The organism is Marivivens donghaensis (genome assembly GCF_011806565.1).
Taxonomy (GTDB): domain Bacteria; phylum Pseudomonadota; class Alphaproteobacteria; order Rhodobacterales; family Rhodobacteraceae; genus Marivivens; species Marivivens donghaensis_A.
In genome coordinates this window covers 166012-279179 of sequence record NZ_JAATOP010000003.1, presented here as the reverse complement: position 1 = coordinate 279179, position 113168 = coordinate 166012, and the positions used below count along the sequence as shown (strand labels likewise).

109 protein-coding genes, 3 tRNA genes and 2 pseudogenes (2 of these 114 only partly in view) are annotated in these 113168 nt (G+C 60.2%); 55 read left to right on the top strand and 59 right to left on the bottom strand.

Annotated elements, in window-relative coordinates; translation table 11 throughout:
• Nucleotides 1-1008, bottom strand: the 5' portion of a protein-coding gene (ccrA, locus tag HCZ30_RS06700; RefSeq protein WP_246212640.1) for a crotonyl-CoA carboxylase/reductase. 267 nt of this gene lie to the left of the window's left edge; 1008 of the gene's 1275 nt are visible here — the first part of the coding sequence; its start codon is at nucleotides 1006-1008; its stop codon lies off the left edge, out of view.
• A gap of 245 nt (nucleotides 1009-1253) precedes the next feature.
• Nucleotides 1254-2606, bottom strand: coding sequence for a 1-acyl-sn-glycerol-3-phosphate acyltransferase (locus HCZ30_RS06695; protein ID WP_348640355.1), 1353 nt, complete (start codon nucleotides 2604-2606; stop codon nucleotides 1254-1256).
• Between the two features lie 144 nt (nucleotides 2607-2750).
• On the opposite strand from HCZ30_RS06695, the gene HCZ30_RS06690 reads away from it, so the two are divergent.
• The 3 genes from HCZ30_RS06690 to deoD all read left to right on the top strand — a co-directional run bounded on the left by HCZ30_RS06690 (nucleotide 2751) and on the right by deoD (nucleotide 5908).
• On the top strand, nucleotides 2751-4718 hold the full coding sequence (locus HCZ30_RS06690) for a protein meaA (RefSeq protein WP_167637504.1): 1968 nt from the start codon (nucleotides 2751-2753) through the stop codon (nucleotides 4716-4718).
• A gap of 92 nt (nucleotides 4719-4810) precedes the next feature.
• On the top strand, nucleotides 4811-5122 hold the full coding sequence (locus HCZ30_RS06685) for an H-NS family nucleoid-associated regulatory protein (protein ID WP_167637503.1): 312 nt from the start codon (nucleotides 4811-4813) through the stop codon (nucleotides 5120-5122).
• An 81-nt stretch (nucleotides 5123-5203) separates the two neighbouring features.
• Nucleotides 5204-5908, top strand: a complete 705-nt coding sequence (deoD, locus tag HCZ30_RS06680; RefSeq protein ID WP_167637502.1) for a purine-nucleoside phosphorylase — start codon at nucleotides 5204-5206, stop codon at nucleotides 5906-5908.
• Between the two features lie 53 nt (nucleotides 5909-5961).
• Here the strand turns inward: deoD and HCZ30_RS06675 are convergent, their stop codons facing one another.
• The 11 genes from HCZ30_RS06675 to HCZ30_RS06625 form a co-directional block, all read right to left on the bottom strand.
• Complete coding sequence (locus tag HCZ30_RS06675) at nucleotides 5962-6114, bottom strand: hypothetical protein (RefSeq protein WP_167637501.1); 153 nt, start codon at nucleotides 6112-6114, stop codon at nucleotides 5962-5964.
• Between the two features lie 151 nt (nucleotides 6115-6265).
• Nucleotides 6266-7045, bottom strand: coding sequence for a succinate dehydrogenase iron-sulfur subunit (locus tag HCZ30_RS06670; RefSeq protein WP_167637500.1), 780 nt, complete (start codon nucleotides 7043-7045; stop codon nucleotides 6266-6268).
• A gap of 22 nt (nucleotides 7046-7067) precedes the next feature.
• Complete coding sequence (locus HCZ30_RS06665; RefSeq protein ID WP_167637499.1) at nucleotides 7068-7409, bottom strand: hypothetical protein; 342 nt, start codon at nucleotides 7407-7409, stop codon at nucleotides 7068-7070.
• A 12-nt stretch (nucleotides 7410-7421) separates the two neighbouring features.
• A complete protein-coding gene (locus tag HCZ30_RS06660) occupies nucleotides 7422-7703 on the bottom strand; it encodes a hypothetical protein (protein WP_167637498.1) in 282 nt (93 codons plus the stop codon).
• Nucleotides 7703-9511 carry a succinate dehydrogenase flavoprotein subunit gene (gene sdhA, locus HCZ30_RS06655; protein ID WP_167637497.1) on the bottom strand — a complete coding sequence of 603 codons (1809 nt, stop codon included), beginning with the start codon at nucleotides 9509-9511 and terminating at the stop codon, nucleotides 7703-7705. Before sdhA ends, HCZ30_RS06660 begins: the two co-directional genes overlap by 1 nt.
• 12 nt (nucleotides 9512-9523) lie before the next feature.
• Nucleotides 9524-9895 carry a succinate dehydrogenase, hydrophobic membrane anchor protein gene (gene sdhD, locus HCZ30_RS06650; RefSeq protein WP_167637496.1) on the bottom strand — a complete coding sequence of 124 codons (372 nt, stop codon included), beginning with the start codon at nucleotides 9893-9895 and terminating at the stop codon, nucleotides 9524-9526.
• 10 nt (nucleotides 9896-9905) lie between these two features.
• A complete protein-coding gene (gene sdhC, locus HCZ30_RS06645) occupies nucleotides 9906-10292 on the bottom strand; it encodes a succinate dehydrogenase, cytochrome b556 subunit (protein WP_167637495.1) in 387 nt (128 codons plus the stop codon).
• A gap of 256 nt (nucleotides 10293-10548) precedes the next feature.
• A complete protein-coding gene (locus HCZ30_RS06640; RefSeq protein WP_167637494.1) occupies nucleotides 10549-11577 on the bottom strand; it encodes a MaoC family dehydratase in 1029 nt (342 codons plus the stop codon).
• Nucleotides 11574-11777: a DUF1737 domain-containing protein gene (locus HCZ30_RS06635; RefSeq protein WP_167637493.1), complete on the bottom strand. Its 204-nt coding sequence runs from the start codon at nucleotides 11775-11777 to the stop codon at nucleotides 11574-11576. The genes HCZ30_RS06640 and HCZ30_RS06635 overlap by 4 nt, the downstream gene beginning before the upstream one ends.
• Nucleotides 11778-11820: 43 nt before the next feature.
• On the bottom strand, nucleotides 11821-12366 hold the full coding sequence (locus HCZ30_RS06630) for an NnrU family protein (protein WP_167637492.1): 546 nt from the start codon (nucleotides 12364-12366) through the stop codon (nucleotides 11821-11823).
• Nucleotides 12367-12399: 33 nt separating this feature from the next.
• A complete protein-coding gene (locus HCZ30_RS06625; protein ID WP_167637491.1) occupies nucleotides 12400-13248 on the bottom strand; it encodes an HpcH/HpaI aldolase/citrate lyase family protein in 849 nt (282 codons plus the stop codon).
• A gap of 247 nt (nucleotides 13249-13495) precedes the next feature.
• Between HCZ30_RS06625 and HCZ30_RS06620 the strand changes: the two genes are divergently transcribed.
• Nucleotides 13496-14221 (top strand): PRC-barrel domain-containing protein, encoded by a 726-nt coding sequence (locus HCZ30_RS06620; protein WP_167637490.1) that lies wholly within the window; start codon nucleotides 13496-13498, stop codon nucleotides 14219-14221.
• Nucleotides 14222-14274: 53 nt separating this feature from the next.
• On the opposite strand, the gene HCZ30_RS06615 is transcribed toward HCZ30_RS06620, so the two are convergent.
• Nucleotides 14275-15024, bottom strand: coding sequence for a sulfite exporter TauE/SafE family protein (locus tag HCZ30_RS06615; RefSeq protein ID WP_167637489.1), 750 nt, complete (start codon nucleotides 15022-15024; stop codon nucleotides 14275-14277).
• Between the two features lie 200 nt (nucleotides 15025-15224).
• On the opposite strand from HCZ30_RS06615, the gene mdh reads away from it, so the two are divergent.
• The 10 genes from mdh to lpdA all read left to right on the top strand — a co-directional run bounded on the left by mdh (nucleotide 15225) and on the right by lpdA (nucleotide 27486).
• Complete coding sequence (gene mdh / locus HCZ30_RS06610) at nucleotides 15225-16187, top strand: malate dehydrogenase (protein ID WP_167637488.1); 963 nt, start codon at nucleotides 15225-15227, stop codon at nucleotides 16185-16187.
• 130 nt (nucleotides 16188-16317) lie between these two features.
• A complete protein-coding gene (gene pepT, locus HCZ30_RS06605; protein ID WP_167637487.1) occupies nucleotides 16318-17553 on the top strand; it encodes a peptidase T in 1236 nt (411 codons plus the stop codon).
• A 5-nt stretch (nucleotides 17554-17558) separates the two neighbouring features.
• Nucleotides 17559-18224, top strand: a complete 666-nt coding sequence (locus tag HCZ30_RS06600) for a class I SAM-dependent methyltransferase (protein ID WP_167637486.1) — start codon at nucleotides 17559-17561, stop codon at nucleotides 18222-18224.
• Between the two features lie 170 nt (nucleotides 18225-18394).
• Nucleotides 18395-19588, top strand: coding sequence for an ADP-forming succinate--CoA ligase subunit beta (sucC, locus tag HCZ30_RS06595; RefSeq protein ID WP_167637485.1), 1194 nt, complete (start codon nucleotides 18395-18397; stop codon nucleotides 19586-19588).
• Nucleotides 19589-19593: 5 nt separating this feature from the next.
• On the top strand, nucleotides 19594-20481 hold the full coding sequence (gene sucD / locus HCZ30_RS06590; RefSeq protein WP_167637484.1) for a succinate--CoA ligase subunit alpha: 888 nt from the start codon (nucleotides 19594-19596) through the stop codon (nucleotides 20479-20481).
• Between the two features lie 125 nt (nucleotides 20482-20606).
• Nucleotides 20607-21317, top strand: a complete 711-nt coding sequence (locus HCZ30_RS06585; RefSeq protein WP_167637483.1) for a hypothetical protein — start codon at nucleotides 20607-20609, stop codon at nucleotides 21315-21317.
• Between the two features lie 33 nt (nucleotides 21318-21350).
• On the top strand, nucleotides 21351-24308 hold the full coding sequence (locus HCZ30_RS06580; RefSeq protein WP_167637482.1) for a 2-oxoglutarate dehydrogenase E1 component: 2958 nt from the start codon (nucleotides 21351-21353) through the stop codon (nucleotides 24306-24308).
• A gap of 3 nt (nucleotides 24309-24311) precedes the next feature.
• On the top strand, nucleotides 24312-25520 hold the full coding sequence (gene odhB / locus HCZ30_RS06575; RefSeq protein WP_167637481.1) for a 2-oxoglutarate dehydrogenase complex dihydrolipoyllysine-residue succinyltransferase: 1209 nt from the start codon (nucleotides 24312-24314) through the stop codon (nucleotides 25518-25520).
• Between the two features lie 113 nt (nucleotides 25521-25633).
• On the top strand, nucleotides 25634-26047 hold the full coding sequence (locus HCZ30_RS06570) for an MAPEG family protein (RefSeq protein ID WP_167637547.1): 414 nt from the start codon (nucleotides 25634-25636) through the stop codon (nucleotides 26045-26047).
• Between the two features lie 50 nt (nucleotides 26048-26097).
• Nucleotides 26098-27486 (top strand): dihydrolipoyl dehydrogenase, encoded by a 1389-nt coding sequence (gene lpdA, locus HCZ30_RS06565; RefSeq protein ID WP_167637480.1) that lies wholly within the window; start codon nucleotides 26098-26100, stop codon nucleotides 27484-27486.
• A gap of 160 nt (nucleotides 27487-27646) precedes the next feature.
• Here the strand turns inward: lpdA and HCZ30_RS06560 are convergent, their stop codons facing one another.
• The gene (locus HCZ30_RS06560; protein ID WP_246212638.1) at nucleotides 27647-28087 is read right to left on the bottom strand and encodes a hypothetical protein; all 441 of its coding nucleotides are present in this window, start codon (nucleotides 28085-28087) and stop codon (nucleotides 27647-27649) included.
• A gap of 316 nt (nucleotides 28088-28403) precedes the next feature.
• Here HCZ30_RS06560 and HCZ30_RS06555 point away from each other — a divergent pair, with 316 nt between their 5' ends.
• A complete protein-coding gene (locus HCZ30_RS06555) occupies nucleotides 28404-28976 on the top strand; it encodes a TerB family tellurite resistance protein (RefSeq protein ID WP_167637479.1) in 573 nt (190 codons plus the stop codon).
• Between the two features lie 3 nt (nucleotides 28977-28979).
• Here the strand turns inward: HCZ30_RS06555 and HCZ30_RS06550 are convergent, their stop codons facing one another.
• The gene (locus HCZ30_RS06550; protein WP_167637478.1) at nucleotides 28980-29630 is read right to left on the bottom strand and encodes a GntR family transcriptional regulator; all 651 of its coding nucleotides are present in this window, start codon (nucleotides 29628-29630) and stop codon (nucleotides 28980-28982) included.
• A gap of 31 nt (nucleotides 29631-29661) precedes the next feature.
• A complete protein-coding gene (locus HCZ30_RS06545; protein WP_167637477.1) occupies nucleotides 29662-30354 on the bottom strand; it encodes a M48 family metallopeptidase in 693 nt (230 codons plus the stop codon).
• A gap of 105 nt (nucleotides 30355-30459) precedes the next feature.
• Here HCZ30_RS06545 and HCZ30_RS06540 point away from each other — a divergent pair, with 105 nt between their 5' ends.
• On the top strand, nucleotides 30460-30783 hold the full coding sequence (locus tag HCZ30_RS06540; protein ID WP_167637476.1) for a TIGR02300 family protein: 324 nt from the start codon (nucleotides 30460-30462) through the stop codon (nucleotides 30781-30783).
• Between the two features lie 101 nt (nucleotides 30784-30884).
• Nucleotides 30885-30960 (top strand) — tRNA-Ala (locus HCZ30_RS06535).
• 208 nt (nucleotides 30961-31168) lie between these two features.
• Here HCZ30_RS06535 and HCZ30_RS06530 read toward each other — a convergent pair.
• Together HCZ30_RS06530 and HCZ30_RS06525 are read right to left on the bottom strand one after the other, a co-directional pair.
• Nucleotides 31169-34231, bottom strand: a complete 3063-nt coding sequence (locus HCZ30_RS06530; protein ID WP_167637475.1) for an efflux RND transporter permease subunit — start codon at nucleotides 34229-34231, stop codon at nucleotides 31169-31171.
• A complete protein-coding gene (locus tag HCZ30_RS06525) occupies nucleotides 34228-35433 on the bottom strand; it encodes an efflux RND transporter periplasmic adaptor subunit (protein ID WP_167637474.1) in 1206 nt (401 codons plus the stop codon). Before HCZ30_RS06525 ends, HCZ30_RS06530 begins: the two co-directional genes overlap by 4 nt.
• Nucleotides 35434-35622: 189 nt before the next feature.
• Between HCZ30_RS06525 and HCZ30_RS06520 the strand changes: the two genes are divergently transcribed.
• The gene (locus tag HCZ30_RS06520; protein WP_167637473.1) at nucleotides 35623-36063 is read left to right on the top strand and encodes a GbsR/MarR family transcriptional regulator; all 441 of its coding nucleotides are present in this window, start codon (nucleotides 35623-35625) and stop codon (nucleotides 36061-36063) included.
• Here the strand turns inward: HCZ30_RS06520 and HCZ30_RS06515 are convergent.
• Genes HCZ30_RS06515 through HCZ30_RS06505 form a run of 3 tightly spaced genes read right to left on the bottom strand, consistent with a single transcriptional unit; the run spans nucleotide 36060 to nucleotide 38537 of the window.
• A complete protein-coding gene (locus tag HCZ30_RS06515; RefSeq protein ID WP_167637472.1) occupies nucleotides 36060-37763 on the bottom strand; it encodes a sensor histidine kinase in 1704 nt (567 codons plus the stop codon). The genes HCZ30_RS06520 and HCZ30_RS06515 overlap by 4 nt on opposite strands.
• Before the next feature lie 41 nt (nucleotides 37764-37804).
• The gene (locus HCZ30_RS06510) at nucleotides 37805-38392 is read right to left on the bottom strand and encodes an RNA polymerase sigma factor (protein ID WP_167637471.1); all 588 of its coding nucleotides are present in this window, start codon (nucleotides 38390-38392) and stop codon (nucleotides 37805-37807) included.
• On the bottom strand, nucleotides 38379-38537 hold the full coding sequence (locus HCZ30_RS06505; RefSeq protein WP_167637470.1) for a NepR family anti-sigma factor: 159 nt from the start codon (nucleotides 38535-38537) through the stop codon (nucleotides 38379-38381). Before HCZ30_RS06505 ends, HCZ30_RS06510 begins: the two co-directional genes overlap by 14 nt.
• Before the next feature lie 107 nt (nucleotides 38538-38644).
• On the opposite strand from HCZ30_RS06505, the gene HCZ30_RS06500 reads away from it, so the two are divergent.
• Nucleotides 38645-39457: a response regulator gene (locus tag HCZ30_RS06500; protein WP_167637469.1), complete on the top strand. Its 813-nt coding sequence runs from the start codon at nucleotides 38645-38647 to the stop codon at nucleotides 39455-39457.
• Nucleotides 39458-39814: 357 nt separating this feature from the next.
• Here the strand turns inward: HCZ30_RS06500 and HCZ30_RS06495 are convergent, their stop codons facing one another.
• Nucleotides 39815-39988, bottom strand: coding sequence for a DUF1328 domain-containing protein (locus HCZ30_RS06495; RefSeq protein ID WP_167637468.1), 174 nt, complete (start codon nucleotides 39986-39988; stop codon nucleotides 39815-39817).
• A gap of 189 nt (nucleotides 39989-40177) precedes the next feature.
• On the opposite strand from HCZ30_RS06495, the gene HCZ30_RS06490 reads away from it, so the two are divergent.
• Nucleotides 40178-40537 (top strand): DUF883 family protein, encoded by a 360-nt coding sequence (locus HCZ30_RS06490; protein ID WP_167637467.1) that lies wholly within the window; start codon nucleotides 40178-40180, stop codon nucleotides 40535-40537.
• 7 nt (nucleotides 40538-40544) lie between these two features.
• Nucleotides 40545-40838, top strand: a complete 294-nt coding sequence (locus tag HCZ30_RS06485) for a hypothetical protein (protein WP_167637466.1) — start codon at nucleotides 40545-40547, stop codon at nucleotides 40836-40838.
• 15 nt (nucleotides 40839-40853) lie between these two features.
• Here HCZ30_RS06485 and HCZ30_RS06480 read toward each other — a convergent pair whose 3' ends face one another.
• The gene (locus HCZ30_RS06480) at nucleotides 40854-41954 is read right to left on the bottom strand and encodes a THUMP domain-containing class I SAM-dependent RNA methyltransferase (protein WP_167637465.1); all 1101 of its coding nucleotides are present in this window, start codon (nucleotides 41952-41954) and stop codon (nucleotides 40854-40856) included.
• Nucleotides 41955-42305: 351 nt separating this feature from the next.
• On the opposite strand from HCZ30_RS06480, the gene HCZ30_RS06475 reads away from it, so the two are divergent.
• Nucleotides 42306-42821, top strand: a complete 516-nt coding sequence (locus HCZ30_RS06475; protein WP_167637464.1) for a hypothetical protein — start codon at nucleotides 42306-42308, stop codon at nucleotides 42819-42821.
• Between the two features lie 52 nt (nucleotides 42822-42873).
• Here the strand turns inward: HCZ30_RS06475 and HCZ30_RS06470 are convergent, their stop codons facing one another.
• Nucleotides 42874-43308: a hypothetical protein gene (locus HCZ30_RS06470; RefSeq protein WP_167637463.1), complete on the bottom strand. Its 435-nt coding sequence runs from the start codon at nucleotides 43306-43308 to the stop codon at nucleotides 42874-42876.
• A 214-nt stretch (nucleotides 43309-43522) separates the two neighbouring features.
• Nucleotides 43523-43942 carry a hypothetical protein gene (locus HCZ30_RS06465; protein ID WP_167637462.1) on the bottom strand — a complete coding sequence of 140 codons (420 nt, stop codon included), beginning with the start codon at nucleotides 43940-43942 and terminating at the stop codon, nucleotides 43523-43525.
• 229 nt (nucleotides 43943-44171) lie between these two features.
• Here HCZ30_RS06465 and HCZ30_RS06460 point away from each other — a divergent pair, with 229 nt between their 5' ends.
• From HCZ30_RS06460 to HCZ30_RS06445, 4 genes are all read left to right on the top strand, one after another.
• Complete coding sequence (locus HCZ30_RS06460) at nucleotides 44172-44837, top strand: hypothetical protein (protein WP_167637461.1); 666 nt, start codon at nucleotides 44172-44174, stop codon at nucleotides 44835-44837.
• A 3-nt stretch (nucleotides 44838-44840) separates the two neighbouring features.
• On the top strand, nucleotides 44841-46319 hold the full coding sequence (locus tag HCZ30_RS16815; protein WP_167637460.1) for an O-antigen ligase family protein: 1479 nt from the start codon (nucleotides 44841-44843) through the stop codon (nucleotides 46317-46319).
• The gene (locus HCZ30_RS06450; RefSeq protein WP_167637459.1) at nucleotides 46319-47092 is read left to right on the top strand and encodes a metallophosphoesterase; all 774 of its coding nucleotides are present in this window, start codon (nucleotides 46319-46321) and stop codon (nucleotides 47090-47092) included. Before HCZ30_RS16815 ends, HCZ30_RS06450 begins: the two co-directional genes overlap by 1 nt.
• A gap of 91 nt (nucleotides 47093-47183) precedes the next feature.
• Complete coding sequence (locus HCZ30_RS06445) at nucleotides 47184-49298, top strand: GumC family protein (RefSeq protein ID WP_167637458.1); 2115 nt, start codon at nucleotides 47184-47186, stop codon at nucleotides 49296-49298.
• Nucleotides 49299-49316: 18 nt separating this feature from the next.
• Here the strand turns inward: HCZ30_RS06445 and HCZ30_RS06440 are convergent, their stop codons facing one another.
• A complete protein-coding gene (locus HCZ30_RS06440) occupies nucleotides 49317-50702 on the bottom strand; it encodes a phosphomannomutase (protein ID WP_167637457.1) in 1386 nt (461 codons plus the stop codon).
• A gap of 168 nt (nucleotides 50703-50870) precedes the next feature.
• Here HCZ30_RS06440 and HCZ30_RS06435 point away from each other — a divergent pair, with 168 nt between their 5' ends.
• Together HCZ30_RS06435 and HCZ30_RS16875 are read left to right on the top strand one after the other, a co-directional pair.
• Nucleotides 50871-51137, top strand: coding sequence for a spike base protein, RCAP_Rcc01079 family (locus HCZ30_RS06435; protein WP_167637456.1), 267 nt, complete (start codon nucleotides 50871-50873; stop codon nucleotides 51135-51137).
• Nucleotides 51137-52039 carry a phage head spike fiber domain-containing protein gene (locus HCZ30_RS16875; protein ID WP_432442756.1) on the top strand — a complete coding sequence of 301 codons (903 nt, stop codon included), beginning with the start codon at nucleotides 51137-51139 and terminating at the stop codon, nucleotides 52037-52039. Before HCZ30_RS06435 ends, HCZ30_RS16875 begins: the two co-directional genes overlap by 1 nt.
• Before the next feature lie 14 nt (nucleotides 52040-52053).
• On the opposite strand, the pseudogene HCZ30_RS06430 reads toward HCZ30_RS16875, so the two are convergent.
• The 4 genes and pseudogenes from HCZ30_RS06430 to HCZ30_RS06415 all read right to left on the bottom strand — a co-directional run.
• Nucleotides 52054-53751, bottom strand: a pseudogene (locus HCZ30_RS06430) (glycosyltransferase); the annotation flags it as partial.
• Between the two features lie 158 nt (nucleotides 53752-53909).
• Nucleotides 53910-55076 (bottom strand): lipopolysaccharide biosynthesis protein, encoded by a 1167-nt coding sequence (locus HCZ30_RS06425; RefSeq protein WP_167637454.1) that lies wholly within the window; start codon nucleotides 55074-55076, stop codon nucleotides 53910-53912.
• Nucleotides 55073-56362 carry a hypothetical protein gene (locus HCZ30_RS06420; protein ID WP_167637453.1) on the bottom strand — a complete coding sequence of 430 codons (1290 nt, stop codon included), beginning with the start codon at nucleotides 56360-56362 and terminating at the stop codon, nucleotides 55073-55075. Before HCZ30_RS06420 ends, HCZ30_RS06425 begins: the two co-directional genes overlap by 4 nt.
• The gene (locus tag HCZ30_RS06415) at nucleotides 56362-57240 is read right to left on the bottom strand and encodes a glycosyltransferase (protein ID WP_167637452.1); all 879 of its coding nucleotides are present in this window, start codon (nucleotides 57238-57240) and stop codon (nucleotides 56362-56364) included. The genes HCZ30_RS06420 and HCZ30_RS06415 overlap by 1 nt, the downstream gene beginning before the upstream one ends.
• A 313-nt stretch (nucleotides 57241-57553) precedes the next feature.
• Here HCZ30_RS06415 and HCZ30_RS06410 point away from each other — a divergent pair, with 313 nt between their 5' ends.
• From HCZ30_RS06410 to HCZ30_RS06365, 10 genes are all read left to right on the top strand, one after another.
• Complete coding sequence (locus HCZ30_RS06410; protein WP_167637451.1) at nucleotides 57554-57856, top strand: STAS domain-containing protein; 303 nt, start codon at nucleotides 57554-57556, stop codon at nucleotides 57854-57856.
• A 7-nt stretch (nucleotides 57857-57863) separates the two neighbouring features.
• Complete coding sequence (locus tag HCZ30_RS06405; RefSeq protein ID WP_167637450.1) at nucleotides 57864-58229, top strand: response regulator; 366 nt, start codon at nucleotides 57864-57866, stop codon at nucleotides 58227-58229.
• Nucleotides 58229-60337, top strand: a complete 2109-nt coding sequence (locus HCZ30_RS06400) for a chemotaxis protein CheA (protein WP_246212636.1) — start codon at nucleotides 58229-58231, stop codon at nucleotides 60335-60337. The genes HCZ30_RS06405 and HCZ30_RS06400 overlap by 1 nt, the downstream gene beginning before the upstream one ends.
• Nucleotides 60334-60825 (top strand): chemotaxis protein CheW, encoded by a 492-nt coding sequence (locus HCZ30_RS06395; protein WP_167637449.1) that lies wholly within the window; start codon nucleotides 60334-60336, stop codon nucleotides 60823-60825. Before HCZ30_RS06400 ends, HCZ30_RS06395 begins: the two co-directional genes overlap by 4 nt.
• 12 nt (nucleotides 60826-60837) lie before the next feature.
• Nucleotides 60838-62496 carry a methyl-accepting chemotaxis protein gene (locus HCZ30_RS06390; RefSeq protein WP_167637448.1) on the top strand — a complete coding sequence of 553 codons (1659 nt, stop codon included), beginning with the start codon at nucleotides 60838-60840 and terminating at the stop codon, nucleotides 62494-62496.
• Between the two features lie 21 nt (nucleotides 62497-62517).
• A complete protein-coding gene (locus HCZ30_RS06385; RefSeq protein WP_167637447.1) occupies nucleotides 62518-63021 on the top strand; it encodes a chemotaxis protein CheW in 504 nt (167 codons plus the stop codon).
• A 7-nt stretch (nucleotides 63022-63028) separates the two neighbouring features.
• Entirely contained in the window at nucleotides 63029-63865 is an 837-nt protein-coding gene (locus HCZ30_RS06380) for a CheR family methyltransferase (RefSeq protein ID WP_167637446.1), read from the top strand.
• Nucleotides 63865-64977, top strand: a complete 1113-nt coding sequence (locus tag HCZ30_RS06375; RefSeq protein ID WP_167637445.1) for a protein-glutamate methylesterase/protein-glutamine glutaminase — start codon at nucleotides 63865-63867, stop codon at nucleotides 64975-64977. Before HCZ30_RS06380 ends, HCZ30_RS06375 begins: the two co-directional genes overlap by 1 nt.
• 5 nt (nucleotides 64978-64982) lie before the next feature.
• The gene (locus HCZ30_RS06370) at nucleotides 64983-66710 is read left to right on the top strand and encodes a hypothetical protein (protein ID WP_167637444.1); all 1728 of its coding nucleotides are present in this window, start codon (nucleotides 64983-64985) and stop codon (nucleotides 66708-66710) included.
• Nucleotides 66711-66924: 214 nt separating this feature from the next.
• On the top strand, nucleotides 66925-69465 hold the full coding sequence (locus HCZ30_RS06365; protein WP_167637443.1) for an ATP-binding response regulator: 2541 nt from the start codon (nucleotides 66925-66927) through the stop codon (nucleotides 69463-69465).
• On the opposite strand, the gene HCZ30_RS06360 is transcribed toward HCZ30_RS06365, so the two are convergent.
• A complete protein-coding gene (locus tag HCZ30_RS06360) occupies nucleotides 69462-69788 on the bottom strand; it encodes a hypothetical protein (protein ID WP_167637442.1) in 327 nt (108 codons plus the stop codon). The two genes, HCZ30_RS06365 and HCZ30_RS06360, sit on opposite strands and share 4 nt — an antisense overlap.
• Nucleotides 69785-70339 carry a sigma-70 family RNA polymerase sigma factor gene (locus tag HCZ30_RS06355; protein WP_167637441.1) on the bottom strand — a complete coding sequence of 185 codons (555 nt, stop codon included), beginning with the start codon at nucleotides 70337-70339 and terminating at the stop codon, nucleotides 69785-69787. Before HCZ30_RS06355 ends, HCZ30_RS06360 begins: the two co-directional genes overlap by 4 nt.
• 203 nt (nucleotides 70340-70542) lie before the next feature.
• Here HCZ30_RS06355 and HCZ30_RS06350 point away from each other — a divergent pair, with 203 nt between their 5' ends.
• Nucleotides 70543-70872 (top strand): hypothetical protein, encoded by a 330-nt coding sequence (locus HCZ30_RS06350; RefSeq protein WP_167637440.1) that lies wholly within the window; start codon nucleotides 70543-70545, stop codon nucleotides 70870-70872.
• On the opposite strand, the gene HCZ30_RS06345 is transcribed toward HCZ30_RS06350, so the two are convergent.
• From HCZ30_RS06345 to HCZ30_RS06325, 5 genes are all read right to left on the bottom strand, one after another.
• Nucleotides 70865-71083, bottom strand: coding sequence for a hypothetical protein (locus tag HCZ30_RS06345; RefSeq protein WP_167637439.1), 219 nt, complete (start codon nucleotides 71081-71083; stop codon nucleotides 70865-70867). The two genes, HCZ30_RS06350 and HCZ30_RS06345, sit on opposite strands and share 8 nt — an antisense overlap.
• A gap of 114 nt (nucleotides 71084-71197) precedes the next feature.
• Nucleotides 71198-72634: a M10 family metallopeptidase C-terminal domain-containing protein gene (locus HCZ30_RS06340; protein WP_167637438.1), complete on the bottom strand. Its 1437-nt coding sequence runs from the start codon at nucleotides 72632-72634 to the stop codon at nucleotides 71198-71200.
• 387 nt (nucleotides 72635-73021) lie between these two features.
• On the bottom strand, nucleotides 73022-73867 hold the full coding sequence (locus tag HCZ30_RS06335) for an asparaginase domain-containing protein (RefSeq protein ID WP_167637437.1): 846 nt from the start codon (nucleotides 73865-73867) through the stop codon (nucleotides 73022-73024).
• A gap of 63 nt (nucleotides 73868-73930) precedes the next feature.
• On the bottom strand, nucleotides 73931-76228 hold the full coding sequence (locus tag HCZ30_RS06330; protein ID WP_167637436.1) for a methyl-accepting chemotaxis protein: 2298 nt from the start codon (nucleotides 76226-76228) through the stop codon (nucleotides 73931-73933).
• Between the two features lie 147 nt (nucleotides 76229-76375).
• Complete coding sequence (locus HCZ30_RS06325) at nucleotides 76376-78769, bottom strand: glycogen/starch/alpha-glucan phosphorylase (RefSeq protein ID WP_167637435.1); 2394 nt, start codon at nucleotides 78767-78769, stop codon at nucleotides 76376-76378.
• A 295-nt stretch (nucleotides 78770-79064) separates the two neighbouring features.
• On the opposite strand from HCZ30_RS06325, the gene HCZ30_RS06320 reads away from it, so the two are divergent.
• Nucleotides 79065-80492, top strand: coding sequence for a mannose-1-phosphate guanylyltransferase/mannose-6-phosphate isomerase (locus HCZ30_RS06320; RefSeq protein WP_167637434.1), 1428 nt, complete (start codon nucleotides 79065-79067; stop codon nucleotides 80490-80492).
• 35 nt (nucleotides 80493-80527) lie between these two features.
• Here the strand turns inward: HCZ30_RS06320 and HCZ30_RS06315 are convergent.
• Nucleotides 80528-81926 (bottom strand): annotated as a pseudogene (locus tag HCZ30_RS06315) (alpha-amylase family glycosyl hydrolase).
• Nucleotides 81927-82038: 112 nt separating this feature from the next.
• Between HCZ30_RS06315 and HCZ30_RS06310 the strand changes: the two are divergent.
• The 9 genes from HCZ30_RS06310 (at nucleotide 82039) to HCZ30_RS06275 (ending at nucleotide 88610) form a co-directional block, all read left to right on the top strand.
• Nucleotides 82039-83061: a LacI family DNA-binding transcriptional regulator gene (locus HCZ30_RS06310; protein ID WP_167637433.1), complete on the top strand. Its 1023-nt coding sequence runs from the start codon at nucleotides 82039-82041 to the stop codon at nucleotides 83059-83061.
• A 163-nt stretch (nucleotides 83062-83224) separates the two neighbouring features.
• The gene (locus tag HCZ30_RS16730) at nucleotides 83225-83611 is read left to right on the top strand and encodes an extracellular solute-binding protein (RefSeq protein WP_281352619.1); all 387 of its coding nucleotides are present in this window, start codon (nucleotides 83225-83227) and stop codon (nucleotides 83609-83611) included.
• A complete protein-coding gene (locus tag HCZ30_RS06305; protein WP_281352618.1) occupies nucleotides 83581-84372 on the top strand; it encodes an extracellular solute-binding protein in 792 nt (263 codons plus the stop codon). The genes HCZ30_RS16730 and HCZ30_RS06305 overlap by 31 nt, the downstream gene beginning before the upstream one ends.
• Before the next feature lie 96 nt (nucleotides 84373-84468).
• Nucleotides 84469-85452 (top strand): carbohydrate ABC transporter permease, encoded by a 984-nt coding sequence (locus HCZ30_RS06300; RefSeq protein WP_167637432.1) that lies wholly within the window; start codon nucleotides 84469-84471, stop codon nucleotides 85450-85452.
• Nucleotides 85449-86279 (top strand): carbohydrate ABC transporter permease, encoded by an 831-nt coding sequence (locus tag HCZ30_RS06295; RefSeq protein WP_167637431.1) that lies wholly within the window; start codon nucleotides 85449-85451, stop codon nucleotides 86277-86279. Before HCZ30_RS06300 ends, HCZ30_RS06295 begins: the two co-directional genes overlap by 4 nt.
• Nucleotides 86280-86286: 7 nt before the next feature.
• The gene (locus HCZ30_RS06290; protein WP_167637430.1) at nucleotides 86287-87297 is read left to right on the top strand and encodes an ABC transporter ATP-binding protein; all 1011 of its coding nucleotides are present in this window, start codon (nucleotides 86287-86289) and stop codon (nucleotides 87295-87297) included.
• A 113-nt stretch (nucleotides 87298-87410) separates the two neighbouring features.
• Nucleotides 87411-87704: a hypothetical protein gene (locus HCZ30_RS06285; RefSeq protein WP_167637429.1), complete on the top strand. Its 294-nt coding sequence runs from the start codon at nucleotides 87411-87413 to the stop codon at nucleotides 87702-87704.
• A 2-nt stretch (nucleotides 87705-87706) separates the two neighbouring features.
• Nucleotides 87707-88117: a hypothetical protein gene (locus HCZ30_RS06280; protein ID WP_217703033.1), complete on the top strand. Its 411-nt coding sequence runs from the start codon at nucleotides 87707-87709 to the stop codon at nucleotides 88115-88117.
• 253 nt (nucleotides 88118-88370) lie between these two features.
• Nucleotides 88371-88610 carry a hypothetical protein gene (locus HCZ30_RS06275; protein ID WP_167637427.1) on the top strand — a complete coding sequence of 80 codons (240 nt, stop codon included), beginning with the start codon at nucleotides 88371-88373 and terminating at the stop codon, nucleotides 88608-88610.
• A 103-nt stretch (nucleotides 88611-88713) separates the two neighbouring features.
• Here the strand turns inward: HCZ30_RS06275 and HCZ30_RS06270 are convergent, their stop codons facing one another.
• From HCZ30_RS06270 to HCZ30_RS06180, 19 genes are all read right to left on the bottom strand, one after another.
• A complete protein-coding gene (locus HCZ30_RS06270; protein WP_167637426.1) occupies nucleotides 88714-89067 on the bottom strand; it encodes an RHS repeat domain-containing protein in 354 nt (117 codons plus the stop codon).
• Nucleotides 89068-89342: 275 nt separating this feature from the next.
• Nucleotides 89343-89789: a hypothetical protein gene (locus HCZ30_RS06265; protein WP_167637425.1), complete on the bottom strand. Its 447-nt coding sequence runs from the start codon at nucleotides 89787-89789 to the stop codon at nucleotides 89343-89345.
• A 248-nt stretch (nucleotides 89790-90037) separates the two neighbouring features.
• The gene (locus tag HCZ30_RS06260) at nucleotides 90038-90586 is read right to left on the bottom strand and encodes a hypothetical protein (protein ID WP_167637424.1); all 549 of its coding nucleotides are present in this window, start codon (nucleotides 90584-90586) and stop codon (nucleotides 90038-90040) included.
• A gap of 13 nt (nucleotides 90587-90599) precedes the next feature.
• Nucleotides 90600-92027, bottom strand: coding sequence for an RHS repeat domain-containing protein (locus tag HCZ30_RS06255; RefSeq protein ID WP_175580981.1), 1428 nt, complete (start codon nucleotides 92025-92027; stop codon nucleotides 90600-90602).
• Between the two features lie 538 nt (nucleotides 92028-92565).
• Nucleotides 92566-92640 (bottom strand) — tRNA-Phe (locus HCZ30_RS06250).
• Nucleotides 92641-92752: 112 nt separating this feature from the next.
• Nucleotides 92753-95584 carry a calcium-binding protein gene (locus tag HCZ30_RS06245; protein WP_217703032.1) on the bottom strand — a complete coding sequence of 944 codons (2832 nt, stop codon included), beginning with the start codon at nucleotides 95582-95584 and terminating at the stop codon, nucleotides 92753-92755.
• Nucleotides 95585-96114: 530 nt separating this feature from the next.
• Nucleotides 96115-96294: a DNA gyrase inhibitor YacG gene (locus HCZ30_RS06240; RefSeq protein WP_167637423.1), complete on the bottom strand. Its 180-nt coding sequence runs from the start codon at nucleotides 96292-96294 to the stop codon at nucleotides 96115-96117.
• A complete protein-coding gene (locus HCZ30_RS06235) occupies nucleotides 96294-97328 on the bottom strand; it encodes a ribonuclease E/G (protein ID WP_167637422.1) in 1035 nt (344 codons plus the stop codon). Before HCZ30_RS06235 ends, HCZ30_RS06240 begins: the two co-directional genes overlap by 1 nt.
• A gap of 3 nt (nucleotides 97329-97331) precedes the next feature.
• On the bottom strand, nucleotides 97332-97931 hold the full coding sequence (locus HCZ30_RS06230; RefSeq protein ID WP_167637421.1) for a Maf family nucleotide pyrophosphatase: 600 nt from the start codon (nucleotides 97929-97931) through the stop codon (nucleotides 97332-97334).
• Nucleotides 97928-98146: a translation initiation factor IF-1 gene (infA, locus tag HCZ30_RS06225; protein WP_067550718.1), complete on the bottom strand. Its 219-nt coding sequence runs from the start codon at nucleotides 98144-98146 to the stop codon at nucleotides 97928-97930. The genes HCZ30_RS06230 and infA overlap by 4 nt, the downstream gene beginning before the upstream one ends.
• 81 nt (nucleotides 98147-98227) lie before the next feature.
• Entirely contained in the window at nucleotides 98228-99106 is an 879-nt protein-coding gene (locus HCZ30_RS06220) for a carbon-nitrogen hydrolase family protein (protein ID WP_167637420.1), read from the bottom strand.
• The gene (locus HCZ30_RS06215; protein ID WP_167637419.1) at nucleotides 99103-99690 is read right to left on the bottom strand and encodes a GNAT family N-acetyltransferase; all 588 of its coding nucleotides are present in this window, start codon (nucleotides 99688-99690) and stop codon (nucleotides 99103-99105) included. The genes HCZ30_RS06220 and HCZ30_RS06215 overlap by 4 nt, the downstream gene beginning before the upstream one ends.
• Nucleotides 99687-100088 (bottom strand): ketosteroid isomerase-related protein, encoded by a 402-nt coding sequence (locus HCZ30_RS06210; RefSeq protein WP_167637418.1) that lies wholly within the window; start codon nucleotides 100086-100088, stop codon nucleotides 99687-99689. Before HCZ30_RS06210 ends, HCZ30_RS06215 begins: the two co-directional genes overlap by 4 nt.
• 6 nt (nucleotides 100089-100094) lie before the next feature.
• Entirely contained in the window at nucleotides 100095-100487 is a 393-nt protein-coding gene (locus HCZ30_RS06205) for a low molecular weight phosphatase family protein (RefSeq protein WP_246212650.1), read from the bottom strand.
• A gap of 83 nt (nucleotides 100488-100570) precedes the next feature.
• Complete coding sequence (locus HCZ30_RS06200) at nucleotides 100571-101044, bottom strand: UPF0262 family protein (protein WP_167637416.1); 474 nt, start codon at nucleotides 101042-101044, stop codon at nucleotides 100571-100573.
• Nucleotides 101045-101146: 102 nt separating this feature from the next.
• Nucleotides 101147-102448: a histidinol dehydrogenase gene (gene hisD, locus HCZ30_RS06195; RefSeq protein WP_167637415.1), complete on the bottom strand. Its 1302-nt coding sequence runs from the start codon at nucleotides 102446-102448 to the stop codon at nucleotides 101147-101149.
• Nucleotides 102449-102540: 92 nt separating this feature from the next.
• Nucleotides 102541-103020 carry a DUF2948 family protein gene (locus tag HCZ30_RS06190; protein WP_167637414.1) on the bottom strand — a complete coding sequence of 160 codons (480 nt, stop codon included), beginning with the start codon at nucleotides 103018-103020 and terminating at the stop codon, nucleotides 102541-102543.
• Nucleotides 103017-104285, bottom strand: coding sequence for a UDP-N-acetylglucosamine 1-carboxyvinyltransferase (murA, locus tag HCZ30_RS06185; protein WP_167637413.1), 1269 nt, complete (start codon nucleotides 104283-104285; stop codon nucleotides 103017-103019). Before murA ends, HCZ30_RS06190 begins: the two co-directional genes overlap by 4 nt.
• Before the next feature lie 6 nt (nucleotides 104286-104291).
• The gene (locus HCZ30_RS06180) at nucleotides 104292-104444 is read right to left on the bottom strand and encodes a hypothetical protein (protein ID WP_167637412.1); all 153 of its coding nucleotides are present in this window, start codon (nucleotides 104442-104444) and stop codon (nucleotides 104292-104294) included.
• A 116-nt stretch (nucleotides 104445-104560) separates the two neighbouring features.
• Here HCZ30_RS06180 and HCZ30_RS06175 point away from each other — a divergent pair.
• Nucleotides 104561-104635, top strand: a tRNA-Thr gene (locus HCZ30_RS06175).
• 209 nt (nucleotides 104636-104844) lie between these two features.
• Nucleotides 104845-107118 carry a methyl-accepting chemotaxis protein gene (locus HCZ30_RS06170; RefSeq protein WP_167637411.1) on the top strand — a complete coding sequence of 758 codons (2274 nt, stop codon included), beginning with the start codon at nucleotides 104845-104847 and terminating at the stop codon, nucleotides 107116-107118.
• On the opposite strand, the gene HCZ30_RS06165 is transcribed toward HCZ30_RS06170, so the two are convergent.
• Complete coding sequence (locus HCZ30_RS06165; protein ID WP_167637410.1) at nucleotides 107119-108237, bottom strand: acetoin utilization protein AcuC; 1119 nt, start codon at nucleotides 108235-108237, stop codon at nucleotides 107119-107121. It lies immediately after the preceding gene.
• Between the two features lie 88 nt (nucleotides 108238-108325).
• Between HCZ30_RS06165 and HCZ30_RS06160 the strand changes: the two genes are divergently transcribed.
• The 4 genes from HCZ30_RS06160 to HCZ30_RS06145 all read left to right on the top strand — a co-directional run.
• Nucleotides 108326-108748 carry a DUF1178 family protein gene (locus HCZ30_RS06160; RefSeq protein WP_167637409.1) on the top strand — a complete coding sequence of 141 codons (423 nt, stop codon included), beginning with the start codon at nucleotides 108326-108328 and terminating at the stop codon, nucleotides 108746-108748.
• Between the two features lie 99 nt (nucleotides 108749-108847).
• On the top strand, nucleotides 108848-110104 hold the full coding sequence (locus HCZ30_RS06155; protein WP_167637408.1) for an aspartate kinase: 1257 nt from the start codon (nucleotides 108848-108850) through the stop codon (nucleotides 110102-110104).
• Between the two features lie 251 nt (nucleotides 110105-110355).
• On the top strand, nucleotides 110356-112599 hold the full coding sequence (gene ptsP / locus HCZ30_RS06150) for a phosphoenolpyruvate--protein phosphotransferase (protein WP_167637543.1): 2244 nt from the start codon (nucleotides 110356-110358) through the stop codon (nucleotides 112597-112599).
• A 172-nt stretch (nucleotides 112600-112771) separates the two neighbouring features.
• On the top strand, nucleotides 112772-113168 hold the 5' portion of the coding sequence (locus HCZ30_RS06145) for a helix-turn-helix transcriptional regulator (RefSeq protein WP_167637407.1). The gene runs 329 nt beyond the window's last position; only the first 397 of its 726 coding nucleotides appear in the window; its start codon is at nucleotides 112772-112774; the stop codon falls past the right edge of the window.

Below are 113168 nucleotides of genomic sequence, written 5' to 3'. Positions count from 1 at the left end.
AACGTCGAACGTACAATTGAAACCCGAGGTGCCGGCGCAGATAACGACCATGCCGCCCTTTTTACAGACGAGGTTCGACACGGGGAACGTGGACTCGCCGGGGTGTTCGAAGACGATGTCGACGTTATTGCCCTTGCCGGTGAATTCCCAGATCGCCTTACCGAAACGGCGGGCCTCCTTGAACCACGCGTCGTATTCCGGCGTGTTGACCTTGGGCAGCTGGCCCCAGCAATCGAAGTCGCGGCGGTTGATGACGCCCTTCGCGCCCATCGACATGACGAAATCACGCTTGGACTCGTCCGAAATCACGCCGATCGCATGAGCACCGGCAGCTTTGGCCAGCTGTACTGCGAAGGAACCGAGGCCACCCGAAGCGCCCCAGACCAGAACGTGCTGACCCGGCTTGATGTCGTGCGGCGCGTGGCCGAACAGCATACGGTAAGCGGTCGCAAGCGTCAGCGTGTAGCAGGCCGACTGCTCCCAAGTCAGGTGCTTCGGACGCGGCAGAAGCTGCTGGGCCTGAACGCGGGTGAACTGGGCGAACGAGCCATCGGGAGTTTCATAGCCCCAGATGCGCTGCGACGGGGAAAACATCGGATCGCCACCGTTGCATTCTTCGTCGTCGCCGTCGTCCTGATTGCAATGGATGACGACTTCATCGCCAACCTTCCAGTTCTTCACCTTGTCGCCAACGGCCCAAACGATGCCCGACGCGTCCGAACCCGCAATATGATAGTCGGCACCATGGCCGTCGAAAGGCGAAATCGGAACGCCCAGACCGGCCCAGACGCCGTTGTAGTTCACGCCAGCCGCCATAACGAGGACGAGCACTTCGTGATTGTCCAGTTTCGGGGTTTCGACAACTTCGACCTGGAACGATTTATCCGGCTCGCCATGACGCTCGCGGCGGATCGCCCATGCGTACATTTGCTCGGGCACATGGCCGAGCGGCGGGATTTCACCAACTTCATACAGGTCTTTTTTCGGTGCCTCGTAGTCGAGTGCCATCGGTCTCTCCATCGGCTCGCGTTACTCGTTTTCGCCGCGTTGCAGAATCAACGCTCTATCAAATTGATATATTCTTGCGCGCAAGATTTCAACAATAGCAACGCAGCATTTGTAACTTTATTGCTTTAGTGGCCATTAATGGCTTAAAGGCTTACAACCAAAGGGAAAAACAGCACTCAACCACGCGCAAAGCGTGCTGCGGGCGCAAAATATTGCCCCGACGTCTACTAAAGTTGGAAAGATAATTACGCGGCGGATTCGAAGTGGTGCGCGACCGTAGCGGCGTAATATTCGATGACCGGACGGGTAGTGTCGGACGGAACGGGAGCAGTCGTGCTCTCGATCAGTTTGCGTGCGGCCAGCAACTTCAGACCGTCCTCGACCACCTGCTCTGCCGAACGGCGCGGCGTGGTGACATTGCGACTTTTGGCCTCCACGAGGTCATTTTTGACGAACGCCAGTATGTCGGCCCTTGTCTCCGCCCCCGACAAGATCGCGCGGGACACCAGCGGCACCGGCACCAGCGGGATGACCTCTGCGATGCGGCCCATGAGCTCGTTGCCGATGCCGTCAATCGTCTCGTCGCCGCCCTCGTCCAGATAGCGAGACAGCACGAGCGGATCGCCAAAGCCGACAGCCACTGTGCCGAACGGCGTAAACTTCAGACGGATCGCGCGCCAGATCACCACGGGCGTCGCGGTGATGACCGACCAGACCGACGGGCGGAACTTGCGCTCACCAGTGGTCGCAGCTCGCACCAGCACCGTGTCCTCAGGCACACGGTCATAGTTCAAGCCGACCGGCACGAAGACGACGTCCCGCTTCCCCGGCTCCCAGCCCTGCACGATGTAGCTGATGATACCGAGCTTCGGCTTTTGCGGCTTGCCCGTCAGGCTCAGCCCACCTTCGGGGAAAAACGCCTGCGTGACGCCCGCCTGCGAGGCCATCTGCACATAGCGCGACAGTACAGCGCGGTAGAGCTGCCCTTTCGATCCGCGACGAATAAAGTACGCGCCCATCGCACGGATCAGCCACGATAGCGGCCAGACCCGCGCCCATTCGCCCACGGCATAGGCCACGGTGCTGGCGCGGCTGACGAGGTGGGTAATCAGCACGTAGTCCATGTTGGAGCGGTGGTTAATGACGAACACAACGGTCGCTTCGCCGTCGATCACCTTGAGCGCCGAGTCGTCCACTTCGCCTAGCCGGATGTCATAGAGCGCATTCGACAGCCACCTCGCAACCCGCGTTCCGAAGCCGAAATAGACCGAGGCCGAAAAGGACGGCACGATCTCGCGGGCGTATTTGCGGGCACGTTCGAATGCCACAGCCTCCGGCACTTTTTCCACGTTCGCCGTGCGGACAACGGCCTCGCTCACCTTGGGATCGTAGATCAGCCGCTGGATCGTGTCGTGCCGCCGCGCAAGCTTGAACGGCTCGATCGGTTTGCGCAGGCGGGTGTTCAGCTTGGAAACCGCACGCTCCATCCGTTTGCGGAAGAACCACCGCACCGACGGAAACAGGAAGTGCGACGCGAAAGTGACCGCCGCGAAAAGCAGAATAAGAACCAATAACCAGAGCGGCAGTGTGACGGGCATTTGCATGCGCGGGACATTGGACTGAACCGCGAAGCAGGACAAGATGGTCACGCCGCGCCGCAGCGAATTGACAGGGCATCTTTATTTCCGCTATCAGATCACTAGCGCAATAAAATTACCGAGTAGATTCTCCGGAGGCCGATAATGTCGCAATCGCAGAAAGACCGTCCGTGGCTGTTCCGCACCTATGCGGGCCACTCCACCGCCAAGGCATCGAACGCACTCTACCGTGCGAACCTCGCCAAGGGTCAGACCGGCCTTTCCGTGGCTTTCGACCTGCCCACCCAGACGGGTTACGACTCCGATCATCGCCTCGCGCGCGGTGAAGTCGGCAAGGTCGGCGTTCCTGTTTGCCACCTCGGCGACATGCGTGCGCTCTTTGACGAGATTCCGCTCGAGCAGATGAACACCTCGATGACGATCAACGCGACCGCGCCTTGGCTGCTCTCGCTCTACATCGCCGTGGCCGAGGAACAGGGAGCCGACGTGTCCCAACTGCAAGGCACCGTGCAGAACGACATCATCAAGGAATACCTGTCGCGCGGCACCTATATCTGCCCGCCCAAGCCTTCGCTGCGCATGATCACCGACGTCGCCGCCTACACGCGCGAGCACCTTCCCAAGTGGAACCCGATGAACGTGTGCTCCTACCACCTGCAAGAGGCCGGCGCGACGCCCGAGGAAGAATTGGCCTTTGCGCTGGCTACCGCGACCGCCGTTCTGGACGACCTCAAGGGCAAAGTCCCCGCAGAGCAATTCCCCGCCATGGTCGGCCGAATTTCGTTCTTCGTGAACGCGGGTATCCGCTTCGTGACCGAGATGTGCAAGATGCGCGCGTTTGTGGAGCTATGGGACGAGATTTGTCAGGAACGCTACGGAGTCGAAGACCCCAAGATGCGCCGCTTCCGCTATGGCGTACAGGTCAACAGCCTTGGCCTGACCGAACAGCAACCCGAAAACAACGTCTACCGCATCCTGATCGAGATGCTGGCCGTCACCCTGTCGAAAAACGCCCGCGCCCGCGCTGTTCAGCTCCCCGCGTGGAACGAAGCGCTCGGCCTGCCCCGTCCGTGGGACCAGCAGTGGTCGCTCCGGATGCAGCAGATCATGGCCTATGAGACCGACTTGCTGGAATACGACGACCTCTTCGACAATAACCCCGCCGTCGATCGCAAGGTTGCCGAGCTGAAAGCTGGTGCCCGCGAAGAGCTCGCGACCATCGACGGGATGGGCGGCGCGGTGCAGGCTATCGAGTACATGAAAGGCCGCCTCGTCGAATCCAACGCCCGCCGCATCAGCAATATCGAGGGCGGCGAGACCACCGTCGTGGGCGTGAACAAATGGCAGCAGGGCGAGCCCTCCCCGCTCACCTCGGGCGAGGACAGCATTATGGTCGTCGACCCCGCCGTCGAGCAGGAACAGATCGCGCGACTGAACGAATGGAGGACGGGCCGCGATGCCGAGGCAGTTGCCAAAGCCCTCGCCGATCTGTCCGCCGCCGCGCGTGATGGCTCGAACATCATGGTCCCGTCTATTGCCGCTGCGAAGGCAGGCGTGACGACTGGCGAGTGGGCCGAGGCGATCCGCCAGACCTTTGGTCAATATCGCGCCCCGACCGGCGTTTCGAAAAACCCGTCCAACCAGACCGAGGGCCTCGAAGAAATTCGTGATCTCGTCGCCAATGTTTCCGCAAAACTCGGCCGACCGCTGAAATTCATTGTCGGCAAGCCCGGACTTGATGGGCATTCGAACGGCGCCGAACAAATTGCGGCCCGCGCGCGCGACTGCGGAATGGATATCACTTACGAAGGCATTCGCCTCACACCTGATGAAATTGTTGAGGCCGCACAGCGCGACAATGCGCACGTTATAGGACTTTCAATTCTGTCCGGATCCCACCTGCCGTTGATCGCGGAAGTTCTTCAGAAACTCAAAGATGTAAATCTGGCTCATATCCCGGTAATTGCGGGCGGAATTATTCCCGAAGACGATGCCCAGAAATTGCGCGAAATGGGTGTGGCGCAGGTTTACACGCCGAAGGATTTCGAACTGAACCGGATCATGAAAGACATTGCTCTATTGGTTGAGCCTAAGGAAATAGCCGCAGAATAAGACAAAAGTTCTAATTCGGCATTGCCAATCAAATTCAATCTGTGCATTTTCAAATCCAATTGGCAATTTTGGCCAATCCAAAGGAGATGGAAATGGATATCGATCTTGACTCCATGTCGCGTGCCGAGCTGACCAAGCTGAAGGCCGACGTGGAAAAAGCACTTGATCGTGTTGGCGCCCGCGAATTTCAGGTAGCAAGGGAAGCTGCTGAAAAGGCCGCGCGTGAATACGGTTTCTCGCTGACTGAACTGGCAAATGCTTCGCCGAAGACAAAAGCGAAAGCAGCTGCGAAATACCGCAACCCCGATGACGCTAACCAGACCTGGTCGGGCCGGGGTCGCAAACCCCAGTGGGTCAAAGATGCCGAAGATAACGGCGTCGACATCGCAACTTTCGCGATCTGATTGAAAAGGGTGGCACTGCCGCCCTTTTTTTATTTCAAACCCACGCAGGGAATTTCTCTGCAAAATCGCACAGGACAACAAATGACTGTACATATTGGTGCAGAAATCGGCGACATCGCTGAAACCGTTTTGCTGCCGGGCGACCCGCTCCGCGCGAAATGGGCTGCCGAGAAGTTTCTTACAAATGTTAAAGAAGTAAACCGCACCCGCGGAATGCTCGGGTTTACCGGTGACTGGAACGGCAATCGCGTCACGTTTCAGGGCTCGGGAATGGGGATGCCCTCGCTGTCCATTTATGTGAACGAATTGATCCGCGATTTCGGTGCGAAGACCCTCATTCGCATCGGATCTTGCGGCGGGATGCAAGACCACGTTGGCATTCGCGATGTGATTATCGCGATGACGGCGAGCACGATTGCGACGCCCTCCTCCACCATTTTTCGCGAACTGAATTTCGCACCGACCGCCGATTGGTCGCTGCTTTCCGCTGCCGCCAAGGCCGCCGAAAAGCTGGACGCGAAAACGCATATTGGCGGCATCTATTCGTCGGACACGTTCTATGACGAGCGCCCCGATCTGAACGAACAGATGGAGCGTCACGGCATCCTCGCTGTCGAAATGGAAACGGCGGAGCTCTATATCCTCGCCGCCCGCTATGGCGTCCGCGCACTTTCGGTGCTGACCGTCAGCGATCACCTGAAAACGGGCGAGGCCCTTCCGAGCGAACAGCGCGAGCAGAGCTTTGGCGATATGGTCGAAGTCGCTCTGAGCGCCGCATTCGCCTGAAACGACAAAGCCCCGCTCAAACAGCGGGGCTTGCATCAGACAGAAACCTGAAATCAGTCGTAATACGCGTACATCTGCTCCAGAGCAGAAAGCGGACGATCATTGGTATTTGCTTGGACCGGAGTTTCCGGCTCGTAATAAGCAAACAGATCGGCAGCGTTTGCGACGTCTTTGGTTTCTTCTTTCTTAGCGACAGCAGCGGTCATTTCGGGGTCTCCTATTTTCCCCTCCCATGGCCGTTCAGATAGTCCCCTCCCCCGCCGCGTGAAACGGCCATTCGGGCATAGTCGCCATGCACCCCCGTCAAAGCAAAAAGCCCCGCAATTGCGGGGCTTTTGGTTGAATTCCGATGCTGGATCAGACCTGACGCTCGACCATCATCTTCTTGATGTTGGCGATTGCCTCTGCGGGGTTCAGACCCTTCGGGCAGGTCTTGGCGCAGTTCATGATGGTGTGGCAGCGGTACAGCTTGAACGGATCTTCCAGATCGTCCAGACGCTCGCCGGTGGCTTCGTCGCGGCTGTCGATGATCCAGCGGTAGGCGTGCAACAGCGCGGCCGGGCCGAGGTACTTGTCGCTGTTCCACCAGTAGCTCGGGCACGAGGTCGAGCACGAGGCGCACATCACGCACTCATACAGACCGTCGAGCTTTTTGCGGTCCTCAATCGACTGACGCCATTCCTTTTCGGGACGGTTCGTCTTGGTTTCCAGCCACGGCATGATCGACGCGTGCTGCGCGTAGAAGTGGGTGAGGTCGGGGATGAGGTCTTTGACCACCGGCATGTGCGGCAGCGGGTAGATCTTCACGTCGCCCTTGATCTCGTCGAGACCATAGATACAGGCCAGCGTGTTGCGACCGTCGATGTTCATCGCGCACGAACCGCAGATGCCTTCACGGCACGAACGGCGGAACGTCAGGGTCGGGTCGACCTTGTTTTTGATGTAAATGAGAGCGTCGAGAACCATCGGACCGCAATCGTCCATGTCGACGAAGTAGGTGTCGATCGCGGGGTTCTTCCCGTCATCGGGGTTCCAGCGGTAGATCTGGAACTTGCGGACGTTGGTCGCGCCTTCAGGCTTGGGCCAGGTCTTGCCCACCGTCATGCGGCTGTTCTTGGGAAGGGAGAATTGGACCATGGTTCAGGCTCCTGCCACTTGTTCAGTTGCCGGAAAGCGCGGCAGCCGCGCATCCGGTCGTCTCTGGACGGTTAAGGATATTGGACACGATGTAACGCGTGTCGGCCGTCGGCCCCGTGATGGCAGCGCCTGCAAGCGCGGCCAGTTCGGTGTCGCTGGCGGAGGTAACAATGCAACCGGCAACAGCGGTCGCAATAGTGGACGGGATCGTCTGACCCGTCGGAAGTGTGGTCTGCATGACGATCGGCACAACGACAGCTTCGGCAGACTGCACGGTCGCATTGCCGGCGGCCTCTTCGATCTGGCGCATATCACATCCGGCGGCGGCCAGAAGGGCAATGCTGAGTGCTGCGAGTTTCTTCATCATAACGTTCCTTTAGCTCCGCAATGCTGGCATCCGAATTGGACCCTGACCGGTCATGTCGACGACACAGCGTTCGTACACGACCATCGGGTCCTTGCCGGAAAAGGAGTCGAGCGAAATGCCGACCTCTCCACTGACATAGCTGCCGGAGCGCGAGTTGCTACCGATCGTGACCGAGCCGGTGGGTCCTTGCGCAAGGCGGGCCTTTTCTTCGCAAACCTGCGCAGCCCGCTCCGGAGAGACAGGCCCGCAGGCGGCAAGCGCCAGCAGAAGTGCAAGCGCCGCATACTTCATCAGAAGGTACGTGCCTTCGGAGCGATGGTCTCGAGGCTGATACCGCCCTCACCTTCGGTGGTGAGCGGATCAACGATGACCGGCCGGTAAGTCAGATCGACGTTGTTGCCATCGACACGCATGACCGAGTGGACGCGCCAGTTTTCGTCGTCACGGGTCGGGTGATCCTCGTGAGCGTGGGCACCGCGCGACTCGTGACGGGCTTCGGCACCAACGATGGTGGCCAGAGCGTTCGGCATGAGGTTCGTCAGCTCCAGCGTCTCCATCAGGTCGGAGTTCCATACCAGCGAGGTATCGGTGACGTGCAGATCGTTCAGCTTGCCCGCGATAGCAGTCATCGCCTCGACGCCGTCCTTCATGGTCTCGGCAGTACGGAAGACGGCAGCGTCACGCTGCATGGTCTTCTGCATCTCGAGACGCAGTTCTGCGGTAGGCGTGCCGCCCTGTGCGTAGCGCAGGCCGTCGAAACGGTCGAACGCCTTCTGGACAGCGGCCTTGTTGAGCGTTGGGTTGGCCTTGGTCGGGTCGACAACCTGACCGGCGCGGATCGCAGCAGCGCGGCCAAAGACCACGAGGTCGATCAGCGAGTTCGAACCCAGACGGTTCGCACCGTGGACCGAAGCACAGCCAGCTTCGCCGACAGCCATCAGGCCCGGAACCGTAGCGGTCGGGTTGTCGGCGGTAGGGTTCAGCACTTCGCCCCAGTAGTTGGTCGGAATGCCGCCCATGTTGTAGTGAACGGTCGGCAGAACCGGGATCGGCTCTTTGGTGACGTCGACGCCCGCAAAGATCTTTGCCGACTCCGAAATACCCGGCAGGCGTTCTGCCAGAGCTTCCGCCGGAAGGTGGTTGAGGTGCAGGTGGATGTGATCGCCATCCTTGCCCACGCCGCGGCCTTCGCGGATTTCCATCGTCATACAGCGGGACACGTAGTCACGCGGCGCGAGGTCTTTATAGTGCGGCGCATAACGCTCCATGAAGCGCTCGCCTTCGGAGTTGGTCAGATAACCACCCTCGCCGCGTGCGCCCTCGGTGATCAGACAGCCCGAACCGTAGATGCCGGTCGGGTGGAACTGAACGAATTCCATGTCCTGAAGTGCGAGGCCGGCACGGGCAACCATACCGCCACCGTCACCGGTGCAGGTGTGGGCCGAAGTCGCCGAGAAATACGCACGGCCATAACCGCCGGTGGCCAGAACGACCATCTTGGCGTTGAAGACGTGCATGGTGCCATCGTCGAGCTTCCAGCAGACAACACCGGTGCAAACGCCGTCGTCGCTCATGATGAGGTCGATGGCGAAGTATTCGATGTAGAATTCTGCCTGCTGCTTCAGCGACTGGCCATAAAGAGTGTGCAGGATCGCGTGGCCGGTACGGTCGGCGGCTGCGCAGGTACGCTGTACGGGCGGGCCTTCGCCGAACTCGGTGGTGTGGCCACCGAACGGACGCTGGTAGATCTTGCCTTCCTCGGTACGCGAGAACGGAACGCCGTAGTGCTCCAGTTCGTAAACGGCCTTGGGGGCCTCGCGGGCGAGGTATTCCATTGCATCGGTATCACCGAGCCAGTCCGACCCTTTTACGGTGTCGTACATGTGCCATTGCCAGCTATCGGGGCCCATGTTGCCCAGCGATGCCGCAATGCCGCCCTGCGCCGCGACGGTGTGCGAGCGGGTCGGGAAAACCTTGGAGATACACGCGGTGCGCAGGCCCTGCTCGGCCATGCCGAGGGTCGCGCGGAGGCCAGCGCCACCGGCGCCGACAACGACCACGTCGTATTCGTGAACTTCGTATTCGTAAGCTGCTGCCATCGGTCCTATTCCTTACAGAGCCAGTTTCGCGAGCGAGAACAGGCCCGTTGCCATCAGGCCGTAGGTAAATACGGTCATCAGGATGATGGAGATTTTCAGAGTGTGGCCGCGGGCGTAGTCCTGCATCAGGGTCTCGAAACCGCGGTTGAAGTGGTGCAGACCGAAGATGATCATCAGGCCGGTCACAATAGCGGGGATTGGATGCGAGAACGTCTCGAGGACGGTCGCGTAGTCGCTGCCCAGCGCCTTGCCGAAGATATAGATGAAGGTCGGCACGATGAATGCGAGGCCGGCGGCGCTGACCTGCATGTACCAGTGGTGTCCGGTACCCGAACCTGCGGCGCCTTTGCCGACGGCGCGCTTGCGATCAGTGATATAACGCATGTTCAGCCCCTCAGACGATAATGACGGTAAGAATGGTCAGCACGACCGAGCCGATCAGACAGGCCCAACCCAGCTTCTCAGCGGTCGGAATGTCGAGACCTTTGCCCGCGTCATAATAGAGGTGACGCAGACCGGCGAGGAAGTGATACCAGACGCCCAGTACCGACAGCGTCATAACGATGTCACCGATGAACGAAGTCATGATGCCGTTGACGGTATTGAAATACTCTTCGCCAGTCGCAGCGGCGCCGAGCCACCAGATGACCAGAACGGACGTAACGATCAGGGCGTTACCCGTGACGCGCGTCAGGATCGACGTCAGCATCGGGACTTGCCAGCGATAGATTTGCAGGTGCGGCGAAAGCGGACGTTCGACGCCCTTGGTTTCTCCAGCCATGACGATCCCCTTTTTCGGTTCGGCCATTGCACCGCAGTCGGGTGCGGGCCATCGGTATTCTTCTAGCGCATTTAACGGCACTGTCACGCTATCCTAACAGGGATATGCGACAAAAATTGCACCATTTAGCGGTAACAACCGCATTTGTGATCACACGTTTTGCATGTGTGATCACAAAATATTTCCTGACTGATTTAGTCACAATAACAAAACGACTCGCGCCGTATCCGCGATGCAAGTCGTCGTTTTTCCGACCTTAAATCGGCATCAGCGCCCAGTAATCGAGGTCGAGCAGCACCGTGGGAAGGTACTTGCCATCCTTGCCCTTCAGCTCGCCAGCCGTACCGCCCTTGGTCGCGACGAGGCGCAGACGGATCGCACCCACTCCGGGGACGTCGGTCTCGGCCTTATCCAGCACTTCCGACCACGCCTTGATCGTATCGCCCGAGAAACACGGGTTCGCGTGAGCTCCGCCATTCAGGCCAACGATCATTTGCGCGTTGGCGAGGCCATTAAACGACAGCGCGCGCGCCATGGAAATCACGTGACCACCGTAAATCAAACGACCTTCGGGGCGGAAGGTCAGGTCGAAGTGCACCTTCGCGGTATTCTGCCACAGACGGGTGGCGAGCATGTGCTCCGCCTCCTCCACGGTGACGCCATCGACGTGGTCAATCACCTCTCCGACCGCGTAATCGCCCCAACGGTGCGGCTCGCCCGCCAGCTCAAAATCGTAATTTTCGAACGTCAGGCTCTCTGGAATGACCAGATCTTCCACCGAAAGAGCACTTTTCAAATCCGGCAGCACGGTTTGTGGCGCGGGCGCCTCGACGTCCCGTTTACGCACCATCACCCAGCGCACGTACTCCATAACAACTTCATCGGTCTGGTTGAAACCGCGCGTACGCACGTAGACCACGCCGGTTTTGCCGTTCGAATTCTGCTTGATGCCGATGACCTCGCTCTCCGAGCGGAGCGTATCGCCCGGATAGACCGGTTTCAGCCAGCGACCCTCGGCATAGCCAAGGTTCGCGACCGCGTTCAGCGACACATCCGGAACGGTTTTGCCAAAGACAACATGGAATGCCAGCAGATCATCGACTGGCGATCCTTCAAGCCCGCAATCCCCCGCAAATACGTCCGAGGAGTACAGCGCGTGACGCGCCGGATAGAGCGCGTGATACAGCGCCCGCTCCCCTTCTGCGATGGTGCGCGGCACTGCGTGGCGGATGACCTGCCCGACCTGATAGTCTTCGAAAAAACGTCCCGGATTGGTTTTTGTCATAGCTGTCCCAGTTTGATGTCAGGTGAATATTCGCCCTCCACCACTTTCACGACGGCTTGCCCGCAGCGCATCACGCCGCGGCTCGCATCGAAAGCGTAGGTAGGCTCGCCATAAAGCTCCCAGCCCTTCGCGAGAGCTTCGGAAACCTTGTGGCAGAATTGAGAAGTGTCGTCCTCGGAGAGGAAGCGGTAGGCTTTCATCGCGATACATCCTTGGTAGGGCCGCGCCCCACCACGGGACGCATCAGCCGAAGGGCCAGTAGCCCAGCATACCGTGGATATAGCCGATTACGCCGAGGACAACCACGGCCCCCACGATCGCGCCGATTTCCTTGCCAGCAGAGCCACCCGTCGGCGGAACCCACTGCGGTTCGTCGCGGTTGATCAGCGCCATTTCCAGCAGTGCCCAGACCAGCATTCCGCCGAACAGCACGACCGACGCCCAGTCTCCGTTGACCAGAAGGTGCGCAACGGCCCAGACGATGACGCCCGTCAGCATCGGGTGACGGAAGCGGCGCGCGACCCATGTCTTCATACCCGAGGCGGCGAACAGATAGATCGCGATCAACATCAGCAGGTTGTTGACGTGACGCATGCCCGCAGGCGGATACCAGAGTTGACCGGAGTCCCACGCGCGGTAGCCGAAGATCATCAGCACGATCCCGACGCCCGACGCGATCGCGACCATGCGGTAGCCCCGCTTTCCCAGCTCCGCGCGATAGGTCGGCGCGATGCGGCGCAGCATGTGCGATAGGCTCCACAAAAGAAGCCCGAGAATGAGTAACAGCATGCCGCCCCCTGAAATTGGGAATCACGGACCCGATCAATGGTCCAGTGCTGCGATTGCAGCAACCTTGGACAGTGTTGCCCGTGCGGTGACGATATGCAAGTTTTCAACGATCTTTCCGTCAACAACGGCAACGCCTTGGCCGTTCGTAGTCGCTTTTTCGAACGCCGCGATCTGTCGGTTGGCGAGGTCGACCTCGGCCTCGCTGGGTGCAAACGCTGCATTCGCGATATCGACCTGGGCAGGATGGATAAGGGTTTTGCCGTCGAAACCCATATCGCGCCCCTGCTCGCATTCGGCTTTTAGGCCCTCTTCGTCCTTGAATGCGTTGTAGACGCCGTCGACGATGACCTTACCATAAGCACGGGCGGCGAGCAGCGCGGCTTCCAGCGCGTAGAGCAGCGGCTCGCGGTTCTGGCCTTTGCGCGTATTCAGATCCTTGGCGAGGTCGTTGGTACCCATCACAAAGCCCTCAAGCTTCGGATGCGCGGCGATGGCGGCGGCGTTGATGATCCCCAGCGGGGTTTCAATCATAGCCCAGATCGGCAGATCGCCCGTGATCTCCGCCAGCGCGTCGAGGTCGGCGGGGCTGTTGACCTTGGGCAGCAGGACGGCGTCGCAGTCCATCTCCACCACTTCGGTCGCATCGTCCCTGCCCCATTCGGTATCGAGGCCGTTGATCCGCACGACGCAATAGCGATTGCCGTAGCCGCCCTGATAGAGCGCCTCCTTCAGTGTATGGCGCGCGGCGACTTTCTCGTCCGGCGAAACCGCATCTTCGAGGTCGAACAGGATTGCATCGACGGGAAGGTTGCGCGCTTTTTCCAGCGCACGCTCCTTCGAGCCGGGGATATAGAGGGCGGAACGGAACGGACGATCGATCATTTGATTCTACCTCGCAACTTTGTTGCTCGCAACAGAACAAATGCGCACAAATACTTCAACGCAAAAATTGCCGCAACGCAGCACCGATGTCAGGAAAGGTATATTAAGGAAGCGCGCGTGAACGCCATCTGCGGTTGAAAGTTCCGTGCATTAAATCAAATTTGATATGCAACCAAAGCATTCCGCCATCGCTTTTCTCGGTACAAAGCGGCACAGCGCCGCCCCTTGAGTTTAAAGGAATGTCACTATGAAAAAGCTTCTTATGACCACCGCCGCTGCACTTGTTCTCGCAGTACCGGCGATTGCACAAGACGACACCACCGCCGTGACCAACGACACCGCAGCATCGACCGAAATGTCGACTGACATGGACACTTCGGCCGATACTGAAAACATGGATGCTGAAGCTGGTGCTTCGACCGAGATGAGCGCTGATGCCGAGACCGACACCGAGATGTCGACCGAAGAAGGCATGGGCGATGAAATGGGCGCTGACGAAGAAATGTCGTCCGACACCGAAATGGACGCCGAAGCAGGCACCGACCTGACCGCTGACACCGAAGCAGACGCAATGCCGGACGGCATGGCTGAAGAAATGTCGGAAGAAGATGCCACCGTAGGTATGGCTGCTGACACCGAGATGACCGGCAACGCCTACATGGACGGCTGGGTCGAAATCTCTATGGCTGGCGGCGACTTCTCGGCTGAAGAGCTGATCGACGCTGATGTTGTGAACGCCGAGAACGACACCGTTTCGTCGATCGATGACCTGATCCTGAACGAAGACGGTTCGATCCAAGCTGTTATCATGGACGTAGGTGGTTTCCTCGGCATCGGCGAAAAGTCGGTTGAAGTTTCGTACGACGAACTGACCATCCTTAAGCAGGAAGACGGCGAAGACATCAAGGTGTACATGAACACCACTGAAGACGCGCTGAACTCCATGCCGGAATACGAAAAAGACGCAATGTAATCTTTGCGCTCTTCTAAAGAGTTCGGGCCGCCCTTCGGGGTGGCCCTTTTTCTTTAGATCATCGCCATGATGGCGTCATAGACGAGCTTGAGCGACACGATACCCAGCGCGATGATGACGAAGTTGTAGAAGATCTTGTCCGGCAGGATTTTCACCAAACGCACCCCGACAAAGACCGAGATCACGGCAGGAACCATCAGGATCGCACTGACGCCGAGGCTGTGCAGGTTGATCTGCCCTAGCATCGCGTAGGGGATCAGCTTGATCGCGTTGATGTAGGCGAAGGCCAGCGTGATAGTGCCCGCAAACACCATCTTCGGCAGCTTCAGCGGCAGCACGAACATCTGATACGGCGGACCGCCCGAATGGCTGACGAAGCTGGTGAAGCCCGCAATGGCGGTCCAGAAATAGCCCTTCGGTTTACTCAGCGGCTCCGCCTCGACCTCTGCCCCGCGTTTGAGGATGAAGTTCAGGGCGAACAGCACACCGATGAGGCCGACGAACAGCGTCACGACATGCTCGGACACAACCGACGCCAGCAGGCCGCCGATCACAACGCCGACTGTTCCGCCGATGATGGATATGATGAGAACCTGCTTGTCGAAATGCTTGCGGTAGGTCCACACGCCGAAGATGTCCGACACCACGAACACCGGCAGAAGCAGGCCCGCAGCGACGACCGGATCAATCGCCAGAGCCATGACAGGCACGGCAATCGTCCCCAGCGCGGCAAGTCCCCCTTTACTCAGTCCGACGCTGATCGCAGCGATGACCGAGACGATCCAAAATGCCGTACCGTCCATAATTTACCTTTAAAAAGAATCACAGAACCGCTGATACACCTCATGCGGAACGCCATTGTGTGCAATTGTATGCACAAGTTTAGCGCAAACACCCCAAGCGATATAGGAACAATGTCGCCTTACCCCTTCGTGTACTTGATTGCACGCAACGAAAGGGCTACGCCATGCCCCGACCTCAACCTTAATTAAGGACGGAATTCATGGCTCGACCCAAGATTGCCCTCATCGGCGCCGGTCAGATCGGTGGCACCCTCGCCCACCTCGCCGCAATCAAAGAACTCGGTGACGTTGTTCTCTTCGACCTCAACGACGGCATGGCTCAGGGCAAAGCCCTCGACCTTGCAGAATCGGGCCCTTCCGAAGGTTTTGATGGTTCCTTCAAAGGCACCGCCGACTACGCTGACATTGCTGGCGCTGACGTCTGCATCGTAACCGCTGGCGTTCCGCGCAAGCCGGGCATGTCGCGCGATGACCTTCTGGGCATCAACCTCAAAGTCATGAAGTCGGTCGGCGAAGGCATCAAAGCCCACGCTCCGGACGCATTCGTCATCTGCATCACCAACCCGCTCGACGCGATGGTCTGGGCTCTGCAGAAGTTCTCGGGTCTGCCGACCAACAAGGTCGTTGGCATGGCTGGCGTTCTGGACTCGGCTCGCTTCCGTCACTTCCTCTCGGTCGAATTCAACGTGTCGATGCGCGACGTCACCGCCTTCGTTCTGGGCGGCCACGGCGACACCATGGTTCCGTCGGTTCGCTACTCCACCGTTGGCGGCATCCCGCTGCCGGACCTCGTCGACATGGGCTGGACCTCGCAGGAAAAACTGGACGCCATCGTTCAGCGCACCCGTGACGGCGGCGCAGAAATCGTTGGCCTGCTGAAGACCGGCTCGGCCTTCTACGCTCCGGCGACCTCGGCAATCGAAATGGCCGAAGCTTACCTGCGCGACCAGAAGCGCGTTCTGCCGTGCGCGGCCTACTGTGACGGCGAAATCGGCGTCAAAGGCATGTACGTCGGCGTTCCGACCGTCATCGGCGCCAACGGCGTTGAGAAAGTCATCGACATCAAGCTCAACAAAGAAGAGCAGGTCATGTTCGACAAGTCGGTCGACGCCGTTAAGGGCCTCGTCGACGCTTGCAAGCAGATCGACAGCTCGCTGGCCTAATCGCCGCGCAGCACCGAATACGAAGGGCGGCCCACGGGTCGCCCTTTTGCTTTTGCAGACGGACATGTGCAGGCCCTGCGTTGACACACGCGCCTCTCGGGCGCAGATCTTCGGGCAATAGGAGATTTCCATGACGAACTTTACAGACGAACTCGAAACCCGCCTTTGCCGCTATGCTGCAATTGATAGCCAGTCCGACATCGACAGCATGTCCCAGCCGTCCACCGACATCCAGTTCGGGATGCTAAACCTGCTGCGTGACGAGCTGACCGAAATCGGCGCAGAGGACGTGACGATCACCGAATACGGCGTCGTGCTGGCGACCATCCCCGCCACAGCCGAAGGCCCGACCATTGGTTTCCTTGCGCACGTCGACACCGCGCCGCAGTTCAACGCGACCAACGTGAAGCCTCGTGTGATCAAAGGCTACAACGGCGGCACCATCACTTTCCCCGACAATCCCGACCTGTCGATGTCGCCCGACCAGTTCCCTTATCTGGCCGAAAAAGTCGGCGACGACCTGATCACCGCGTCGGGCCTCACGCTGCTCGGCGCTGACGATAAGGCCGGCGTTGCCATCATCATGGCCGCCGCCCGTCACATGCTGGAAAACAAGGACATTCCGCACGGCAAAATCCGCGTGGCCTTCACCCCCGATGAAGAAGTCGGTCGCGGCGTCGATCCGCGCCTGCCCGACGAACTTGGCGTCGATTGGGCCTATACCTTCGACGGCGGTCGCCTTGGCGAGATCGAATTCGAGACGTTCTCTGCCGACGGTGCAGAGATCAGAGTCACCGGCGTTTCGATCCACCCCGGTTTCTCCAAGGACAAGCTGGTCAACGCCACACATCTCGCGTCGAAGATCGTGCAGACCCTGCCGCAATGGGCGATGACGCCCGAGACGACCTCGGGCCGCGAAGGTTTCGTCCATGTGGTCGATATGAACGGCGGTAGCTCGGAAATGACCGTCCGCGTCATCATCCGCGACTTCGAACTCGACGGACTGGAGGCCAAGGGCCAGATGATCCGCGACGTGTGTAACGCCGTCGCCGCGACCGAACCCCGCGCCAAGATTACTTGCGAAATCAGCCCCCAGTACCGCAACATGCGCTACTGGTTGGAAAAGGACATGACGCCCGTCAACCTCGCGACCGAAGCGGCGAAGGAATTGGGCCTCAATCCCAAATCCGTTCCGATCCGCGGCGGCACCGATGGCTCGCGCCTGACCGAGATGGGCGTCCCCTGCCCCAACCTGTTCACGGGGATGCAGAACATCCACGGCCCGCTCGAATGGGTTTCGGTTCAGGACATGGCCCGCGCGACAGAGCTTTGCCTCACCATCGCGCAACGCGCTGTCAAAGGCTGACGCGAATGCCGGTTTCGCCCTACGAGACGCCTGGTTTCTATGATCGGGCCATCGCCGACGGAAAGCACCGCGACATCGTCGGCGGGCGTTGGGATGAAACCGGACGTGCCCAGATGGGCATCCTGCGTGAGGCGGGTCTGCTGCCTCACCACCATCTCCTCGATATCGGTGCGGGCTCGCTGCGGCTCGGCTGCAAGGCGGTCCCGTATCTGGAAAGCGGCCACTACTGGGCGACCGACTTTTCCCGCGACATCATGCTGGCGGGTCACGCGAAAGAACTCGAAGACCCCACCGCGCTGCGCAAGAGCCACCTGATTCAGGACGCGACCTTCGATTTTCCGCGCGTCCCCGCCGAAATCACCCACGCCATCGCCTTCGCGGTCTTCCCGCACCTGCCGATCGCGTTCCTGCGCCGCGCGCTTATGAACCTGTCCCGCTTTCCCGCGCTGGAGCAGTTCCTCTTCACCGTCTTTCTGGCCCCCGATGCCGTCGCTTCGACGCGCCCCTATCGTCAGCCTGACGGTGTGGTCACACACGACATCCGTGCGCCCTATCATGTTCTGGAAACGGATATCGACCATCTGGGGTCCGTAACCGACTGGAGCATCACCGGACAGCCCGTGATGTTGCCCCGAGGTCAGGTCCTTTTCATCGCCCGCCCCAACCGCTGATTTGATTCTTTATATCCTAAAGAACAAGGGCGAGTGAAATTTGTGATCACACCCAGAAAAACTGTGATCACAAATGTCGGGTTTTACCGCAAACAGCTAAGTTTGTCGTTCTAAGGTCCGTTTTAGTGTGCTTAGTGGGGTGCAAAGCGAAGCACAGCGAGGACTACTCGATGAACATTCACGAATATCAGGCCAAGGCGCTCCTGCGCAGCTACGGCGCTCCGGTCTCGGAAGGCCGTGCCGTACTGAAGGCCGAAAATGCCAAGGCGGCAGCAGGCGAACTTGACGGTCCGCTTTGGGTCGTCAAAGCCCAGATCCACGCAGGTGGACGCGGCAAAGGCTCCTTCAAGGAAGCCGAAGCTGGCGAAAAGGGCGGCGTGCGCCTGGCCAAGTCGGTCGAAGAGGCCGCCGAAGAAGCCAAGAAGATGCTGGGCAAGACCCTCGTCACCCACCAGACCGGTCCGGCTGGTAAGCAGGTGAACCGCATCTACATCGAAGACGGTTCGGACATCGAACGCGAACTGTACCTCGCCCTGCTGGTCGACCGCGTATCGTCGCGCGTCTCCTTCGTCTGCTCGACCGAAGGCGGCATGGACATCGAGGAAGTTGCAGCGTCGACCCCCGAGAAAATCCTCTCGTTCTCCGTCGATCCGGCCACCGGCTACCAGGCCTACCATGGCCGCCGCATCGCATTTGCCCTCGGCCTCGAAGGTTCGCAGGTCAAGGAATGCGTCAAGCTGATGGGCATTCTCTACAAAGCCTTCATGGAAAAAGACATGGAGATGCTTGAGATCAACCCGCTGATCGTCATGACCAACGGTTCGCTCAAGGTCCTCGACGCCAAGCTCGGCTTCGACGGCAACGCGATCTACCGCCAGCCGGACATCGCCGAACTGCGCGACGAAACCGAAGAAGACCCGAAGGAACTTCAGGCGTCCAAGTACGACCTGAACTACATCGCTCTCGACGGTGAAATCGGCTGTATGGTGAACGGTGCTGGTCTGGCTATGGCCACCATGGACATCATCAAGCTCTACGGCGCAGAGCCGGCAAACTTCCTCGACGTAGGTGGCGGCGCCACCAAAGAGAAAGTGACCGAAGCGTTCAAGATCATCACCTCTGACCCGAACGTCAAAGGCATCCTCGTCAACATCTTCGGCGGCATCATGCGTTGCGACGTCATCGCTGAGGGCGTTGTCGCTGCGGTCAAGGAAGTCGGTCTTCAGGTTCCGCTCGTCGTTCGCCTCGAAGGCACCAACGTCGAGAAGGGCAAAGAGATCATCAACACCTCCGGCCTTAACGTCATCGCAGCCGACAACCTGTCGGACGGCGCAGAGAAAATCGTTAAAGCGGTGAAGGGCTAAGAATTATGGCAATCCTCGTAGACGAAAATACCAAAGTCATCTGTCAGGGCTTCACCGGCTCGCAGGGTACGTTCCACTCGGAACAGGCAATCGCATACGGCACCAAGATGGTTGGCGGTGTGACCCCCGGTAAGGGCGGTCAGGATCACCTCGGCCTGCCGGTTTTCAACTCGGTTCACGAAGCCAAGGCGAAGACCGAAGCCAACGCATCGGTGATCTACGTCCCGCCGCCCTTCGCGGCTGACTCGATCCTCGAAGCTATCGACGCCGAAATGGAACTGATCATCTGCATCACCGAGGGCATTCCGGTTCTCGACATGATGAAGGTGAAGCGCGCGCTGATCGACTCCAAGTCGCGCCTGATCGGCCCGAACTGCCCGGGCGTCATCACCCCTGACGCCTGCAAGATCGGCATCATGCCGGGTCACATCCACAAGCGCGGCAAGGTCGGCGTTGTGTCCCGTTCGGGCACCCTGACCTACGAAGCTGTGAAGCAGACCACCGACATGGGCCTCGGCCAGTCGACTGCTGTCGGCATCGGCGGCGACCCGATCAAGGGCACCGAGCACATCGACGTCCTCGACATGTTCCTCGACGATCCGGAAACCGAAGCAATCATCATGATCGGTGAAATCGGTGGTTCGGCTGAAGAAGACGCAGCCGAGTTCCTCGCCGAGCAGCGCAAGAAGGGCCGTTGGAAGCCGACCGCTGGCTTCATCGCTGGCCGTACCGCACCTCCGGGACGCCGCATGGGCCACGCCGGTGCGATCGTTGCAGGCGGCAAAGGCGGCGCTGAAGACAAGATCGAAGCCATGAAGTCGGCCGGTATCGTAGTTGCAGACAGCCCCGCTACTCTGGGCGAAGCCGTGATGAAAGCGATCCAGAACGGCTAATAGGCATCACGCCATTGTCGTAAGAAATCAGGTTGCGGGCGTCGATAATGATGGCCGCAACCCTATAGTTAGATCGGATTGCCCGTTCAGGGGCCGATTGTCAGAGCTAAAAAAGGTCCGCTCGGATGAAGAGCACGCGAAAACAGGCAGGTCCGCACCTTGCGCAATACCGTCTTTCGGTAGCTGCGTTTTTTGCGTCGGCTATGGTGGTTCTCCCCCTCGCCTCTCACGCCCAGACCGTAACTCCGTTCGGCATCTGTTCGGACATCTCCCAGCCGTTCGAAGATCAGGTCGCCGCGATGGAAGCCGCAGGTTTCTCGCAGGTAGACGAACCGACGGCTGAGATGGCCAAAGTGACCGAAGCGCACCGCGTGGTGAACAACACGTGGTCCACGGACAACATCATCGAATTCATCGAAGCCGGCGATTTCGCCGAAGCCTTTGAGCCCTTCCCCGGCTTCATTCGCGAGACGATCTACTGGACGCACCCGACCGGCGCTGCCGCCACGCAGGAACGCGAGAGTGGCCCGTTCGTCGGTGACTCCATCGATATGGTGGTCCGCTCGTGCCTCATCATGTGGCCGGATGACTATTCCGGCGACACCGGCTTGATGGCCCTGACCGAAACGCCGGAAACGAAGATGAAAGACCTCGGCCAGATCCTCGCCTTCCGCGGTGAACGTGATGCGCCGCTTGCGCAGGTCAGCCCTGTTGACGGCTCGCAGATTGCCGACTTCGGCGCCACGATCATCGCTTATACGCCCGACCTCGACCTTGGCCTCCCCGCCACGAGCGTCGAACTCCGCTTCACGGAATACCGTGACCCTTTAAACTAACCGCCCATTCCGCCCTGAGGGAAAGGCCACAAAATGAACGACCAAAGCCCTAACGACCAGTTCCATGCTTCGAGCTTCCTGCAGGGGCATAACGCCGAGTATATCGAGCAGCTTTACGCGCGATATTCCGACAACCCGAACGCCGTAGACGAGACTTGGCGCGAGTTCTTCGCCGCCCTTGGCGACAGCGCATCGGATGCCAAAGCCGAAGCAGCCGGTCCGTCGTGGGCCCGCAACGACTGGCCGCCCGCTCCGGGTGGAGACCTCGTTGCCGCGCTTGACGGCCAGTGGCCCGAAGACACCAAGGCCGCAGGCGACAAGATCAAGAAGAAAGCCGCTGAAAAGGGCGTCGAGATCTCGGAAGAGCAAGTCCGCGCTGCCGTGACCGACTCGCTGCGCGCGCTGATGATCATCCGCGCCTACCGTATCCGTGGCCACCTGATCGCCGACCTCGATCCGCTGAACATGCGCGATCAGACCGTGCATCCGGAGCTTGATCCGAAGACCTACGGCTTCACCGATGCCGACATGAACCGCCCGATCTTCATCGACAACGTGCTCGGCCTCGAAGTCGCGACGATGAACGAGATCATGGCGATCGTCCGTCGCACCTACTGCGGCACCTTCGCGCTCCAGTACATGCACATCTCGAACCCCGAGGAAGCCGGCTGGCTGAAGGAACGCATCGAAGGTTTCGGCAAGGAAATCACCTTCACCCAGAACGGCCGCAAGGCGATCCTGAACAAGCTCGTAGAGGCTGAGGGCTTCGAGAAGTTCTGCCACGTCAAGTTCATGGGCACGAAACGTTTCGGTCTGGACGGTGGTGAAGCTCTCATCCCCGCGATGGAACAGATCATCAAACGCGGCGGCGCTCTGGGCGTTCAGGACATCGTTATCGGTATGCCGCACCGCGGCCGCCTGTCGGTTCTGGCCAACGTGATGAACAAACCCTACCGCGCGATCTTCAACGAATTCCAGGGCGGCTCGTTCAAGCCCGAGGACGTCGATGGTTCGGGCGACGTGAAGTACCACCTCGGTGCCTCATCCGACCGCGAATTCGACGGCAACAAGGTTCACCTGTCGCTGACCGCGAACCCCTCGCACCTCGAAGCAGTGAACCCCGTTGTGCTCGGCAAGGCCCGCGCCAAGACCGACCAGCGCAACGACATGACCCGCGAAACCGTTCTGCCGATCCTGCTGCACGGCGACGCCGCCTTTGCAGGTCAGGGCGTTGTAGCGGAATGCTTCGGTCTGTCGGGCCTCAAAGGTCACCGCACCGGCGGCACGATCCACATCGTCGTCAACAACCAGATCGGCTTCACCACCGCGCCGCACTTCTCGCGTTCGTCGCCCTACCCGACCGACATCGCGCTGATGGTCGAAGCACCGATCTTCCACGTGAACGGTGATGATCCGGAGGCTGTTGTCCACGCCGCCAAGGTCGCGACCGAATTCCGCCAGAAGTTCCACAAAGACGTTGTCATCGACATCTTCTGCTACCGCCGCTTCGGTCACAACGAAGGCGACGAGCCGATGTTCACCAACCCGGCGATGTACAACAACATCAAGCGTCACAAGACGACGCTCCAGCTTTACACCGAACGTCTGGTTGCCGACGGTCTCATCCCCGAGGGCGAGATCGAAGACATGAAGGCCCAGTTCCAAGCGAACCTGAACGACGAGTTCGAGGCGGCCAAGGAATACAAGCCGAACAAGGCTGACTGGCTCGACGGTCGCTGGTCCCACATGGACCGCGAAAAAGAGGGCAAGTACCAGCGCGGCAAAACCGCGATTGAAGAAAAGACCCTTCAGGAAATCGGTAAGGCACTGTCCTCTTACCCCGAAGACTTCAACATCCACCGCACCGTTGCCCGCCAGCTGGAAAACAAAGCGAAGATGTTCGAAACCGGTCAGGGCTACGACTGGGCAACCGCCGAGGCGATGGCCTTCGGTTCGCTCCAGCTCGAAGGCTACCCCGTCCGTCTTTCGGGTCAGGACGCCACCCGCGGTACGTTCTCGCAGCGTCACTCGGGCCTGATCGACCAGAAGACCGAAGACCGCTACTACCCGCTGAATAACATCCGCGAGGGTCAGGCTCATTACGAAGTCATCGACTCGATGCTGTCGGAATACGCGGTACTTGGCTTCGAATACGGCTACTCGCTGGCCGAACCGAATGCGCTTGTCATGTGGGAAGCCCAGTTCGGCGACTTTGCCAACGGCGCCCAGATCATGTTCGACCAGTTCATCTCGTCGGGCGAAAGCAAGTGGCTGCGTATGTCGGGCCTCGTCTGCCTTCTGCCGCACGGCTTCGAAGGTCAGGGGCCGGAGCACTCCTCCGCCCGCCTCGAGCGCTTCCTGCAGATGTGCGGTGGTGACAACTGGATCGTTGCGAACTGCTCGACTCCGGCCAACTACTTCCACATCCTGCGCCGCCAGATGCACCGCAACTACCGCAAGCCGCTGGTGCTGATGACGCCGAAGTCGCTGCTGCGCCACAAGCTCTGCATCTCGGACGCCGAGGACTTCACCACCGGTTCGTCCTTCCACCGCATCCTGTGGGATGACGCGGAACGCGGTCACTCGGACACCAAGCTGGTCGCCGACGACAAGATCAAGCGCGTCGTCATGTGCTCGGGCAAGGTCTACTACGACCTCCTCGAAGAGCGTGACGCCCGCGGCATCACCGATGTCTACCTGATGCGTCTGGAACAGTTCTACCCGTTCCCTGCCCAGTCGCTGATCGCCGAGCTCGAGCGCTTCAAAGGCGCCGAAATGGTCTGGTGTCAGGAAGAGCCGCGCAACCAGGGTGCTTGGTCGTTCATCGAACCGAACATCGAATGGGTGCTGACCCGCATCAACGCCACTCACAAGCGTCCGGTCTACGTCGGCCGCGCCGCATCGGCTTCGCCCGCAACGGGCCTGGCCTCGCAACACAAAGCTCAACAGGAAGCCCTCGTTAACGAGGCCCTGACCATCGAAGGGAAATAAACCATGAGCATCGAAGTCCGCGTGCCCACCCTGGGTGAGAGCGTCACCGAGGCCACCGTCGCAACCTGGTTCAAGAAGCCGGGCGATAAAGTCGCTGTCGACGAAATGCTGTGTGAACTCGAAACCGACAAAGTCACCGTCGAAGTCCCGTCGCCCACCGCCGGTACTCTGGGTGAAATCGTCGCCGCCGAAGGCGAAACCGTTGGTGTCGACGCCCTTCTCGCGACCCTGACCGAAGGCGAAGGCGCTGCTGCCGCTCCCGCGTCCGAAGCCGCTCCGGCTCCGGCTGCTCCGGCCGCCGCTCCGCAGTCCTCGGGCGGTAAAGACACCGAAGACGCCCCGTCCGCCAAAAAGCTGATGGCCGAAAACAATGTCTCGCCCGCCGACGTCAAAGGCTCCGGCAAAGACGGCCGCATCATGAAAGAAGACGTGCTGAACGCGATCAACGCACCCAAAGCCGCTGCACCGGCTCCGGCTGCTGCGCCGCGTGCACCGGTTGCGGCCGATCAGGCATCGCGCGAAGAACGCGTGAAGATGACCCGTCTGCGCCAGACCATCGCCAAGCGTCTGAAGGACAGCCAGAACACCGCCGCCATGCTCACCACCTACAACGAGGTGGACATGACCGAGGTGATGGCCCTGCGGAACGAATACAAAGACCTGTTCTTCAAAAAGCACGGCGTCAAGCTCGGCTTCATGTCCTTCTTCACCAAGGCATGTATTCACGCGCTGAAGGAAGTCCCGGAAGTAAACGCCGAAATCGACGGCACCGACATCGTCTACAAGAACTATGTCAACATGGGCATCGCCGCAGGCACCCCGACCGGCCTCGTTGTTCCGGTTATCATGGATGCCGACCAGATGTCCTTCGCCGAGATCGAAAAGGCGATTGCAGAAAAAGGCGCCCGCGCCCGTGACGGCAAGCTCTCGATGACCGAAATGCAGGGTGGTTCGTTCACCATCTCGAACGGCGGCGTCTACGGCTCGCTGATGTCCTCGCCAATCCTGAACCCTCCGCAGTCGGGCATCCTCGGCATGCACAAGATTCAGGACCGTCCGATGGCCATCAACGGTCAGGTCGTCATCCGCCCGATGATGTACCTCGCCCTGTCGTATGACCACCGCATCGTCGACGGCAAAGGCGCCGTGACCTTCCTCGTCCGCGTCAAGGAAGCCCTCGAGGATCCGCGCCGCCTGCTGATGGATCTGTAATCCAACGGCGTGAAGAGCCCCCGCGCCCTTCATTCTGACGAAAATACCTTCGGGGGGTGCGGGGGGCAGACAGCCCCCCGCCCTCTTTCCACACAGACGGACACTGTCAAATGATGACGCCAGAACTTACCGTCCTTGCACTCGCCGGACTTCTTCAGGGCCTCCAGTTCGTCCTGATGTCGGTCCCCGCGAATATCGAGCTCGGCCCCAAGGTCACCACCAGCCCACGCGATCCGCAGCGGCTCGGCCAGCCGCTCGAACAGATGGTCAGCGTCAAGACAGGCCGCCTCTTCCGCGCTCTGAACAACCACTTCGAAGCGCTCATCCTCTTCACGATCGCCGTGGTCGTCGTCACGCTCGGCGACAAATCCACCGGTCTCTCCGCGGCCTGCGCGTGGGTCTACCTCGCCGCCCGCGTTCTCTATATTCCGGCCTACTATTTCGGATGGCGCCCGTGGCGCTCCTACATCTGGCTGGTCGGCTTTCTTGCGACAATGGTGATGATTGCGTCGAGCTTCGTCGCCTGATCAAATTCTACGGGGGCCGCGCGCCTCCGACCTGACAAAGGAGTGTACATATGTCGTCCTATGACGTGATCGTAATCGGTGCCGGCCCCGGCGGCTATGTCTGCGCCATCCGCTGCGCCCAGCTTGGTCTCAAAACCGCAGTCGTCGAAGGCCGTGACGCGCTCGGCGGCACCTGCCTCAACGTCGGCTGTATCCCGTCCAAGGCCCTCCTGCACGCGTCCCACTCGCTGCACGAAGCCGAAGAGAACTTTGCCAAGATGGGTCTGAACGTCGCCAAGCCCGACGTCGAGTGGGCCAAGATGCTCGACTACAAGCAGGGCGTCATCGACGGCAACACCAAGGGCATCGAATTCCTGTTCAAGAAGAACAAGGTCGACTGGATCAAAGGCTGGGCCTCCATCCCCGAAGCGGGGAAGGTCAAGGTCGGCGACGACGTCCATGAAGCCAAGAACATCATCATCGCCTCGGGCTCAGAGCCTTCCGCCCTGCCCGGCATCGACATTGACGAAGAAACCATCGTCACCTCGACCGGCGCCCTCGCGCTGAACAAAGTGCCGGAATCGATGGTCGTCATCGGCGCAGGCGTCATCGGCCTTGAACTCGGTTCGGTCTACAAACGCCTCGGCACCGACGTGACCGTCGTCGAATTCCTCGACGTCATTACCCCCGGCATGGACGGCGAGGTCCAGAAGACCTTCCAGAAGATGCTGAAAAAGCAGGGCCTGAACTTCGTCATGGGCGCCGCCGTTCAGGGCGTGACCAAAGGCGACGGCAAGAACACCGTCACCTACAAGCTGCGCAAGGACGATAGCGAAGCTTCGATCGACGCCGAAGTCGTCCTGGTCGCCACCGGCCGCCGCCCCTACACCACCGGTCTCGGCCTCGACACCATCGGCGTCGAACTGACCGAGCGCGGCCAGATCAAGACCGACAGCCACTACGCAACAAACGTCAAAGGCGTCTACGCCATCGGTGACGCGATCGCTGGCCCGATGCTGGCCCACAAAGCCGAAGACGAGGGAATGGCCGTTGCAGAAATCATCGCCGGTCAAGCGGGCCACGTGAACTACGAAGTCATCCCGGGCGTCATCTACACCGCTCCCGAGGTTGCCTCGGTCGGCAAGACCGAAGAGCAGCTCAAGGAAGAAGGTCGCCCCTACAAGGTCGGCAAGTTCTCCTTCATGGGCAATGGCCGCGCCAAGGCTGTCTTCATGGGCGACGGTTTCGTCAAAATCCTCGCGGACAAAGAAACCGACCGCATCCTCGGCTGTCACATCATCGGTCCGGCAGCTGGCGACCTGATCCACGAAGTTTGCGTCGCCATGGAATTCGGCGCTGCGGCCGAAGACCTCGCACGCACCTGCCACGCGCACCCGACCTTCTCCGAGGCGGTCCGCGAAGCAGCGCTCGCCTGCGGCGACGGCGCGATCCACAGCTGATCGCTCCCACGTGAAAAACAAAGGGCGGCCCGAGTGGCCGCCCTTTCTCTTTGCCTTTGTGCCCCAAATATCCCGGGGTGAATTGGCCGGAGGCCAAGAGGGGCAGAGCCCCTCCCGCCCTTAGCTGTCCGTGCCCGGAACCAGCCCCTCGGGCGTCCAGTCACCGCCCAGCGGACCACCCTGCGCCGGCGGCTCGCCGCCACCCTGCGGGCCACCTTCGGGCGGCTGACCACCCGGCGCACCCATGCCGCCTTCGCTGCTGACAGCATCGGGGTTTACGCCAATGACCAGCGCCGCGATACCAACCGGGATAGATGGTGTCGACGCTGACAATCCCGCTCTCGTCGGCCATCAGCGTGCCGCGCAGGAAGGTCTCGCCTTCGGTGTTCACCGTGCCGTCGGAACCTTGGTTCGCATAGCCAGAATAGTTACCCTGCGCATCGCAGTGCCAGATATCGACGCGCGCGTCGGGGATCGGCGTGCAGTTCGCATCGACCACCTGAATCTGCATCTTGAGCGGCACACCGGTTTTTTCTTCGGTGATATCGGCACGTACCAGTTCGGGCTCGATGTAGTACGGCCCCTCGGTCGTTTCGGGCATCACCAGACAGACAGACAGAAGACGAAATTAGACCGGCGGAGGCGGCGGCGGCGTCCTGCGCACGGCTGGCCATCGGGAACACGGCAGCGACCGGAGCAGCAGCCAGAGCGCGCAGCAAACCGCGGCGGGAAGTGGGGAGGAAATCGGACATTTCGAATAAAACGTTGTTTAGCTTTCCCAAATTGAACGAGCTCAAGTCGTGTTTCTGTCGCATCACTGCCCAATACTTTTGGTGAAAAGATATATTCTTTGAGACAGGCCCTTAATTTATGATAGCTTTCAGTCAGTTTGTTTTTGCTCAGTGTGAGCGTGTGTCATGTTACGAGTTCTCTGGTTGCCCGTGGAATCCCACGGTCCTGCGGCTGCAATGCCGTTCAGCGATGCGCCAACGCTTGGCGTCCTTGTCGCTGCTATTCTCCTGTCCCTGCTGATGTTTCGTCTTACCCCCGCGCAGTCCCGCCCGCGCCGCGAAAACTCGGTCAACTATCAACTGTCCCGCACCACGACTGAGGCGCTGACGGCCATGTGCTACGTCGCGACCGCGCGCGGTGACGTCGATCCTGCCGACGCCGACTTTATCGGTGACGCGCTGGACGAGATGTTCGGTGAGCGCCCGCTGCACGGCCGCGTTCTCGACGGTCTGCAACGCACCGTCGGTGCGCGCGACATGATCGACGCCCTCGGCACCACCCTGTCGTTCCAGCAACGTACAGAGGTCATGGAGGCCGCCATCCGCATGGCCGCCGCCTACGGTCCGATCACGCAAGAAACCTACGATACGCTGCTTGATGTGACCGACCAGCTCGACCTGCGCCCACAGACGGTGAAGGAAATCCTGCGCCGCCTGTCCGGCACTCTCGATGGAAACGGAGAGATGGTCCTCGCCTGAGGATCAGTTCTTGAGCATCCGCAGGCCCTGCGTCACGTCCGTCCGAATGGCAAGGCGCAGGCCCGGTTCGTCGCCTGCCTTCAGCGCGGCAAGGATCAGCTTGTGGTGATACGGCGGCTCTGTGCGGTTCAGACGCCCGTAGAGAGCGCTCATGGTCGGCCCGAGCTGCAACCACACCGTCTCAAGCATCGCGAGCATCGCAGGCGCCTGAGCTCGCAAATAGAGCGTCCTGTGGAATTCGAGGTTCATGCGGATGTAGCCCGAGGCGCTATGCCGCGCGACCATCTGGCTGACGCCGGAGTTGATGGTCTCCAGACGTTCGATGAGGGCAAAGTGCGCGCGCGGCAAGGCACGGCTCGCCAGTTCCGGCTCCAGCAGCGCACGGATGCTCGCAAGCTCCTCGATCCGCTCGTTCGTCAGTTCCGGCGTGGACACACGGCCCGAGGACGACAGGAACAGCGCCCCTTCGGCCACGAGGCGGCGCACGGCTTCGCGCGCAGGGGTCATGGACACGTCGAACTGCTTGCCGATCCCCCGCAGCGTCAGCGCGGCACCTGGCGCGATCTCTCCATGCATGACCTGCGTGCGAAGCGCACGGTACACCCGTTCATGGGCAGAAGCAGCGGAGTCGACGGGACGTGAGGGCGGGATCATGCGGCTCTTGTGATCACAAACGCTGCGCAGGTCAATCGGTGAAGCGATAGCTGTGCAGGTCCTGCCCGTTCACACGCAGCCAGTGACGGACCTTGCGGTAGTCCGGATAGATGCCTTCGACCACGCTCCAGAACGCGTCGGAGTGGTTCATTTCGACCAGATGCGCGACCTCGTGGGCGGCAACGTAGTCCAGCACCTCTGTCGGCGCCATGATCAGCCGCCACGAATACATCAGGTCCTTGCGCGACGTGCACGACCCCCAGCGGGAGCGCGTGTCGCGAAGGGTGATCTTGTTGTAGCTCCTCCCGACCTTGGCAGCATAACGGTCCGACGCCTCTGCCAGTGCATCGCGAGCCATCGTCTTGAGCATCGCCTGCACGCGCACACCCGCCCGCGCCGGATCACCCGGCACCAGAAGCTGCGAATCGTTCATCGCGACGCTCCGCCCCTGCCCAGCGGTGACCTCTCTCAGAATGCCGCGCACGGGCACTTTGGAGCCGATCCCGACCAGATTGACGCCCGACATCTCGGAAAGGTGACCACGCAGCCAGTCTTCACGCTCGCGGGCAAAGGCCATGCCCTCGGCCTCGGAGACTTTTTTCGGTATGGTAAGGGTCACACGCCCGTCGACCCGCGAAATTCGCAGGCTGATCCGCCGCGCCCGCGTCGAACGACGCAAGGTGATCGCGATCGGAGGGTTGCCAGGCAAACTATGCGGTCCCATATGCACCTTCTTGACAATTAAGGTGCCAAAGGCTTTGACACCTGTTCCGGCTTATGGCAGGTGGCATCGATCCACCGCAAGAGCGTGAATATTGAAGGGATAGCCATGCCCAAGGAAGAATGGGGAACCAAGCGCGTTTGCCCGACCACCGGCAAGCGTTTTTACGACCTGAATCGTGACCCGATCGTCAGCCCCTATACTGGCGAAGTCGTAAACGTTGAATCGTCGAAGACCCGTACCATGGTCGCCGACGCCGAAGACGCGCAGACCAAGAAACTGAAGTCGAACGAGGAAGAAGAAGATCTGATCCTCGACGACGATGAAGATGTCGATATCGACGACGACCTGCTCGACGATGATGACAGCGACGACGATAACGTCTCGTTCGAAGAACTTGGCGACGTTGCTGCCAAAGACGACGACGACTAAGAAATTTCCGGCTCGGGCGTTTTTGCTCTTGCACCCGCCCGAGCCGACCTTTAGATAGCCGCCATCGACGTAACGCCGGTGACGGAAAAGCGAACGATAACGGGGCCATAGCTCAGCTGGGAGAGCGCTTGCATGGCATGCAAGAGGTCAGGGGTTCGATCCCCCTTGGCTCCACCAATCACCCTCGACGGTGACGATGACACGCCTCTGGGCGTGTTTTTTGTTTCTGATCAGCAGCATCTTGCGGACGGCCATTTCCAGCCGAGCCCTCAACTTGCGACGCCTCCCCGCCCCCTGATATCCAATGCCTGTCCGGTGCGGAGACGCATCGGATGACATGTCCCCAAATGTCGAAACGCCCGCTGAAAAGCGGGCGTTTTGTTGTTTAATGTGCTTGAGCGGTCTTGCTATCCTTGGACGGATCGCCGCCAAGGCCCCAAAGGAGCAGCCTGCGCAGGCGATCCTTCAGGCCCTCCATCACACTGAACAGCGACGGCACGAACAGCAGCGACAGCGCGGTCGACAGCAGCAGGCCGCCGATCACTGCAATCGCCATCGGCGCGCGGAATTCACCACCGGTCGAGTGCGCCATGGCCGACGGAATCATGCCCGCCGTCATCGCGATGGTGGTCATGATGATCGGGCGGGCACGCTTGTGCGCCGCATCGATGATCGCAGCCGAGCGGTCGGCGCCGTTGTGGATGGCCTCCAGCGCGAATTCGACCAGCATGATCGCGTTCTTGGTCACGATACCCATCAGCATGAGGAAGCCGATAACGACCGACAGACCGATACCTGAGCCGTAGATGTACAGACCGAAGATCGCACCGCCGATGGCCAGCGGCAGCGACATCATGATCGTCAGCGGAGTCACGAAGCTGCTGAACAGCAGAACCAGCACGATGTAGACCAGCATGATGCCCGCACCCATCGCCAGCGCGAAGCTGGAGAAGATATCGTTCATGGTCTCGGCGTCGCCCGATTCCTCGATGTTGGCGCCTTCGGGCATCTCGATGCTGTCGGCAGCGGCCTGGATGGCGGCAGTCGCATCACCTAGCGCCACGCCCTCGGCGGTGTCCGCCTCGATCGCGATGCTGTAGCGCTGGTCGTAGCGTTCGATGACACTGCTGCCCGAGGACAGACGCACGTCGGCCACAGCGCCCAGCGGCACCAGCTCGCCCGAGGAATTCGGCAGACGGAACGCCATCAGACGCGACACGTCGTTGCGGGTTTCCTCATTCAGACGCACACGGATCGGGATCGACTCTTCGCCCGCGTCGAATTGCGCGAGGTTGGCGTCGATATCACCCATGGTCGCCACGCGAATGGCCGAGGACAGGGTCGCGGCATTCACGCCCAGCTGCGCTGCCAGATCGGGATTGGGAATGATCTGGATTTCGGGACGCAGCAGCGACGCAGAGCTTGCAGGGTTGCGCAGTTCGGGCAGCGTTTTCAGTTCGGCCAGCAGCAGCACGGCAGCTTCCTGAGCGGCCTCCTGCGTATCGCCCTGCACGTTGATGACGATCTCGCGCGCGCCGTCCTCGTCCATCACATAGTAACGGATGTCCGGAATATCGGCGAGCAGCGCCTCGATGTCCGCATTGATCGCAACGAAGTCACGCTCGCGCTCTTCCTTGTCGCCATAGTCGACGCGGAGCGAGATTTTCGTGGCCGACGCGCCGTCAACGAAGATGCCCTCCATTTCGGGGATCTGCATCAGGCGCTCGGTGGCGATATCGCCAACCTCGCGGGCCTCTTCGATGGTCGAGCCGGGCGGCAGTTCGATGGACACGATCGAGCGGCCCGTATCCGACGCCGGAATGAATTCCGTGGGCAGCAGCGTGGCCGAGTAGATCGAACCCGCAAAGATCGCGAGACCGATGAACAGCGTGATGACGCGATTGCGCAGGGTCCAAGCCAGTACGCCCATGTAACGGCGCATGATGAAGCCGTCCTTGGGCTCTGCGTGCACCTTGCCGGACTTCATGAAGTACGCGGCAAAGAGCGGCGTGATCAGACGTGCGACGAGCAGCGAGAACAGCACCGCGACAGCCACGGTCAGACCGAACTGCTTGAAGAACTCGCCCGCGATACCGCCCATAAAGCTTACCGGCGCGAACACGGCGACGATGGTAAAGCTGATCGCGATAACCGTCAGACCGATCTCGTCGGCAGCTTCGACCGCAGCATCATAGGGTTTGGCCCCGAGCTGTATGTGCCGGACGATATTCTCGATCTCCACAATCGCGTCGTCCACGAGGATACCGACGACGAGCGTGATACCCAGCAGACTGATCGTGTTGAGCGAGAAGCCCAGCATGTCCATGACGATGAACGTCGGAATGGCCGAAAGAGGCAGAGCGACGAATGCGACGACGGTCGCGCGCCAGTCCCGCAGGAACAGGAATACCACGATGATCGCGAGGATCGCACCTTCGTAGAGCGTATCCATCGCCGATTCAAAGTTCGCCTCGGTGTAAACGGTCGTGTCGTTCACGAGCGCGAATTCGACGTTGGGGTACTGCTCTTTCAGCTCTTCAAGCTTGTGCTTGGCGTTCTCCCCCGCTTCGAGGTCGGACGCACCGCTCGCACGGTAAACACCGAAAGCTACAACCGGCTGGTTGTTATAAAGCGCAAAGGTCGCAACCTCGCCTGCGCCGCTTTCCACGGTGCCGAGCGCGCTCAGCGGAATGGTGCCGCCGGCAGGCGTCAGGATCGGCGTGCGAGCCAGTTGTTCGATGGACTGCGCAGACCCCAGCGTGCGGATCGCGTATTCGACACCCGACAAATCGCCCGAGCCGCCACCTTGGTCGCGGTTAGTCTGGAGAAGCTGCTGGCTGACGTTGCTGGCCGACAGATCGAACGCAAGCAGACGGTCGGGATCGAGGTTGACGTTCACCTCGCTATCCGCGCCGCCCATACGTTCGACGCTACCGACGCCGGATGCGCTGATAACCTCGCGGGCGACAACGTCATCCACGAAAGTCGAAAGCTCCTCGGTCGTTTTGGTCGGGTCGAGCACGGCGTAGGTCAGGATCGGCTCGCCGGTGAAGTCCAGACGCTGGACAATCGGTTCGCTGATCGTGTCGGGCATATCGCCACGCGCAGCGGTCACGGCGTCTTTGACGTCGTTCAGCGCGCGGTCGGTGTTGGTGCCCATGTCGAAGATGATGGTCATAGTCGCAAGGCCCTCGCGCGCCGTGGCGGCGATGTGGCTGACGCCCGCGATGTCACTCGCTTCGGTTTCGACAGGCTGGATCACCTGAGACGAGATTTCTGACGGCGCCGAACCCGGCGCGCCGATGCTGATGTTGATGACCGGAAGGTCGACGTTCGGCATCTGCGTGACGGGCAGACGGAAGAAGCTGACAAGCCCCATGATCACGAGGATCACGAACAGGGCTATCGGCGGAACCGGATGCCGGATGGAAAGGGTGGAGAAGTTCATTCCGAATGCTCCACCTCGGCCGCATCCTTGAGCGGCTGCACTTCGTCGCCTTCGCCAAAGAACGCACCGGCGCGGGCGAGGACTTCGGTGCCTGCGTCGATCCCGTCGAGGATTTCGCGCTGACCGTCAAAGATCCGACCGGGCGTGACTTCGACTTCATGCACGATGCCGTCGACAACGGTCAGCACCTTGGAGCCGTTTTCGGCAGACAGAACCGCCGTGGACGGAACGCCGAGGTTGTCGCGCTCGGTGACCATGATGGTGCCGCTGGCGAACATACCGGGGCGCAGGCCCTCTTGGCTTTCGATGGAAATACGCACCTCGCCCAGACGGGTGCGGCTATCGACGACCGGCGGCACGAGGCGGACGGTGCCGTTGCCCGCTGGCAGACCGGCAACGTTCAGTTGGACGGTCTGGCCGACCTCCAGCTTCACCAGCTCGGTTTCCACCACATCGGCAAGCAGTTCGATCTGGCCGTCGCGGATCAGGCGGAACATCGGGTTGCCCGCGACCGAAGCGATCATGCCCAGTTCCGCGTTGCGCTCGGACACGATACCGGCGACCGGCGCGGTGACGTGGGCGTTTTCATAGTCACGCTCCGCCACATCCAGCGCCGCCTGTGCTTGCGCCATCGCGGCCTCTGCCACGGCGACACCGTCGTTTGCAGCGTCATAGGACGCGCGCGCGCTCTGTTCGGCAGCAATCGCGTTATCGAGCGAGGCTTGCGTGGCCGAGCCGCTATCGCGCAGCGATTGCGTCCGCTGGAGCGCCTGTTCCGCTTGATGCAGGTTCGCCTCTGCCGACGCGACTTGGCTGGTGGCCTGACGCAGGCTTGCGTTGGCGCGGGCCAGTTCGGCGTTCGCCTGGGTCACTTTCGAGCCCAGCGTCCGGTCGTCGATCACGGCCAGCACCTGCCCCGCCTGAACGCTGTCACCTGTTTCAGCGACGAGTTCGTTGACGGTAAAGCCGGTGACCTGCGGATAGACCTGCACCTCTTCGCGGGCGACGAGCGTGCCGGTCACAGCAACTGTTTCTTTGAAATGGGATGTCTCGGCAGTGGCAATCGACACTGCGGGAATACGGTTAGGCTCGGCGGTATGCGCCTCTTCTTCTTGGGCAAACGCGGCCATGGGAAGTGCAGCAAGGGCGAGCACGAGCGTGATCCCCTTGGCGGCCTCACGGCATCCATTCGTCTGTCGCATAAATTTTCTCCGGTTCTGTCCGTCGTGACTGTTCAGTCCTCACTGAACGCAGCTAGTGACGGTTGACCTAAGTGTCAATCTCTTTGTTCAGTCTTGAATGAACAATCGCCCTAAACTAAGTTGCACTGCACACGTGGGGGTCCGATGTCTAAAGATAAAGCACATTTGCGAGCTTCTTTTATAGAGCTCATGGCTAAATCGGCCGAGCGCAAGGGGCACACCCCTATCGCAGGGCGTATCATTGGCCTACTTTTGTTCGATGGACAGCCGTATTCCTTTAGCCAGCTCGCGACCGAACTTGGCGTGAGCCGTGGCAGCATCAGCTCCAATACCCGTCATCTGATCCAGCAGGGCAATATCCAGCGGGTCGAACGCGAAGGGGATCGTCAGGACTATTTCGAGATTTCGCACTCGGCTTTGCAGTCGATGCTTGGCACCCTGAGCGAAGAAATGGACCACACTGCCAAAGAGGTCGAGCTTATCGTGGACCAGCTCGAAGAGGACGGCACCGACACCAAAGAGCGCCTGCGCGGCTGCGCCGTGTTCCATCGCAGTGTTGCCGAAGGTATTGCGCACGCCCTGACGCGGATGCGCGAATTCAACTTGCTCGGCTGCAAGAAACCCGATTAAGCGTGGTGATCCTTGATGTCGGGCACTTGCTGCTCGGCATCGAATGGCGCGGGCGAGAAATCGACCGAGAACGTGTGACCGACTTCGCTTTCCTTGATCAGGCAGCCCCCGCCGATCTGTAGCGCGAAGCCCTGCATCAGCGACTTACCCAGCCCCGATCCAGTGACCTGATCGGCAGGCATCAACTGCACACCGCAGGTATTCGACACCGTCAGACGTGCGAGCCCATCCGGCAGGTTGCGCAGATCAATCGACAAACGCGCAGTGCCGTCGGGCAGACGGCCCATATATTTGAGCGAGTTCGTCACAGCCTCCGCAGCAAGCAGCAGAAGCGGCACAGCCTGATCGGGGTAGAGGCCAACGGGCTCGTAGTGCGACTCGATGTCGATATTCCAGTCAGACGGCATCACGGCCTGAAGCGTCGCGTCGATCACGTTCTTCAGCAGCTCGTCCGCACGAACCTGACCACTCGACGGATTCGAGTAGAGCGCGCGGTGAACAGCCGCGATGGACATTACCCTGCCCTGCACATCTTTCAGCGCGTTGTGCGCCTCGACCGTGGTCGCGCGGCGCAGCTTCATGTTCACGATAGACGCGATGAGCTGCAGGTTATTCTTCACGCGGTGATGCACTTCTTTCAGAAGCACGTTCTTTTCGCGCACCATACCTTCAAGCTCGGCTTCATCCATCAGCAGGCGATGCGCCAGTTCAGTCCAAGCCTGATCGATTTCCTCGAATTCGATGGACAGACGCCCATCGGACGACAGCGGACGGATTTCGCGATGATCGGAGAAGAACTCCATATTCCGGCGCAAGTTGCGGATATGGCGGATCACCAGTTTCCAGACCGCGAAGACCGCGCCGATCCAGCCCGCGAGCAGCATCAGGAACGGGAATACGTAAGGCGATACGAGATCCCACGTAAACCGCTCGGCGGGCCATATGCCCATCGCAAAAACTTCACCCGGTACGATCGGCACAACAGCAAAGATCCGGCGGTCGCCGGTGCGGTCGTAATCGGTCAGCGCATATTGCACGCGGGACGCCATTTGAGCCGGATCGCGGTTCACGGGCAGCTCGTCCATGACGGCGTCACGGTCTGTTACCGAAGAGATCAGCTCGCCATCGTAGTTAAAGACAAGCAAGTCCAGCGGCTGGGGCGTTTCGCCAACGAACGGCAGGTTGCGCAAGTTGTTGTGCGGTATCGAAACCGCGACATGGCCTATATATTCCCCGTCGCGGACGACAGGGCCGGTGGAAATCATGATCGATTCACCGGAAATGGGACCAAGTGAGTTCGAAACAACTTGCGGAACAGGCCGCGCACTCATGGCTTCGAAGGACGGGCCGTCGGAAACGTCGGTTCCGACACCGGACGAGCCACATTGGATCGTGCCGTTCACATCAATAAAGCCCGCGAAAGAGAACATGCCCTCTTCGCGGATGATGCGTGCGAACAGTTCGGAGCAGCTGTTGGGCGGCGCTTGCGGGTCTTCGACCGCTTCTGCAACCAGAGCGGACAAGCCGGACACAAGACCACGCGCGTTTGCGATAGCTTGGGCTTCAGATGCGGCAGCTTCGGATGTAAGTGCGAGAAGGGAGCTTTCCTGACGGCGTGCGGCTTGCTCGGCAATCTGTTGTGACTGCAAAAGAGACATGATCCCTACAGGCAAAATGGCCAGCGTAAGCAAGCCGGCCATTCGTAGTGCAAGTCCGCGCGGGCGCAGAAGCTTTGATAGTTTCAAGCAGCGACCCCTCCGCTGCGTCCAGCCGCATTGACGACTGCTTCGGTCACGCGATCGGTCATATCACCGAAATCGACACCTTCAGATTGCAGCAGTTCAACGAGACGGGCGCGCCCCCGATTCACGCGGCTTTTAATTGTGCCGACGGCGACGCCGCACATGTCCGCTGCTTCTTCATAGGAAAATCCTGATGCTCCTACAAGAGAAAGCGCCTCGCGTTGCTCTACCGGAAGGTTCTGGAACGCAGCCATGAAGTCGTTCATCGCAAGGCGACCATCGTGGGCGGGTTTTTCAGCTAGTGCGCCAGCAGCGATGCCGTCGGGATCGGACACCTCGCGGGCGACCTTGCGGCGCGACGAGTAGAAGCTGTTGCGGAGAATGGTAAACAGCCATGCCTGCATGTTCGTACCGGGCGTAAAGCTGTCGAGGTTTTTCCATGCTTTGACCAGCGACTCCTGAACAAGGTCGTCGGCCTCTGCACCGTTACGGGTCAGGGAGAGGGCAAACGCACGCATCGGACCAAGGTGGGTGACGATTTCTTCCCGCGGATCCTGCGGATCCTTCGGTTCGTTATTCTTCACCATGACTGGCCTCGTCCTGCTCTTTGAGCTGCGCAAGCAAGCTCATGAACCGGTCAGGAACGTTCTCCTGAGCCTTTTCCATGAACGCCCGCTGCAAATTTTCGCGGATCTGCTCCTCAAGAGCGTCCTTTTCTTTCTTCTCGTCCATTCACTTTCCCGAATGTTAGTTGGGGCCCAACTTTTTCACTGGTACGCGGGAACCAAACGCGCTTCCCTGCGTTTGGTTCCAGAAATAATGAGAGGACTTTCAAAAAAATGTCGACAAACGCCAACGAGACGTTTCTATCCGTCACCGTGGCAGGATTGCTTCCTTTCCTTCGTCGTTATGCGCGCGCTCTTACTGGTAGCCAGACAACAGGTGACCGCTATGCGGCCGCGACGCTTGAGGCATTGCTGGTAGATCGTACCGTTTTCCAGGAAGGCCATTCGCCCAAGGTTGCCCTGTTTAAGTCCTTCCATGCGATCTGGGTCAGCACTGGCTCGCCCTCGCCTGAACTCGACGACAACATTGCGCAGCGTGCCCAGCGTCACCTGAACAGCCTCACGACCAACAGCCGCGAAGTTCTGCTGCTGAAAACGATCGAAGGCTTCAGCCACGACGAAGTCGCTGTGATCATGAGCATCGACGAAGACGAAGTAAGCGAGCTTTATGAACGCGCAATCTCCGAAATGGCAGATAGCGTGGCCGGTTCGGTTCTGGTCATCGAAGACGAGGCGATCATTGCGCTTGATCTCCAGTCCATCGTTGCCGACATGGGCCACCGCATCACTGGTGTCGCTCCGACCCACAAAGCTGCGGTTGACCTGTTCAATCAGGAACGTCCTGACCTCATCCTGTCGGACATCCAACTGGCCGACGGCTCGTCGGGCATTGATGCCGTCAACGAGATCCTCAAGGCCGCGGGCGATGTTCCGGTGATCTTCATCACCGCCTTCCCCGAACGCCTGCTGACCGGCGAACGCCCCGAACCGGCATTTGTCATCACCAAGCCCTACACCGAAGAACAGGTCCGCTCGGCTGTCAGCCAAGCGATGTTCTTTGCTTCGACGGAAACGCTCAAAGCCTAAGACGAGCGTAAAGTCCTCAACACTACAACGCGCCTTCGGGCGCGTTTTTTTGTGTCTGCACGTCACCGGGCTCAGGGCAAAATAAATGCCCCGCTCGGCGGGACGACCGAGCGGGACTAAAGAGGGTGATCCGGGAACAGGAAGAGATCACCCAAGGGACACCGCGACCAACGAGCTGAAATATCTCAAGCGGCTATGTTCAAAAGCAATTCTACAAAAACCGACCGACGAAATGCCGGCACATTATTACTTGGAAAAGATTGGAAAACCTCAGATCCGCGCAACATCGGATCAACTAGAACTTGCAAACACAAAGAAAAGAGAGGGCAGTCACAAACTGCCCTCTTTCTTTAAATCTTAAACCGGCGGCTTGCCGCGAACAGCGCGTGCCACCATGGCGACAACAAACAGAACCAGGAATACGAAGAACAGGATCTGTGCGATACCAGCCGAAGCGCCGGCGATGCCACCGAAGCCGAACAGAGCGGCGATGATGGCGATAACGAGGAAGGTAACAGCCCAACCAAGCATAGTAGTAACTCCTTCAAATTGTGTGACCGGCACCGTGACCGGCATTTGCAACTACAACCCGTGGTCGAAGCAGTTGGTTCCGCATTTTTCGAAAAAAGACGGTTTCTCATTTTTTTGAAAAAGGCAGGAACGGACTCCGTGAAAGGGCGTTGGTTTAGCAAATGCACTTCCTTCGAAGGAGAAATTATTATGGCTACCGCCGCTAACCCGACCAACGACGCTAAACTGAACGGCCGCGACAAGGCAGACCTGAACGAGCACAAAGCAGACATCTCGAAGGACCTCGAGGCTCTGCGCGCTGATCTCAAGAGCCTTGCCCAGACCGTTTCGGACATTGCCTCGAACAAGACGTCGGCAGCATCGAGCGCCGCGCAGGACCGTTTCGACGAATACCGTAAGGCCGGTGAGCGTCAGGCTGACCGCGCGAAGGAATACACTTCGATGAAGGCTATGGAAGCCGAAGAGATGATCCGCGAAAATCCGGCCGGTGCCGTAGCCGTTTCTGCTGCTATCGGCTTTGCGATCGGCCTTCTGACCCGTCGCCGCTAATATGCTGATGTTTCCCAGACTCGCAGGTATCGGCACGCGCCTGAGCTTCGGCTTCATCGCTGCCGTCCTCGGGACCGCTTCGGTCCTGATGTTGGGCTGGGCCTTCTGGGCTTGGCTCGCCATCGAGTTGGGCGAGATCGCCGCGTCGGCAATTATCGGCGCGGTTCTCGCACTCGGTTCGGCAGTCTGTATGGCGATTTCGCGAAGATACCGACCGCGCCTCCCCGCAGTCGACCCGCGCGCAGCTATGTTCACTGCGTTTCTCGATGGCATGAACAGAGGTCGCGGCGGCCGCTATTAATAGGGCCGCCCGCCGTTACAGAGCTTCGGTTCTGAACAGTTGCACCCGCAGCCCACCGTGAGACACGGAAATGGGCTCGGGAATGAACGGCAGGCCGGTCGCATGTGCGAGAGCTGCATCACTCGTGATTATGCCGACCCGCCAGCCGCTAAACTTCTCCATCAGCGTTTTTCCCAAAGCACCGTAAACCGCGTAAAGCAGTTTGCGCTGCCCGATCCGTGCGCCATAGGGCGGGTTCACGATGACTAATCCTTCCGCGCCTTCGGGACGCTGGAGGTCGCTGACCGCGTGATTTTTGAACGCAACAACATCCGACACCCCTGCCCGCTCCGCATTCTGCGTGCTCATCCGCACCGCGCCGGCGTCGCGATCCGAGCCGAAGAAGCGCAGCTTTGTCGACCCGCCCGCCTTTTTCAGCTTCTGGAACGCGTTATCGTCGTAATTGGCGAGCTTCTGAAACGCGAACTCCCGCGACCGGCCAGGTTGCAGGCCCATCGCGATCTCCGCCGCCTCGATGACAAACGTGCCAGAGCCGCACATCGGATCGACCACCGGCTCGGCACCCGTGTAACCACATTCCCGCAGGAACAGCGCGGCAAGATTTTCTCGCATCGGCGCTTTGCCGACAGCTTCCTTATGGCCGCGCTTGTGCAGGCTCTCGCCCGAGGTATCGACGCTGATCGAACAGAGGTCATCCTCGATCCGCACTTTCAAAACGACAGGCGCATCCTCAGCAATCGTCGCCCCGAAGTCTTCCGTCAGCGCGGTTTCGATCCGCTGACGTGCGGCCTTGTCGTGGTAAATCTTCGATTTGCGGCATGTCACGTCGACCTTCAGCGGCACGTCCTTTTTCAGAACATCGCCCCACGGGAACTTCCGCGCACGCTTATCGAGCTGCGCGAGGTGCATCACGCGGAACTCTCCGATTCGAGCCAAAACACGCGCCGCACCCCGCAATTCGAGGTTGGCACGGTACACATCGACCCAATTTCCTTCGAAACTCACCCCGCCTTGCACGGACTGCGGCGACGGAAATCCCGCCTCCGCCACCTCGGCACAGAGCACATCTTCAAGCCCGAGGGCCACGGAAACGAAAATTTCGAAGGTATCTTTCATTCCGCTTGCTTACAGGCTTTGGTTTGCAGGCACGAGTCACTTCCGCAATGGGCGAGCAACGGGCTATTTTAGTATCTCTAAAGTCTAATAGTTGAGTGTATTACGAGCCACTCACGTAATCATTGCGATATCGGAATATAACGAGAAGTAGGCTTTCCCTGACCTTCGCAGGCTTATCGCTAACCGGTTTTCCAGCAGCATTAGCCCTAAGGTTGATAAAAATTCGAAACAGATAACGCTGAAAAAGCAAAGGCTTAGGAATCTAAATTAGGTATTCCGAAAGCCGTCACGAGTACCGTAACACCTAAGGGCCGCGTGGGGCGGCAAGTGGGAAAGTATACGGGGTAACTCATGCGTAAAGATCACTTCGGTGGTCTCGCAGCTCGTGCAATGGCTTGCACGGGAGCGGGATCGCTTGTTTCAAAACTTGGCAATCTGCTTGCCGCAATCGCTCTTCTGGTTTCGCTGGTCACGCTGCCGACCGCCAGCTCGGCCCAAGGTGTGCTCCGCATCACCAATGACCGCGGCGGCGTCCTCAGCCAACGCATGGCCGAAATCGGACGGCTTCAGGTCACTGGCCAGCCCATCGAAATCCGCAACGGTTACTGCGCATCTGCCTGCACCATGTATCTTGGCCTGCCCAACACCTGCGTCGGCCGCAACGCGACCTTCGCGTTCCACGGCCCTGCCCGCACCGACCGCCGGATCACCCGTCAGGAGTGGGAAGCGTGGTCGCAGACGATGGCGTATTACTATCCGCCGCAGCTGCGCACGTGGTTCCTGCGCACCGGCCGCTATGCTTCGACCGATCTTATCAACCTCAGCGGACGAGATATGATCCGCATGGGCGTGCGCGAATGCGCCTAACGCAAAACGGCGGGCACTGACCCGCCGTTTGTTTTCTGTCTGTCTCGATAACTTAGGCCGGCGAGGCAGGAGCCTGACCAACGGTGCCAACGTCAGCGTTCGGGTCAATCGTCGTCGCCGCCGCAACCATCTGCGATGCCAGCCCGATATAGGCCGGATTGTTGGCGGCTTGGGTCGCAACCGCAACGATCGCACCTGCAATCGCCGAACGATAAGCAGCGCCCGCGCCGTTCGAGAAATCGACTGCGAAGTTCGACAGGGCGGTGAGCTGCTCAACCGAAGCGCCCGCTGCGACAAGCGCCGCACCATAGCTCGCGATCAGCGTCGCACAGATCGCAGGATCGGCATTGCACTGCGCGATAAGGTCTTCCAGCGATGCGACTTGGATGACGGCCTGTTGTGCCTGCGCTTGCGGCACGAAAACTGGTGCCGTGGAGATACCCGCAACTGCCAGAACCAGAGCGGCCGACTTGATAACACTCTTCATCTTTAACTACCTCGAAGGGGCAATAGCGCCCGATGGCCGAGCTAGCGCACCGTTTCATGAGTCTCACAAGCGGAATTTTTCGCGCATAAGTCGCAAGCCCGTTAACATCGCAACGGCTAGGCTAAACTCCGCTCATGGCCTGCGTATGAGGGCTTTGGAACGAAAAAAGGCGGACCCGAAGGCCCGCCTTTTCATCAATTCTGTAGTGCAGCTATTAGCCTGCCGAAGCCGGGTTCTGACCGACAACGGTGCCGGAGTCGACGCCCGGATCGATGTCCTGCGCGTCAGCAACAACCTGCGAAGCGAATGCGGTGTAGCCGGGGTTGGTTGCAGCGCCGTTAGCAACCGAAGAGGCAACCGACACAACCGACGAAGCCATAACTTCGCGGTAGACCGGGTTCTGGGCTACGAACTGCTTCGAGTAGGCTACGAGCTGCGCAATCTGGCTCACCGGAGCGCCGGCAGCGGCCAGAGCAGCGCCGTACTGGGCGATGAGAGCAGCGCAGGTTTCCGGAGCGGCTGCGCATTGTGCCTCAACGTCTGCCTGGGTGGTGATCGTCTGAGCCGAAGTGATGGTTGCAGCGCCGCCAGCGAGGGCCGCCGAGACTGCGAGAACTTTAACAACATTTTTCATCGTACTACCTCGTGTGGGGCTAATTTCATTAACTAGGGCCACAGGCACTACCCTTTTGCAAGTGCAGAATACCCGTTGGCATTGATATCCACCATTCGATACCATTTCGGTTACCCTAAAACAACGTTCTGCGAGTATATTGAACAAATTGTCGCCTATCGTGGCATCTGCTGAACGATAGTATTAAGACAAAAACTACCAAATTACTTAACACCGTGCCGGAGGATTCGTGATCAGGCTTGCCATAGGGGCCGCTTCGCTGTTGATCATAGCAGGCTCTGCAGTTCTAATACCCAATGAATTCAAGTCGCTACGGCAGCAGAATCTCGAATTCCGGACGATGTACCAGATGCAGTACGAGGGCCAGTTTGCCCTTGATGATGCAGGTGCGAACCTCTCCCGAAACGGCCAACTTCGCAGCTGCGCGAGCGGACTTTTGTCCCAGACAGCGGACTTTTACGCTGCAGATGCACGCAATGCGATCGCCGATACCTGTGCAGCACGCGCGAAAGAGGTCATCGCTGACGCACCAACCATGTCTTTGCCACATCTGGTAGTGGGCGCGGTGGCAGCTACTAAAGGCGAGTTTGATTTATACGAATCACCGTTAAGTATTTCTCACCGCACCAACCCCAACGATGCATGGTACGCGCTCCGCCGCGTCGAAGCCGCCTATATCGTCGCGGCGAAGAACGGTACCAACGGCATTCCAGATTTCATTGAGGACGACATCAAAACTGTCCTTGGAAGCTACCAGTTTTCCCAAGGTCTCATCGACCTCTACTTCCGCTTCCCCGCACTTCAGGACCAGCTCGTTGCGACGGTTCAGACCGCCGACGGGTCCATGCAGCGCCGCTTCCTCAGCGGTGTACGAGCAAGACTGCAAGGAACTTAACACGTGATCGACTTCAATAACTTCGAAGACAAGCTCAAAGAAAAGCGCGAGACGACCCAGACTACTGCGCAAGCCGACTCCGCCGAGATTGTGTTCGAAGAAGTGATGGTGGCCCGTGACGAAGGCAAGCCGAGCGCCGCCTCCACCAGTCAGGCCAACAACATCTTTTCCGTGCTGGTCGTGCTGCTCGCACTGATCGCGCCAATCCCGCTGGGCGGCGCGCGGCCCGTGCCGCAAATGATGCTGGCGATTGCCGCGGTTGTACTCTGCACCCTGCAAATGCTGGTCATCTACCAGATCGACCCGAAGAGAAAGCCTCCGATCACTCAACACCCCCTCATCGCGATTGCTGGCGCCCTGTTCGTGATCGGCCTGCTGCTGCAATTTCTGCCCATCGGACGCGAGATCGGCCTTCAGGACGGCTCAATTATCGAGACTGCAAAACTGACCCTCGCCGGCGGCCCTTCGCTGCAAGGCATCATCCGCTGGTGCAGCTACGCGCTTGTTTTCATCGTGGCGCTCGGGGTGGCGGAGAATATCAACCGTGTCGAACGCATTATGTCGTGGATTTTCTACGGAATTCTGGTTCATGCAGTCTTTGCGCTGATAACGTTCTCGTTCCTCGGTGACAGCTTCCTATGGGGTGAAAAGACCTACTACCTCGGCTATGCGACCGGCACCTTTGTGAACCGCAACACCTTTGCGACGTTCATCGGCATGGGGATCATCACCGGCATCGCGGTGACCATCAAGAAATTCAACGACCCGCAAATGCGCCGCCCTGGCGGCAGCAAAGGCATCACGCCGCGCCATATCGAGGCCACGATGCGCCTGTGTATGCTGGCGCTGATGGCCGGCACCTTGCTGGCCACTCAATCTCGCGCGGGTATGGCGGCAACCGTGGTCGGCGGCGTTGTCACGCTACTGCTGATGAACAAGAAGGCCGGCGTTAAGATGCGCAAAACGGTTCTCTGGTTGGTGGGTGTCGGCGCGGTTCTGGGTGCCGTATTCCTGTTCAGCTTCGGCCAAGGCATGATCGAGCGAGCAATCTTCACGGCTGGCGATTCCGAAAGCCGCATTGAACTCTACCGTCAGACCCTTGCGATGATCGCAGCACATCCGTTGCTCGGCTACGGCTTCGACAATTATCAGATCGCGTTCGAACTGTTCCACCAGCCGGACCTCAACACGACGCTGATCTGGGACCGCGCGCACAACACCTACCTCGCGCTCTGGAGCGAAGCTGGCGTCATCTTGGGCAGCATCCCTCCGGTGATCGTCGCAATGGCGTTTGTTTCATCATTCGCTGCTTGGAAACGCCGCGAGCACGGATTTATCGGGCCAGCGGTCGCTTGCGGTGTTATCGTGCAGGCAGCGCTGCACTCTCTCGTTGATTTCAGCTTCGAGTTTCCGGGCGTTAACTTTGTATTTGTAATCATTCTGGCACTTGGTGTTGCCAATTTCCGTAGAAAGTCCGCTTGATGTTCAAGCTTTTCCGAAAGTCCGAACCTGCCGAGCCCAAACCCGACACGAAACTCCTCCGCCTTCCGTCGATGCCCGCCGCGATCTATGCGATCGGTGACATTCATGGACGCCTCGATCTGCTACAAAAGCTCGAACAGCAGATCATTGCGGACGGCGCCAATATCGCAGGCCCGAAACTGATCGTCAGCCTCGGCGACCTGATCGACCGCTCGACCGGCAGCAGTGGCGTGATCGAGCACTTCATGTCCCCTGCCCCCAAGGGTTTCACGCGGATCGCCATTCGCGGCAACCACGAAGACATGATGATCAAGTTCATCAAGGATCCGTCCGACAACATGAACTGGCTGGTCTGGGGCGGCACCGAAACGCTGCTGTCCTACGGTCTGAAGCCGGATGCCGAAGGCAACTTCAGCGCTTCGCCGTCCAAGCTGTCGCACATGACTGAAGCCGCCGTTCCACAGGAGCACCAGACCTTCCTCAAGAACCTTCCGGTCGCACTTGAAGTCGGCCGTTACCGCTTTGCCCATGCAACCTACGAGCTTGGTCTGCCGCTCGAACAGCAGACGCCCTCGACCCTCATGTGGGGTGATGCCAATGACACGGATGCATACCAGGGCGAGAATTTTCTCATCCATGGTCATGTAATCGTCAACGAAGTAGAGCAGCATCCCAATCGCATCAATATTGATACAGGTGCCTACAAAACTGGCAAATTGACCGCTGCGCGTATCTTGCGTGACGACGACACGATAGTTCTCTTTCAAACCTGAACCGTCTTGTGTGCCTTGAACGCAGCCGCCATAAGCGACCCGAATTCTTTGTGTACCAGTAATTGAACTGATTTATTTGACTAGGACTGGCATGACTGACCAAGATTCCGATTTTATCGACCTCAAGGAAATTCTTTCAATCATCAGACGCCAGGCACGACTCATTGTTCTGACGGTGATTGTTGCCCTTGCGATTGCATTCTTCCACCTGACTCAGGCGACTTCCCAATACACTGCGACGACCCTCCTTATGGTTGATCCGCAAGGGAAAAACGTCCTCGACCTTGAGACAGGCACCACCAGCTCGCAGGCCGATAACGCCCGCCTCGAAAGCGAAGTGGAAATCCTGAAATCCGACAGCCTTGCGCTGACGACGATCCAGACGCAGGAGCTGTACCTCACCGACGAATACGGCCCCTCGTTCGGCATCACCGACAAGCTGCGCGCAGCTCTCGGTATGGACGTAAACGAACTGCCGACCGGCGAAGACCTGCTGCAAAGCACGCTGGGCAAGTTCAACGACAGCCTGTCCGTCCGCCGCCGCGGCCTGACTTACCTGATCGCGGTTTCGGCCACGTCGGAAAGCCCGCAGCGCGCCGCTGACATCGCGAACGCCCACGCGCAGAATTACATCGCGCAGCAGGTTACGTCGAAGGTCGACTCCTCGCTGTCCGCACGTGACGTGATCCAGAACCAGCTGGCTCAGGCCCGCGCAACGCTGGCCAACACCGACGGCGCGCTGGAAGATTACATCGACCAGAACCTGTCGCGCCTCGAAAGCGAAATCGGATCCGACCGTATCTCGCAGCTGCGCGGCGATCTGACCGCGATGAACCAGCAGCTTGATATGGCGCGCGCCAGCCAGACCGCTGCCCGTCAGGCGCTGGCCAACCAGAACTACGACGAACTGGCCCAGCAGGTCGGCGATGCCGCCCTCGCCCGCTTGAACCAGCAGCGTGAGGCTCTCCAGCGTCGTCTTGCTGGCACCGAAGCAGGCACCGCCGAGGCCATCGACCTTGCCTCCGGCCTCGCCCAGATCGAAGACCAACTGCAAAGCCAGGCGCAGGCCGCCGTCTCCGACCTCGACATGTCGATCCGCAGCTATCAGGACGAAGGCACCACCATTCGCGGCGCGATCCGTGACGAAGTGCTCGCCTCGAACCTGAGCCCCGAAACGCTGGCAGAGATCTACAGCCTCCAGCAGGAAGCCCAGATCGCCCAGCGTCAGTACGACACGCTGCTGTCGCGTATGCGCGATATCGAAACACAGGCTCTCGTGCAGATCGCGGACAGCCGCATCGTCTCCGAAGCCCTGCCGCCGCGCAATGCATCGTTCCCGAACAAGAAGCTCGAACTGGCGCTCGCGCTGGTCGCCGGCCTCGGTATCGGTGTCGCGATTGCCTTCGCCAACGAATACTTCTTCGGCGGCGTTGTTTCGGCCAGCCAGCTTGCGAACATCATCCCGCTCCGCGTGGCCGCTGTGATCCCCAAGGTTCAGCAGGGCACCAACGAGCTGTCGGTGGCCGACCGTCTGGTCGACGAGCCGATGTCGATGATCGCGGAATCCTTCCGCCGCCTGCGCGCTACGATCGACCTTCAGGTGCCCGACAAACCGGGTGAAGGCAAAGTCATCATGGTCACTTCCTCGATCCCCGCCGAGGGTAAGTCGACCGACGCCCTGTCGCTCGCCCGCACCTACGCCATCGCGGGCAAGCGCACGCTGCTGATCGACGGCGACCTTCGCAAGCCGAGCCAGCATAAGCTGATCGGTGCCGAGCCCCAGCACGGCCTGCTGGAGTATCTGATCGACGGCAATTCGTCCGAGCATTCGACCGGCGAATTCTACGATGCCGACCCGAAGACCCCGCTGGGTATCATGATGGGTAAGCGCCGCAGCAACGTGCCGACCGACGCGCCGCTTCAGTCGGCTGCGTTTGAAGAGCTGATCAAGAACGCCCGCAAGGCGCTCGACGTCATCATCATCGACACCGCGCCGCTCGTTCCCGTGGTCGACGCCCGCTACATCGCGCCGATGGCGGACGCCGTTGTGGTCTGTGTGCGCTACGGCGTAACCAACCAGTCGGACCTGCGCACCTGCTACGAACAGCTGACGGACTCGGTCCGTCAGGGCACTGCAATGGTGTCGGTCCTGAACTGCCACGAAGGGCAGGAAAAGTCCTACCGCTACACCGGTTACTACAGCTAAGCGACTGAGCGCGCTGCGTTATCGCAGCGCGCCACCTACCGTTTCCATATACATGTCGACCAATTCGCGAGCACGTTCCGGCGTGCTCGCTTCCGCATACACGCGGAACTCGGGCGCATTGCCCGACGGGCGCAGGTGAACAACATCACCGCTTTCGAACGTCACGCGCAGACCGTCGGTCTGATCGACATTCGCAACTCCGCCCAGCGCACTAAAGAACTCCGCACGCTTCGCAGCGTCTTCCGACAACTCCGCCAGCAGAGCCTTCGACTTATCGGTCGGCGTTTCCGTCACGCGGTCCGCAGCGGTAAAGCGCGGCGGCAGTTCCGCCACCAGCTCGGCCAAGGTGCGGCCCGCAGCCTTCGCCGCAGCCAGAGGCGCAACGATCGGTAGAATGGAATCGCGGGTCATCAGCGGCTCCAGCTTTCCGGCAGGTGCATCAGCCTCGAACCCGAGGAGGAACCCGCCGTTCGCCTCGAACCCGACGACCTTCGCGCCCTCTTCGGCCAGCGCCTCTTCCATCGCGGCGATCACGAAGGGCGAGCCGATGCGGGTCATGTGGACGGTGCCGAACTCCGGCAGCATTCCGACGACCGAATTCGATGACACCGGCGTGCAAACGACCTCTGCCCCGAGCATCCGTGCGGTCAGAACGCCAAGGATATCGCCCGGGATCACGTTGCCGTCGCCGTCCGTCACCATCGGGCGGTCCGCGTCGCCGTCGGTCGAGATCACAGCCGACAGACCGTGCTCCGCGCACCAGCCGCGCAGCATATCGCGCGTGCCCTGATCGACCGCTTCCGTGTCGACCGGAATGAACGTGTCGGACCGCGCGAGCGCAACGGACACGCCGCCGAGGCGTTCGATCACCGCCATCATCACATCACGCGCGACCGACGAATGTTGGTAAACGCCGATGCGCAAACCGGCGAGCGCAGTGTCACCGAACGCGCGGGCATAGCGGTCGACGTAGGGCGCGATCGCACCATATTCTTTGACGGAAGCGTCCTTACCGGCCGGCGCGACCTTGGCGTCGTAAGCCGCGACAATCGCCTGCTCGTCCGCCTTGGACACTTCGCCCGTCGGCACGTAGAATTTCAGCCCGTTGCGGTCCGCTGGAATGTGGCTGCCGGTAATCATCACCGCGCCCGCGCCCTTCGCCGCGAGGGCCAGCGCGGGGGTCGGCACCACGCCGCAATCAACCGCTTCGACTCCCTGTTCGCGGATCGCGCGGATGACGGCTTCACCGATACTTTCGGAGGACGGGCGCAGATCCTGACCCACGTAAATGCGCGAGCCATGCGGGCAAGCGTTAATAAACGCGCGGGTGTAATCGCCGACAAGCTCGTCGGTCAGTTCGGTCACAAGACCACGCAGACCACTCGTTCCGAATTTCGGTGCCACGGGAAACTCCAAATTTACCAATGAAAAGGGCTTTTCAATGCCCACAGGAGTACCCCGCCCCGCCCCGTCAAAGCAATGCTGCATTCGCGAAAAGAGCACCGTACGCACCCTTCGGCGCGCGTTAACCGCTGCGGGTTAATGTCCGGATCAAAGCACAGGAGACACCCAATGACCGCTCACGATCCCTACGCCTCGCAGACCCGCAGCCGCGCTGGCGGCCCCGCGAACCTCGCTAATGTCACGCCGTCCGACGACACAGATCTGTCCGTCGTATCGCAGTGGATGTACCTCGCGGACGGCGGCGCGGTGACGCTCACCACGGCGGGCGGGCAGACGCTGACAACCCCCGCGCTGAACGCAGGCTGGCACCTGATCGAGGCGACCCGCATCCACGCCACGGGCACCACGGCTTCCGGCATCATGGTGGGCTGGTGATGAAAACGAGCGTTAAATTCCAAGCGACCCGCGCGGTCGCCGCCCCCATCGCCACATGGGACATCGCGCGGCAGGTCTACCCCGCCGGTTTTGGCGTTCAGCGCAATAGCGCGGGGATCAGCATCGCGGGCGGCGCGTTTATCGACGCCCCCGCTAACACCCTGCGCACCTCGGATACCGGAGGCGTTCCCGCCGCGCTGATCGAGGGCGCGTCGACCAACCTCCTCCACTTCAGCGCTGCCGATACGGCGGGCGGCTGGACCGCCTCGGGCGGCAATGCCGAGATGCTTTCGCTCGCCGCGCTTGGCCGTTTTGGCGGGTGCCGGATCAGCTCGAACGGAGCTACGTGGCACCGCCTTCTCCACACCAATCGTCCGCCGGTGAGCGCCGGTCAGGTCTATTGCCTGTCTGCGTGGCTGATCCTCGGCACCTCCGGTAAAGCCCGCTGCATCCTGCGCGACAACGCGGGCGGCACGGAAACGCGCATCCTCGTCGACCAAGGCATCGTGGTCGAGACCACCGACGCGGGCACTGTCGGAAACGTGGCAATCGTCCCAATTGGTGGCGCCCTTCGCCTCACCATCCAGTTCACGCCGAATTATACGGGCGATCTGAATATCGGATTCGGTCCGGGCAGCGCGGTGGCGGGCGAGGACGTCATTCTGCTCGCCGCTCAGTTCGAACAGGGCGCGGCTGGCACCAGCTATATCGGAACCTCAGGCGCGCCCGCGCTGCGCGAGGCCGACGCCGTCAACTGGGCCGCACCGACGGGCACATTCGACATCGCCGCAACGGACGCGGGCGGGGCCGAGCACTTCTTCTCCCGCATTTCGGTCGGTCCTGATTGGGTGCCTCCGTTCGCCATCTCCCGCATGTCGCTCTTTGCCGCGGGCACGTTCTGAGCCGTCAGAATATCGATGATCGCGTGCGCCATGGCGCGGTCATCATCAACGCGGGTCAAGATCGGGTGGTCGGGGATCCCCTCCCCGCCCACCGGAGAGACCACGGTCGGAATGCCGCCCTCCAACGTCTCCAGCACTTTGATTTTGACCCCCGACCCGAGCCTGAGCGGCACCGCAGCCACCGAAGCCGTTGCCAAAACTGGCGAGGGGTCTTCAATGAAGCCGGTGACCGTCACGTCTTTGGCAGCAATCGCGCGCACCCTTTCGGTCGGATGGGCGCCGACAATCCAGACGTGCGCATCGGGGACTGCGATTTTCACGCGCGGCAGGATGTCGTTCACCAAACGAACTGCCGCGTCCTCATTCTCCGCACGGGCCATGTTGCCCCAGAAGATGATGCGCCCCGAAATCGGCGCGGGCTTCGCGATCGAAACCGTCCCCGACACAGGTTCCGCACGCGCCTCCACGCCAACCGCGCTGATTTCTGCGGCGTCTTCTTCGGACAAGGTCGTCACCTGCGCGACACGCGACCAAACCCGCCGCTCCCAACGGCGCGTGAGCAAAGCCTCAAGCCTCAACATCGGGCGCCGAACCGCCATGCGATCATAAAGCTTCGACACCACATCATGCTGCCGGAATTCGAATAACGGCAACGAGTCCTCCGATATCGCGCCCGCGCCTTGCGAAAAGTCAGCATAAAACGCGCGATAGTCTGCGGATTGCACAAGCCTGCCGATCACACGCCCAGCCGCCCAGCGCCGCGCAGAGGCAAATTTCGGCAGATGAGGCCAGCGTAACGCACCCAGAAGGCGCTGCTTTGGACCCACTTCGAAGTCTTTTAGGACGCGCACATTCGCAGGCCAATTCGCAGGCTGAGGGTCAAGACGATCCAGTTTGTTCCGGAAATAGATAACGTCGACCTGCGCGAAATGCATCGCCATCTCGGTGATCTTCCGATGCGCCAGCTTCTGCCCCGAAGACGTCGCCCTCTGGTTCGGACAAAACCCGCAGATATACAAAGCCTTACCCGACCGCGAGGTCTGTAACTGCCGATCCCACCGCTCCGCCCACTCTGGCGGAAGTTTGGCAATTTGCGCCCCCGCCCGACGGTTTAAAAAGGCCGCGACAGCGGGTGGAGGGTTTTGCGCCTCTCCCGCGAATACTGGCTCAGGCGAAATCGTCGGCGCTCCAGCGTTCAAATCCGCGTGGCTCAAGACGCGCTCTACCACCCCCGCCGGATCCTGCGCGATATCGTCGAACGGCACCAATAGCAGGTTTTGGCGCCCGAACACAGCACTCCACCTTGAAATATGGGTGCTATAGTCGCTGTACCGACGCCCGCGACGGGATTTCAGATAGCGGAGCATCGCGGCCACCGGCACGTCCCCAAGCGGCCGCCCGCTGTCAAAACCCATCTCCATCCGCAGGCCCGACCAGTCCCTCTCGGCTGGATGACGGAGGATCATGGCGACCTTCATGTCCGGAAACAGCCGCCGCATCGCGCGGATGCGCCACGCTGCCATCGGCCCATAGTCCGGCGCGATCTCGATAACGGTCCCGCTTCCCAACTGCCGCAGATAACGGCGCAAGGTCCAGCATCGCCCTCGGTCGAAATGATGGAGTTCCTTGATGTCCGGCAGACGACAATCGTTCAGCCCTCGCAGTTGGGCGTCGAGCCACGTTGTCCCCGCTTTTTGTGCGCCGACCACCATCAGGTCGACTTTGGGCAGGCGCCTGAAAGTGCGCACATAGGGCGTGAAGAGCAGCAGAAGTTCTACCGTACCGACCGCAAATTGGGTGATCTTGATCCAAAATGACCCCACTCTGCGCCGGTGTGGATTGATGCCGAGAGCGAGAAGTAGACGTGCCTTCATGCGCGAACTCCGTGCGAAAAGACTGAAATCGATAGCCCCGTTTTGCGCATCGCGGCCCGCAAGAGCGCGAGTTCGTAGGCGATGAGGATCGCAGTCGACGTGATGGCCACGGTGATCGGGCTGCCGAACAGCGCCGCAATCGGGACGGCGATCAACGCCGCGACGAGCGCCGATAGCGAGATGCGGCTGTGGCACGCCTCAAACCCTCGCAAATTCAGGATGAGGCCGGCGGGTCCGGCGGCTCCGTTCACGACCTGGCCCAGAGACAGGATCAGCACGACGGGTAGCATGTCGGTGAACCGCTCGCCGAATAGCGCGAGGATGCGCTCGCCCGCCACGCAAAACACCAAGAACGCTGCGAAAGCTGGGAGTGCGCCGAACAGCGCCGATTTTCTGAGGTCCGCGATCTCGGGCGCTTTAGCGATGCGCGGGCCGAGGACCGTGTTCGCGGCGTTGAGGGCAAAGGACGGCAGGCTCGCGGTGCGGGCAGCGGCGAAGTAAAGGCCCGCGATTTCGGGTCCGAAAACCCCAGCGATGCAAAGCGTATCGAGGTTCGCGAGGCCCGCATTCGCCAGCATCGTCGTCCACACGCGCCGCGCGGGCCTTTGCATCGGCGGCGCGTGGCCAGTTCGGGGCAACCTCGCAGCGGCCCACATCGCCAAGGCAATCGGCCAGAGAATGAGGTTGGCGGCAATCAGCAGAGTGGACGCTCCAAAACCGACCGCAGGCGCGAGGCCGATCAGAGCCAGACGCCAGACGACATCGCGAGGCGCGAGGGCGGCGGTGGTCTTGCCTTGGGCGCGCAAAGCCGCACCGCTGATATCGCAGAGCGCAAAGGCGGGGAGCAGCACCGCGCCATAGGCCAGCGTGGGACGCGGCGCGATGACAGCCGCCAAAAGCGCAGCCGCGAGGGCCATCATTAGGACTCGGCGATTGGCGGCAGAAAGCGCGGCGCCTCCATTCGGCTCGTGCAGATAGCGCAGCAGAATGAGCGGATAGCCCTGCCCGACGATGACCGCGCCGAAGCCGAGGGCGGAGAGGACAATGACGAAATCGCCGTAGTCCTGCGGCGTCATCCAGCGCCCGAAAAGCATGACCGTCGCGTAGGCAATTCCGGCGGCCATGAGCCGTAGGCCCAGCGCAAGAAAACTCTGCCGGATCATAGCGCTCGCCTTTCTGCGATGAGCGCGCCGAGGCACAAAGACGGCCCCGCCCAGAGGTAGAGCGAGGTGATCATGCCGCCGTCGATGGTCCCTGCAACGGCGAAGAGCGTGAATGCAAATCGGGCGCGGGAGAGGGCTCGGCTGCGTCCGCCAATGAGCGCCCACGAGATGATCGCGATGGTGCCGAAAAGGACAGGCAGGCCCGCGTACATTGCCAGCCGCAACATCAGGCTTTTCGCGGTGAGCGCGTTGCCGGTGCGCAGATCCTCGGACACTTCCCAAAGGTGGGAGATGGGTGCGACGCGGTCGGGGTAGAAAAACAATTCGTTCGACCAACCGAGGCCGAAGATCGGGCGCTCCGCGATGAGGCCCAGCGCGGCGGCATTATAATGGCTGCGGATAATGGCCGAGGGGTCGTGCGAGATGTTCCCGAGGCGGTCTGTGAGGCCCGGCAGCAGCACAGCGCCGACCGCTGCGGCGATGACGCCGAGGGCGAGCCACCGAAAATGGCGGATCAGCAGAACGGCAGACACGCCAACGAGCGCGAGGCCGATGATCGACATGCTCAGCGCGGCGAGTGTCAGAGTACCGAGCAGCAGCCAGATGTTCGCCCGCCACTCCGCCGGAAATGCGAACCACGGTAGGAAGAAAAGGACCGCGAGTTTGGCGAGTTCGGCAGGTTCCATCGTCGGGCCGGTGATGCGCCCGAAACGGGTGATGGCTGAGACGCCGCCGTTGTCCCTCGCGCCTTCAATGGCGGGCCAAAGCATTGAATATATGGCGTTTGGCGCGACCGACGACACCCACTGAATAGCCGTGTACGCAGCGACGAGGGCAAAGCCCGCGACCATAGCGGCTTGCAGATCGGCGGGGCGCACGAGGCTCGGCACGGCTGCGGCGGTTGTCACGAAAACGGCGAGCAGGAGAGGCACGATGGCGGTCTTCAGTGACTTCGGCAGCGGATCGAGGCCGTATGCGGTGACGCCCTCAAAGTGCAAGCGTACGCCACCGATCACGGTGAACACCGCGCAGATCAGCAGTAGCCCCACCACCGCGCGGAGCATCACACCGCCCCTGCCTCGCACCAGCACGACCCGCCACGTGCGAGTCATCCAGAGGATCGGCAGCAAAGGTACCAGCACGAACAGCGACAAGTTCGCGTCGAAGTTTCCCAGCCACCCCGGTTTGGCCATGGCGCAGAACGGCAGTGTCAGCAAAAGCGCCAGCGCGAGGTCGCCCGAGAGGTTGGGCAGACGCAACATGCGCGCTGGCATCTGGATGTGCATTACGCCTCCGTCGGGCCTTGAGTGCGGGAGATGCGGCTGCGCAGGCTACTTTGATACACCAACCGCATGAGAGATGCGGGCATCATGCGCAGACCAAGCCTTAACATCGGGTAAACGTAGCCCGCAGAAACGAGCCCGTGTTGCTTGTAGACCGCACGGGCGTACCATTTTGCCTCGGTCAGGCCGCGGCGGACCGAGGTGCGGCGGCGATAGAAGCCCTGCCCTGTACGCCAGCTGAACAGCGTCTGCGGGCAGTTCCCGATCTGCACGCCAAGCTCTGACAGGCGCACGAGAAACGCGAGATCCTCGGTCAGATAGGCGGCGGGGTAACGGGCTTTACGGTCGCGCAAGATACTGCGGCGCATACAAAAAGTCGGATGCAGCACCGGAATGACCCGCGTGAGGGAACGCACCACGTCCTCTTGCGCGACGGGGTATTTACGGCGGGCCAGAGGTGTACCGTCGTCGTCGATATCCACCACCTGACAGCCAACAAGGCCAAGCGTCGGGTGGTCGTTCATGTACGCGATCTGGGCGGCGAAACGGCCCGCGTGGGACACGTCGTCTCCATCCATACGGAAGACGAAGGGCTCTTCGCCAAGCACGTCGATCAGGCGGTTCAGCGACTGCGCGAGGCCGAGGCAGCGGGGATTGCGGATCACGCAGTGGAGACGGTCGCGATTGGCGGCGAGCCAGTCTTCGTGCGCCACCGGCAGCGGGCCGTCGCAGCACAGATAGACGTGGACAGCGGCAACACCCGCCTGCGCCTCTACCGATCCGAGCGCGGTTTCGAACTGATCGAGGCGGTCGCCGCGATGCAAGGTCATCATCACCGCGACCTGCGGCAGCACATAGGCGGACGTGGATATGTCGAACATAGCTAAACCCTCCGTTGGACGGGGATCAGGCTATGCGTGGCGGTCTTAAGATAAGGTTATTCAAAGTTGAATCAATTGACAACTGTCAACTTTAACGGGAATTAATCTTTCGCTTTGCCCCAGAAACTTTTCGTTAATGGCAAGGGATTTGCAGAGAAGAGCTCCAATACTGACCCATTGATCGGGCGGCCCGTCCAAAAGGATACACCGCCCAAGCCGATGGCGTCATAAAGGTTTGCTTCGATCAACCGTTAGACGTGGCATACCAGACAGTTCTGCAGGCTGTCGCGATAACGGTAGATCGGAGCAAGGTATGCCTAACGTCGAAATCGCCCTGACAGGGGACCTCAACCACGCGGATTCTTCCGACCTCCTCGAGGTTCTGATCGAGGCTGTGGACGAGGGTGACTGCCTGATCGACGCAACCGAAGTGACCAAGATCGACTTCGGACCGCTTCAGGTCATGGTGAGCGCTTCGCTTGATGCGGCGGCACGCGCGCGGACTTTCACGGTTCTTGCAAGCGCAGACAGCGCCGTTGCGCAGGCCGTGTCCTTGCACGCGCTGGGCGCGCAACTCGCACTCGCCGAACCTGTAGCAGAAAATAACGAGCACTGAGGATATTATGAGTAAAACCATTCTGACGGTAGATGACAGCCCCTCGATCCGGCGCATGGTGTCCCTGACGCTTCGCGAGGCGGGCTATAATGTGCTCGAAGCAGTGGACGGTCAGGACGGCTTTGCCAAGGCGACCACCAGCCGCGTCGATGCCATCATTACCGACCAGAACATGCCCAACATGGACGGCATCAGCATGATCCGCGCCCTGCGCGCGCATCCGAACGGCAAAGGTGTGCCGATCGTCGTGCTGTCCACGGATTCCGCAGATAACCTCAAGCAACAGGCCCGCGCTGCGGGTGCGCTGGGCTGGATGGTCAAACCGTTCACTCAGGACAAGCTGCTTGCCGTGATGAAGAAGGTGCTTGGCTGATGTCCGACGAAATGGTCGAAATTTTCCACGAAGAGCTGAGAGAGCTGCTCGAGAGCCTCGAAAGGGGTCTCATCGACTTGCAGGTCAGTCCCGATGACGAGGGGCTGGTCAATCAGGTGTTCCGCGATCTGCATACCATCAAAGGTAGCGGCGCGATGTTTGGATTTGTCGACCTCGCGGCTTTTATCCACGACTTTGAAACCGCTTTCGACAAGGTCCGCTCGGGTCAGGTCAAAGTGACGAACGAACTGATCAAGCTCGGCCTCGCGGCTCGTGACGAGATCCCCGGCCTTGTCGAAGGTACGGACGATCCGGACGGTGTGCGGGAGGAGATCCTTGCGGCGCTGACCGCGATGACCGCCGATGCGGGCGATGCGGGCGATGCCCCGCCCGCGCCTGCCGCTGAAGAACCGCTCGACCTCGATTTCGGCGAGCCCCTGCCCGAGCCGGAACCCGAGACCGCCGGTGCCACCCTGCGTTTCACCCTGACGGACGACGCGCTGGGCCTTGGTGCCATTCCGTCGGTCGTTCTGGGCGAGCTGCGCGATCTGGGCGGCACGGACCTGAAGGCCGATATCTCGCGTGTTCCGGGTCTGTCGGACCTCGACATTGATGTCTGCTATGTCGGCTGGTCGATGTATTTCCCCGATGGCATCAGCCGCGAGGACATCGACGAGGTGTTCATGTTCGCCGAGGCGGACTGGAGCCTTGAAGAAGACGCGCCTGCCGAGGGCGGCTTTGACCTCGATCTTGGCGAGCTTGCCGCCGAGAATGGCGAGGAACAGGGCGTCGGTTTCTTTGCGCCCGAAGAGCCTGCGGAAGAACCGGTCGCCGAAGCGCCCAAGGCTGCCCCCGCCCCCGCGCCCGCGCCCGCCGCACCGAAACCGCCCGCCAAGGCACCCGCTGCCAAGCCCGATGCCTCCGCCGAACCTGCGGCGTCGGTCCGCGTTCCCGCAGCGCGCCTCGATACGCTGATGGACTCGGTCGGTGAGCTTGTCACCGTCGAGGCCCGCCTCACCGAACTGGCCCGCCAGAGCCGTGATGCGGCGATCATCGCCACCGCCGAAGAAGTCGCCCGTCTTGCGGCCCGTCTGCGCGATGCGACAATGACCATGCGGATGGTGCCGATGCGCACGCTCGTGGCCCGTTGCCGCCGCCTGATTATGGGTCTGTCGGACGATCTGAACAAACCCGTCGAATTCGAGGTTCACGGCGAGGAAACCGAGCTCGACAAGACCGTCATCGAAAAGCTGGCCGATCCGCTGGTGCACATCCTGCGCAACGCCATCGATCACGGCATGGAAACACAGGAACAGCGCGAAACGACTGGCAAGCCGATGATCGGCAAGGTCGAGCTGTCCGCTGTCCACGCGGGCGGCGAAGTGCTGATCCGCGTCAAGGACGACGGCCGCGGCATGAACCCCGACGTGATCCGCCATAAGGCTATCGAGCGCGGGCTGATCAACTCGGACATGGTGCTGACTGACAGCCAGATCTTCATGCTGATCTTCGAGCCGGGTTTCTCGACCGCCGAAACGGTGACCGAGCTTTCGGGTCGCGGCGTCGGCATGGACGTCGTGCGCCGGACCATCGAAGGGCTGCGCGGCAATATCGAAGTCGCGTCCAAGCTGGGCGAAGGCACCACGGTGACCCTGCGCCTGCCGCTGACGCTGGCGATCATCGACGGTCTGCTGATCGAAGTGGACGACGAGCGCTACACCCTGCCGATGTCGGCGGTGAAGGAAATCTTTGAACTGCCGCCCGAAAAGACGCTGGCGAGCCGGACGGGCGATTACCTCGATATCCGTGGTCATTTCGTGCCGTTCATCCGTCTGCGCACCATCTTCGAATGCACGGGCGATGCGCCCACGGAACAGAACGTCGTCGTTGTCGAAGCGGGCGAGAGCCGGATCGGCATCGTCGTCGACCACATCATCGGCACCAACCAGACGGTGATCAAACAGGTTTCCAAACTCCAGCACAGTGCACGGTCGATTTCGGGCGCCACCATCCTCGGTGATGGCACGGTGTCGCTGATCATCGACGTGCCGCAACTGCTCGCACAGGCCGGTCCGCTGGTCGACAGCTCAAAGGAGGCTGCTGCATGAGCGCTGAAACCAACAAGAACGCCACCATCACGGTGATCACGTTTTCCATCGGGCATCAGAAGCTCGCCATTCCGGCGACCGACCTGCGCGAGATTATGGACCCGCTGCCTATGACCCGTGTTCCGGGTGCGGGAAAATTCGCCCCTTGGGTTCTGAATGTGCGCGGGCAGGTTCTGCCGTTGGCCGATCTGCGCCTGCCGCTGGGTATCACGGACAAAGGCCCCGCCGACCGTCCCGAAGATGCCCGTCGTTTCCTTGTGCTCGAACTGCTGCTTGCAGGAGAGCCGGCGACCGTCGCGATCATGTCCGACATCGTCCACGAGGTTGCGATGATCCCCAAGTCGTCGATCGAGCCACTGCCGTCGAACAGCATGTGGCCGGCCGACTTTGTTACCGGTCTCTTCAAGGGTAACGACGAGTCTTTCGTCCTGATGCCTGATCTTTCCACCATTTGTACCGCAATGGCGCAGCGCGCCGCTGCTGCCTAAAGAGGACAAGCCATGCGCCTTACAATCAAAGCCAAACTCGCGGCGACATTTGCCTTTGTGTTCGCCCTATTCGCCTTCTCCTCGTGGATGGCGATCAACAACCTCACCAAGACCAACGAAAGTTTCTCGGGTGTCGTCGATGTCGAGCTTCCCGAACTTCTCATGGTCGAAGAACTGCACGCGGCGCAGCTTCTCGAAGCGTATACTGTTTCGCGCATTCTGATCGGCCTGCCGGGCGCGCCTGCGAACCACATCCCGAACCTTCAGGACGAGATGTTGAAGCACGAGGCCGAAGGTGATGCCATCATCGAGCAAATGCGCAACAGCCACATCGAGGGCGTTCTGCCGCTTGTCGAGGAAGTTGCGGAGCTTCGCGCCGAAGCCGGAAACGTCGCGCGCCGCGTGATCAGCTTTGAACTTTCGGGTCAGGGCGATATGGCGAACACGCTGTATCATGACGCTCTCGCTACGACGAACATGGCAGTCGAAGACAAGCTCTACGAACTGCACGAAACCATCCACGGCAAAATCGAAGCCGATGTTGCCGCCAACCACGCCATGTTCGAAACCAACCGCATGAACCTTATCATTCTGGTTGCTGCCGCGCTTGCGGTCGGTATCATCTCCTCGACGATCATCGTTATGGGCCTGTCGCGCCGCCTTGCAATGAGCGCCAAGGCTGCCAACAAGATCGCCAACGGCGACCTGCGCAGCACGCTCGACGTGAAGGGTTCGGACGAAATCGCACAGCTTCAGAACGCGATGAACGAAATGGTCACCAACCTGCGTAACATCGTAAACGAAGTTTCGGTTTCGGTGCGCAACGTGTCAAACGGTGCGAACCAGATGGCCGCGACCTCGGAGCAGCTTTCGCAGGGTGCAACCGAGCAGGCTTCGTCGACCGAAGAAGCTTCGGCTGCTGTCGAAGAGATGGCTGCGAACATCAAGCAGTCGTCGGAGAACGCGCAGACCACCGAAAAGATGGCGACCAAGTCGGCAGAAGACGCCCGCGCTTCGGGCAAGGCCGTATCGGACGCCGTCAACGCGATGCAGACCATCGCAGAGCGTATCATGATCGTTCAGGAAATCGCGCGACAGACCGACCTTCTCGCCCTGAACGCCGCTGTGGAAGCAGCCCGTGCAGGTGAACATGGTCGCGGCTTCGCGGTTGTGGCTGCCGAAGTGCGCAAGCTTGCAGAGCGCAGCCAGACCGCCGCTGCGGAAATCTCGTCGCTGTCGGCTTCGACCGTCACGACCGCAGCCAGCGCAGGCGACATGTTGCAGGCACTGGTTCCCGATATCGAACGCACCTCGCAGCTCGTCACCGAGATCACCGTTGCGTCGCGCGAACTGGCCACCGGCTCCTCGCAGATCAGCATGTCAATCAACCAGCTCGACCGCGTCACGCAGGAAAACACCTCTGCGTCGGAACAGCTGTCGTCCAGCGCGACCGAACTGGCCGACCTGTCGGCAGAACTGTCGGAGACCGTGAGCTTCTTCAAGGTCGATGGCGCCTCGAACGTCGCCGCTCCGCGTCGCAGCCAGCCGCGCAATGCCGCTCCGGCGAACAAGGGTCACTCCCCCGCGCAGCGCCACGACGATAGCGCAGGTTTCGACTTCGATCTGGAAGGTGGCGACGACAACCTCGACCAAGCCTTCGCACGCGGCTAACGCCTGACTGGAGGACACCGAATGTCTATCGCATCCGGAGTAGTGACCTTCACCGTCGACCGTGGACTCTTCGGGGTCCCGGTCGAACGGGTGCAGGAAATTCTCGACATCCGTCCGATTTCGCCGATGCCCAGCGCACCGGCCTACCTGATGGGCGTTATCGACCTTCGCGGCGATAACATTCCGGTGGTGGATCTGCGCACGCTTCTGAAGCTGCCCGCTCTGGAAGACACGCCGCAGACCCGCATCCTCGTGACGCTGATCGACCACGGCGGGCGCAAGCTCGTCATCGGTCTGCGCACCGACAAGGTGATCGAGGTTTGCCAAGTCGACGACGGAGAACTGCGTCCCATGTCCGAAGCCGAACTGCTGCAATGGCACGGTGCTTCGATCGAAGGCATCGGCCGTCGCAATGGCGAAGTCGTCAGCGTTCTCGACCTCGATAACCTGTTTGCCCAAGCCGGGCGTACCCTGCTGAAAATGGACGCAGACGTGTCTGCTTCCGACAGCTCATCTGCGGCGTGAACCATAAATGGCCGAAGCTATCCAGTCACTGACCAACCAGAGATTCCGCGAATTGCTCAAGTCACTTAGCGGAATTTCACTGCCTGAGGGCAAGGTCGCCATGATCGAGCAGCGCCTGCGCCGCCGTGTGGTGCTTGCACGTCTGCCCAATACGGAGACCTACCTACAGGAACTCATGCAGGGCAAGCTCGGTCAGGAAGAGATCAAGGTCGTTCTGGACCTTCTGACCACGAATACCACCAGCTTTTTCCGCGAGGCCGAGCACTTCGATTTCCTCACGGATGTCGCGCTGAAGGAATTCCTCGACCGCACGGCGAATGATCGCCGCAAGTTCAAGGTCTGGAGCGCCGCGAGCTCCGAAGGGGCGGAGGCGTTCACCGCCGCGATGGTGCTGAACGAGGCCGCGATCCGGCGCAAGTTCGAGTGGGCGATCCTCGGTACCGACATTTCGCGCCGCATGGTCCAGCGCGCCAATCAGGCGATCTACGAGGCCGAACAGATCAAGCTGATCCCGCGCAACCTGTCGTCCAAGTATTTCATGCGCGGCACCGCGCCTGAAGTCGCCACGAAGGTTCGCGTCGTGCCCGAACTCCGCCGCCGCGTGAAGTTCCGCCACATGAACCTGATGGACCCGACCTACCCGCTGGATCGGGATATCAACGTGATCTTCCTGCGCAACGTGCTGATCTATTTCGATGCGGACGACAAATCCGCAGTGGTACGCCGTATGCAAGACCACCTCGCGCCCGGCGGCTATCTGATCACCGGCCACGCAGAGAGCATGGTCGTGCGATCCGAAGGACTGGAACACGTCCAACCGACTATCTTCAAGAAGGCTCTGTAATGTCTCTCGGTAACGATAAAATCAAAGTTCTCATCGTCGACGACTCCTCGTCGTCCCGTGTCATGCTCAAGCGCCTTTTGGAGACCGATCCGGGGATCGAGGTGCTGGCCGCAGCGCAGGATGCCTATACCGCCGCGCGCACGATGAAGGATGCGTTGCCGGACGTTATTCTACTCGATCTCGAAATGCCGGGAATGGATGGGCTGACCTTCCTGCGCAAGATCATGGTCCAGCGCCCGCTGCCGATCATCATCTGCTCGTCGCTGACCGATCAGGGCTCCGCCCGTACTGTCGAGGCGCTGGAAGCGGGAGCGATCGACGTGATCCTGAAGCCTGCCCCCAAAAACGATCAGGAACGTGCCGAAGCGGCCGAGACGATCTGCAATGCGGTCTACGGCGCGGCCCAGTCGCGTGGTCGCGGCCGTGCCGTGCGCCGCCGTACAGGCCCGGCTGCGCCGGTTCCGCCGTCGCCCAAGCTGACGGCTGACGAAATCCTGCCGCCGCCGAATTTCAAGAAAGCCCACCCGCGCACCGAGCCGATCGTCTGCATCGGCGCGTCCACCGGCGGCACCGAGGCGCTGCGCGAAGTGCTCTGCGCCCTGCCCCCCGATGCGCCCGGTATCGTGATCGTCCAGCATATGCCGAAGGGCTTCACCAGCGCTTTTGCGCGTCGCCTCGACAGTCTTTCCCAGATCCGCGTGTTCGAGGCCGCAGACGGGATGCCCGTCCAGCAGGGTCATGCGATTATCGCGGCGGGTGACCGTCACCTCGCGCTCCAGCGCATCGGTCAGAACTATCGCTGCAAGGTCATCGAAGGCTCTGCCGTCAGCCGCCACAAGCCGTCCGCAGATGTGCTGTTCCGTTCCGGCGCGGCAGAGGCCGGTGCCAATACGCTCGGCGTCATCATGACGGGCATGGGCGACGACGGTGCGACCTGCCTTGGCGAAATCAAACAGATCGGCGGCCGGACTATCGCGCAGGATGAAGCGTCCTGCGTGGTCTACGGCATGCCCCGTGCGGCAGTGGAGCGTGGTCACGCCCAGCAAGTCATGCCGCTTAACCGCATCGCGACGGCCATCATGGCCTTTGCGCGAATGCACCGCGGAGGATAATCGTCATGAACCAGGTTCTGCGCCAATCCAACACGAATACACCGGCAGAAAATTTCCGGATCGGCATCGCCGCGCTGCGCGGTGAGACCGAGCGCATTTTCGACGCCGCTGGTACGGGTCTCGAAGCGTCTCTGGACCAATTGCAGAACCTGTCCGAAGAATTCCGCACGCTGGAAAAGACGCTCGGCGATAGCGAGGCGCTGGGCCAGTCGATCGACACCGTCAACACCGAACTGAGCAACCTGCGCAGCGACATCGACGGCTTTGGCGTGGCGTCCGACGGTCTGCGCGATGCGATCCGCGCGATCCTCACCGAGGTGCGCGAACTTGACCGCGTTGTGCGCACCATGGCGAATATCTCGATCAACGCGCGCATTCAGGGCAACGGCCTCGTCCCGCCCCGCCCGCAGGTGACGGCGTTCATCGAACGGCTCGGCACCATGTCGAGCGAGGCCGAAGAGATCCTTGGCGAGATCAATGACGCCATGTCCTCGGCCATCTTCGACGTGTCCAAGATGGAATACGAACAGAAGGACATGTTGCTCGACCTGCGCCGCAACGTGATCCCTGCGATCACCGGATATGCCACGATCTCGCAGCGGATGCGGAACAGTCAGGACGCGCTGATGAGCGCCTCGCTGGAGCTGTCCACGCAGATGGGCCAGATTTCGTCCGAAGTGTCGCGCATCATCATCGCGATGCAGATCGGCGACTCCACCCGCCAGCGTTTCGAGCGTGTCGAACAGACCCTGAGCTACTGCACGGGTGCCAAGCCCGACTTCAGCGCAACGCTCGTCGACGTGTCGATTGCCCTTACCGAAGGTGCCCGCGAAGACGCGATTGCCGAAGTCGACGTGGCGATCCAGTCGCTCGAAGGTGTGGGCGACAGCGCGCATCAGGCGCTTCAGGCCGCTGCCGTTTCGGCCTTCGGCCAGCGCTCGGTCTGGGAAATCGACCATGACGAGAACGACCTGAACACAAGCCTCGACGCGAGCCGCAAGCACTTTGCGGTGATGGCGGACCAAGCGCAGAAGATCAACAAACGCCTCGACGTGATCCTCAAGCACGAGTCCACTCTGCGTAAAATCGCCCATGAGGTCCGCCTTGCGGGGATCAACGCGGTCATCATCTGCGCCAAACTGGGCGAAGATGGCCGTGCCTTGCGCGAACTGGCGCAGTGGCTGCGTGATCTGACCGACGAAAGCGACGCGATCATCCACCGTCTTCAGGACATTCTGGAGAAATCCCGCGTCCGCATCCACGCAGTCACCGAGGACCACATCAAGGGTCTGGAGTCGAGCCTCGGCACGTTCCTCACCGATGCGACTGACCTGCGTACGCATATGAACCAGATCGGCGAAGTGGTGCTGACCACCTCTGATGCGTTCTCGATCACGGCGAAGAAACTGCCGGAGCGGATCGAGGACACCATCGCCAACCTGTCGAGCTTCCGCACTGCGCTGAACGATCTGGACGCGGTGGAACAGCCCGTTCACATCTACCGCGCGATGCTGCCGGCGACCCCCGAGGTTCCCGCCGAAGGATCGCCCGATGGCGCGGTTCTGGCGAACCTGCGGTCGCGCTACACGATGGAAGCGGAACGTGTCCTCCACGACAACGTGCTGGGTGCCGAGCGCCCTGCACACGTGGAAGACGACGACGGCCTGTTTGACGATTTCGGCGACGCCCCCAAGGCGAGCGGCGGTGACGACCTCGACGACATCATGTTCTGACGCGAGCGACCCTCGCGGATTGCAAAATCTTGCAACCGAAGAAGATTCTTCAACGTATCCCGATACAATAGGATACGATCGGCAATCATTGGCGGTGCGTGACTTCATGCACTCGTCCGTTGGTCGTACTGTGATTTGACAGGCAACGCTGCCGCGTGCCGATATGGATGTGTTGGAGGACCGGTGACGTGGCAGGCCGGAACGTGCAGGAAACATGAACCGACTTTCTGATCCCAGTGTGAAGCCAGAGTTTTTCTCGTCTACCGAACCGCTCAAGGACGGTTTTGCCGTCTCGCGCCTGTATAAACTGCGGCGCAACGTGGCGAAGGCTCCGTTCAGGTTCCTGATCTTCCTCGTGCCCGTCGTGGTGATGTGGACGCTGCTGATGTCGGTCGGCGCGGCGATGCACGGCTCGAACCTGTTCGCGATCCAGTTCAGCCCGCACATCGCGCATTACACCATCATCATCGGCATGATTATCTACCCCGCGCGCCTGTTCTGGGTGCCCGTAGTGGTGTTCACCTTCGTCTTCCTGATGCCGATTTTCCTTCCCATTAGCGGGATGGATCACTGGCGGGAGCTGCTCATTACCGCGCCTTGGGTTGTGGTGTTCTTCCTGATTATCAACATCGTCAGCGCGGTGATTACGGGGCTTGTCGCGATGCGGACGCTCCAGCGGGCCAAGACGCTCCTGTCCGCCTATGCCGCTGATATGACGATGGTTCTGGTCACGCAGGCGGGCTTCCTTGCCTTGAACCTCGCGATGATCGCGACGTTCTACACCTATATGGCCAACCTGTCGCCGGACCTTCAGGCGCTGATGGGGTTTGACGACAGCTTCCTGTCGCTCGCCATCAAACGCACCCTGCGCGGCTGCACCGTGCTGCTGGTGTTCTTCCTCGCCGTTCTGCAAAAGGCCGAACTGAAGGACGCGCAGTATGTCGCGCCGACGCTCGCGATCTATTTCTGCCTCGCGATCCTGCACCTCGAAGGCTACGGCGGCTTCCAACCGATGGATGCGATCCTCGTTGCTATCGCGCTGTGCTTTGTCCTGCCCCCCCGTATCGCGCCGCTTGCGCAGGCGACGGGTTTTGCGCTCTATTCGGGAATGACGGGTAACTTACTCAAGGACATCATCCCGACCGACGCCCGCGACAACCTGATGGATTACTACGCCATCATCCTGCTGGCCTTCGTGGGCTATATCCTCAGCTATCGCGGATTTGTCGAACACCGCGAACAGACCAGCAAAGCCAGTATCCGCCGCCTCGATGCCGCGCGCGATTTTGCCGGTGTGGGCATCTTCGTGGTCAACCAGAACCAAGCGATCATCCAGCTCGACCGGACGGGTCAGCGGATGTTCTCGCTCGAACATCCGTTCGTTCCGATTTTCGATCTGTTCGAGCGGTTCGAGCCCGACGCACAGGCGAAACTGGCGACCTTGGGCATCGTGGAACCCGGACAGACGGCGGAACTGGTACTGCACGTCCGTGGCCGCAGCGAAAAAATCCGTATCCTGCGCATTCTCGTCTGGGCCGAGCGGTCCGAGAGCGGTGCGAAGCTGGCCTATGGACTCGTCATGGACGTCACCGTTCAGGCCGCCCAGCGCGAAGATCTGGAAAAGGCGCTCGCCGTGCTGGAAGAAAAGGACGAGCGGCAGCGGCGCATGTTCTCGATCATCTCGCACGAGATCCGCACCCCTGCGTCCGTCATGTCGATGCTGATCGAAGACCTTGGCGAAGAAACCGTGGCGAAGCTGCAACCGAAGCTGAAAGAGGCATCGCACCAACTGCTCGGCGTGCTGTCGGACATGCGTCAGGCGGTGAACCCCGAACAGAACCTCGCGGTCGTCAAGAAGCCCTACAAGCCGTCCGAACTGGCCGACACGGTGCGCAACACCTATCAGGACCAAGCGTCGAAATACAAAATGACCATCGGCGTGACGCTGGGCCGGAACGCCCACATGAGCCGCGTCGGGGACAGTGCGCGCCTCAAGCAGCTGATCGGCAACCTCGTGCGCAACGCGATCATCCACTCGCGCGGGCGCAAAATCGACATCGGCTTCGATTGCGTGCGCGACGAGGACGACAATCCGTGGAGCGTCTGGACAGTCAAGGACGACGGCATCGGCATCGCGCCCGAGCAGGTCGAACGCCTCTTCGAACCCTTCGAACGTGGCAGCAGCGACCCGCGCAATCAGGCGGACGGCAGCGGGCTTGGCCTCTACATCGCAAAGACGGCGGTGGAGCTGCTTGGCGGCACAATCGAGTACGTCAAACAGCCGCGCGGCGCGTGCTATATGATCAGCGTGCCCGAAGACGTGTCGAACGATCCCGATGAAGTCGCAGCGGTCCGCAAGACCGCCGACCCTGCCCGCCTTGCGCAGATGGACGTGCTGCTGGTCGAAGACAACGCGCTGGTCGCTGATGTCACCAAAGCGCGGCTGGAGAAAATCTTCCGTTCCGTCACGCTGGCCCGCACGGGTGTGGAAGCGATGTACGCCCTATCGAGCGCCACACCCGATCTGCTTGTGACGGACCTCTTCATGCCCGAAATGGAAGGCGATGTGCTGATCAAGACGCTGATCGAACGGGGCCACACCTTCCCGATGATCGGCCTCACGGCTGCGGCGGTCGGCAACGATATGGAACGCTTCCACGAGGCTGGCGCATCTCTGGTTCTGTCGAAGCCGATGGACATGGATATGCTGCTCGCGCACCTCGCGGACCAGCTGGAAAAGGCGGACAACGCCTAGTGCGGGATCAGGAGCACCTTGAGTAGCGTTGCCGCCAGAATGACCAGTACGATACCGGGGACGAAGAACGGGTGGAGCAGCACCCTTTCCCACCGTTTGAACGTCGGCTTGCCGAATATCGCCTCGTCGATGCGGTCTTTGACGTGCGGCACGGGTGCGGGCGGCAGGGCCTGCGACCACTCCGCGAAACTGGCGCGCCAGTAATCCACCCACGCGCGGGCCTCGGCATCGGTGCGCATACGGACTTCGAACGCGTGCTCTTCGTCAGAAGGCAGCACGCCCAGCACGTATTCGCCTGCCAGCGCTTCGAGGTCTTCGCTCATAATTGGCGCTCCTCAAGGCAGAGGCGCAAGCGATGCAACGACCGGCGCAGCCACGACCGAACGGTATTCAGCGGGGCGTCCATCGCGACGGCCAGTTCCTGATAGGTGAAGCCTTCGAGGTACGCCTTCCCGACAGCCCAGCGCTGCTTGCCTTCAAGCTCGTCAAGGCAGATCGCCAGCACGCGCTTGTCGTCGGTGATCATCATCTCGTCTTCGGAAGACTTGTCGTTCCCGCCGTTCCATTCGTTGATCTGGGTCGTCATCACGCGGCGCTGCGAGCGGCGGACGTTGTCGATGGCGGCATTGCGGGCGATGGTGACCAGCCACGTCGTCGCGGCAGAGCGGTTGCGGTCGAACTGACCGGCGGACCGCCAGACCTTGACGAACACGTCCTGCAAAATATCCTCGGCCAGCGCACGGTCGCGCACAACGCGGAGCACGACACCGAAAGCAAGCCCTGCGTGGAGTTCGTAAAACCGGTCAAACGCATCACGCGATCCGCGCGCGATGTCGACCAGTAGCACATTACTGTCATCGTCCGAAGCAGCCACATCGCCCCCGATTACTGCCGCAGAAAACATACGGCCAAGTCGCTATTCGGCCCGATCGCCCGCTCCTGCGGACTGTTTCTGCACATGAGAAAACTAGCACAGGTTGCGCGTTTTACTAGCCGTGTTCTGCTGCGGGCGCGAAAAGCGCAACTCTTTCGGAGCGGACACGTAATTCCTAGCGAACCCTCTTTTATTGGACCCCGATGCCCGACACCGATGATATCTCGCCGGATGCACAGCGCAGCCTCGATGCGATGGAGTTCCTGATCGGGCTGGCCGAAGCCGACGAGGGCGCGAAGGCGCGTGCGGACTTCGGTGAGGATACGCTCTACTGGTTCGAAATCCTCGAACAGGCTTACGGGCCGACGCTGTCGCCTGCCGAAAAACTGCAAGTGCTGAGCGCCGTGCAGGACGAACTCGGCTATCCCACGAAGGAGCGCCGGTTTAAAATCGAAAAATGGCAGTGGTACGGGCTGGGCCTGCTGGCGCTTCTGACCGCGAAGGTCATCGTGCTGAACTGGATTTTCAGTTAGCCGTCGCCATCGCACGGAAACCGTTTCTGACGGCAAGCAGCGCAACACCCGCGCCGACTACGGTGGCGAGCAATGTTGCCAGCAGCATCATGCCCACGCCAGCCACGCCGCTAGTCATCGCGTAGATACACAGCACGGTAAGCGGAATGTGGGTGCCGAGAAAACACATCAGCATGACCTTGCGCTGAAGCAGCTTTTGCTCATCCGACATGAAACATCCTCAAAAGTGGAACGACTTACAGTCATAGTACACCAGAAGATTTACGCTGACGCCAGTACAGCAAAGAAAAAACGCAGCAATCGGCAAGATCGCTGCGTTTTTGTCTTAGAAGAGCCAGCCCGAGTGGTCTTCGAGGTCGTCGAGCTGCGTATTTTTCAGCACGATCTTGAAGTCGTCGAACAGAAGGATCGTGTTCTTGCCGCTCTCGTAGGCTTGCGACTGGATGTCACCTGCGCTTTCGCCGTTCGAAGCGGCTGCGATGATGACGTCGCCTTCACCGGCGTCGAAGTCCTTGATCTTGATGCGGCCCTCGGCGCCGATGAAGATGAAGCGGTCAGCGCCGCCGTTGCCCACCAGCAGGTCGGTCGCGTCGCCAAACAGTTGGTCGGAACCGGCACCGCCGTAGAGCTTGTCCTTGCCTTCGCCGCCGTTCAGCACGTCGTTGCCGTCCTGACCGCGCAGTTTGTCGTTACCTGCACCGCCGGCGATGACGTCGTCACCGTCGAGGCCCTTGACCACATCGCGGCCAGCACCTGCGTTGATCTCGTTGTCGGCGTCATTGCCGGTGATCTTGTCGTTGCCCGCACCAGAATCGATGTTTTCGATAGTCACACCGAATGCGTTGCCGATGTTGACGGTACCTTCACGGACGCCGTCGAACGCGATGGTCGAATATTTGCCCGCACGCATGTCGATGATGTTGTCGGCCGTGAAGCCGGTAAAGTCGAAAGTGTCCTCGCCGCCGGCATCCCAGATGGCGGTGACTTGGGCGTCGTTCTGCTCGAATTTGTAGGTCGTGTCGCCTGCATTATAGGTTTCGTTCGCACCGTAGAGGTACTGCATCGCCTGGATGTCGTAGACCATCGGGGTGTTCGAAACGGTGTAACGGAATTCGCCGTCGACGATGGCCCAGCTCGACGCATAGTCGCTCTTGGCCATGATAGAGTAGGTACGGTACGTCGGGAAATCGGCAGAGCCGCCCTCACCTGCGTGACCGAGGCCCATCGCGTGACCGATTTCGTGCATCAGCGTACGGAACTGCCAGGTTTCACCCTGCTCCCAGCTGTCAGCGGTCATGTAGTCTTCCATCAGCCATATGTCGCCACCGGCCGAAGTGGAGGACGGGTAGAAGCCGTAGGCTGCGTAACCGTTGTAGCTTTCGTTGGTGCCGAAGAAGCGCATCGTGCCAGCGTCGCCGTTCACTTCCTGAACTTCGACGAATTCGACGTTGGCGACCTTTTCCCACTCGGTCAGAGCGGCGCGGATCGCGGCTTTCTGCGCGTCGGAGAACTGGACGGTCGGCTCGTTGGCGATCTGGCCGGCAAAGCCGCTACCGTATGCGCCTTCGTTCAACGTGGCGCTGTTGCCGGTGTAGAAGCTGAAGCTGATTTGCGTCGGGCCGCTACCGTTGTTCGGAGCCCACACTTTCGGCGAACCTTCGAAGAAGGTGTCGATGGAGGCGGCGCCCGATTGGGTCACATACTTGGTTGCTTGCGAACCATTCAGGGCGTTTACGGCGAGATTTTGATTTACACTGGTCATGGCAGAACTCACTACATCTGCCAATTGAATATGCTCTTAACAGGACACCAAATAGCCACCCCCCTTCCCTTGCACCGTCAGAGATACAACGGGGGTATTTTTAGCATCCTGTTGGCACGAACATTTTACGAACGGCATATTTTAAAGCTACTTTTTGCGCTGATTGAGATACTTTCGGCTACTCTTGCTATAAGCGAACGTATATTTTACATTCAAGTTCCATTAGAATTTGAATTACTTTCCCGCAAGGAGCGCCTCACTACATCTGGTACCGAATTTGCCGCGCCGCGCGCGCTCGGAAGTTTGGATATACGAACGGATATTCCAAAGTCACTTTGATATAATGAGAGCGGCGAATGGGGACTAAATCAGCGTTTGCAGGACCGATTATTTTCGCAACCAAAGCGAAACCAGAGCGGCTTCAGCAGTCTGATTCCCGCCATTTTCGACGCCCGCCGACCACAATCCTGCCCCCGCTGCGTAGGTTCCGGGCTCCAAACCACCCGACTCGCACTGCGAAACACACCTGATAGGTGTGCCCGAGTCGGTCGCAGCGCGCAGCGAAACGATCAGATCGGGGTCATTCATCATGGTGCCAGAACCGAACACCCGCAGTACAGCACCGTCCAAACCGCCAAGCGCAGCGGTCAGCGCGGTGACGGGAAGCGCGGGCGACAGCGTCAGGATCGCGAGATTACGCGGACCGAAGCGGCGTAGGGTAGGTGCGGACAGCGATTGAGGGACGGAGCGAAAGGCATCGACCTGATGGCTATTGTGTTTGACGAGGCCAGCGGCGGGCATGATCTGGTCGGCAAAGGCGAGGAAAACGCCCTCTTCCGGCTCCATCACCGCCTGAAGCGCGAGGTCGAGGTTGCCTTCTGCGTCGCCGTCCATATCGAGCGGCAGCATGGACCCGCACATCACAACGCGGCGGCCCAGACCATAGAGCGCCTGCGACAGCGCGGCGCCCGTAAAGGCCATCGTGTCGGTGCCGTGGGTGAGGATCACGGGCGCATCAGGCTCCGCGTCGATCAGATCGAGGATGCGGTTCCAGTCAGAGGGGCCGACATCAGCGCTATCGACCAGCGGATCGAAAACGTGTTCGACCAGTTCGACACCTTCGGGCAGGCGCGCTTTGATCGCGTCCTCGACCAGACCGGGCTTGGGCGCGAGGCCATTGGGCGTTTCCGCCATGCCGATTGTGCCGCCCGTGTGGATCAGAACCAGTTTCATCATAAGCCCCCGCTTAGGTTTCCGCTGATGTAGCCGATGGCAGATAGCGTGAAAACAGTGGACTTAGAAGAAGCCGAAGCTGCGCTCGTCGCGGTCCACGGAACGAACGGGTTGCGTGCTATTGGCGGGCTCCTTGTTTTCCATGTCCTCGGCCAGCTCGTCCGGAGCGGTGTTGTCCTCGAACGCGGCCTCGACCATCTGGTCGTCGGTCATTTTCGGACCGAAGTTGTCGAAATCCTCGAAATCGGAGTCTTCCTGATAGGTTTCCAGCGCCACTTCGGAAACGTCCTGCTCTTCGACCTCGGCGATCGTGGTGGCGCTTTCGGTCAGCTGGAAGCGGGACAGTTCGGCGACCACGTTATTGTTCATCGTGGTGAGCTTTTCTGCCGTCTCGGACATCATCTCGGCCTGATTGGTGCTTTCGCGGGCGATCTTGGCGACTGAGATAATCGCCGTGTTCATATGTTCGACGCTGCGCTGCTGTTCTTCGGACGTGGCGACGATGCTGCCGACCAGATCGGTGACATGCGCGACGTTGCCCACGATGTCCTCGAACGCTTTGGAGGTTTCGCCCGACACTTCGACGCCGACCTTTACCTGACGAACCGACTTGTCGATCAGCTCGCCCGTTTCGCGGGCGGCCCTGGCGGAGCGGGCCGCGAGGTTGCGGACCTCTTGCGCCACGACCGAGAAACCGCGACCGTGAACACCTGCGCGGGCCGCCTCGACAGCGGCGTTGAGCGCGAGAAGGTTGGTCTGGAAGGCGATCTCGTCGATGACCTTGATGGTCTTGGCGATCTCCTGCGAGCTTTTGCTGATGTCGTCCATCGCGCCGACCATTTCGGCAACTTTGGCCTTACCCTCATGCGCAACGTTGGAGGTGGTCTGCACAAGATCCCCTGCCCGCTTGGCGTTTTCGACGCCGGCACGCGCTTGCGATGCGGTCTCTTCGGCGGAGGAACTGAGTTCCTCGACAGCCGACGACTGGACCGATGCGTTGTCCGCAATGCTCTGCGCAGAGATAGAGATGTCGTCGGCGGCGCGGGCGACGTTCATGGTTTCTGCGCGGACGGCAATCAGGGTGCCGTCGAACATATCGACGATCTCTTTCACGGCGCGGGTACTTTCACCGACCTCGTCCCTGCGACGGGCACGGATCACGACAGAAAGCTTCTTGTCCTCGGACACCTGCGTCAGCGTGTCCTTCAGGCGGATCATCGGGCGCACGACGGAGCGGGCAAAGACGAGACCAGACAGACCCGCGATCGCGCCAACGGCAATGGTAACGAGGGCAATGATGCGCAAAAGGTGGTTCGCATCGGCCATCACTTCGTCTTCCAGCGCTTCGACCACGATACCGTATGTGCCTGCGGGAAGCTGGACCGACGCGAAGGCAGATATCATATCGAGCCCGTTTTCGGTCGTGCGCGGCTCTACCCCCGCATTGATCGCAGCGAGCGCTTTGACCGACACTTCGGAGTCCGCAATCGTATCGACAAGGAAGTCGATGTCGATCGTTTCGCTTTCACTGAAGCCAAGCATACCGTCACGGGTCGGTGCGATCAGGATCGAGTCCGTGTCGTAGGTCATCGACATCTCGCGTGTCATCACCGCAGTAAACGACGACAGCGGGATTTGCACAACGAGCGCACCGAGAGACTCGTCACTGCGGTTATAGATCGGCACACCGGCAAACCAGACCTGCTCGTCCCCGTATTCATAGGGCAGGATGAAGCTGGTCTCGATGCCGCGGGCGCGGTTCTTTTTGCCGTTGCGGATGGCTGTTGCGGCGACGAGCGCGAACTTGGTCGTGCTTATTTCGTTGTCGTCATAAACGTTGCGACCGAATTCTTCGTCCTTGTTCCACGAGTAGATGACCTCGCCGTCATTATCGACGAAGTACATGTCGGCGAACTTGTAATATTCGACGAGGCGCGTGATCGACTCCTGCCAATGGGCGTGACGCACCGAATAGCGGGTCGGATCGTAGCTGTTGATGAGCATCTTGTAACGCTCGTTCTTTTTGTTCGGGTTCTGCGTGATGTAGAACGCACGAAGCATGTCACCCGGTCCGTCGTCGCTGACGTTCGAGCTGCTGTAGGCCTCGGTCAGGTCTTCGGCAAAGGTCGCCATGCCGCGGTCGTACGACATCAGCTCTAGCTGGCTGAGGATGGTATCGGCGTAGGTCTGGATGTCATCGGCACGCTCGGCAGCAGCGGACTTCAGCCCCTCGTAAGCCTGATCGCGCACATTTTTCTGAACAACGCCGTACGACAGTAGACCGACCAGAAGGCAGCTGATTGTCGTGAGGAAAATGATCACGCCAGGCAGCTTGATCGAGAGTTTTGTGTTTTTCAGCATATTAATGCGCCAGACCAACCAGTTAACTTGCTCGGTTGGTGTAACGGCAGGCGCGAAAACATTGTTACACCACTATAGGTGCGCACGCATGGGGTCGCCCCTAACAGAGGTATAGGCCGGTCCCTTTCGAGAACCGGCCCTACACTATCACAGTAGCGATTTGGCGTCCCAGACGTCGGCCATGTAGCCGCGGATGGTGCGGTCGGACGAGAAGAAGCCTGAAGACGCGATGTTGAGGATCGCCATTTCAGCCCAGCGCGAACGGTCGCGGTAGGCTGCATCCACATCGGCCTGCGCCGCGAGGTAGTCCTCGAAATCGGAGGCAACGAGGAACGGGTCGTGGTTCCAGATGTTGTCGACGATATCGTAGTAACGGCCCGGCTCGGCGCGGTTGAACGTGCCTTCCGCGATGATCTGGAGCACGTCGCGCAGCGCTTGGCTCTTGCCGATGGCGTTGCGGGCGTGGTCGGGCGTGCGGGCGCATTCGCCTGCCTCCTGCGCGGTCATGCCAAAGAGGAAGAAGTTCTCTGCCCCGACATGTTCGCGGATTTCCACGTTTGCACCATCGAGCGTACCGATGGTCAGCGCGCCGTTCATGGTGAACTTCATGTTGCCGGTGCCGGAGGCTTCTTTGCCCGAGGTCGAAATCTGCTCCGACAGGTCAGCGGCAGGGATCAGCTTTTCCGCCATCGAGACGTTGTAGTTCGGCGGGTAAACGACCTTGAGGAAGTCCTTAGTCACCGGATCGTTGTTGATGACCTCGGCCACGTCGTTGATCAGGCGGATGATCTGCTTAGCCATGAAGTAACCGGGCGCGGCCTTACCGCCGAAGAACTTCACGCGCGGGGTCCAGCCTGCGGTCGGGTTCTTGCGGATCTCGTTCCAGCGGTAGATCGTCTCGAACAGGTTGAGGTGCTGGCGCTTGTATTCGTGGATACGCTTCACTTGCACGTCGAACATGGCGGCCGGGTCGATCTCGATCCCCATGTGGCCTTTGACCCACTCCGCCAGACGTTCCTTGTTTTCCTGCTTCGACGCCATGACGCGCTTTTGCAGACCGGTGTTGCCCGCGAGCGGGGCAAGGTCGGCGAGTTTGTCGAGGTCGGCTTCCCAACCGCTGCCGACAACATCGGTGATAACGTTCGACAGGCTCGGGTTCGTGTACTTCAGCCAGCGGCGCGGGGTGACGCCGTTGGTTTCGTTCACGATGCGGTTCGGGTGCAGCTTGTTGAGATCGGCAAAGACCGTCTCGCGCATCAGATCGGTGTGGAGTGCAGACACGCCGTTGACGCGGTGCGCCATGATGAACGCGAGCTCGCCCATGCGAACCTCGTCGTTCATGACGATGCCCACGGTATCGGGGCGGCCCGACTCTTTCTTATGCTCGGCGTCGATACGCTCGATGATCTGCATGTGACGCGGCAGAACACGGCCCAGAAGCCACGTCGACCAACGCTCCAGCGCCTCGGGCAGCAGGGTGTGGTTGGTGTAGCTCAGGCAGCGGGTCGCGATATCCTTCGCGGTCTCCCACGCCATATCGTGTTCGTCGACGAGCAGACGGATGAGTTCCGGCCCTGCCAGCGCGGGGTGCGTGTCGTTCATCTGGATCGCGACCTTTTCGGGCAACAATGCCAGATCGTCGAACTCGCTGAGGAAGCGGCGGATGATGTCTTGCAGCGCAGCCGAGGTGAGGAAGAATTCCTGCTTCAGACGCAACTCCTTACCGTTCTCGGTGGTGTCCTCGGGATAGAGAACGCGGCTGAGCGTGCGGGCCAGCGCCTCGGGCGCGGCGGCGGCGGTGTAGTCGCCCGAGTTGAAACGGTCGAGGTCCAGCAGCTTCGTCGGAAGAGCGCCCCAAAGGCGCAGCGTATTCGCCCACTCGGCATTCCAGCCGATGATCGGCATATCGTAGGCGCGGGCCAGTACGGCCTCGCTCGCGTGCCAGACCGACTTGCCATTTTCGACCGAGACATAGCCCTTGAACGGAATAGTGTACTGGCTTTCGGGACGCACGAATTCCCACGGGTTCGGGTGCATCAGCCAGTCTTCGGGCATTTCAACCTGACGGCCACCTTCGAAGCGCTGCGCGAACAGGCCGAAGTCATAGCGGATGCCGTAGCCATAGGCAGGGCAGCCCAGCGTCGACATGGATTCAAGGAAACACGCGGCCAGACGGCCAAGGCCACCGTTACCGAGCGCCGCGTCGGGCTCGTTCTCGATGACGTCGTTCAGTTTGACGTTGTAATCGGCAAGGATCGCGTCCAGCGCGTCCCCCACGCCGAGGTTCGTGACCGCATCCTCGATCAGGCGACCGATCAGGAATTCCATCGACAGGTAATAAACGCGCTTGCCGTGCTTTTCGTAGATCTGACGGGTCGCGTTGAACCACGGATCGACGATCATATCGCGGAGCGACAGGCTCACGGCCATCCGCCAGTCGTAGATGCTGGCGTGAGAGATATCCTTGCCCTGCGCATAGGTCAGATGGTCGAGGATTTTCTGCCGAAGCTGTTCGGGCACGACGGCCGTTTGCATGTTCATTTTGTCACCTGTCCTAATTGGCCGCAAAAGAACGCGAACCACCCAAAAGAATAGCGGGGTTTTGGCGCTAACATTTCTTTCAGGCAATATGCACAGAGTCCCTGAAATACTGTTAATCGCAAGGTGCGTCCCATGCGCTACGCTTTTGAGAACCCGTAAGTAAGAGAGTGTTAACGCAACGCTGTTATTTACGGTTGGGCCTCGCCATTTGCCGCAACCTCAGGTTCACCTGCCTTGAAACAGTCACACCCAACGTCTATCCCTTTGTGGAAATTAGCTTAGTTCGGTCAAAACAATGATTACTCCTGTCATTCTCTGCGGTGGTTCGGGAACGCGCCTGTGGCCGCTGTCCCGCAAATCCTACCCGAAACAGTTCGTCCCGTTGGTCGGTGAAACCACACTGTTTCAGGGGTCTGCGCGACGGATGACGGGCGAAGGCTTTGATAAGCCTGTTGTCATCACCAACTCGGATTTCCGTTTCATCGTGACCGAACAGCTGACCGAGGTCGGGATTGACCCCGGCGCGATCCTGATCGAGCCCGAGGGCCGCAACACCGCCCCTGCCGTTCTGGCCGCTGCGCTTCATCTGCATGCGAAAGACCCTGAAGCGATCATGCTCGTGGCGCCGTCCGATCACGTTGTGCCGGACGCGGCGGCGTTTCAGGCGGCTGTGCGTGTCGGCCTTGAGGCGGTCGAGGCTGGTCAGCTGGTGACCTTCGGCATCAAACCGACGCGCGCTGAAACCGGCTATGGCTACCTTGAACTGTCGGGCCAGCCCGATGGCCGCCCTGTCGCGCTGAAGCGTTTCGTGGAAAAACCCGACGCCGCGCGCGCCGAGGAAATGGTCGCCGCGGGTTCCTTCATGTGGAATGCGGGCATCTTCCTGTTCAAAGCCAAGGACATCATTGCCGCGTTCGAAAAATACGCCGCGAACCTGATGACGCCGGTCCAGAACGCGCTGGATGCAGGCACCGTTGACCTCGGTTTCTGCCGCCTCGGTCCGGATGCCTGGGCGGGTGCAGAAGACATCTCGATCGACTATGCGGTCATGGAAAAAGCGGACAACCTGTCGGTCGTTCCGTTCGATGGCGGGTGGTCGGACCTTGGCGGCTGGGACGCCGTCTGGCGCGAGAACGACAAGGATGAAAACGGCGTTCTGCTCTCGGGCGAAGCGACCTCGATCGACTGCGAAAACTCGCTGCTGCGATCAGACAGTGACCGCATGGAGATCGTCGGCATCGGCCTGAAAAACGTCATGGCCGTCGCGATGAACGACGCCGTGCTGATCGCAGACATGGACCGCGCGCAGGACGTCAAAAAAGCTGTCGATGCGCTGAAAAAGAAGGGCGCTGCCCAAGCGACCCACTTCCCCAAGGATCACCGTCCCTGGGGCTGGTTCGAAAGCCTTGTGATCGCGAACCGCTTCCAAGTGAAGCGCATCCACGTCCACCCCGGCGCGGCGCTGTCGCTGCAATCGCACCACCACCGTGCCGAGCACTGGATTGTCGTTGAGGGCACCGCCGAAGTGACGATCGACGACAAGGTGCAATTGGTGACCGAAAACCAATCGGTCTTCATCCCGCTGGGTGCTGTCCACCGCATGAAAAACCCCGGCAAAGTGCCGATGGTGCTGATCGAGGTGCAAACCGGATCGTACCTCGGCGAGGATGACATCATTCGCTACGAGGACGTCTATTCCCGCGGCCAAGGCGCCAAGGGTTAAGCAGAAAGGCCGGCGCTCATCGCCGGCCTTTTCCTTTAGATCCGTCCGATGAAGAACCCATTCGGGCCGAGCTTCAATGTGCTCCCCACCTGCTCGGTATCTTGGGACACGAGTGCGGTGCACTCGGACGCAGCGAACTGTTGCGGCGCGTCGGACAGGTTGAACGCGCAGTAAATCTCGCCGCCACGGTTGAACGCGAGCAGCGGCTCGGGCAGCTCGGCGAACAGGGTGTCGCCGGTTAACATCGCCCGCTCACCGCTCCGCAGCTTCAACATCTGCTGATAGAGCGCGCGCACGCTGTTGTCGGTGCGCTGGCTGTCCATGCTGCGGGTCAGTTGAGGCTCCTTCACGGGCAGCCAAGGCGTGCCGCTGGTGAACCCGCCGCTGGGCGCCTTGCCGTCCCAAACCATCGGCGTGCGGCATCCAGCGCGAGACCTGACGCACGACATCGTGGTTCGAAAACGCCCAACACGGCCAGCCATCGGGCGCGGTCGCAAAGAACTCCTCGATCTGTTTGCGGAAGTGTTCGGCAGTGAAATCGAACTTCAGCATCTCGAACGAATACGCCATGTGGAGGCGGTTTTCGCTCGTATATTCGCCCATCATCTGCGTCGCATGATGGGACTCGCCGACCTCGCCCACAAGCGTGCGGTCATCGTATTCGTCCAGAACGGCGCGCATCTTTTGCAGAAACACGAGGTTCTCGGGCTGGTTCTTCGAAAACAGGTGGTACTGCATATCGTAGGGCTTCCACGCGTCCCGCGCCTCGGGGCGGAAATCGGCGGCATCGTCGCGCAGCATCCGGTCGTGGAAGTAGAAATTCACCGTATCGAGGCGGAAACCATCGACGCCGCGATCGAGCCAGAACCGAAGAACGTCCAGCACGTAGTCCTGCACCTCGGGATTATGGAAGTTCAGATCCGGCTGCTCTTTCAGGAAGTTATGGAAGTAGTACTGCTTGCGCCGCGGCTCCCACTCCCACGCGATCCCGCCGAAAATGGCCTGCCAGTTGTTCGGCGCGGAGCCGTCGGGGCGCGGATCGGCCCAGACGTACCAATCGGCCTTGGGGTTGTCGCGGCTCGACTTGGATTCGATGAAAAACGGGTGTTGGTTCGACGAGTGCGAGATGACCTGATCAATCAGCACCTTGAGGCCGAGCGAATGCGCCTTTGCCACCATCGCATCGAAATCCGCGAGCGTCCCGAAGGTCGGGTCGATGTCGCGATAGTCCGCCACGTCATAACCCATATCGGCCATCGGAGACGTGAAAATCGGGCTGATCCAGATCGCGTCCACGCCGAGGTCGGCAATCGTTTCGAGGCGGGAGGTAATCCCCGGAATGTCACCGATCCCGTCACCGTTGCTGTCCATGAACGAACGCGGATAGATCTGGTAGATGGTGGCGCCGCGCCACCATTCGGCTTTCTGTTCCATTTTGACCTCCCTAGGCTTCCGAAACGTTTCGGAATGGCTTCGAGAGTTGCCGAAAACGTTTCGGGCTGGCAAGTTGTTTTTCCGAAAGACCGATGGAGAACGGACCAACCCCATGACAACGCTCAGAGATATCAGCCGTCATCTGGGGCTGTCCGTTACGCAGGTTAGCCGCGCGCTGAACAACCACGAAGACGTCAGCGAAGAGACCCGCAAGCGCGTCCATGAAGCTGCTAAAGAACTGAATTATCAACCGAATATGATAGCGCGACGTCTGGTTACCGGGCGCTCCGGCATCGTCGGCTTCGTGCAACCCCGCATGCCCGGCCCCGAAGAATCGGTGTTTTTCATGCACTTTCTCGCAGGGCTTTCGGCGGGCTTTTCGCAGCACGGGCGGCAATTCGTGCTTCATATGGCGGACACCGAGGACGACACGCTGGACGTATACGCCCGCCTTGTCGGCACGCGCTCCATCGACGGATTTGTCATCACTGAACCTGTCATGGATGACCCGCGCATCGCCTATCTGCGCAAAAACGATGTGCCGTTCGTGCTGCACGGACAGACGATGGACCAGCCTGATTTCCCGTTTTTCGACATCGACAACGTGGCGGTCGGCTACGATCTGACCAAGCACCTGATCGATCACGGGCACCGCGACATCGCCTTTATTAACGGCATCGAAGGATCGTCATACGTGCATCGGCGAGAAGTCGGATATCGCCGTGCGCTCGATGAAGCGGGCCTGCCCTATCGGAAAGCGTTCGACAGGCGCGGCCCGATGTCGGAGAACACAGGCCTGCTGGAAACCGTGCGTATGTTCCAGTCCGAGGGGCCGAAGCCAACCGCGATCGTTGCAGTTAACATGCGGATTGCAAAGGGCATTTTTACGGCACTAGAGGCTGTGGGCCTGAGTGTTCCGAATGACATTTCGCTGGTCGCGCACGACGATCTGCTGCCCGATGTGATGCCGCACAAGCTGCCTGTAGCGGTGTCCGGCACGACCTCTCCGATTGCCGAAAGCTGGGGGCCGCTGGCGGATCATCTGAGTCGATTCCTCGATGGCGCACCACTCAAAGATGTGCAGAAAATCGCTCCGCACACCTTCATCAAGCGCGGTTCTGTACGGTCGACCTGACCATATCCCTTTGAATTTATTGTGTTCTAGAAACGCCTCACCAGAATGATTGACAGATCGGTTTTCTCGTCGCCAACCCATCCGAAACGTTTCGGCTGATTTCGGTCAGATGGCGCGTTTAGCGGGAAATGGAGGTCCCGCTGTCAATCTCTGGGAGGAAATAATGACACGTTCACTCAAGTCCGTGGCGCTCCGCGGTACTGCCGCTGCTATCGTCGCCGTCGCAGGCGCATCGTCGTCGACCACCGACCAGTTCGGTCAGTACCGTCTGTGGCTGGCCGCAGGTAACGGCGATATCGACATGTACCAGACCGACGTGATCTGGGCGCCGCAGCTGGCCGACCACTTGGTAGACCTGACCGAAGCCGCTGGCAGCCTCGTTGACGAGCACTTCCCGTCGATCATTGAATCGCAGACCGTGGACGGCAAGCTCGTCGCGCTGCCGATCTTCACCGACGCTCCGGCGCTGTATTACCGCAAGGACCTGCTTGAAAAGCACTGCGCTTCGGTGCCGTCGACTTGGGAAGAGCTACCGAAACCGCGCAGATGATCCAGGACGCAGAGCGCGCCGAGGGCAATGCTGACGTTTGGGGCTTCGTCTGGCAGGGTAACTCCTACGAGGGTCTGACCTGTGACGCGCTGGAGTGGATCAAATCCTCGGGCGGCGGCCAGATCGTCGAAGCCGACGGCACCATTTCGGTGAACGACGAAAACGCAGCCGCTGCGCTGGAACTGGCTGCAAGCTGGCCGGGTTCGATCTCGCCCGAAGGCGTTCTGTCCTATCAGGAAGAAGAAGCCCGCGGCGTCTGGCAGACAGGCAACGCCGTGTTTATGCGCAACTGGCCGTATGCCTACGCGCTGGGTAACGGTTCGGACTCCGCCGTTGCAGGCATGTTCGACGTCGCTCCGCTCCCGTCCGGTCAGGGCCACGGCGAATCCGCTGCGACCTTGGGTGGCTGGAACGTCGTCGTGTCGAAGTACTCGGAAAGCCAAGACGCCGCGATCAGCCTCGCCGTGTACCTCGCCGGTGCCGAAGCACAAAAGACCCGCGCACTGAACGAGTCGAACCTGCCGACGATCATCAGCCTCTATGACGACGCTGACATCGCAGAGCAGCAGCCGATCATCCCGCGCTGGAAAGACGTGTTCCTTCAGGCCGTGCCGCGTCCGTCGGCTCCGACCCGTCAGGACTACAACGAAGTGTCGACCCTGTTCTTCACCTCGGTCCACAGCGTTCTTTCGGGTGAAGCCAGCGCAGAAGACGCGCTCGCAGACCTCGAGATGGACCTCGAAGACCTGCTCGACAAGTAGTCCTCAGCCTTCTGTTTTCCCATCCCAACAGAAGTAGAGACGGGGCGCAGTTCCGGCTGTGCCCCCGAATTCCCCCTCTGGGACAATGAGGATACTATGACCCATTCCAGCGCGAATTCAGGCTCGCCCACCAAGGGCAAGTCCCTGAACCTACAGCAAAAGCGCGTGCGTTCGGCCTATATGTTCCTGACCCCGATGATCATCATGTTGCTCGTCGTTGCCGCGTGGCCGCTGTTCCGCTCCATCAGCTTTTCTTTCACCGATGCCTCTGCCGACACGATCTTCAACGGTCAGTCGGAATGGGTCGGGTTCGAGAATTACCTTGAACGCCGCGTCCGCTCGAACGGGGATATCCGTTGGCGCGGGGTGCTTGCGGATAAGGACTGGTGGGTTGCGGTCTGGAATACGGTGCGCTTCTCGCTCATTTCGGTGAGCCTCGAGACGTTCTTCGGCCTGCTGGTCGCTCTTGTCCTCAACATGGAGTTCAAAGGCCGCGGGCTTGTCCGCGCTGCCATCCTGATCCCGTGGGCCATTCCCACTGTCGTCTCCGCCCGTATGTGGGGCTGGATGCTCAACGACCAGTTCGGGATCATTAACCACATCCTGCTGATGCTGCACCTGATCGACTCTCCGATCGCGTGGACCGCGCGGCCTGATACGGCGATGATTGCGGTGCTGATCGTGGACGTCTGGAAGACCACGCCGTTCATGGCGCTACTCATCCTCGCCGGTCTGCAAATGATCCCGCGCGATATGTACGAGGCGGCCAAGATCGACGGCATCAACCCGTTCAAGGTTTTCTTCCGCGTGACGCTGCCGCTACTGAAGCCCGCGATCCTCGTGGCGGTGATCTTCCGTGCGCTCGACGCGCTGCGGATCTTCGACCTGATCTACCTGCTGACGCCGCAGTCGGGGTCCACTATGACCATGTCGGTCCTCAGCTATCGTGAAATCCAGCAGTTCGGCGACTACGGCGAAGGCTCTGCCATGTCGACACTGCTGTTCCTCATCATCACTACGTTCGTGCTGCTCTACATAAAACTGGGCAAGCTGAACCTTGGCGGGGAGGCACGTCAATGAACCGCTCCATGCCCCGCACCATCGCATTCTACGCCTGCGTTCTGCTGATCGTACTGATCGCCGTGTTTCCGTTCTACTACGCGATCATGACAAGCTTCGAGACAGGCACCGCGATCTTCCGTCCGAACATCCTGCCGGAGAGCTTTTCGTGGGATAACTACAAGGCCATCTTCACCCGCCGCGGCTTTGTCCGCTCGGTCGCGAACTCGGTCTTTATCGCGTCCATCACCGTGGGCGCGGCGCTTCTGCTCGCCGTGACCGCATCCTACGCACTGGCGCGCGTCAGCTTCCGTGGACGCGGGCTATTGCTGATGACGATCCTCGGCGTGTCGATGTTCCCGCAGATCGCGGTGCTTTCGGGCCTTTACGAGCTGATCAACCTGCTCGGCCTCTATAACAAGCCGTGGGCGCTGGTGCTCAGCTACACGATCTTCACCCTGCCCTTCACCGTCTGGGTGCTGACGACCTTCATGCGCGATCTGCCCATGGAAATCGAGGAAGCCGCCATCGTCGACGGCGCGACGCCGTGGGTCATCATCACCCGCGTGTTCATGCCGCTCCTCTGGCCCGCGCTCGTGACGACCGGCCTTCTGGCCTTCATCGGGGCGTGGAACGAATTCCTCTTTGCGCTGACCTTCACCATTTCAGCGGACCAACGCACCGTTCCCGTGGCCATTGCTCTGCTGTCCGGCGCGAGCCAGCAGGAGATCCCGTGGGGTCCGATCATGGCGGTAAGCGTCCTCGTCACGATCCCGCTGATCGTCCTCGTCCGCGTATTCCAACGCAAGATCGTAGCCGGCCTGACCGCCGGTGGCGTCAAAGGCTGATAGACCCATGGCAAACATCACTCTCAAAGCAGTTCGCAAGTCCTTCGGCAGTTTCGAAGTCATCAAGGGCATCGATCTGGAAATCCGCAAAGGCGAGTTCATGGTCTTTGTCGGCCCGTCGGGTTGCGGCAAATCCACCCTGCTCCGCCTGATTTCGGGTCTGGAAGAGATCACATCGGGCGATCTGATGTTCGACGACGCGCGCGTGAACAATGTCATCCCGTCCGAGCGCGGCATTGCGATGGTGTTCCAGAGCTACGTGCTCTACCCGCACATGAAGGTCTACGACAACCTGGCCTTCGGCATGAAGCTGGGCAAACGCGACAAGTCGGAGATCGACACCCGCGTCCGCAAGGCCGCCGAGATGCTCCAGATCGACCACCTGCTCGACCGCCTGCCCCGCCAGTTATCGGGCGGCCAGCGTCAGCGCGTCGCCATCGGCCGCGCCATCGTCCGCGACCCGCGCGTGTTCCTGTTTGACGAGCCGCTGTCGAACCTCGACGCCGCGCTGCGCGTCGCGACCCGTCTGGAGATCGCGAAACCGCACCACGACATGAACGACGTCACGATGATCTACGTGACCCACGATCAAGTCGAAGCGATGACCCTCGCCGACCGCATCTGCGTGTTGCGTGACGGCGTGGTTGAGCAAGTCGGCACCCCCGCCGAGCTTTATGAAAAGCCCAACTCGGTCTTCGTCGCAGGCTTCATCGGCTCGCCTAAGATGAACTTCCTCACAGGCACCTTCGCTGACGCCGTCGGCTGCACCACCCTCGGCATCCGCGCCGAGCATATCGACATCGTGGATCAAGCGGACGCCACTTGGACCGGCACCGTCGTCCACGCCGAAGACCTCGGCTCCGACCACTTCCTGTTCGTGGACATCGGCGCGGACGAACCCGTCGTCGTCCGCCGTAGCGGCAAGCTTGACACAGGAATGCTGGGACAAGTCGTCAGCCTCCGCCCACAAGCCGAAAACCTGCATCGCTTCGGGCCGGACGATAAACCGCTAGGATAAACGCAGAAGCCACCAAGACGTCAGCCCATTCCGCCCCGCGGGATGGGCTTTTTTGTATGCCTTAACCCAACGGCAAAGAGACTGCCTGCAACGCAGGGTGCGATCATCACTTCTTGGGAAAAGTGGTGCCCGGTGGGAGAAAGTGGCATAAACGCGCGCTTTCGTTCTGCGACGACTTGGCATCAACGCCGGAACTCACCAGCCGTCTGCGGCGCGAAGCTGGAGCAATCCTTGCTCTGATATCGCTGGATTTGGTTGGAGACATCGAGAATGAAGAAGCTGCGCTGTTCGCAAAGATCGACGTGTCTTCTCCGATTGTGGACGAAATCTGCCTCCTCAAGGACGAAATGGAAGACGCTATGCGGAAGGCAGGGTGCCTGCCCGTCAACGGAGAATTGGAGGTTTGATGATGGCAGCTGAAACCAACCGTCCCGTCGATCTGACTGATGCATACTTCAACGTGCACATGTTGGCTCTGCTTCTAATTCGATTGTTGGCAGAAGCCACTCTGCCCACCACAACGTCACCGCTGATTCACCTTCGGATCCAGCGAGCCATTTCTCTCCTCAGAGGGAGGGATTACCTCGATTTTGCTCGCATTGACCTGCTTTCTGAACTCTCCAAAGATCTTGTGTTCCTGATCCACGGCGAGACGCAGACGATCTGGACCGCCGACCACCATCACTGGGATGGTGGTTACAATGTCACGGAAATATCAAGCGTTGGGACTGATCTGTGTGCAGTCAAGGACGCCGTTGATGATCTCATACTCGCCGTCTTGAAACTGGAAGGGCCACGGCGGGCAGAAGGTTACGAGTAAATCCAGATGCTGGCCGGTTTGGGTGCGGATCGGCCAGCACAAACCCAATGTGGCTCCACGATTCGTCCGACACCGTTCAACCCGCTTCGTAGTTGGGTTTCCAATTGAGCTAACGAACGCGTGCGACGGGAATCGGTCAAACATTGCTTCAAGATAGTAGTGCCTTAGTTACCCTTCTATCTCACCGTTGATGATTGCGATTAGTCTTGCCAGAGATCAACGTGGCGAAGCTTTTCAAAAGGATAGGTAGCAAATGAAGATTATCGCGAAGATCTCACGCGGGCCGCAGAAGAGCGAAATTGTCACGCCGCATCTACACGAAGATGGGACATATGTTGTGTCCCCTGCGCGCTTCGAAGAAGACTACATCCGCGTTGCCAATTTGGAAGACTTCGCATCCCAAATCCAAAAAGGTTTGAAGGGCCGCATGTCTTCGCCTGCCGTGAAAGGGTCGCGTCTGTTTAGTCCGAAGTCGATCTGCATCGAAAAGTAACGGCCCATAGCAGTCATTCATAACCGGTGCGGCGAACGGCCGGTGTCAGCCCGATTACGACCTCCCTGCTAAGCGCCAAGCCTCGGATCATAGGGTGAAACGATTAGGTGGGAAGGCCATCGTGGCGTGCTCTATTCGCCAAGGCAGGCCTGCCGAAGCCTTGGCTTTCGGTCGCCGAAGGAGATGCTACGAAGGAGGCATTTGCTCTTCGCCACACGCTCGTCCGCGGATCGTAGTAACGGGCGCCGAAGTAGTAGAGGCCGGTTTCTGCGTCGAGCTCCTTGGCGGTGAACAGGTACGGCGTGCGCTGGGTGTTCGACGCTTCCTCGACGAATGTTTCGCCGAAGGGGAAGTATTCCAGGTGCTGGAAGATTTCCCCGTCCACATCCGTCACGTAGGACGTCGAGCCGAGGTGATCCGGGTGGTAGTAGTACTGATCCTTTTCCCAGATCTCCAAGCCGTTGCCTGCGTAATTCCCGCAGCCGCCGTTGCCGTTCGATCAGCCCCAAGGCTCGCGATCACAGCCGGCGATGCCGTCGTTGTTGTCGTCGCGCGGCTGCTTGCCGAGCTTCGTCACGAGTCGCGTGGACCCGGCAAAGACGTGCTTGGTCACGATGGAGGCGTTGCGGATCGTCCAGAACTGGTTGACGTACGCCGTCTTCCTTTGAAAGCCACGCTTGATGCGCCGTTTGCCCGCGTCTTCGTACTTGTAGCGCTGGGTGCGGCCGTTGTCTAAATTGAATTTCGACCGATTAACTTCACAGACCGCATGTACCTGAATTCAAGGCACAGGGTCCAATCCCCCGAGACGACAAATCCATCTCCAAGATCTAAAATCTCTTCGAGAAAGTGCCGCACGGTGATCACTTTAGTACGGATTAGCGGCAAGTCTTCATTACCAAAGACAATCGTACATCTGTCATCGCCTTCATATTTAGCTAAGAAATGATCCAATCCAGCCCCAAAGTGTCTTAAATAAGAAAGTCTTGATGAATAAGGAAAATTCCCGAATGATTGCGCTTCTTGCCCTGTCGAACTGGCATGGCCAAAGGTGTCTAGAGAAAAAGTCTCACGAAGTTTCTCGGCGATTTTTTGAGAAGCATGCTCATCAGTTATAGACTCCCAGTCTAAACCTCTTTGCTGGGCGTTGATCTCGAGAATTGCATAATCGCTATCCATTCACTCAAACTGCCGCATGATGCGAATGGCATCTGCCTCTGTTCCATCGAAAGTAATGTGGTGACGCACGCGGTTTTGACCTTTTCCAATGTCCAAATTGATATGTGGTCCCAATTCTGGATCATAGTCAACGCGGAATGTGACCTGTCTTCCATCACGAAGTTCACCACGTCAGTTGTCCCTCAAAATACTGGATCCACCAGTATGGCGCGCTGCATGGAAGGAGATCGTCCCTCTTGGTAGATCTTTCAGCGATCTGTTAAATCGGAAATTAATTTCTCAACGCGCTTTCGGCGGCCCTTGGCAACTTTGGGAACGACCGACAGTGCTACTTTAGCCCACTCAAGCGCCAGTTTATATTCAGCGTGATCGCTTAGAAAACTTGCAGCCTTGAGTGCAGACCACCCGATTACGCAGTTTTCCTCGGCAGCTGGCCAGAATGCCACGCCGGGATCGGCGGAACGTAGCTCTTGCAACAACCGTTCTTCCTTATGGAACACATTGAACAGTGAAGACGCTTGTTCACGCGCGGCGGAAAAAAGATCAGGATTGAGTGCATCCGCCATATCAATCTCAGAACTATCTTTGAACCGAACCCGCCCCTGCAATTCGAAGTCAACCGGACTGCCTTCAATATCGGTGCATGCGTCAGAGGCAATTCCATAGTTTAGGAAAAACGAGGTCCTTTTAGACGACACCTGAACCTCGATGACTTCACACGAGAACTGAGACCTGACCAAGACGCCGGCCCGCTCGCGGAACCCGGCGTCGCCGAAGGACGCGCCGAGTTCCCTCATTATTTCATCTATTCTACTCATTGATCTTGATCGTTATTCCGTTTCTTTCAAGCGCGTCACGTAGCGGACCTGTTGGTCCTACCTTCCCTGTCGTTGGCGACCGTGAGAATTCCCATACCACTTCATCCAACTTGTCATTCCGAAGCAACCGGATATCTCGGGCAAGTTCCTGGCGCTCACGTTTCCCGAGACTGGTCCGGCCCACCTTGGACTCGAATGCCTTTCGGCCTCCATTCGCAAGTACATCAACGCGACGGTACCCACCGATTGTCTTAAAGTTGACCTCGGGATCGCCACCTTCCCGCGCAAGAATTCGGTCTCGGGCATCGTCGCCAACTCTCTTATTGCGCTGAACCTGACTTGCGCCTGCATCCGTCGCACTGTCAACCCGCCTCGTTCCCTGCTGCGCCAAGTCGGCAGCGTCATCTGCGCCACCAATCGCCCTGCGGGCGGCATTCGCACCCGCTTTCGCGTCACGCACACTGACGGGTGAGAAAATTTCAGACGCCAGTGAAACTGCTGCCCCGGCGCGCTGGCCCATGGTGGAGCCCCGTGCGGTGATCGTCTTCACATCGGCGACGGCTCCGGCGACAGTAGCCGCAACATCACCGCCGTTCTTGACGAGCTTCCACACCTTTCCCACAGCGCCCCAAACCTCGCCGTTCGGGTCGAGGTGGATGACGGGATTCTGTCGCGAATATGCGTAGAGCGCCAAATTGAGTTGCTCGTAGGCGCCATCGTTTAGCCCGCCGAGCATATAGTCTTTGATAACAGGATCGGTACTCTGCCATACGCTGGTCCGGGGGTCGTAGTACCGTGCGCCGAAGTTGTAGAGGCCGGTTTCCTCATCCAGTTCCTTGGCGGTGAACAGGTACGGGGTGCGCTGGGTGTTCGACGCTTCCTCGACGAATGTTTCGCCGAAGGGGAAGTATTCCAGGTGCTGGAATATTTCCCCGTCCACATCCGTCACGTAGGACGTCGAGCCGAGGTGATCGGGGTGGTAGTAATACTGGTCCTTTTCCCAGATCTCCGGGCCGTTCCCGTTGCCGTTGCCTGCGTAATTCCCGCAGCCGCCGTTGGCATTGCCGTTGCCGCCACCGTTTCCGTTGCCGTTCGACCAGCCCCAGGGCTCGCGGTCGCAACCGGCGATGCTGTCCGGAATGCCGTCGTTATTGTCGTCGCGCGGCTGCTTGCCGAGCTTCGTCACGAGGCGCGTGGACCCGGCGAAGACGTGCTTGGACACGATCGACGCATTGCGGATCGTCCAAAACTGGTTGACGTAGGCCGTCTCGCCCTGGAAGCCGCGCTTGATGCGCCGTTTGCCCGCGTCTTCGTACTTGTAGCGCTGGGTGCGGCCGTTGTCGGCAATCTCTTGGATGCGGTTTTCCTCATCCCAGACAATCGTCCGCCGCGTGCCGTTCTGCGTGTGCTCCCAGCCCAACTGGTTGCCGTTGGCATCGTAGGAGAAGGCCCGCTCACCTATTTAAATCGCTGCTCAAAGCTACCTTTTCTTTTGTCGTTCAGCTTGGTCTACTTCCTGCGCACTGCGGTCGTTCGTTCCCCATGCAGCGAAAGTCAGCTCCCCGCCCAAACCGCTGATACTGGCTTGCCCCCTTTCCGCCCCACTCTCGCTTGGTCGATCGAAATTTCGAAACACCTCCACTGTCGCTTCGGGCACGGATTGCACAAAGCGCAGGTGACATACTGAAAATTGACGCTCCTGAACTGGCACGAATTCCGACGCTGTTTTGCTGTATGAACCAGAGAACCATCGATCAAGATCAATCGTGCCCTACAGCCTGGCGATGCTTTAGGTGCCTAATCGCATCTTGCGACCATCGAAGCGCAAGAAGATGCTCAAGTCTTCTGATCGTAAAGATGTGATACAAATTGTGATACAGCCAAAAGAGGGCCTCACCTCCGAAATTCTCTTATTTTCATAGAGATTAATGGCTTGCGCGGATGGTCTTGCGAAATAATGGTGCCCGGGGGCGGAATCGAACCACCGACACGAGGATTTTCAATCCACTGCTCTACCCCTGAGCTACCCGGGCACGGGAACGACATCGTCGCTGGGTGAGGGCCTTCTAGACGTGACTTCGGGGGGTGTCCAGAGGCATTTTCAAGAAAATGTCTCTTTCCCGCATTTTCTAATTTCGGCTGCTTTCAGCGCGGGTTGCGGCCCGACAGATAGACCGAGCTACGGAAACCATGGTCCATGCGAGCGACGACGGAAGCGTCGCGCAGACCTCCGATCACGAGCGCCAGAGCGCCGCGTGCAAAGGCACGGCCACGGGGGTACGGAGCGAGCCATTGGGCCAGCTTCGGGCCAACGCGCCAGTAGAACCAGATGAACACGCGGCCAAGCATGTAGTGCACGAGGATGTGGTCGCGCACCTTACGCAGGTAAGCCACGTCGGGGTGGAATTTGTCGCCGTAAGCAGCGGTCGCCACGAAGCACTCGCTGCCGTTGTAGCCTTGGCTGCTGTCCTCTGCGTCGTCGGGGTCGGCCTGCGGGTTATCGTCTTCGTCCACGTCCACAGTGGGGATGTCGGTCTGGTCGCCAGTGTCAACGACGTCGGTGCCGTAGTACTTGTTCAGAAGGTTTGCGGTTTCCGAATTCGGAACCAGCGCGTCCGGCAGCGGGAACGCATCGCTCAGGTGATCGAGGTAGTCTTCGCGAACGTCGATGTCGAACGCCTTGAGCATGTCGCGGGCGTCGGTGCCGACCTCATTGAGTTGGTCGAGCAGTGACAGCGCGTCGGTTTCCTCGAAGAACGCATCGAGCTGGTCGGAGTTCAGCGCGTTGAGGAGTGCCGGCAGGTTCTCCGCCGGAATGTCCTGCATAATCGCGTTGAGGTCGAGGCCATCGAGCATGTCCGACAGCTCTTCGTCCGACAGGCTGGCGAGGTAATCGGTGACTTCCGAGGCAGAGCCGTTGACGAGCAGGTCCGCAGGGTCGACTGGCGCGCCATTGAGAACCGCGTCGATCTCGGCCTGCATGGCCTCGACGTGGTGGAAGTCCTGCATGGTCTCGAAAATCGCGTCTTTCTGGGCGGCGGCACTTTTGAGCGTGGTGCTGCCGTTCTCGTGAACGAACACGAGGTCTTCGCCGTCGGTGAAGGTCACTTTTTCAAGGTCCGCCTGCTCTTCGTAAGCACCCATAAAGCTCAGCTTGTCGCCACCTTCGATGTCGAAGCCGCGGATGACCGTGTCACCTTCGGTTTCTGCAAAGATCGAGGCGCTGCCGCCGTCGTTGATGGTGATCTGGTTGTCATCCGACTGCGCGAAAACGGTGTCGTGACCGGTGCCGGTGAAGACGCGGTCGTTGCCTTCGCCGGTGATGATGGTGTCGTCGCCGTCGCCGCCCATGAGCAGGTCGTTACCGTCGCCGCCGTCGAGCGTGTCGTTGCCGCGCAGACCGAACAGGCTGTCGTCACCTGCGTGGCCTTCGATGGTGTCGTTCCAGATCGAACCGTTCAGGCGATCGGTGTAGTCGGCATCCTCATCGACAACGGTGTCGGTGCCCCAGAGGTGGACGCCCTCGCCTTTCGCGGTGAACTCCAGCTTCACGAGGTCATAGCCGTCGAGCGACAGGTGGATGGTGCCGTCAGCGTCTGTGACATCCGAGCCGTTGGCGGTTTCGAGGTACGGCTTGGCAAGGTAGCTGAGCGGGTCGGCTTCGTTGGTCAGGGTCGACGGATCGTCGATGGTCGACAGCTGCTGGACCCACATGTGGCCGTAGTCGCCAACCAGGTCGTCGATGTTCAGGTCCAGGTCCACGCCGTCAGCGGAACGCGAGGCGAGGTAGATGACGGTCTTGTCGTCGTTACCGAAGGCATAGGCGATCAGCTGGTCCTGCGCGCCTTCACCGTCGAGGTCGGTTTCGAACTTGGTCGGCAGGTCGATGTCGATGGCGCGGGTGCCGACGAGGCTCTCCGACATCATGCGCATGACCTCGCCTGCGGGGGTCAGTTCGCTGGAATAGCCACCGGGGGCGTCCTGATCGGGGAATTCGCGCGACAGGCGGGAATAGAGGCCCTTGTAGACCGTGCCCCAGACCGACGCCTCATCGACGCCCGCGCGGACCATCACGTCCATCAGCGCAACGAGGTCGGAGGCGTGGGCCATACCGTGATCGCTACCGAGGTCGTTCTTCACGTTCCATTCGGAGACGTAATAGTTCAGCTCGCCAAAGCCCTCGGCCTCTTGGAAGTCATCAAGACGGTCGAACACCATCTGGCCGTTGTGGATGTCGTCGATGTTGGAGCGGTAGACGTGGGTCTCGACAGTATCGATCGCTTCGCGCGCTTCGTCATCAAGCTGGGCGATGATTTCCTGCACGCCGTCGATGTCGCCCGCCAGACCGGTCTGGATGGCGATCTTGGGCTCTTCCCAAGCATCCGGATCGTCAAGCGTCGCGCGGTAGCGGTCAAAGATGTCCTGAAGACCCTTGGCCATGACGTTAGCCATCTGGCCATACTCGACGGGAGTCTCGCGTTCCCCCTTGTACCAGAATTCGTTGCCGATGGTGACGGTGTCGAGGTCGATATCGCCGTAGTCGCCGCGCACCAGCGCTTCGACCTTGTCGAGCAGGTTCTGAACGGCCTCCTGCGACGGGATGCGGTTGCCATCGGCATCGACGCGGCCCGAATAGAAGTTGTTGGTCGGAAGCACCCAGTCGACCGATGCGCCGCGTGCTGTGGCGTAGGCGGTGAACTCCTTTGCGGTGACGAATTCATCCGCATCAGCGGTGGCCGAGGCATTCACGTCCCAGAAACGGTCCGAGATCGGGTTGCCGGGTGCAAAGAGCTCTTCGGTCACCGTACCGCCCGGAAAGCGGAGCGAGCCTGCGTCCATCTGGTCGAGGAAAGTGTCGTAAGAGCCGCCTTCGATCACATCGTCTTTGGTGAACAGCGCGTTGTAGCCGAACATGTCCGACGAGATATTTCCCGAGGCATACTCACCGCCATTCAAGACAAGACTTTGCGCAGACATTAAGACCACCCTGTAAAAGGGCGCTCTGGCTGGGGTCGAAACCCGCTTGACGCAGAACGCCGGATACTACAGGAACCAGTCTCATCTATTCGGAAATCTGCGCATTATCGCAGAGGACTAATCCGCAACCCCAGCGGATGAAGGCTGTAGCCTGTAGTATCCACTCACTTAACCAACAGGATTATACCTGAACCAAAGTTCGAGTATATCGATACACCCATAAGGATAGTTGACTACCCTAAGGTGTATTTCTTGAGGGGTGTTTTATGGGAAATTGCGGATAGCACCGACGCACCGCCCAAATTTCGCCACAATATTCGCTCGCAGCGAGGTGCATACGAAATCGACCGGCGCATATATGTCGGAAAACTAAGGGATAAATGCCCTAACATTTTCCGATGCCGTGCCGTTAGATTAAATTCGCCCACTCGGCAGGCAGGCAATACGCGCGTCAGGCGCTGTTCTGAATGGGTCAATCCTACAGAATCGCCTTCCACCCGCTCGACACTGGCAGATACCGATTCGTATCGTCAGTTTGGCCGGTTGAACGCGCTCTCGTCCGGTCGCTCGTCCTCGTCTTCGGGCACGAGCGGGGACGGAATGACGTAGCTGCCCGACAGCCAGCGGGACAGATCCACGTCAGCGCACCGCTTCGAACAGAAGGGGCGATACTTGGGATCCGTTTCCTTTTGGCAAATCGGGCAAGCCATCAGATATCTCCGATCAGCGGCAGAGTAGGCAGACGTTCGCGCTTCCGCTGCATTTCGAACAGGCCCATCGTCGACCAACCGACGAGGCTGGTTTCGATGCCTGCATTCTTGAACGAGGCACGGAGCGACTGTTCAAGCTGGCGGCGGTTGGCTTTGGACATCGGGGCGAAGTCCACGACGACCTGACCACCGAAGCCGCGCAGTTGCAGCGCACGCGGCAGAAGGCGCGCCGCAGCAAGGTTTGCCTTGAGCGTCGCAGCGGGGGACGTATCGCCGCCCGTGTTCACGTCGACAGCCACCATCGCGCGGGTCGACTCGACATACATGGTGTAACCGTCGCCGAGCTGGACAAGCGAGCTTTTCAGCTCTTCGATCTGGTCGAGGACGCCTTGATGTTCGAAACAGTTCTCGTCGGTGACAACCTCGGCGGGGATGGTCCATTCGCGCCACGCGATGGTGTGCGGGCCGTCGCCTTCGGTCAGTGCCTCGGGCTCGGTGCCTTCGGCGTCGCCGAGAACGGCGCGTGCCAGATCGGCCATGGCCTGAATGTCTTCGGCGATATCTTCATCCGACGCACCTTCACAGCAGGAACGCAGGATCAGACCGAAGTCGTCCTCCATCTCCGCATGACCGATGGCCGAAATACGGGCGCGCTCTTCTTCGTCCTGAATGGCGCGGCTCACGTTAATGCCGGGCGCGCCGGGGGTGACGATAGCATAGCGGCTCTTGAACAGAACGCGGTCGGTGACGGGAACGGCCTTGCCGCCTTCGGCATAGCCCGTGACCTGCACCAGCATCGCCTGACCGGGGCGCAGGCCCTTGGTCTGACGGAGAAACGCGGTCTCGCCTTCGGGAAGGCGCAACATCATGCCGCCCTGACCCTTGAGCGGACGGTCGCAGATCGCGCGGTAGATCGCGCCGACGCGCGGCTGGTCTTCGTCGTCGATCAGCAGATCGTCGAGTTTGCCATCGACCATAAGGGCAGCGGCTTCACGACCATTGATGTGGTCGAGCAGAATCGTACGGCCTTTCATGGCTCACGCTCCGTAAAGGGGATATCCGGCGGCGGTCAGCAGTCCTGCGGTCTCTGCAAGAGGCAGGCCAACAACGCCGGTAAATGACCCGTTGATCCACGGGATGAATGCACCGGCAGGGCCTTGGATGGCGTAACCGCCAGCTTTGCCCTTCCAATCGCCGGATGCGAGATAGCTGTTCACTTCGGGGTTCGACAGACGCTTCATCGACACGGTGGTGACGACGTCCTTCTGCCAGACCTGCGTCCCGCGCTTGACCGCTACAGCGGTGATCACGCGGTGACGGCGCCCCGATAGCGCATAGAGGAACTCGGCCGCTTCGGCCTCGCCCTCGGGCTTGCCCATGATGCGCCGCCCCATGGCAACGGTCGTATCGGCACACAGAACCACCTCGTCTTCGGCGCAGGCAATCGCGGCTGCCTTGTCCGAAGCGATGCGGTTCACATATTCGCGGGGCAGTTCACCCTTGCGGGGGTCTTCGTCCACGTCAGGCGGACGGACTTCCGAAGGGGTGACACCGATCTGCGCCAAAAGCTCCAGTCGCCGCGGCGAACCAGAGCCCAAGATCAGCTTCAGACCGGATGTCGGTGAGAGAGTGCTCACCGAAAACGATAGTTGATGCGACCCTTGGTGAGGTCGTACGGGGTCATTTCGACCTGAACCTTATCGCCTGCGAGGACGCGGATGCGGTTCTTGCGAAGTTTACCTGCTGTGTGCGCGATGATCGTATGGCCGTTTTCAAGCTCGACCAGGAATGTCGCGTTGGGCAGGAGTTCCTTCACGACACCGGGGAATTCGAGCAGTTCTTCCTTGGCCATGTGATCTCCAAAAGTAATGTCCCTGCCCATGTGGCAGGCGGCGTCTAAATGCGCCCGAAAAAGTGAATTTTCAAGGGTATTTCACGCCAACTGATGCGTTTGCACCTTATGTAGTCGGGAATCCTGCTCTTTCCAGTGGCTGAAATTGCCAACCTGCCCTGTTTCGCGGGGTGCGGCGATGGCGCGAGGGTCGACCTCGGCATAGACCCACGCGGCAGAGTCGGTCTTGCCTTGGGCCACAATCCCGTCCTCGGGAAGCCCGTGATCGGGCGGGCAAAAGAACCCGACGCGGCCCGTTCCGGTGTCCAGCACATCGCAGTCATGCACAGGGCCAAGCACGGGCGCCTGCACGATCAGGCACTGGTTTTCGATGGCGCGGGCGCGGCACGACTGTCGCACGCGGGTCTGGCCAGCAGCCAGATCGGTGGCGGACGGCACAAGGATCATGTCCGCGCCGCCTTCGCACATGGCGCGGGCCTGAAGCGGGAATTCACTGTCGTAGCAGATCAGAACGCCGATCCGGCCCAGCGCGGTGTCGAGCAGTTTGACCTCCGCTCCCGGATTTATGCCCATTTCGTTGCGCTCGTAGGGCGTGAGGATCAGCTTGTCCTGCCACGCGACATGGCCGGTCGGCGACACCATATAGGCGCGGTTCACGATCCGCGTTCCGACTTTGACGCAGAGCGATCCGGCGAGGATGTGGACGCTGTATTTCTTGGCCAGCGCGATATGCAGATCGAGCCAGTTCTGCGCCGCGTCGCACATCTTTTTCGCCCACTCGGCGGGGGACACATCGGAAGGCGTTCCGACCAGCGCCGCTTCGCAGCCGCCGTATTCAGGGAAAATCAGAAGCTGCGCGCCATTGCCCGCAGCCTCGGACACCCATTTGTCCAGCTTGTCGTTCAGCTCCCGTTTGGTGGGGTGCCATTCGGGGCGGTATGCGGCGGCGGCAATTTTCATAACTCTCTCATCCAGAACTGGAGCGGCTTTTCGGTCTGCTCGGTATCGCGGTGATCCTTCCAACGGAAACGCGCCACGACACCATCGAGTTTCCTGTAGCCCCGCTTCGTCCAGAACGCATCGAGCGGACGGTAACCTTCGGGGCGGTCGGGATGATCGGCGGGGCGCATCACGCCGCAAAAGGCCGCATATTTGCGGCCCAGCGCACGGGCTTTCGCTTCTCTCGCATCGAAAAACGCGTGGCCCGCCCCCTGCCCGCGATATTCGGGCAGCAGCACGGATTCGGCGCAGTAGAAAATCTCGGTCAGCGGAATGCCTGTTGCGGCAAAGGGCGCGGCAAAGTCGTCCGCGTGGTCTTCCATAGGGGTGCCTGTGGCGACGCCGACAATCCGGTCACCGTCCGTTGCCGCGACGAGAATCGCCTCTTCCGCATCGCGGTAGGTCGCCACGTATTTGCGCTCGTAGTCCATATCGCCGTCATAAAGGTACGGCCACTCGGCAAAGACAGCGATACGGAGGCGCGCCAGATCATCCAGCGCGTCCGTGATCGCCTCGCCGCTCAGAACCTTGAACGTCAGGGTCATGCGGAGACCTGACGGATCCAGTCCGACAGGTTGTAGTAGGTGGTCACGCGGGTGATCTTGTCGTCCTTGAGCGTCATGAACGACCCTGCGGGCAGCTTGTAGGTCTGGCCTTTGGCTTCGGGCAGACCCTCGTCCGTGGTGAGGTATTCGCCGTTCACGATGAATTCCGCAGACGCGCGGGTACCGTCCTCGTTCACCATGAACACCATGTCGGTCAGGCACTCGCGGTAGCAGCGGTCCATGTGGTCGCAGAATTCGGAGAACAGGTCCTTGCCCTTGCGCACTTTGCCTTCGTTGACGTGATGCTCCACATCATCGGCCAGTTCGGCCAGCATTCCTGCTTTGTCGCCTGCATTGAAGGCATCGAAATAGCGTTGAAGAACTTCGGTCGCGGCCATTGCGGCTTACTCCTTTGGCGGCCCCCAACGCGCGTGGAGGCGTGAAATAATCTGGTCTCGTGTCTGTCTATAACTGTCGAGTTTGGCGTCACGTGTCTCTCCGAGACCTGTTGGGTCCAAAATCGGCCAATATTCGACTTCGAGGTGATAAAAACGGGTGAGTTCGAGCGCCTGACGCTGGCTCGCCGGAGACAGCGCAACGATCAGGTCGAAGGACGATAGATCGTCGCCCCACTCTTTGAGTTCGTCGAACGAGCGGGAGCGGTGACGCGACAGCTCCACGTCCTTTTCCTGACAAACGCAAATCGCGAAGCCGTCGATCTCCAGATCGTTTTTGACGCCCACCGACTGCACGTAACAGCCTGTCCCGTAGTACTTTTTCATCAACCCTTCCGCCATAGGTGAGCGCACAGCATTGTGGTCACAGCAGAAGAGGATGGACTGCGGTAGCGGGTCGTATTCCTTCTCGCTCTCCGACAAGGTCAGCCCCCGAAGTGCAGGACGCAGATCAGGGTAAACAGGCGGCGGGCGGTGTCGTGATCGACTTCGCATTTCCCATCCAGCCGCTCTTGCAGGATGTTGGCGCCCTCGTTGTGGATACCGCGGCGGGCCATGTCGATCGTTTCGATCTGGCTTGGCGAGGCGGTCTTCACGGCATCGAAGTAGCTGGCGCAAATCTGGAAGTAGTCTTTGACGACCTGACGGAACGGCCCCAGCGCGAGGTGGATTTCCGACGCCGGATCACCTGCTTCATTACGGATATCGAACACAAGGCGGCGCTCACGGATCGATAGGGCGAGCTTATACGGCCCATCCACCTTGCCGTCCTTGGCAGGCAGATCGAAGCTGTTTTCTTCCAGAAGGTCGAACATCGCAACCTTCCGTTCCTGCTCCACTTCGGGAGTCGGGGGCGGCAGGTTCGAATCGTCGAGTTCGATGTGGCTGATACGGCTCATGGGCGGGTCTTCCGTTTGGTCGACCAATTGGTAGCGGCCCACATGCGTTCATGCAATGCGGCAACGGGTATCGCGGAACATATCCTGCCCCGCGAGCCCCAGTTAGCCGTTCAGCTTGTCGAGGCGGGCGCGAACGCTCAATCCGTGGGCTTCGAGGCTTTCGGACTTTGCCAGACGCTCCGCAGCCGGACCGATCGCGCGAAGGGCGTCGGGGGTCATGCGGGCCAGCGTGGTGCGCTTGAGGAAGTCCATGACCGACAGACCCGACGAGAAACGGGCCGAACGGGCGGTCGGCAAGACGTGGTTCGGGCCGCCGACGTAGTCGCCGATAGCTTCGGGCGTCCAACCGCCGATGAAGATCGCACCGGCGTGGGTCACTTTTTCGGACAGCGCGTCGGCATCCTCGACACAAAGCTCGAGGTGTTCGGGCGCGATACGGTCGGAGAGCGCAGCGGCCTCTTCCATATCTTTGACGGTGATCACCGCACCGAAGTCGCGCCAGCTCGCACCCGCAATCGCGCGGCGCTCCAGCGTCTCGAGGCGCTTGTCCACGGCATCGGCGACAGCGCGGCCAAAGTCGCCATCATCGGTGATCAGGATCGACTGCGCGGATTCGTCATGCTCGGCCTGCGACATCAGATCGAGCGCAATCCAGTCGGGGTCGTTGTGTTTGTCGGCAATCACAAGGATTTCCGACGGGCCCGCGATCATGTCGATGCCCACCTTGCCGAAGACGCGGCGCTTGGCGGCTGCGACAAAGGCGTTGCCCGGCCCCGTGATCTTGTCCACGGGCGCGATGGTTTCGGTGCCGTAGGCCAGCGCGGCCACGGCCTGCGCGCCGCCAATGCGGTAGACTTCGTCAACGCCCGCGATTTTCGCGGCCAGCAAAACCAGCGGGTTCGCAACGCCGTCGGGGGTCGGCACGACGATGGCGAGACGCTCGACGCCTGCGACCTTCGCGGGAATGGCGTTCATCAGCACCGACGACGGATAGGACGCGAGGCCGCCCGGCACGTAGAGGCCAGCGGCAGACACAGCCGACCAACGCCAACCGAGCGAAGCACCTGCGGCGTCTTCCCAGCGGGCATCCTCTGGCATCTGGCGTTCGTGGTAGGCGCGGATACGTTCAGCGGCGAGTTCGAGCGCCGCGCGTTCTTCGTCCGACACCTGCTGGATGATCTCTTCGATCTCCGCTTCGGAGAAACGCAGCTTATCGGCAGTCAACTCCATGCGGTCGAACTTCGCGGTCAGCTCCAGCACAGCCGCGTCGCCGCGCTTGCGCACGTCCGCGATGATATCCGCAACGACAGCGTCCACATCGGGGCTGTCTTCGCGCTTCATTCCCAACAGCGCCACAAAGGCGTCTTCGAAACCTGCATCAGTCGTATCGAGAAATTGGGGCATCGGCTGTCTCCTTCGCCGCAGGTGATACATGCGCAAACGCCCCCCTTCAATGTGAAGGGGGGCGTCAAAGCGCTACAAAACGTAGCGCCGCGTTATTCGGGATGGCTCGGTGCCTGATGGGACGGCGCGATGTAGGGGCGCGTGACGTCCTTGAGCATGATCTCGATCGCTTCGACGTCGAGCTTGATGACGCCATCGCCCGCGAGGTTCAACAGAATCGACCCCGCACCGTCCTCGCCCGCTTTCCAGTCGAGCGAGAGGATCGACAGAACCGTGTCGGCATCGCCTTGCGGCACGCCTTGGCTCTGCACATTCATCACGCACTGGAACATGAGAACCGACTGCACCCGCTCGACCTGACGGCCGCGTTTCTGCGCCGCATCGAGGTCTTCCCAACGGAAGCGGTTGATCAGAATCGCAAAGCGCCGCTCCGCTGGATACCAACCGATTTCATTAGCGGGAAAAACCGCATCCTGCGTCAGCGCCGATACGACCTGAAGGTCTTCGGCATCGACTGCCATCAGGCGGAGAGGAGCCTCGCCGCCGTCTTCGAAACGGGCGTCTTCGGTCATTGTTCCTTGATCCGTTCGATCTGTGCGCCAACCCCGCCGAGCTTGTCTTCGACGTTCTCGTAACCACGGTCGAGGTGGTAGACGCGGTTAACCTGGGTTTCACCCTCGGCAGCCAGACCGGCGAGGATCAGCGAAACCGACGCACGCAGGTCGGTCGCCATGACCTGAGCGCCCTTCATTTTTTCAACGCCGTGGACGGTCGCGGTGCCGCCATGGACTTCGATGTTTGCACCCATGCGGCCCAGTTCCGGCGCGTGCATAAAGCGGTTTTCAAAGATCTTTTCTTCCAGCACCGAAGTACCGTCAGCAAGGCACAGCATCGCCATCATCTGCGCCTGAAGGTCAGTCGGGAAACCGGGGAACGGTTCGGTCGTCACGTTGACGGCCTTCGCACGACCGGCTTCGCAACGAACCTTGAGGCCCGCTTCGGTCTCTTCGACGGTGATGCCTGCTTCTTGCAATTTTTCAACGAAGGATTCGACCAGTTCCATCTTACCGCCGAGGCATTCGACCTCGCCGCCCGCGATAACGGGGGCCAGCATGTAGGTGCCAAGCTCGATGCGGTCGGTAACAACGGGGTGGGTCGCGCCACCCAGACGGTCGACGCCCTGAATTTCGATGCGGCTGGTGCCTTCGCCTTCGATCTGGGCGCCCATCTTTTTGAGGCAGCGGGCAAGGTCGACGATTTCAGGCTCGCGCGCGGCGTTTTCAATGACCGTTGTGCCCTTGGCGAGCGTTGCGGCCATCAGAACGTTCTCGGTCGCGCCAACGGAAGCGAATCGCAGCTTCACGATACCGCCCTTCAGGCCGCCGTTGGTTTTGGCGTGAAGGTAACCTTCTTTCAGCTCGATCTCTGCGCCCAGCGCTTCGAGAGCCGAGATGTGGATGTCCATCGGACGCGCACCGATTGCACAGCCACCCGGCAGCGAAACCGTGGCGTGTCCGTAACGCGCCAGCAGCGGGCCGAGCACGAGATTCGAGGCGCGCATCTTGCGAACGATGTCATATTCCGCGCGGGTCGAGGTCAGGTCGTGCGAGGACATGGCAACAACCTTGCCGTCCTGAAGCGACGAGACTTCAGCGCCAAGTGATTGAAGAAGCTGGGTCATTGTCTTGATGTCGGACAAACGCGGCGTGTTCGTCAGCGTCAGCGGCTCTTCACTCAGCAGAGTGGCCGGCATCAGAGCGAGCGCGGCATTCTTGGCCCCCGCGATAGCGATTTGTCCGCTTAGCGGCTTACCGCCCTTTACCAAAATGGAATCCATTGTGCCCTATTCGTCCTCTTTCGATTCTTCTTCATGAGCGGCGCGTGCACGTGCCTGCGCCTTGCGCTTCGCCATGTTCGACTTCAGCGCAGCCTTGAGCCGCTCTTCTCTTGTGAGTGTCTCGGGGCCTTTGCCCGACTTAGTATTTTTCACCGTCATGGCAAAAGAGTTATCCCGAGATCAAAAAACCGTCCAGATGGGGGTTGCGCATGGAATCTTTTGAGGCTAATTCCCCGCCACACGCCGACGACACACCGTCGGACGCGGAAAACGGCGCTGCTGTAGCTCAGTGGTAGAGCACTCCCTTGGTAAGGGAGAGGTCGACAGTTCAATCCTGTCCAGCAGCACCATTCCTCCCCCAAATCAATTACATACGCCACGCGCCGAACGACTGCGCTTTGTTGCATTTCCGATGTGGGTTTAGGCGTATAGTTCCCTACCCTATCAGTGATTTCGCGGGAACATTGCGGTCAGAAACCGCGATTCTCCCTAAAAGAACGCCCCCGTCAGACGTTAGCTCGCCCATTGGCAGATCAACTTCGGCACACGGTCAGGTTCTATGAAATTACCGCTCGCGCGTAAACTTCCCTTGCTCATCATTGCCCTGACCTTTGCATCCGCATTGCTGGTCGGCGGCCTGTCCTTTTCGCGTATGCAGGCCCAGATGGCCCGCGACGCGCAGGACCGCCTTACCGGCACGGTCGAGATGATGAGCGAGACAATCAACAGGGAGATGGATTCCTACATGTCCGCCCTGATGATTCTGGGAACCGATGCCAGCTTGCAGTCGGCGATGGGTACTTTCACGTTCTCGCTCAACAGCACCGATGACCCCGAGGGGCTGCTGGGCCTCGTCCGTCAGGAGATGCGCGAAGCCTACATCACGAACAACCCGTTCCCCGAAACGGAGCGTCATAAACTGATGCTCCATGCCGACACGGACATGTACGGACGCACCCACGGTCAGTGGCATCCGTGGATTTCGACCATCGCGCAGACCATGGACCTCGCTGATGTCCTGCTGGTCGATGTCTCGGGTAACGTGGCGTACTCATATGCCAAGCGCGACGATTTCGGCGGTAATATCAACGACGACGACCTGACGAACACCGGCCTGGCACAAGCGGTCCGCGAAGCGCTCGCCGCGCCCCAACCGGAGTACGACGGCGGTCCGAAAACCGTCCCGATGTATTTCAGCGCATTCGAACCCTACTCCAAAGCGATGTCCGTACTTCAGGCATTCGCGGCCTCACCGCTCTATGACCGCAATGGACGCCTGATGGGCGCCGTCGTCATCGCGGTTGGTGACACCTACCTGCAAACGATTATGGACGGCGCAACGGGCCTTGAGGTGGACAGCCAGACGCTGCTCGTGAACGACGAAGGCCGCACCGTGTTCCTGTCGGGTGACATCATCACGGACGAAGGCGCGACGGTCCGGATGCACCCGCAAGATGAACACGTCCTTGGCGCAGCGGCAGGAGACACGGGCACGGCGCTCTTCACCAATCGTCAGGGCATAAAGCTCCTGTCCGCTTGGACGCCTGTCGAAATCGGCGGCATCGCTTATGGCCTTGCCGTGAGCAACGAATATTCCGAAGTCATGGCCGGCGCGCAGACACTCGGCTGGATCATTCTTGCGACGACCCTGATCATCGCTGCTGCGACGGGCGTTGTCGGCTGGTGGATCGCGCGGTCCATCGTGCGACCGCTCCAGACGATCTCGCATGATCTGGACGAGATTTCGAACACCCGCGACCTCACCCGACGCACGACCATCGATACCGAAGACGAAATAGGGCGCAGCGCTGGCGCCGTTGATCGCCTCCTCGGTTTCTTTGACGAGACGCTGACCGCCGTGCGCGGCAGCACGGAAGAACTCAGCGCCGCGTCCGGCACCATGCTGGAAGCCGCTCAGGCGCTCGCGTCGAACTCCGAAGTGCAATCGTCTGCTGTCGAAGAGCTGTCCAGCTCGGTCAACCAGACCGCATCGCAGGTATCTGTCAACGCCGACTCGGCCAAGACCGCGAACGATTTGATGATGGGCGCAGCCAAGGTCGTCGACGACGGCAAGCGCAAGGTGTCCACGATGGTGGACGCAATGGACGCGATCAACGCCTCTTCGCTCGACATCGAAAAGATCATCAAAGTGATCGACGAAATCGCGTTCCAGACCAACCTTCTCGCGCTCAATGCAGCTGTCGAAGCCGCCCGCGCAGGCCAGCACGGACGCGGTTTCGCGGTGGTCGCGCAGGAGGTCCGCAACCTCGCCGGACGTTCGGCCAAAGCCGCCCGCGAGACAGGCGAGCTCATCGAAAAGAGCCGTCAGCACGTTCGCAATGGCGTCGAAATCTCTGCCGACACCAGCGAGTCGTTCGAGGTCATCAGCCAGAACATCACCAAGGTCGGCGGCCTGATCAAAGACATCAGCAAAGCCAGCGCAGAGCAGGCCCGCGGTGTCGATCAGGTCAACGAGGCGATCCTCGACATTAGCCGCACCGCGCGCCTGTCGAGCCAGCAGGCCGACACCTTTGCGACCACAGCGAGCCAGCTGAAAAGCACGAACGAACTGCTCCGTCAGGAAATCGCGAAATTCCGTGTGTCGGCGGAGCCTGTAGCTACGGCCGTCACCATTATCGGCGACTTTGAGGAGCTCCCCGCTGAACCGGCCGTTGTCAACGAACCCTATGTCGAGGATTCGGACTTCGACAGCTTCGATGTGCCTGCCCTGCCCGTGCCCGCAAATACCGTTCCCGACGACGTCGCGCCCGATCAGCAACACCCCTCTCGCCACGATCCGGACTCGGATTCGCGCGGCTACGGTACGTTCTGATCAGATTCCGCGCCCTGCCAGAACGGCGGCGCGGGTTCTCGTTATGTCACTGATCTCTCCGCCCCGCCAGCTATCGCGTATGGTCGTGATCCAGTGCGGTTCCGGCTGTTTGATACGGTGAAGGCCGTGCCACACGAGGTTCCTTAGAACGTCCTGCGCCCCATCTGGCAGAACGTCGGGGATTTCATAACCGTTGAGCGTCGCCCAGATCGCACTCCAGCAGCGGCCCACCGACCACGGATTGTAGCCGCCGCCACCAAGCACGAGGTAGCGGGGCGCAAGGTGGCGTAAGGCTTCGACCACCCCGATATGCGCGTTATTCGACATCGCAAGACGAGATTGCGGATCTTCGGTGATGGCATCGGAGCCGCATTGGACCACAATCGCGTCCGGCTTGAATGCCTGCACGACCGGCAGGATCATCTCGTTCAGCGCAAAGGCCATATCGTCGTCATGGGCACCGCGCGGCAGCGGCAGATTGAACACCTGCCCCACCCCGACATCATCCAGCGCACCCGTGCGCGGCCAGCGGTTTTCCTCGTGGGTCGAGATCAGCAGCACGTCCGGCTCATCACGGAACGCGGCCTCCACCCCGTCGCAGTGGTGGGCGTCGATGTCCACATACGCCACGCGGGTCGCGCCGTTTCTGCGCAGCGACATGGTCGCCAGCACCGGATCGTTCAGAAAACAGAACCCGTTGGCGCGATCGGCGAAGGCATGGTGCGTCCCGCCGCCAGGTGAATGCAGCACGCCGCCGTTCCGCAAAAGCTCCCCCGCCAGCAGCGAGGCGCCCGCCCCCGTTGCGGGCCTGCGGTACATTTCGGTGAAAATGGGGTTCGACGGCGTGCCGATATTGTAAGTCTCGCGCACTTCGCCCGACACCTCCTGTGCGGCCTCTGCCGCTTGCAGGGCAGCAATGTAGTCGGGCGTGTGAAACACGGTCAGCGCGGCGGGTTTGGCGCGGGGGCTGGTGATAAATCGCTCGCGCGGCAGCCAGCCCATCGCGCGGGTCAGGTCCATCACGGTCGACACGCGCGGCACCCGCAACGGGTGCCACGCGCCGTAGGACGAGCCACGGTAAATTTCTGATCCCAACATCTGCGGGAACGGCAAAGTCATTGCGCCTCACCTCTTGGATTGCGCCCTTTGACGCCGCACATAGATAGAGTAATCTAAGGCACTTGGCCGAAAAGGTGAAACCCGCCAGATGATCCGCTACACGCTCAAATGTGACCACGACCACAGCTTTGAAAGCTGGTTCCAGTCCGCCGATGCGTTCGACAAACTCCAGTCGGCCGGCATGGTGGCCTGCACCGCTTGCGGATCGACGAAGGTCAGCAAATCGCTGATGGCTCCCTCCGTGCGTACCGAAACGGCCACGGAAAAGCCCGCGCTCACCGCCCCTGCCACCCCACAGGAAGAGGCGCTGACCAAGCTGCGCAAGCATGTCGAGGCCAATTCGGAATACGTCGGAATGAAGTTCGCCGACGAAGCCCGCAAGATGCACGACGGCGACACGCCGGAGCGTCCGATCTACGGCGAGGCGAAGCCGCAGGACGCGATCAAACTGATCGAAGACGGCGTTCCGGTCCTGCCGCTGCCATTCGCGCCGCGAAAACAGACAAACTAGCCACAATATATGCTGTAAAACTGTTACAGCACTGCTTTGGCCAATTGCCCTTCGGTCCAATTGCCTTTATTCGGGCCGCGATCTTTTGAAGGGACAGCCATGCCGACGCTTGTCATGAAATTCGGCGGGACTTCGGTCGCCAATCTCGACCGCATTGCCCGCGCTGCAAAACGTGTCTCGCTCGAAGTTGCCAAAGGCTATGACGTCATCGTCATCGTTTCGGCCATGTCGGGCAAAACCAACGAACTCGTCGGCTGGGTGAATGAGACCTCGCCGCTGTACGACGCTCGCGAATACGACGCTGTCGTCTCGTCGGGCGAAAACGTGACCGCCGGTCTGATGGCGCTCCGTCTTCAGGAAATGGATATCCCCGCGCGTAGCTGGCAGGGCTGGCAGGTTCCGCTGCTGACCAACGGCGCGCACGGTTCGGCGCGGATCGAAGACATCCCGACCGATAACATCAACAAGAAGTTCGGCGAAGGTATGCGCGTTGCCGTGGTTGCAGGTTTCCAGGGTCTGTCGCCCGAAGGCCGCATCACCACGCTGGGCCGCGGTGGCTCGGACACCACTGCCGTTGCATTCGCTGCCGCCTTCGGCGCAGAGCGTTGCGACATCTACACCGATGTGGACGGCGTCTACACGACCGACCCGCGCATCACGTCGAAAGCCCGCAAGCTCGACAAGATCGCTTTCGAAGAAATGCTGGAACTGGCCTCGCTCGGTGCGAAGGTTCTGCAAACCCGTTCGGTCGAACTGGCCATGCGCTATAATGTAAAGCTGCGCGTGCTGAGCTCGTTCGAAGAACCGTCAGATGACGCAGGCACGCTGGTCTGCGCAGAGGAGCAAATCATGGAATCCAACGTCGTTTCCGGTGTCGCCTATTCCCGCGAAGAAGCGAAAATGACCCTCGTCACCATTCAGGACAAGCCGGGCATCGCTGCGTCGATCTTCGGTCCGCTGGCGGACGCAGGTGTGAACGTGGACATGATCGTCCAGAACATATCGGAGCAGAACTATCAGGGCCACGCCGGCGGCGTCACCGATATGACCTTCTCCTGCCCGATCGAGCAGCGCGCCCGCGCCGAAAAGGCACTGAACGATGCCAAGGAAAAGGGCCTGATCGAGTTCGATCGCCTCGAAGCAGACACCGAAGTCGCCAAGGTTTCGGTCGTCGGCATCGGTATGCGCAGCCACGCAGGTGTTGCCGCCAAGATGTTCGACGTGCTGTCGAAAGAGGGCATCAACATCAAGGTTATCGCAACCTCGGAGATCAAAATTTCGGTTCTGATCGACCGCAAATATATGGAACTCGCGGTTCAGGCGCTGCACGACGCATTCGAGCTCGACAAAGCCTGATCCGGCAAAAAATGAAGACTTCGAGAGGCCGCCTTTTCGGGCGGCCTTTTTATTGTGCAAATCTGCTCGCGCGCCGCACACTTGTAAGTCGAGTTTCCGTGACTAGGTCGTATTAAGCATTGAAATATTGAAACAATTTTCTGCATCGCAGAATAAATACGATCAGTTGCACGGCAGTTATTTTTGAATGAACACTCCCAAATTGCCCGCCGTTCGCCTATACAGACCCTAACGAGGGAGCGGGAATGAAAATGGCCGAACGGTTCGAGACTGACAGCCGCAAAATGCTGGTTCGTCTGCGCGACACTATGGCAGAGGACAGCGCGGGCCAGACACGGCTCGACAAGATCGTGCACCTCATCGCAACCTCGATGCAGACCGAAGTGTGCTCCATCTACCTTTTCCGCGATTCCGACACGCTTGAGCTTTGCGCGACCGAGGGCCTGCAAGAAGAAGCCGTCCACAACACGCGCCTACGCCTTGGCGAGGGTCTTGTGGGCCGCGTTGCGCGCTCCCGCCAAGTCATCAACACCGCCGATGCCCCTGCCGAGAAGGGTTTCCGCTACATGCCGGAAACGGGCGAGGAACGCTACTCGTCGTTCTGCGGCGTCCCGATCCAACGGCTTGGCTCCGTGCTCGGCGTACTGGTCGTGCAGTCGAAAGACGCCCGCCAGTTTTCGTCCGACGAGGTCTACGCGCTCGAAGTCGTCGCGATGGTACTGGCCGAGATGACAGAGCTTGGCGCGTTCATCGGTGACAGCGACGCCCTTTCCGCGCGTCATCAGCAGCCGATCATGTTCCGCGGTGTCCTCGGTCAGGAAGGCGCCGTCGAGGGTAACGTCTACCTTCACGAGCCGCGTGTCGTCGTCACCAACCCGATTGCCGAAGACATCGACCGCGAGCTTGAGCGCCTTCAGGCTGGCGTCGATCAGCTGCGCATCTCGGTCGACGAGATGCTGAACACCACGACCACCGTAAACGCCGAACAGGTGCAGGTGCTTGAGGCTTACCGCATGTTCGCCAATTCCAAGAGCTGGCGTCGCCGGATGGAAGAGGACGTCAAAAGCGGCCTCTCTGCCGAAGCTGCGGTGGAAAAAGAACAATCGCTGGCCCGTTCCCGCCTAAACCAGTCGGGCGATGCCTACCTGCGCGAACGTCTGCACGACCTCGACGACCTGTCGAACCGTCTGCTGCGTATCCTCACGGGTCAGGGCAAGGAAACCGGCGCAGAAATGCCCGAGAACCCCGTTCTCATCGCGCGCAATATCGGTCCGGGTGAGCTGCTGGAATACGGCAAGTCGCTGAAGGGCATTGTGCTGGAAGAAGGCAGCGTCGGCTCCCACGCTGCTGTGGTGGCCCGCGCGTGGGCGATCCCGCTGGTGATCAACGCCCGCAACATCACGACCGAAGCGCTGAACGGCGACCTGATCCTCGTCGATGGCGATCAGGGTGTCGTCCACCTCCGCCCCGATGAAAACGTGCAGAAGGCGTTTCAGGACAAGATCGCGATGCAGGCCCGCGCGCAGGAGCGTTATGCCTCGATCCGCGACCTGCCCGCGACTGCGCTGTGCGGCAACACCATCAATCTGAACATGAACGCGGGCCTGATGGCCGACCTGCCGTCGCTGCCCAGTTCGGGCGCCGAAGGCGTCGGCCTCTTCCGTACCGAGCTTCAGTTCCTGATCCGCAACCAGATGCCCAAGCGCGCCGAGCTTTCCGCGCTCTACGCCCGCGTCATGGATGCCGCGAAGGGCAAGCGCGTGGTGTTCCGCACGCTCGACATCGGTTCGGACAAAGTGCTGCCCTACATGAAGCCGAACGACGAGCCGAACCCCGCGATGGGCTGGCGTGCGATCCGTGTCGGCCTCGACAAACCGGGCGTGCTCCAGATGCAGCTTCAGGCGCTGCTGCGCGCGGCCAATGGGCGTCCGCTGTCAGTGATGTTCCCGTTCGTCGCGCAGATGACCGAGTTCCAGGAGGCTCGCGCAGAGCTCGACAAGATGGTCGAACGCGAGATCATCCTCGGTCATCCCGTCCCCGAAAAGATCGAAGTCGGCGCGATGCTGGAAACGCCCAGCCTCGCCTTTGCCCCCGATGCGTTCTTTGAACAGGTGGATTTTCTGTCCATCGGCGGCAACGACCTCAAGCAGTTCTTCTTTGCTGCCGACCGCGAAAACGAACGCGTGCGCCGACGCTATGACACGCTCAATTGCAGTTTCCTGTCGCTGATCGAAATGATCGTGCAGCGCTGCGAAAAGGCTGGAAAGCCCGTGTCGTTCTGTGGTGAGGATGCCGGCCGCCCGATTGAAGCGATCTGCCTTGCGGCCATCGGTCTGCGCAGCCTGTCGATGCGCCCCGCGTCCATTGGTCCGGTGAAGCACCTGCTCCGCCGCGTGAACCTCAATGACGCAAAAGACGTGATTTATGAATCGCGCGAGCGCGGAGACCAGTCGGTCCGCGAGTCGATTACAAACTGGCTCGCTTACGGCGGTTGACCAATGCGTAAAGGAGTGATCAAGCTAGGGCCACTCACTACCCCTCGGCAAATACGCCTCGCTCGCTCGACAAAAAAAGATCGTGATATAAAAAAGACCACTCCTTTACACCTTTAAGTGTATTGTAGGGGTATCGTCATTGATATCCCCTGAGAGGAGGGGGAAGATTTAGTTGCAGGTTTTAAGACGCGCCGTCGAAATCGAGCAGATGTCCGATAGTTCGGAAATTTGGTCGGCGCTTGTTCAGACGTTAGCCACCGAAGGGCTCACGTTCGTTAATTACATAACTTCGGACCCGGACCGGAAAGACGTAGAACTCCGCACGACCTGCCCCGCGCTTTACGAAAGCCGCGACGCAGCCTCTGACCCGTTTTTGCTTTACTGTTGTAATACTTACGCGGCCACGCCGACCGGCTCTGACCACGTGGACGACTACCCCCACTTGAGCCTCCATGACCGTCTGTTCATCCTGAAAGCGGGAAAGCTCGGCTTTCGCTCGGGCCTTGGTATTCCCATGCGGCTCTTCGGGGCGGGCCATTTTGGTGGGTTCAATATCGGTGCCGATATGC

Excerpts from the sequence above, each read along its gene's own strand:
- HCZ30_RS06405 (WP_167637450.1), top strand. The coding sequence starts at position 57,864 with ATGAGTAAAACCATTCTGACGGTAGATGACAGCCCCTCGATCCGGCGC.
- HCZ30_RS06555 (WP_167637479.1), top strand. The coding sequence starts at position 28,404 with ATGTTACGAGTTCTCTGGTTGCCCGTGGAATCCCACGGTCCTGCGGCT.
- HCZ30_RS06210 (WP_167637418.1), bottom strand. The coding sequence starts at position 100,088 with ATGGCCGCGACCGAAGTTCTTCAACGCTATTTCGATGCCTTCAATGCA.
- HCZ30_RS06275 (WP_167637427.1), top strand. The coding sequence starts at position 88,371 with ATGAAGATTATCGCGAAGATCTCACGCGGGCCGCAGAAGAGCGAAATT.
- HCZ30_RS06400 (WP_246212636.1), top strand. The coding sequence starts at position 58,229 with ATGTCCGACGAAATGGTCGAAATTTTCCACGAAGAGCTGAGAGAGCTG.
- HCZ30_RS06300 (WP_167637432.1), top strand. The coding sequence starts at position 84,469 with ATGACCCATTCCAGCGCGAATTCAGGCTCGCCCACCAAGGGCAAGTCC.
- HCZ30_RS06190 (WP_167637414.1), bottom strand. The coding sequence starts at position 103,020 with ATGACCGAAGACGCCCGTTTCGAAGACGGCGGCGAGGCTCCTCTCCGC.
- HCZ30_RS06620 (WP_167637490.1), top strand. The coding sequence starts at position 13,496 with ATGAAAAAGCTTCTTATGACCACCGCCGCTGCACTTGTTCTCGCAGTA.
- HCZ30_RS06375 (WP_167637445.1), top strand. The coding sequence starts at position 63,865 with ATGTCTCTCGGTAACGATAAAATCAAAGTTCTCATCGTCGACGACTCC.
- infA (WP_067550718.1), bottom strand. The coding sequence starts at position 98,146 with ATGGCCAAGGAAGAACTGCTCGAATTCCCCGGTGTCGTGAAGGAACTC.
- HCZ30_RS06630 (WP_167637492.1), bottom strand. The coding sequence starts at position 12,366 with ATGCTGTTACTCATTCTCGGGCTTCTTTTGTGGAGCCTATCGCACATG.
- HCZ30_RS16875 (WP_432442756.1), top strand. The coding sequence starts at position 51,137 with ATGAAAACGAGCGTTAAATTCCAAGCGACCCGCGCGGTCGCCGCCCCC.
- HCZ30_RS06330 (WP_167637436.1), bottom strand. The coding sequence starts at position 76,228 with ATGCTGAAAAACACAAAACTCTCGATCAAGCTGCCTGGCGTGATCATT.
- HCZ30_RS06530 (WP_167637475.1), bottom strand. The coding sequence starts at position 34,231 with ATGAACTTCTCCACCCTTTCCATCCGGCATCCGGTTCCGCCGATAGCC.
- HCZ30_RS06540 (WP_167637476.1), top strand. The coding sequence starts at position 30,460 with ATGCCCAAGGAAGAATGGGGAACCAAGCGCGTTTGCCCGACCACCGGC.
- HCZ30_RS06265 (WP_167637425.1), bottom strand. The coding sequence starts at position 89,789 with ATGGATAGCGATTATGCAATTCTCGAGATCAACGCCCAGCAAAGAGGT.
- HCZ30_RS06235 (WP_167637422.1), bottom strand. The coding sequence starts at position 97,328 with ATGAAAGGCCGTACGATTCTGCTCGACCACATCAATGGTCGTGAAGCC.
- HCZ30_RS06695 (WP_348640355.1), bottom strand. The coding sequence starts at position 2,606 with ATGCCCGTCACACTGCCGCTCTGGTTATTGGTTCTTATTCTGCTTTTC.
- HCZ30_RS06625 (WP_167637491.1), bottom strand. The coding sequence starts at position 13,248 with ATGATCGATCGTCCGTTCCGTTCCGCCCTCTATATCCCCGGCTCGAAG.
- HCZ30_RS06215 (WP_167637419.1), bottom strand. The coding sequence starts at position 99,690 with ATGACCCTGACGTTCAAGGTTCTGAGCGGCGAGGCGATCACGGACGCG.
- mdh (WP_167637488.1), top strand. The coding sequence starts at position 15,225 with ATGGCTCGACCCAAGATTGCCCTCATCGGCGCCGGTCAGATCGGTGGC.
- HCZ30_RS06690 (WP_167637504.1), top strand. The coding sequence starts at position 2,751 with ATGTCGCAATCGCAGAAAGACCGTCCGTGGCTGTTCCGCACCTATGCG.
- deoD (WP_167637502.1), top strand. The coding sequence starts at position 5,204 with ATGACTGTACATATTGGTGCAGAAATCGGCGACATCGCTGAAACCGTT.
- HCZ30_RS06615 (WP_167637489.1), bottom strand. The coding sequence starts at position 15,024 with ATGGACGGTACGGCATTTTGGATCGTCTCGGTCATCGCTGCGATCAGC.
- HCZ30_RS06445 (WP_167637458.1), top strand. The coding sequence starts at position 47,184 with ATGACTGACCAAGATTCCGATTTTATCGACCTCAAGGAAATTCTTTCA.
- HCZ30_RS06335 (WP_167637437.1), bottom strand. The coding sequence starts at position 73,867 with ATGAAACTGGTTCTGATCCACACGGGCGGCACAATCGGCATGGCGGAA.
- HCZ30_RS06470 (WP_167637463.1), bottom strand. The coding sequence starts at position 43,308 with ATGAAGAGTGTTATCAAGTCGGCCGCTCTGGTTCTGGCAGTTGCGGGT.
- HCZ30_RS06640 (WP_167637494.1), bottom strand. The coding sequence starts at position 11,577 with ATGACAAAAACCAATCCGGGACGTTTTTTCGAAGACTATCAGGTCGGG.
- HCZ30_RS06635 (WP_167637493.1), bottom strand. The coding sequence starts at position 11,777 with ATGAAAGCCTACCGCTTCCTCTCCGAGGACGACACTTCTCAATTCTGC.
- HCZ30_RS06560 (WP_246212638.1), bottom strand. The coding sequence starts at position 28,087 with ATGCCCGAAACGACCGAGGGGCCGTACTACATCGAGCCCGAACTGGTA.
- HCZ30_RS06570 (WP_167637547.1), top strand. The coding sequence starts at position 25,634 with ATGACGCCAGAACTTACCGTCCTTGCACTCGCCGGACTTCTTCAGGGC.
- HCZ30_RS06395 (WP_167637449.1), top strand. The coding sequence starts at position 60,334 with ATGAGCGCTGAAACCAACAAGAACGCCACCATCACGGTGATCACGTTT.
- HCZ30_RS06180 (WP_167637412.1), bottom strand. The coding sequence starts at position 104,444 with ATGACGGTGAAAAATACTAAGTCGGGCAAAGGCCCCGAGACACTCACA.
- HCZ30_RS06525 (WP_167637474.1), bottom strand. The coding sequence starts at position 35,433 with ATGCGACAGACGAATGGATGCCGTGAGGCCGCCAAGGGGATCACGCTC.
- hisD (WP_167637415.1), bottom strand. The coding sequence starts at position 102,448 with ATGCCCCAATTTCTCGATACGACTGATGCAGGTTTCGAAGACGCCTTT.
- HCZ30_RS06385 (WP_167637447.1), top strand. The coding sequence starts at position 62,518 with ATGTCTATCGCATCCGGAGTAGTGACCTTCACCGTCGACCGTGGACTC.
- pepT (WP_167637487.1), top strand. The coding sequence starts at position 16,318 with ATGACGAACTTTACAGACGAACTCGAAACCCGCCTTTGCCGCTATGCT.
- HCZ30_RS06220 (WP_167637420.1), bottom strand. The coding sequence starts at position 99,106 with ATGAAAATTGCCGCCGCCGCATACCGCCCCGAATGGCACCCCACCAAA.
- HCZ30_RS06420 (WP_167637453.1), bottom strand. The coding sequence starts at position 56,362 with ATGCACATCCAGATGCCAGCGCGCATGTTGCGTCTGCCCAACCTCTCG.
- HCZ30_RS06350 (WP_167637440.1), top strand. The coding sequence starts at position 70,543 with ATGCCCGACACCGATGATATCTCGCCGGATGCACAGCGCAGCCTCGAT.
- HCZ30_RS06280 (WP_217703033.1), top strand. The coding sequence starts at position 87,707 with ATGGCAGCTGAAACCAACCGTCCCGTCGATCTGACTGATGCATACTTC.
- HCZ30_RS06465 (WP_167637462.1), bottom strand. The coding sequence starts at position 43,942 with ATGAAAAATGTTGTTAAAGTTCTCGCAGTCTCGGCGGCCCTCGCTGGC.
- HCZ30_RS06260 (WP_167637424.1), bottom strand. The coding sequence starts at position 90,586 with ATGAGGGAACTCGGCGCGTCCTTCGGCGACGCCGGGTTCCGCGAGCGG.
- HCZ30_RS06495 (WP_167637468.1), bottom strand. The coding sequence starts at position 39,988 with ATGCTTGGTTGGGCTGTTACCTTCCTCGTTATCGCCATCATCGCCGCT.
- HCZ30_RS06290 (WP_167637430.1), top strand. The coding sequence starts at position 86,287 with ATGGCAAACATCACTCTCAAAGCAGTTCGCAAGTCCTTCGGCAGTTTC.
- HCZ30_RS06520 (WP_167637473.1), top strand. The coding sequence starts at position 35,623 with ATGGCTAAATCGGCCGAGCGCAAGGGGCACACCCCTATCGCAGGGCGT.
- HCZ30_RS06545 (WP_167637477.1), bottom strand. The coding sequence starts at position 30,354 with ATGGGACCGCATAGTTTGCCTGGCAACCCTCCGATCGCGATCACCTTG.
- HCZ30_RS06320 (WP_167637434.1), top strand. The coding sequence starts at position 79,065 with ATGATTACTCCTGTCATTCTCTGCGGTGGTTCGGGAACGCGCCTGTGG.
- HCZ30_RS06425 (WP_167637454.1), bottom strand. The coding sequence starts at position 55,076 with ATGATCCGGCAGAGTTTTCTTGCGCTGGGCCTACGGCTCATGGCCGCC.
- HCZ30_RS06165 (WP_167637410.1), bottom strand. The coding sequence starts at position 108,237 with ATGACTTTGCCGTTCCCGCAGATGTTGGGATCAGAAATTTACCGTGGC.
- HCZ30_RS06665 (WP_167637499.1), bottom strand. The coding sequence starts at position 7,409 with ATGAAGAAACTCGCAGCACTCAGCATTGCCCTTCTGGCCGCCGCCGGA.
- HCZ30_RS06410 (WP_167637451.1), top strand. The coding sequence starts at position 57,554 with ATGCCTAACGTCGAAATCGCCCTGACAGGGGACCTCAACCACGCGGAT.
- HCZ30_RS06205 (WP_246212650.1), bottom strand. The coding sequence starts at position 100,487 with ATGGCGGAAGGGTTGATGAAAAAGTACTACGGGACAGGCTGTTACGTG.
- HCZ30_RS06240 (WP_167637423.1), bottom strand. The coding sequence starts at position 96,294 with ATGGCTTGCCCGATTTGCCAAAAGGAAACGGATCCCAAGTATCGCCCC.
- HCZ30_RS06580 (WP_167637482.1), top strand. The coding sequence starts at position 21,351 with ATGAACGACCAAAGCCCTAACGACCAGTTCCATGCTTCGAGCTTCCTG.
- HCZ30_RS06480 (WP_167637465.1), bottom strand. The coding sequence starts at position 41,954 with ATGAAAGATACCTTCGAAATTTTCGTTTCCGTGGCCCTCGGGCTTGAA.
- sdhD (WP_167637496.1), bottom strand. The coding sequence starts at position 9,895 with ATGCGTTATATCACTGATCGCAAGCGCGCCGTCGGCAAAGGCGCCGCA.
- HCZ30_RS06505 (WP_167637470.1), bottom strand. The coding sequence starts at position 38,537 with ATGGACGAGAAGAAAGAAAAGGACGCTCTTGAGGAGCAGATCCGCGAA.
- HCZ30_RS06585 (WP_167637483.1), top strand. The coding sequence starts at position 20,607 with ATGAAGAGCACGCGAAAACAGGCAGGTCCGCACCTTGCGCAATACCGT.
- HCZ30_RS06390 (WP_167637448.1), top strand. The coding sequence starts at position 60,838 with ATGCGCCTTACAATCAAAGCCAAACTCGCGGCGACATTTGCCTTTGTG.
- HCZ30_RS06485 (WP_167637466.1), top strand. The coding sequence starts at position 40,545 with ATGTTTCCCAGACTCGCAGGTATCGGCACGCGCCTGAGCTTCGGCTTC.
- murA (WP_167637413.1), bottom strand. The coding sequence starts at position 104,285 with ATGGATTCCATTTTGGTAAAGGGCGGTAAGCCGCTAAGCGGACAAATC.
- HCZ30_RS06155 (WP_167637408.1), top strand. The coding sequence starts at position 108,848 with ATGCCGACGCTTGTCATGAAATTCGGCGGGACTTCGGTCGCCAATCTC.
- HCZ30_RS06160 (WP_167637409.1), top strand. The coding sequence starts at position 108,326 with ATGATCCGCTACACGCTCAAATGTGACCACGACCACAGCTTTGAAAGC.
- sdhC (WP_167637495.1), bottom strand. The coding sequence starts at position 10,292 with ATGGCTGGAGAAACCAAGGGCGTCGAACGTCCGCTTTCGCCGCACCTG.
- HCZ30_RS06500 (WP_167637469.1), top strand. The coding sequence starts at position 38,645 with ATGTCGACAAACGCCAACGAGACGTTTCTATCCGTCACCGTGGCAGGA.
- lpdA (WP_167637480.1), top strand. The coding sequence starts at position 26,098 with ATGTCGTCCTATGACGTGATCGTAATCGGTGCCGGCCCCGGCGGCTAT.
- ptsP (WP_167637543.1), top strand. The coding sequence starts at position 110,356 with ATGGCCGAACGGTTCGAGACTGACAGCCGCAAAATGCTGGTTCGTCTG.
- HCZ30_RS06360 (WP_167637442.1), bottom strand. The coding sequence starts at position 69,788 with ATGAGCGAAGACCTCGAAGCGCTGGCAGGCGAATACGTGCTGGGCGTG.
- sdhA (WP_167637497.1), bottom strand. The coding sequence starts at position 9,511 with ATGGCAGCAGCTTACGAATACGAAGTTCACGAATACGACGTGGTCGTT.
- HCZ30_RS06475 (WP_167637464.1), top strand. The coding sequence starts at position 42,306 with ATGCGTAAAGATCACTTCGGTGGTCTCGCAGCTCGTGCAATGGCTTGC.
- HCZ30_RS06370 (WP_167637444.1), top strand. The coding sequence starts at position 64,983 with ATGAACCAGGTTCTGCGCCAATCCAACACGAATACACCGGCAGAAAAT.
- HCZ30_RS06685 (WP_167637503.1), top strand. The coding sequence starts at position 4,811 with ATGGATATCGATCTTGACTCCATGTCGCGTGCCGAGCTGACCAAGCTG.
- HCZ30_RS06515 (WP_167637472.1), bottom strand. The coding sequence starts at position 37,763 with ATGGCCGGCTTGCTTACGCTGGCCATTTTGCCTGTAGGGATCATGTCT.
- HCZ30_RS06380 (WP_167637446.1), top strand. The coding sequence starts at position 63,029 with ATGGCCGAAGCTATCCAGTCACTGACCAACCAGAGATTCCGCGAATTG.
- HCZ30_RS06550 (WP_167637478.1), bottom strand. The coding sequence starts at position 29,630 with ATGATCCCGCCCTCACGTCCCGTCGACTCCGCTGCTTCTGCCCATGAA.
- HCZ30_RS06510 (WP_167637471.1), bottom strand. The coding sequence starts at position 38,392 with ATGGTGAAGAATAACGAACCGAAGGATCCGCAGGATCCGCGGGAAGAA.
- HCZ30_RS06670 (WP_167637500.1), bottom strand. The coding sequence starts at position 7,045 with ATGGTCCAATTCTCCCTTCCCAAGAACAGCCGCATGACGGTGGGCAAG.
- HCZ30_RS06365 (WP_167637443.1), top strand. The coding sequence starts at position 66,925 with ATGAACCGACTTTCTGATCCCAGTGTGAAGCCAGAGTTTTTCTCGTCT.
- HCZ30_RS06490 (WP_167637467.1), top strand. The coding sequence starts at position 40,178 with ATGGCTACCGCCGCTAACCCGACCAACGACGCTAAACTGAACGGCCGC.
- HCZ30_RS06170 (WP_167637411.1), top strand. The coding sequence starts at position 104,845 with ATGAAATTACCGCTCGCGCGTAAACTTCCCTTGCTCATCATTGCCCTG.
- HCZ30_RS06340 (WP_167637438.1), bottom strand. The coding sequence starts at position 72,634 with ATGACCAGTGTAAATCAAAATCTCGCCGTAAACGCCCTGAATGGTTCG.
- sucC (WP_167637485.1), top strand. The coding sequence starts at position 18,395 with ATGAACATTCACGAATATCAGGCCAAGGCGCTCCTGCGCAGCTACGGC.
- HCZ30_RS16730 (WP_281352619.1), top strand. The coding sequence starts at position 83,225 with ATGACACGTTCACTCAAGTCCGTGGCGCTCCGCGGTACTGCCGCTGCT.
- odhB (WP_167637481.1), top strand. The coding sequence starts at position 24,312 with ATGAGCATCGAAGTCCGCGTGCCCACCCTGGGTGAGAGCGTCACCGAG.
- HCZ30_RS06435 (WP_167637456.1), top strand. The coding sequence starts at position 50,871 with ATGACCGCTCACGATCCCTACGCCTCGCAGACCCGCAGCCGCGCTGGC.
- HCZ30_RS06345 (WP_167637439.1), bottom strand. The coding sequence starts at position 71,083 with ATGTCGGATGAGCAAAAGCTGCTTCAGCGCAAGGTCATGCTGATGTGT.
- HCZ30_RS06245 (WP_217703032.1), bottom strand. The coding sequence starts at position 95,584 with ATGTCTGCGCAAAGTCTTGTCTTGAATGGCGGTGAGTATGCCTCGGGA.
- HCZ30_RS06295 (WP_167637431.1), top strand. The coding sequence starts at position 85,449 with ATGAACCGCTCCATGCCCCGCACCATCGCATTCTACGCCTGCGTTCTG.
- HCZ30_RS06415 (WP_167637452.1), bottom strand. The coding sequence starts at position 57,240 with ATGTTCGACATATCCACGTCCGCCTATGTGCTGCCGCAGGTCGCGGTG.
- sucD (WP_167637484.1), top strand. The coding sequence starts at position 19,594 with ATGGCAATCCTCGTAGACGAAAATACCAAAGTCATCTGTCAGGGCTTC.
- HCZ30_RS06200 (WP_167637416.1), bottom strand. The coding sequence starts at position 101,044 with ATGAGCCGTATCAGCCACATCGAACTCGACGATTCGAACCTGCCGCCC.
- HCZ30_RS06600 (WP_167637486.1), top strand. The coding sequence starts at position 17,559 with ATGCCGGTTTCGCCCTACGAGACGCCTGGTTTCTATGATCGGGCCATC.
- HCZ30_RS06325 (WP_167637435.1), bottom strand. The coding sequence starts at position 78,769 with ATGAACATGCAAACGGCCGTCGTGCCCGAACAGCTTCGGCAGAAAATC.
- HCZ30_RS06675 (WP_167637501.1), bottom strand. The coding sequence starts at position 6,114 with ATGACCGCTGCTGTCGCTAAGAAAGAAGAAACCAAAGACGTCGCAAAC.
- HCZ30_RS06660 (WP_167637498.1), bottom strand. The coding sequence starts at position 7,703 with ATGAAGTATGCGGCGCTTGCACTTCTGCTGGCGCTTGCCGCCTGCGGG.
- HCZ30_RS06310 (WP_167637433.1), top strand. The coding sequence starts at position 82,039 with ATGACAACGCTCAGAGATATCAGCCGTCATCTGGGGCTGTCCGTTACG.
- HCZ30_RS06450 (WP_167637459.1), top strand. The coding sequence starts at position 46,319 with ATGTTCAAGCTTTTCCGAAAGTCCGAACCTGCCGAGCCCAAACCCGAC.